Consider the following 115,343-nt stretch of genomic DNA (forward strand, 5'->3'; position numbering starts at 1 on the left):
TTTAAACCTCCACCCGTGCGGTCCTCCACTGGCTCTTACACCAGCTTCAACCTGCCCATGGATAGATCACTTAGTTTCGGGTCTGCAGCAACTAACTATTCGCACGTTAACACTCGCTTTCGCTACGGCTTCGGGTTTCCTTAACCTCGCTAGTCACCACAACTCGCAGGCTCATTATGCAAAAGGCAGTCCATCACCCTGATAAATCATAGGGCTCTGAATGATTGTAGGCAGATGGTTTCAGGTTCTATTTCACTCCGCTCACCGCGGTTCTTTTCACCTTTCCCTCACGGTACTGGTTCACTATCGATCCTGGAGTAGTATTTAGCCTTGGAAGGTGGTCCTCCCATATTCAGTCAGGGTTCCACGTGTCCCGACCTACTCGAATAAAGTCTAATTAGTTTTCGTATACGGGACTTTCACCCTCTTTGGTCAAGCATTCCAGCTTATTCTACTAACACCTTAAACTCTTTAGGGCTAATCCCATTTCGCTCGCCGCTACTTTGGGAATCTCGGTTGATTTCTTTTCCTATAGGTACTGAGATGTTTCACTTCCCTACGTTCGCTCTCTCGAAAGAGTAACATGCGTCACCACATGCTGGGTTGCCCCATTCGGAAATCCAGGGATCAATGCTTCTTGGCAGCTCCCCCTGGCTTATCGCAGCCTAGTACGTCCTTCATCGCCTCTCCTGGTCAAGGCATCCACCATCTGCCCTTAGATTAATTTATTTAATTCTAAGGTACTACCTTATTAAATGCAATCTGAGTCATTTTTACATGATTCATCTTTATCTAATAAAAGTATGCTTTTTTATGAGTTTGCACATGAAAGATTATCATTTCTGATAATTTTCTGTTAAATTGTAATTTGTTTATGATATATGAAGTAATTCATTTACCATGCAACATTACGTTAGACTCTTAACAATAATAAGTTAAAAAACATTTAGGTAAAACCTAATACAAATTCTTATCTCAAGAACTTGTATTAAGTCTTTTCTCTCATCTATCTCTAGATGGTGGAGAATAACGGGATCGAACCGATGACCTCCTGCGTGCAAAGCAGGCGCTCTCCCAGCTGAGCTAATTCCCCATGTCAAGTCAAAGACCTTAATGATCTCAGACAACCAAACATAAGCTTGGTAAACAATCCAACGCTATCTGATGTTGAACTGATGTCTTGTGAGAGACATCAGTTGTATACTCTTGAAAGGAGGTGATCCAACCGCAGGTTCTCCTACGGTTACCTTGTTACGACTTCACCCCAGTCGCTGATTCCACCGTGGAGGGTAGCCAGTTTAGCTTCCCCGCTTCGGGTGAAATCAACTCCCATGGTGTGACGGGCGGTGAGTACAAGACCCGGGAACGTATTCACCGTAGCATGGCTGATCTACGATTACTAGTGATTCCAGCTTCATGCACTCGAGTTGCAGAGTACAATCCGAACTGAGAACAGGTTTATAGATTTGCTCCACCTCGCGGTATCGCGTCTCATTGTCCTGCCCATTGTAGCACGTGTGTCGCCCTAGCCGTAAGGGCCATGATGACTTGACGTCGTCCTCACCTTCCTCCTCCTTGCGAAGGCAGTCTCACTAGAGTCCTCGGCCGAACCGTTAGTAACTAGTGACGAGGGTTGCGCTCGTTGCGGGACTTAACCCAACATCTCACGACACGAGCTGACGACAGCCGTGCAGCACCTGTTTTCAAGTTCCCCGAAGGGCACCACTCTATCTCTAAAGTGTTCTATCAATGTCAAGGCTAGGTAAGGTTCTTCGCGTATCTTCGAATTAAACCACATGCTCCACCACTTGTGCGGGTCCCCGTCTATTCCTTTGAGTTTTAATCTTGCGACCGTACTCCCCAGGCGGAATGTTTAATGTGTTAACTGCATCACCGAAATGACTAGCATCCCGACGACTAACATTCATCGTTTAGGGCGTGGACTACCAGGGTATCTAATCCTGTTTGCTCCCCACGCTTTCGCGCCTCAGCGTCAGTACTGTTCCAGAAGATCGCCTTCGCTTTTGGTATTCCTAGTTATCTCTACGGATTTTACCCCTACACAACTAATTCCATCTTCCCCTCCCAGACTCTAGTTTGACAGTTTTGGATGCAGTTCTACGGTTGAGCCGTAGGCTTTCACATCCAACTTATCAAACCGCCTGCGCGCGCTTTACGCCCAGTGATTCCGAGTAACGCTTGCACCCTCCGTATTACCGCGGCTGCTGGCACGGAGTTAGCCGGTGCTTATTCATATAGTACCGTCATTATCTTCCTATATAAAAGGAGTTTACACACCGAAATGCGTCATCCTCCACGCGGCGTTGCTGCATCAGGGTTTCCCCCATTGTGCAATATTCCCCACTGCTGCCTCCCGTAGGAGTCTGGACCGTGTCTCAGTTCCAGTGTGGCTGATCATCCTCTCAGACCAGCTAGGCGTCATCGTCTTGGTGAGCCATTACCTCACCAACTAACTGATACCATATAGCCCGATCCCTTGGCGAAAAAACATTTCCCAACTATCATTAAGATAGAAGGAGTATGAGGTATTAATCACCGTTTCCAGTGGCTATCCCTCTCCAAGGGGCACATTAGCTATACATTACTCACCCGTCCGCCACTCGTCAGCCAGAAGCAAGCTTCTGCTGTTACCGTTCGACTTGCATGTGTTAAGCACGCCGCCAGCGTTCACTCTGAGCCAGGATCAAACTCTCCATTAAAAATGAATGGCTTGAACCATTGTCAAAGAATCACTTAACTATTTCTAATTAAGTTTAACTCTTTTATCACCTTTTTATTAAAAGGTGCAAAAATTAAATCTCAAATAGACGTTGATTTGTTTACTTATATTTGGTTGTCAAAGATCATTCACTCGCACTCTCTCAACCCACTCGGTTAAGGTCTCTGTGTTTGTGGACGCGTATTATAGCACCGAATACCTTTGCTGTCAAGGGTTTTCTGTAATTTATTCGTTTTTTTTTGCTTTTGTTTAATTTACCGCTTTTTTCCTACTTTTAAGCTATATCTAATGAAACCCGAAGAACCAAACGTACAAGGAAAAAGGGAAGGAAGGAGAGGCTCTTCTGTAAAAGGGAGCCAGGAAGAGTAAACAGGGAGATTTACATTTTTGAACAAGGAGTAAATGAAACTCTTCAAGGCTGGCAACCTTTTCTAATACCATTATAAGTGATGGGAGTTAATGGGGAGTAAATCAAACATCAACGGATGGTAGTGATACGTGATACGGATCATGTCAGAGTTACGAGAGTAAGTCAAGTGTATTTCGATACTATTGCTTCGCGTAGGGTGCGTAATCACGTACCAAATAGGAAATAGGAGTGAGCAGTGAGCAGTGAGCAGTGAGCAGTGAGCAGTGAGCAGTGAGCATCATGGCAGGGATTTGAGAGGATGTCAAGTAAAAAGAATAAATAGAATAGAATAGAAATAAAGAGTGATTGTTTTGATTGAACTTATAATGAAATGAATGTGTGATTGAATAAAAAAAGAAAGAAACTCAAAGTGGCAGCGACCTACGTTTCCACAAGCGTAGCCTGCAGTATCATCGGCGATGGGAGGCTTAACTTCCAGGTTCGGAATGGAGCTGGGTGTGACCCTCCCTCTAACCCCACCACAAAGAGAAAGAAATACATCGTAATGTACTTGTTTCTCTTTGCTCTAAAGAGCTTTGAGAGCTTAACATTGTTAAGAGTCTAAAGAATGCGTAAATTACAATCGGTTGCAATCTTACTAAGTTTGCACTTAATAAGGTAGTACCCGTAGTTGAATAAAATAAAAACGAACGATCTATTAGTACTGGTCAGCTAAATGACTCTCATCACTTACACACCCAGCCTATCAACGCAGTAGTCTTCTGCGGATCTTCAGGGATGATTCATCTTGGAGTTGGCTTCCCGCTTAGATGCTTTCAGCGGTTATCACATCCGAACATAGCTACCCAGCGATGCCCTTGGCAGGACAACTGGTACACCAGTGGTTCGTTCAACCCGGTCCTCTCGTACTAGGGTCAACTCTCCTCAATCATCCAACGCCCACGGCAGATAGGGACCGAACTGTCTCACGACGTTCTGAACCCAGCTCGCGTACCGCTTTAAATGGCGAACAGCCATACCCTTGGGACCTGCTTCAGCCCCAGGATGCGATGAGCCGACATCGAGGTGCCAAACCTCCCCGTCGATGTGAGCTCTTGGGGGAGATCAGCCTGTTATCCCCGGCGTACCTTTTATCCTTTGAGCGATGGCCCTTCCACACAGAACCACCGGATCACTATGACCGACTTTCGTCTCTGCTCGACATGTACGTCTCGCAGTTAAGCTGGCTTGTACCATTATACTCTACGATGGATTTCCAACCCATCTGAGCCAACCTTTGTAAGCCTCCGTTACTTTTTAGGAGGCGACCGCCCCAGTCAAACTACCCACCAGACATTGTCCTCCGTCAGGATAACTGACGCAAGTTAGCAATCAGAATATATAAGGGTGGTATCTCAAGGATGGCTCATCATCAGCTGGCGCCGATGAATCAAAGCCTCCCACCTATCCTGCACAAATATATCCCAATTGCAGTGTCAAGCTGTAGTAAAGGTGCACGGGGTCTTTCCGTCTTGCCGCGGGTAGGAGGAATTTTCACCTCCACTACAATTTCACTGGATCCCTGGTTGAGACAGCTCCCATCTCGTTACGCCATTCATGCAGGTCGGTATTTAACCGACAAGGAATTTCGCTACCTTAGGACCGTTATAGTTACGGCCGCCGTTTACTTGGGCTTCGATCAAGAGCTTCGCACGAATGCTAACCCCATCAATTAACCTTCAAGCACCGGGCAGGCGTCACACCTTATACATCCTCTTACGAGTTAGCAAAGTGCTGTGTTTTTGATAAACAGTCGGGAGGGACTCTTTGTTGCAACCTCTCTCGCTTTCTGGAGCAAGTCCATATACAAGAGTAGGCACACCTTATTCCGAAGTTACGGTGCTAGTTTGCAGAGTTCCTTAACCAGGGTTCTTCCACGCGCCTTAGAATACTCATCTCACCCACCTGTGTCGGTTTACGGTACGGGCAACTATTAATATACTTAGAGGCTTTTCTCGGCACGACGGTATCAACGATTCTGAATCTTCTCCGAAGAGCGTCATCAGCCTGTCAGGTCTCGGAAACAGCCGGCGGATTTTCCTATCCAGCTTACCTACACCCTTCGACCCACTATTCCATCAGTGAGCTCGTTTAACCCTATGCGTCCCCCCATCGCGCTTAATAGTTGGTATTGGAATATTAACCAATTTGCCATCGTCTACCCCTTTCGGACTCGACTTAGGACCCGACTAACCCTACATTGACGAGCATCGTGTAGGAACCCTTGGGTTTTCGGCGAACAGGATTCTCACCTGTTTTATCGCTACTCATGCCTGCATGCTCACTTCTAGCCGCTCCACCACTCCTTACCGGTATGGCTTCAATGCTGACTAGAACGCTCTCCTACCACTTACACTAGTGTGTAAATCTACAGCTTCGGTGTCTATTTTAGCCCCGTTATATTTTCGGCGCAGAATCGCTAGACCAGTGAGCTGTTACGCTTTCTTTAAAGGATGGCTGCTTCTAAGCCAACCTCCTGGTTGTCTAAGCAACTCCACATCCTTTTCCACTTAAATAGAACTTTGGGACCTTAGCTGGTAGTCTGGGCTGTTTCCCTTTCGACCTAGGATTTTATCACCCTATGCCTGACTGCCATGAATTCATATATGGTATTCGGAGTTTGACTGGGTTTGGTACCTTGGTGTAGGCCCTAGCCCAATCAGTGCTCTACCCCCATATACTTCGAACATGACGCTATACCTAAATATATTTCGGAGAGAACCAGCTATCACTAAGTTTGATTGGCCTTTCACCCCTATCCACAGGTCATCGGAGGAGTTTTAAACCTCCACCCGTGCGGTCCTCCACTGGCTCTTACACCAGCTTCAACCTGCCCATGGATAGATCACTTAGTTTCGGGTCTGCAGCAACTAACTATTCGCACGTTAACACTCGCTTTCGCTACGGCTTCGGGTTTCCTTAACCTCGCTAGTCACCACAACTCGCAGGCTCATTATGCAAAAGGCAGTCCATCACCCTGATAAATCATAGGGCTCTGAATGATTGTAGGCAGATGGTTTCAGGTTCTATTTCACTCCGCTCACCGCGGTTCTTTTCACCTTTCCCTCACGGTACTGGTTCACTATCGATCCTGGAGTAGTATTTAGCCTTGGAAGGTGGTCCTCCCATATTCAGTCAGGGTTCCACGTGTCCCGACCTACTCGAATAAAGTCTAATTAGTTTTCGTATACGGGACTTTCACCCTCTTTGGTCTAGCATTCCAGCTAATTCTACTAACACCTTAAACTCTTTAGGGCTAATCCCATTTCGCTCGCCGCTACTTTGGGAATCTCGGTTGATTTCTTTTCCTATAGGTACTGAGATGTTTCACTTCCCTACGTTCGCTCTCTCGAAAGAGTAACATGCGTCACCACATGCTGGGTTGCCCCATTCGGAAATCCAGGGATCAATGCTTCTTGGCAGCTCCCCCTGGCTTATCGCAGCCTAGTACGTCCTTCATCGCCTCTCCTGGTCAAGGCATCCACCATCTGCCCTTAGATTAATTTATTTAATTCTAAGGTACTACCTTATTAAATGCAATCTGAGTCATTTTTACATGATTCATCTTTATCTAATAAAAGTATGCTTTTTTATGAGTTTGCACATGAAAGATTATCATTTCTGATAATTTTCTGTTAAATTGTAATTTGTTTATGATATATGAAGTAATTCATTTACCATGCAACATTACGTTAGACTCTTAACAATAATAAGTTAAAAAACATTTAGGTAAAACCTAATACAAATTCTTATCTCAAGAACTTGTATTAAGTCTTTTCTCTCATCTATCTCTAGATGGTGGAGAATAACGGGATCGAACCGATGACCTCCTGCGTGCAAAGCAGGCGCTCTCCCAGCTGAGCTAATTCCCCAACTATTATTTTCTTCTTGATGCTAAGCAAAGCTCATCATCAATTCATCTCACTAAAGCTTTCACTCTGTGAAAGAAAATTACTAGTAATTTTATGTCAAAGACCTTAATGATCTCAGACAACCAAACATAAGCTTGGTAAACAATCCAACGCTATCTGATGTTGAACTGATGTCTTGTGAGAGACATCAGTTGTATACTCTTGAAAGGAGGTGATCCAACCGCAGGTTCTCCTACGGTTACCTTGTTACGACTTCACCCCAGTCGCTGATTCCACCGTGGAGGGTAGCCAGTTTAGCTTCCCCGCTTCGGGTGAAATCAACTCCCATGGTGTGACGGGCGGTGAGTACAAGACCCGGGAACGTATTCACCGTAGCATGGCTGATCTACGATTACTAGTGATTCCAGCTTCATGCACTCGAGTTGCAGAGTACAATCCGAACTGAGAACAGGTTTATAGATTTGCTCCACCTCGCGGTATCGCGTCTCATTGTCCTGCCCATTGTAGCACGTGTGTCGCCCTAGCCGTAAGGGCCATGATGACTTGACGTCGTCCTCACCTTCCTCCTCCTTGCGAAGGCAGTCTCACTAGAGTCCTCGGCCGAACCGTTAGTAACTAGTGACGAGGGTTGCGCTCGTTGCGGGACTTAACCCAACATCTCACGACACGAGCTGACGACAGCCGTGCAGCACCTGTTTTCAAGTTCCCCGAAGGGCACCACTCTATCTCTAAAGTGTTCTATCAATGTCAAGGCTAGGTAAGGTTCTTCGCGTATCTTCGAATTAAACCACATGCTCCACCACTTGTGCGGGTCCCCGTCTATTCCTTTGAGTTTTAATCTTGCGACCGTACTCCCCAGGCGGAATGTTTAATGTGTTAACTGCATCACCGAAATGACTAGCATCCCGACGACTAACATTCATCGTTTAGGGCGTGGACTACCAGGGTATCTAATCCTGTTTGCTCCCCACGCTTTCGCGCCTCAGCGTCAGTACTGTTCCAGAAGATCGCCTTCGCTTTTGGTATTCCTAGTTATCTCTACGGATTTTACCCCTACACAACTAATTCCATCTTCCCCTCCCAGACTCTAGTTTGACAGTTTTGGATGCAGTTCTACGGTTGAGCCGTAGGCTTTCACATCCAACTTATCAAACCGCCTGCGCGCGCTTTACGCCCAGTGATTCCGAGTAACGCTTGCACCCTCCGTATTACCGCGGCTGCTGGCACGGAGTTAGCCGGTGCTTATTCATATAGTACCGTCATTATCTTCCTATATAAAAGGAGTTTACACACCGAAATGCGTCATCCTCCACGCGGCGTTGCTGCATCAGGGTTTCCCCCATTGTGCAATATTCCCCACTGCTGCCTCCCGTAGGAGTCTGGACCGTGTCTCAGTTCCAGTGTGGCTGATCATCCTCTCAGACCAGCTAGGCGTCATCGTCTTGGTGAGCCATTACCTCACCAACTAACTGATACCATATAGCCCGATCCCTTGGCGAAAAAACATTTCCCAACTATCATTAAGATAGAAGGAGTATGAGGTATTAATCACCGTTTCCAGTGGCTATCCCTCTCCAAGGGGCACATTAGCTATACATTACTCACCCGTCCGCCACTCGTCAGCCAGAAGCAAGCTTCTGCTGTTACCGTTCGACTTGCATGTGTTAAGCACGCCGCCAGCGTTCACTCTGAGCCAGGATCAAACTCTCCATTAAAAATGAATGGCTTGAACCATTGTCAAAGAATCACTTAACTATTTCTAATTAAGTTTAACTCTTTTATCACCTTTTTATTAAAAGGTGCAAAAATTAAATCTCAAATAGACGTTGATTTGTTTACTTATATTTGGTTGTCAAAGATCATTCACTCGCACTCTCTCAACCCACTCGGTTAAGGTCTCTGTGTTTGTGGACGCGTATTATAGCACCGAATACCTTTGCTGTCAAGGGTTTTCTGTAATTTATTCGTTTTTTTTTGCTTTTGTTTAAAATTTTATTTTTACTTACATTATATATGGAAATTTAGCCATTTTTTTGATGGATTAAATTGTTCTTTTATCATCAGCTATACTTTATTATCAAGTCAGTTAAAATGATAAAAATATCAGGATCATTACAGCGAAAAAATGAGGAAAAAATAAAGAGGAAAATTAGAAAAAAGGAATGGACATGAGTTTTCACTCACGTCCGAGATACTAAAAGCAAAAAGTGCTAGATTAGATCTCTTCAGCCATTGGCACATCGTAAAGGATGTCATCCATTGGGTGTCTATACATAGGCATAGCAAGTCTCTTCTCATCAAGTACGTGACCGATGAATCCGATAGATCTACCTACGATGAAGAATGCATTCAGTGTACCTGAAGAGATGAACTCATCAATCTCAGTTTCAGAGTAACCAAGTGCTCTCCACATATCTACCATCAAGATACCGATTGTACCGTCAACGTTCAGAATGAGGTTCTCTTTCTTAGACGTAGTCAATGCTTCTACTGTTCTTGCATAGTCAAGAAGTGGTGTTGCAGGGAAATTCTCTGCAGCGTAATCCATCAAACCTTTCACACGTAGGTCAGGGTTTTTCAATGACTTGATTCTGTGACCGATACCCGGGATTGGCACACCTTCACTTTTCATATAGCTCAAGAACTCTTTTGGTGAAAGGTTGTTGTCATCTGCATACTTGAAGTACTGCGCTGCACCGTCAATCGCACCACCGAATCTTGGACCGATAGTAAGAAGACCGGTTACCAATGACTCAACCACTGATTTACCAGCTCTTGCAGTTACTTTCGCATTGTGTGCACCAGATACTGCCGGACCATGGTCAGCAACAGTTTTGATCACAGTTTCGATAAAGTCTGTAGCCCATTTCGGATACTGTTTTTTGAACCAAAGAAGTGAAATAACATCACCGATACCTTTTCCAGTGCTTGGAAGCGCTACAGAAGAGATAGGGAATCCAGCGTAAGTCGCTTCTTCACCTCTGTCATCAGAGATCGTACAGATGAACTGCTTGCTTCTTCTTACTTTTGGAACGATGTTGATCTCAGGCTCTGGGATCGGAGCAAGGTTAAGAGACTCATATACTTCTCTGATCTTCGCCGGAAGGTCATTGAATGTTTCAGGTACATGGATACCTGCTTCTGCCATCGCTTTGTTTTTCGCTTCAGCAGTCTCTCTCTCAGCATTTGCAGATGCACCTGCATGACCGAATTGTACACCACTGCTGTAGTGTTTTGCAATCGTACCGATACACCATGCGATGATTGGCTTAGTGATTCTACCGTCTTTTACCGCCTCGATCACTTTGTACTCTTCTGTACCACCAACTTCACCAAGAAGGATCATATACTTCACTTCCGGGTTGTCTTGCATTCTAAGAAGGTTATCGATAAATACAGAACCAACGAATCTGTCACCACCGATCGCAACACCTTCAGCAATACCGTCAGCATTGATAGCGATAATGTTAGAAAGTTCGTTGAAAAGACCACCGGATCTTGTTACAAGACCACATGAACCAGCTCTGTGAAGCTTAGAGTTTACGATGTTCTCGATCGTACCACCAACGTTTGCGATCTTAAATGCACCCGGAGCGATACCACCAACTGTAGCAGGCCCGATTACAGTAACACCTGCATCTCTTGCAGCTTGGTTCATTTTTCTAGCAAGTCTTTCAGGGATACCTTCTGCTGTGATCATAATCGTGTTGAATCCACCGATCTCTAGTGCTTCTGTTGTTACATCATAAGCCGTTCTGAATGATGCAAAGTTCAAAAGAACGTCAGCTTGAGGTTGAGCAGCTTTTGCTTCTGCTGTATTCTTGTAAAGTGGGATCATGATCTCATCACCACCCCAGAAGAACTTGTCAAACTTGTTACCACTTGTCGGAGCAACGATACCCGCTACTGAAGGTTTCTCTCTTTTGATTGTGTAATCATAGTCAAGCATTCTTTGGATTGCGGAACGGTTGTTGTTCCAGAAAATTGCTTGTGTATCTTTTGTAAATAATTGTGCCATCTTCTCTCCTTATGCCTCTACTGCCATTCTTACAATGTCAGTTACGTGTGTTTCCGGTCCATATACATCGATCCATAGACCAAGTCTGTCTGCAGCTTCTTTGATATCTTTAAGACCTTTTTCGTAGTTTGGTCCACCACGTCTAACGTAGATCTTCACACCCACTTCTTTCATCTTCTCTGCATACGCTTCAAATGCCTGGATGATACCTGTAAATGTTTTTGCAACATCTGTAAAGTTAGCGATTGCACCACCGATGATAAGGATCTTATCTCTACCTTGTGCATCTTTCTCTCTTGTCATAAGGTCAAGTAGTGTCTCAGCATAGAACTTTGTCTCACCTGTTGTCGGACCACCAGAGTACTCACCGTAGTTCGCAAGGTCATCGATACCTGCAAGGTCAGCGATCGTATCAGCATATACCACTGATGCACCACCACCGGCAACCATTGTCCAGATACGTGCATCAGGCTTAAGGAGTGTAAGCTTCAAAGACGCACCTGTTTTTGCATCTGCTTCTTCAACAGCAAGTACTTCAGGAGACTTCTCTTCCATACCGAATGCAGTCGGGTACTCAACATCACCCCATGCATCTACCATCATAAATCCTGCAGTGTCATCAAGTTTTGCAACCATATCAAGAAGTTCGATCTTGTTCCCTTGCATTACAAACGGGTTGATCTCAAGGTAAGCGAAGTTAAGCTCTCTGTATGCTCTGAAGAAACCGATTGCGAATTCTGCAAAACTTGCTTTATCTTTTTCAGCTACATCTGCAGGTACGTTTGCTCTGATCTTCTCAGCAATCTCTTCTTCGCTCTCAGTGATTTTGAAAGCGACCTCAGTTACTTTCTCTTCCCAGCCCTCTTCTACTTCCATACCACCTTCAGCTGACATGTAAAGCATATCTTCATCACCAACACATGTTGCAGAGATATAGTACTCTTCTGCTTGCTCATGCGGAGTGAACGGCTCTACTACAAAGTGAGTCAAGTAGTCTACTGATGGCTCACCTGCAGGTGTATCACCGTCAAATGCAAAGTATACCTCTTGCTTGTCATTTGCTTTCTCATCGATCCATGCCGCAGCTTTTTCAAGTTTTACATCACCAGGCTTTTGGTCTCTAAAAAGTACCAGACCATTCTTACCTCTTTTACCGAACAGCATATCCGGTTTAGCAACCAATGCTTTTTCGTTAAGCCATGCTTTCTCTTTCGCAGCTTCTCTCAACTCTGATCCATTCTGAACCATCACTGTTTCGTAAGCATAAGTGAAATTTGGGAAATATTTATCCCAGTGCTTAGCCAAAATCGACTTTGCGTCGTATTCTCTAATCGCCTTTTGAGCCATACGAGTTCTCCTTTTATTAAGTTCACATTAGTCTAGCATTAGATAGTTTTAACTTTCGTTTAGCTAATCATTTCCATAAGAATAAAAAAAATAATGTGTATAATAGAAACAGTTTTTTGACTGATGTTTTTACTTTTTGTTACAAACTGGCATATGATAGTACTGAAACTGATACGATTCGCTCCGTTGTGGTGGATTATAACACTCAATCCCCGCTGCTTTGAGTTCTTGTACCTTGTCATAAGGTCCATAGATACGTTTTGCGAAGTGCTTATCACTCAAGCCTGTCCGATAATAGCTCACCTTATGTGTCATAATCACCAGTGCATTCAATATCAGTGTAAATAGAATAAAATAAGCCCCCATTCTGTAAGGCTTTTGAAACTGTGGCAGCCGTACACGCATACTATGATTGAATACAGAAATCATCAACGGAACAGCGATCATCATATAGGGAGCAAAATCAGTAATATGAATCTTCTGTCTCAGTGATAACAAGAGAGAAAACGCCAGTGCGGTAAAAGAGATATACCAAAGTAACGTTTTTTTACCTCTGAGCAGTATGCGATAGAGTGCATAGAAAAAATAGAGAAATAGAAAAGGTGAAAAGAGTGTCGCATAGAGGCCGAATATCTCCAAAAAATGTCCTGAAGGCCTACCGCCGATCACTATCCCTTTTGCCAGATAGATAAATGCCAATAAAAATGCCAAAGAGACAATCGACAAAGCTTTATCTTTCTGCGCCACTGCATATAAAAGTACGGCTATAAAGAAAATGATCGAGGCTTCATGGATAAAGAAGAGTATCAGCATCAAAAACGGAAGGCTCCAGAAGTACCCCTTCTCATACATTAATACAAACAGTAAAACAACCGGTAGAACAATAATAGCAATATTGGCCAGCATGGTTCCTGTCAAGATACCGGGTAAGAGCATAAATATGAAAGTAGCTAAATAGGTATCCTCGGGTTTTGAACATACTCTTTTGCTCAATTGATAAAAAAGGATGATACTCAGAAAACCTGCGGAGATGAAAAAGAGTCGTAAGCCAAAGAGAGTGTCACTAATTCCCTCTCCCCACTTCATCAAAAGAGTGACAAGTGTATCAGCAGTAAATAAGGTTTTGGCTTCATGCGGGCTGATAGGCGTTGTGGCTGCCAGATAAAACACTACTATGGCATAAAAAAATGCAATCGTCCAAAAATAGTGTTTTTTCATTCTGAATTTATAATTTCAAAAAATTATCCAGCATTTTATGTCCATGCTCACTCATAATGGACTCAGGGTGAAACTGTACACCGTAAATCGGTTTATCTTTGATCTGCAGGGACATAATCTCCTCATCATCGACACTATGTGACGTAGCGACGATATTATCAGGCAAATTCTCTTTGTTGACTGTCAATGAGTGGTAACGTGTCGCTCTGAACTCTTCGGGCAGTGTCTTAAAGATAGGTGTGGTGGCATCGATATGCACCTGTGAGGTCTTTCCATGCATCATATGCTTTGAGCGGATCACTTCCCCGCCATATGCCTGTGCGATACTCTGATGCCCAAGACAGATACCGAAGATCGGCGTAGTATCTCCAAACGCCTTGATCACATCCAGTGTCACTCCTGCATCATTAGGGGTGGAAGGTCCGGGAGAGAGAATGATCTTCTCAGGGTTAAGTGCCTTGATCTCATCAATAGTAAGTTCGTCGTTACGGATCACTTTCAGGTCTGCACCCAACTCTTTACAATACTGCACAATATTGTAAGTAAAGCTGTCGTAGTTGTCTATCATTAATACCATTTTCTATCCTATCGTTTCAAATCTACTGTCCAAAAGAAGTCTATCCATGCGGTCGCTTCATTGACATACCAATTTGGTGCTATTTTAGCACTTTTTCTATAAAAGAGCGCGGCGGTTAAAAATGTAATTTCAGGGTATCTCTCACGCATAACCTGCAATACCTCGGTCAATGCATCCCCACTATCGACGATATCATCCAGGACCAAAACAGTTTTTGCTGATTTGAGATCGGGAATATTAAATACCTCTACACGCTCTTTTTTCCGGGTATCCTCATAACCGATGGTATTGACACTATAGACCTCGCGCATATCGTAATACTCGCCAAAGAGGTGGGCCATGGTCATTCCGCCTCTTGCAATGCAGAGTATTGCGTCAAACTCCTTATCAATCTTTGAGGCCAATAGTTTCAGATCATCTCTGAAGTCACTATAAGGGTAGTAGAGCCTATTCATGGATTTTTAACTCATTATAGAGGCTGTCACGCTCTACCGGAGTGAAACCTGTATTTTTGATCATAGAGATAAACTCTTCGAGTTGCATCCCTTTCGCACTGTCTGCCCCTGCAGCCGCCTGAATCGACTCTTTTTCGATCGTCCCGTCCAGATCATCCGCACCGAACTCCTGGGCTATCAAAGCAAGGTTGATCGAAGCGGTCACCCAGTAGGCTTTGATGTGTGGGATATTATCCAGCATGATACGGCTGATCGCATAGGTTTTCAATACCTCCTGGCCTGTAGGAAAGTTACAGTTTTTCAGATAGTTATTCTCTCTTTGGTAAACAAGCGGGATAAAGGCATTGAATCCCCCTGTCCTGTCCTGAAGATCACGAAGACGGATCATATGGTCGATACGATGCGCACGTGTCTCTACATGACCAAAAAGCATTGTGGCATTACTCTCTCTGCCTTTTTCATGCCATTTCTGATGGATCTCCAGCCACTGCTCTGAGGTCACCTTGCCTTTACATAGATACTCACGTACCTCCTCGTCAAATATCTCCGCACCGCCGCCGGGCATAGAGTCGACCCCGTTCTCGATCATCAGATCAAGCACCTCATCATAGCTCAACCCATACTCTCTATGCAGAAAATCAACCTCGGCAGCAGTCATCGCTTTGACATGCAGTTCCGGATGGGCCTCTTTGATCTTTCTAAATGACCCCATATACCACTCCAAACCGGCATCCGGATTGTGTGCTGAAACGATATGGATCTCCTTAGCCCCGTTCTTGACCGCATTTGCAGCGATCTCAAGCATCTCTTCATGGCTCATCGTATAAGGGTTGGGGTTTTTTCGGGTAGCAGAATAGGCACAGAACTTACAGACATCTGCACAGATATTGGTCGGATTTAGATGGCGGTTGATATTGAAATAACTCTTTTTACCGTACTTTTCCTGTCTTATCGCATCTGCCAGGTCACCCAGGGTATAGAGATCAAGCTCATACAGTGCTTCCCCCTCTTCCTGGGTTAATCTCTCTTTGTTTTTTACTTTTTTTATCAATGCTTCTTTTTGCAATTCCGTCATAGGCTTTCCATCATTTCCCACACCCTCAATCGCTTAATATTTCATCATCTTCTACTTGGGTGCGGTAATAGTTTCTGGTATTATACCACTAAAAGATTAGGGAGTGAAAAGTGGATAATCTCAAAGCCCAGGTCGAAGAGCTTATTTATCATAATGCCGAGGATTTCAAGATCGCCAAAGTGCTCAAAGCCGATATTCAGCACTATCTTGAAAACCTTGAAGAGACCTTCCGTACCTCTGGGGGTAAAGATTTTTTAGTCAAACATACCCGTAAAATAGACTGCATGCTTCAACTTGTCTACAAGGTTGCGCTGCGTGCAATGTTCGGGAACTACGCGCCGATGAAAAACTCCCTGCCTGTTGCACTGGTCGCACTGGGCAGTTATGGGCGGGAACAGCTCTGTGTCCGTTCGGATATCGACCTGATGATCGTCTATAAGGATATTCCCGGCTATAACACACAGGCCTTTATCGAAAAGATCCTCTATATCCTGTGGGACACGGGGTTGAAACTCGGTCACCGGGTACATACAACAGACGAGCTCCTGGAGGTTTCAAAAACAGACATTACCATCAAAACCGCACTGATCGAATCACGCTTTATCGAGGGGTCAAACTTTATCTGGACTGCCACGCAAAATGCACTTCAAAAAATACGGCATGATAACATAGAGGGATTCATACGGGAGAAGCTGCAGGAGCAGAAAGATAAACACCGTAAGTACCCTCTCACGATGGAACCTAACCTCAAAGAGGGTGTAGGCGGATTCCGTGATGCGAACCTGATCTTCTGGATCGGAAAGATACTCTACAATGTTGACAGTATCAAAAACCTTCCGGAAGAGATCATTTCAGAAAAAGAGTACCGGTCCTTTCGTATCGCACTGGAATTTCTCTTCCGTGTACGTTCTGCACTCCACCTTGTGGCACATAAAAAAGAGGATCAACTCAGACTCGACCTTATCCCTCATGTTGCAGCACTGCTTGGATACGACCACTCTCCCAAAGAGCTCATGCGTTTTTCCAGAAAAGTGACAGAGAGTCTGAAGATCCTTCGTCTTTACAGTATGATCTGGCTGGAACTCCTAACAAGAGAGTTCCAAACCATCGATAAGGATAAGAACTATCTCTACCCGAAAGAGGGCAATGAAGATATCGCTTCACTTATAGAGCTGCTTGTAGAACATGCCGACCAGACATTTACGGCACACCCTACACTGCTTCAGGCCCTGGTCAATGCGACAAAGCCCGAACGCCTCAATAAAAAACTCTATCAAACCCTTGCAAAGCTCTTTTATCAACCGCATGTCTACCCTGTGCTCAAAACCTTCGCCTATGCCAGACAGCTAAGGTACCTGCTTCCCCCGCTGAAACGCGTGGTTGATCTTCCTCAATTTGACGGATACCATACCTATGCGGTAGATATCCACTCACTACAGTCCGTCAAACACCTGGAGAATATCAAAGAACCGTTCATTCAATCACTTTACAAAACTCTGGAGAGAGATGAGAAAGCCATGTTGAAACTGGTCACGCTGCTTCATGATGCCGGCAAAGGGCGTAAGCGGGATCACCATAATGTCGGTGCTTCACTCTTCAGGGTATTTGCTTCGAAACTGGGCATGAAAAACGAACTGATCGAGAGGGGAGAGACACTGATCCTCTATCATACGCTCATGTCCAAAGTGGCACAAAGGGAGGACCTGCATAACCATAAAGTCATCCTGAAGTTTGCTTCCCATTTCAAAAGCAAAAAAATGCTTGACCTTATCTATATCCTTACCTATGCGGATATGAGTGCCGTAGGTAAAGATGTCTACAGCTCTTTTGCCTCCAAACTGATCCATACACTCTACCTGCAGGCCCTGGATACGCTCGATCAGGAAAAACTGCTTGATGAAACAGCAAAACGGGTCAAAAAAGAGCATTCGCTCAAGCGCAGTCCCTACTTTCTTAAACTTACAAAGTCCCAGCAGAACAAAATACTGCTTATCCCCTCCAACCTGCTCTTTTTACGCTACACCCCAAAAAAGATCGTTGAGATCAGCAAAGAGGCATTTGATCTGGAGGAGTATACTTTTACACTTCAGAATAAAGAGCACCTGAGTATAGAGATTATCCGTAAGAGACCGATCAACCTGGGCTACCTTCTAGCCAAGCTCTCAAAACTGGAAATACGTCACATGGACATCTACAAGCTCTTTAATGATACAAAATACTTCAAGATAGATTTTGAGGAGAAAGTGGACCAGGATGAGCTTCATGCTATTGAAAAGATCATTCATGACTCTTTTGTCAAAACAGGAAGTCTCCTGACCAAAGTGCCTTTGATCAAACCTGAGGAGATAGAGATAGATTGTGAACACTCTCTTAACTACGGTGCACTGTACCTCAACTGTCTGAACCAGAGAGGACTGCTGGCGTATGTGACTGAAACCTTTGAAGCGTTAGGGATTGATATCCTTACCGCCAAAATACATACAATAAAAAATCGTGCCAAGGATATGTTTCTCATCGAAAAGAATGGAAACTTTTGTCATAATACCGAAACAATTATGAAGAAACTTACAGGGGATTGATCAATGTGCGGAATTGTCGGATACTTAGGGGTAAAAGAGAAGAAAGAGATACTGCTGGACGGACTTCAGGAACTCGAGTATAGAGGATATGACTCAGCAGGGATTGCTGTCATTAACGGGAAAAACCTGGATAGCTATAAAGCGATAGGAAAACTGGAAAACCTCAGAGAGAAGACCAAAACATTCCACTCTGACGGATTTGGTATCTCTATCGGTCATACACGTTGGGCCACACACGGCAAACCTACAGAGCTCAATGCACACCCCCATTTGGGCAGATACAGTTATGTGGTACATAACGGGATTATCGAAAACTACCAGGAGCTGAAAGAGGAGCTTATCTCTGAAGGCTTTAATTTTTTAAGCCAAACCGATACGGAGACGATCGTCCACCTTTATGAAAAATATTATGATCAAACAGAAGACCCCTTCAAAGCTTTTGAGCAGACTGTAAATCGTCTAGAGGGTGCCTATGCAACACTCCTTATCTCAGAAAGTGCGCCCGATACGATCTTTTTTGCCAAAAACGGTTCACCGATGCTGCTTGGATTTGACGGAGACGAGATCTACTTTGCCTCCTCAGATACACCGATCATCGGTAAGGCAACGGAAGTCTACTATCTTGAAGACGGGGAGTATGGTTATGCCAATGCGGGCAAACTAAAACTCTTCAATGCCAACGGGGAAAAAAGTTTTACAAAACAACCTCTGAAAGCGGATAAAGCACTGGCACAAAAAGACGGTTACCGTTTCTTTATGGAAAAAGAGATCTATGAACAGAGCCGTGTGATGAGTGAAACGATGATGGGACGTGTGCTTGATAACGGTATCGCGTTTGAAGAGTTGAACAGTGATTTTTTTGACGGAATCAACAGCATCAAGATCTGTGCCTGCGGTACCAGCTACCACTCCGCATTGGCTGCAGCTTATCTCTTCGAACGTATCGCAAAAGTACGCTGCGATATAGAGATCGCTTCAGAGTTCAGATACAAAGAGCCGCTGTTGACACAAGATACACTCTTTATCACGATCTCGCAAAGCGGTGAAACGGCTGATACCCTTGAAGCACTCAAGATGGCTAAGCGTGCAGGACTGAAGAGTCTGAGTATCTGTAATGTAGACAACTCCTCTATCGTCCGGGAGAGTGATGCCGCAATCCTCACCCGCGCAGGGATAGAGAAAGGAGTAGCGAGTACAAAAGCCTTTGCCACCCAGACGATGGTACTTTGGATGCTTGCACTTTATGTCGGTCAGCAAAAAAACACTATCCCAAAAGAAGTGTTAACAGCTGAGATCAATGCGATGCTTCACACGCCGAAAGCGCTGATCGTCACAGACAGCCTCCATGCAAAGCTGCACAGACTCTCAAAGCGTTACCTGCATGGGCATGGATTTTTCTTTATCGGGCGGGATATCTTCTACCCGCTCGCACTGGAAGGCGCCCTGAAACTCAAAGAGATCAGCTACCTGCATGCCGAGGGATATCCTGCAGGTGAGATGAAACACGGTCCGATCGCCCTGGCGGACAGTGAACTCTTTACGATCGCACTGATGCCGAAGAGTATGCACTATGAGAAGATCAAATCCAATGTCGAGGAGCTCAGTGCCAGAGATGCAACGATCTGTGCGATCTCACCGGAACCATTTGATCTCGCTGATGACTTTATCAAAACACATTATGATTCACACCCGATGCTGGAGTTCTTTGAGATGATGGTCGTCACACAGCTGCTCGCACTGGAGATCTCTGTAAGACTGGGGAATGATGTAGATATGCCAAGAAACCTGGCAAAGAGTGTCACGGTGGAATAAGCGTTTAGCGTTTAGCGTTTAGCGTTTAGCGTTTAGCGTTTAGCGTTTAGCGTTTAGCAAGATAATATTTTTACATCAGTATGTCAAGTGTTTTGAAAAAATATCCTCTATACTACGAGGAATTTGATTACATATACCTGTCAGCTATCGGTGGACTATCAATTCAATGATATGTATAATGTAGGTATACACCCCAAGGGCACTTCTTCCCTTACGGTCAGTGCACATTCTCACTCCCGAGAGTGGGAACAAGATTTTGGGTGAATTCATGATGCCCAGGGAAAATACCTTTGGGGATGCTATTCTTCTTCCGTTTTCATCTCAACCAATTCAGCCAGCAGCTCTTCGATCTCATCCTCATCCAGCTCATCGCGGTTAAGCTCTTCTACGATCGCAAAACACTCTGTACGCATCTCACGTAACTCCTCAAGATCCGCTTTTTGCTCTTTTGAAGCACTTTTGGCTTTATCGATCTGCTCAAAAAGCTCATCGATCGCTACTTCAAGATCAGGGATCACTTCCAGTTCCAAAAGGTTTTTCAGTTTTTCTGCTGATGTCATAGTCATATCCTAGTAAAATAATTAACGTATTGTATCCAAATTCTCACCATAGATTTCTCTCTATCCATACTTCGGTTGCAACATTATTGTGTTATAGTATAGGTTATGAAAAAGTTCGTCCTACTCTATCTACTGGCACTTCTGCTGCTCTTTACACTCTTCTATGCTGATACGAGCATTCTATCCAGAGTACTCAATGATACTCAAAGTGCATTGACACTGATGATGCTTGAGCCGTTTTTAAAGCCCGGACAGCTTCAGGGAATCGATATCATCATTACCCCTCTCTACAAGATCATTATCACACAGGCCTGTAACGGTATGGTTCCTATCCTCTTCTACTTCGCTGCGATAGTCGCCTACCCGTCAAAACTCTGGGTCAAGCCGCTTTGGATGGGTGCAGGCTACCTGATCTTTACACTGATAAATGTACTGCGTATACTCATTGTGGTCCATTTTGTAGAACAAAAAGGCGGGAGAAGCAACTTCTACCTTGCCCATGATATTTTCGGAAATGCACTTCTGATGATCGTAGGATTGGGACTTTTTATCCTTTTTATCAAACAATCCAGGTTATCTTCTAGCTGATAGCAAGAAGTAACCCACTACACCAAGACTCTGAAAAAAGACAATACTATAACCTGTAGGCAGATTAAAATTATAAGAGGCCACTAATGCGATACATGAGAAGAACAATCCACTGCCCCATGCAGTATAAAGTGGTGTGAACTTTTGCTGTGACAGTGCAATGAGTGCCGGAGCAACCAAAAGAACAAATACTACCAAAACGCCGGCAAGCTGTACCGATGAAGTGACTGTCAGTGCCAAGAGTATAAAAAAGCTCAATTCACGTACCATACCTGTCATTTTGGGATAAACTGAAAACATGAATATCGCAATCATACTATAAAGTAGCACCGGAATGATAAGCTCATGGGGTGAGACAAACAGTATATCCACCGCACTAAGCTTGGCAAAGAGTTCTGTACCTTGCGGGCTGTTTGAAAGTAAAATCATAATACTTGAAGCTCCAAAGGCATACAGTATCCCGATAAATGCTTCGATATGTTCCACATAGCGTGTTGCATAAGTGACGAACAAAGCTCCGAGAATCGCAAAAAAAAGTGTCAATAGTGTCTGATAGTTCCCGTCTAAAAAACCGATACTTATTGCCATCCCCACTGCAGCCATCTGACCGATGGCCAGATCAGTGAAAATCACACCCCTTTTAATAATCTCTATACCAAGAATTGCATGGATAAAGACCAAAAAAATGATCAATACAAATGACGGCCATAAAATCTCTATCAGTTGCATATCCTGCCTATGAGCGTATCATAAAATTTTTCCAGTGTTTGTGTACCTTTAAGTGCACCGACATCATGTGGTAACGTAATCACTTTTGCACCGCTTTTTGAAGCGATAAAGGAGGCTGTTTTATCCTCATGATACACATCCTGCAGGATATGTTTTACACCATTTTGACGTATGCTCTTGATAAGTTCCAAGGTATGTTTTGAGTTGGGTTTTACTCCAGGTAACGGCTCCAGATTATCCAGTGATTTGATCTGATAGCGGTAGAGAAAATAGTTGAAAAGTTCATGATACTGAACCACTTTTATACCTTCACATTGTTTCATTGTTCTATCATATATTTTTAGCTTTTTTGTCCAACGTGTTTTAAATACTTCAAAATTTTTTTTGTAAAAGGAATAGTTTTCCTTATCTAGTACAGAAAGTTTAATCATAATCACCTCAGCAAGCGTAATGATATTATGAGGATCCAAAATAAAATGCGGATTTCCTTCTTTATGTACATGCCCCATCGTGCTGTCAATATGTGTTGGAATATCTTTAAGTTCAACATATTTGCTTAGATCCAGGTATCCTTTAGCTCCTGTTTGAATCCTTGGATTATTTGCCCTTTGGATTAAAGGAGGAAGCCAACCGATCTCAAGTGAAGCTCCATTAAGTATCAATAAATCACTGTCACGAAGTCCACTAATCAAAGATGGCTTAGGTACAACAAAGTGCGGATCCCAATTCCCTTGTGAAAGAAGTGTAACATCCACTCTATCTTTTGCGATCTCTTTTGTCAACTGTTCGATATACGGGTAAGCTGCTGCCACTTGAAGTTTGGCAAAAAGTGAAGTTGCAAAAATCAAAATTATCCATAATGCTCTCATCTGTATCTCCTAAAATGCATGTGCACCGTGTGCACCAAACGCGTGAGTATATTGGAGAATAAACTCCTTTTTATTGTTCTTTTCACCCTCATCTGTATAGAGCGCACTGTTATAATTATATTGGAGTCTTAAACGACTTTTTTCAGAAAAATTATATTCTAACATCATCGAAGTAATATACATATCATCAGGTTGTAAACTTTTTATGTCATTAAGAAAAATATCATTTTGTGTGATACCGCTGTAACGTACACCTGTTCGCCAATTTTTGTCATGCTGATAAATGAACTCTCCATAGAAGCCCGCTTGTTTTTTACGCATGTCACCTTCTGCCAGAGCTCCCTCCCCATACTTTATACCATCCATCTTTCTATAGAGGTACTCTCCTTGAAAGCTAATTGCCTTCTCTGCAGCAAAATAGTACTTGTATACTAAATCTGTACCGTAAAGCTTGGTATCTCCTGCAAAAGCATGTGGTTCTTCTTCATCTTCCAGATGGTCTAAACGCGTATGCCCCTTTGCATAACTTACTCCTGCTAAGAGTGTACCTCCCCCTATATCTATAGAGGTTTTCAGGTAACTCACATAAAGTGATGGATAGTCCACATCACTCATACCTTCCATAAACCCCTCATATCCAAAGCTCTGTTCATTCTCACCCCTAAATGCTTCAAACCCTACCATCATATAGTATGGTGTAGATAAAACATACTGCAGTTGTGCCCCTTCTTCCAATAGCGCATGGTAACCTAAGAGTGCATTATAAATAAGTGGTATCTCAAAAAAGTTATAACTATGCTCATGTTTATTATTGAGGTAACCAAAGTCACTTCTAAATTTACCGACTTTAAGACTTAAACTATAAGGCAGGCCTCTAGTTACACCAAAAAGTTCTTCCACTTCAAACATATCTTTCGTGATATGAAAATTTCCTGAAAAATCCATCAAATCGGTTTGTGTACCAAAATGTAGCTCGGCATAATTAAAAGTAAAACCTTCATTTCCATCCAAAGGGGCATGTACATGTCCCTCATGTTCTTCCCCATGTCCGCCATGAACTAAACCCGGAATCTCCAAATGCTCTATTTCATCTTCATTATCAAATTGTCTAGTTGTATAAGAACCATCTACGATGAGTGATACTTGAAATAAATCCTCAAAACTTTTTTCTGTCGTACTATTGATTTTTTTACTTTCTAAAAGAGACTCAAGTGAATCGCCTTGAGCCATAAGAAATGCAGTCGTTACTGCACTCAATATCCATATTTTTTTCATAATTATCCTTAACTGGTATCGTGATATTGATTTTAGTTTTTTATCTGTTTCTGTTTGAATGGTTAGGAAAAAGTATAGGGAGGGGCATGGGGATCAAAGCCCAGGGGGAGTGTAGGAACAGAGAGAGCTATCATTCCCTCATAAGAAGCAGTCTCCTGTTCAGGGGTTTGGGTCAGATCATACGAAGCTTGTATAATCTTCTTCTCTTCTATCTCACTGACCTCGACGGCAATACTCTCACTCTGTAGAGAAAAGAGTGTTTCATGGTGGGAGGTTCCCAGGCTTTTGGAAGCTTTACATACCTGACACCCTCCAAACTCTTCCAGATGATGATGTTTGGAGTGTATGGTGGTTGTCTGGTAGGCAAACAAGAAGAGTGCGATCAGAACAAAACGGAACACTGCAGCGCTTCTGAACATATCACTCTCCTTATTTTTGGCGGATTATAGCATATCTTTTTTACGCCATCCTTTGCATACAGGCTACCCAATGAGAACGACTGAGACAAGTAAGATATGGTAACAGGATAAAACGCCTGTAGGCAGAGAAAAGTAGAGATGCATAAGCAGGGAGAATCATTGGAAAAGATACTGCAGAAGTGGAGAGAGGGAACTGGCTTGACTCCCCTACCCTATAGAGAAGGTCATCTCTCTTTTTCCTCTTTTGTTGTTGAAGGCGGGAAAAAGAGGTCAAGTGGCCGCCTGCTTACCTCTTTGGCAAAGAGTGTGATAAAAGAGAAGAAATTTCCGAAGTAGGAGTCTCTTGATAAGAGCGACACCTTGAGTGCCAGGACAAAACTCACCGAGAGATTGACCAGACCGATCAAAAGCACAAAAAGAAAAAAAAGCAGGAACTCACCCGGTGCAATATCGATATGCATACTGCTATACCCCAAATAGGCCGTAGAGAAAGCTACATGGCTGATATCAAGCGGCAGATCAAGCAGATAGCCCAGATAAGGCGTGATTCCCAAAAGCAGACCGAAAAAGAAGTTTCCTGCCATAGCCCCATGATGTTCATGCAGAAAACATGCCAGCTTCTCTCTTCTTTTCTCTTTCATCAGCTTTTTCAGCAAAGGGTGGTGCGAATACCTCTCTTTGAGTTCCAAAAGATTTGCCCGGTTATCGAAATACCCTGCGATCAATCCCGAACAGAAGAGCCAGATACCCGCTATCGCCGCATAGAGTAATGCAGGATAGGGAGCCAAACTTTGAAGATAATACGCTGTCTCTTCCCGGGTAAGAATGGTTTCTCCCCGGCTCATCACGATATAGCTTATAGCAAATGCGGCAAGAAGTGCGAATATGACATTCCCGGCTACTGCGGCAAATTGGGAACGGTTTACCTGGATCATCAACGTGACAAGTTTTTTCTGATTTGCCCTGCTTTTCTCTCCCTTTTCGACCGCTTTTGCAAAAGTAGACGCAGTCATAGCAGGCTGTTTGGTGGCGATGGTGAAGCCCAGCAGATGGATCAGCACAAAACCGATCCCGTAATTTAGACTTGAGAGTATCGTCTCCATGCCTTCTGACAATCCGGCTTGAAAAATCGTGATCTTGATCAGTGCCATGAGAGCGATGATCGCACCTGCACCGCTTGCACTGAAAAACATTTTGATATACTGTTTCAGATTTTCCGTGATATAGTGTTCACCATGTTCGCTGGTATTGTTGGTCACACTTTTTGCGACCACCCGGATACTCTGCTGATAGATCTCAGAGAGTGAGTTTTTGGTCGCATTTTTTTTCACCGACGCTTTGAAGAGTTTCATCAAAAGAAGATAGGATTCCGGAGTATCGAACCTTTTGATAAGCTGCAGGATCTCCTCGATCCTCTCGACCATCTGCCCGAGACGTTCCAGCTCATAGGTCAGATCTATCGAGATCCCCCTGTTTATCGATCTTCTTTTAAGGAGGTTCACCTGCTCCCTGCACTGCTCTATCAGTACACGTATATGACGCAGATCAAGCGCTATGGAGGCCAGATCTATATGCGCTTCCTGTACATTATGGACAAAATCACTCATATCCCGCTGCAAAGCGATAAATGCCGAATCCCTGTTGAGCAGTGTCTTATCCAGCCGGATGAAGTTGTCATCAAACTCTTCCGAAGCGATCCAGATCGACAGTATCTCCGCAGCATAGAGAAGTTCTGAAAAAAGATGGTCTTTCGTCTCTTCACGGTATGTTTCGCTGGATAAGATCGAAGCGAAAAAAGCGATCCACGCTTCATCCTCTATCGCATTGACCCAGAGATAATCATCTTTTTTATAAAACAGTGTGGCAAAAATATATCCGAAGTCCCCTTTCTTCGGAGGAGTTGGGAGGAATTTATTATAAAAACGTTCACTGATCTCATGACGAAATCCGTTGCGGGAGAGAATGCCGAGAGTTGTAATGTTGGTCGATACCTTTGAATCGATCAGGAGCAGGTTGATCGCATCGGAGATCTCTACTGCAATGGGGTCATTCGTCCCAAAAAATTTTACGATACGGTGCATCGCCTCCCGGGTCGGTCCAGTCTCCAGAGGATCGGACGGCCGGATAAAAGCGATAATATCACCGAGTTTACCGATAATATCCCTCTCTTCACTCTCAAGCCTTTGCAGCAGCTTTCCAAATTTTTCTTCCACAGCCGGCTCCTTACACCCATATGTTATTTGTTCTTTATCAAAACAGTCGCTTTACACCAAGGATAAACTTCTTCGGAAAAGATATAGGGTACGCTCCATATAAAAGTATGGGGATACACTGTCGGATCTCTTCCTCGTTATCCTATGATAGATACGTTGTACCGTTTACATATCTAAATGATTATAGCAAAACTGATTGATAGTTGATGAGGAGTTTTTTGTATGACTTTTATCGCTTTTCTGACATTTGATGGCGATGAATATATAAAAGGGGGAGTACCGGCGATGAATAAAAAAAGAGGTAAGGCGCCTCTAACAACAGCGCCTTAAGAGGATCAGTGACAGCCGCAACCGCCCTGACCGTCTCCACCGTGACTTCCACAGCCACCTGAAGATTGTTGCGGTGCCGCACCTGTACTACATGCACTTACACCCGGAGGAGTTGTAGGCTGGATCGCCTGGTTGTCTACTCCACCCTCAGCATTGACCTTGTCGATAAACGCAAGTACTTTACTTGCAGCTTCCTGGTAACGTTTTGCCGTTTCGGAATCCGGCTGGTGATACGTTACAGGCTTACCGGTATCTCCACCGATTCTGATCGCAGGCTCGATAGGGATACGTGCGATAAGCTCAGTATCGTACTCAAGTGCTACAGGTGCTGAAGTACCCATACCGAAGATATCAGACTCAGCATCACACTCAGGACAGATAAATCCACTCATATTCTCGATCACACCTGCTGTCGGGATATGAAGTTTCTGGAACATATCAAGAGATCTTCTCGAGTCATCAAGTGATACCATTTGCGGTGTAGTCACCGTAATACCTGCCGTTACCGGTACTGATTGTGCCAAAGTAAGCTGCGCATCACCTGTTCCAGGAGGCATATCGATCACCAATACATCCAGCTCTGACCAGAGGATATCTCTCAGGAACTGCTCGATCGCTTTCATGATCATTGAACCTCTCCAGATCAATGACTGTCCGGGCTCCATCAATGACCCCATAGACATCACTTCAACACCGTACGCTTTCAGTGGAAGTACTTTATTCCCCTGAATCTCAGGCTTTTGATCTTCCACACCCATCATACGAGGAATGTTCGGACCATAGATATCGGCATCAAGAAGACCGACTTTTTTCCCCTGCATCGCCATCGCTACGGCAATGTTTACAGAAGTCGTTGATTTACCGACCCCTCCTTTCCCCGAACTTACCATCAAGAAGTTCTTTACATGAGGAGCAATGTTCTTACCGCTCATTGAGTTACTCATCTGCTTTGGTGCCTGAGGTGCCTTCACATTGATAGTGATATTTTCAAAACCAAGTTTTTTAAGCTCAGTGGTTGCCTCTTCCGTGATCTGTGCTTTTACCTCATCTGCCGATGATGTGATATCGACAGTCAATGCCACAGCATTGCCTTCAACGATAATATCCTTTACAAATCCAAACGTAACGATATCTTTTGTAAAACCAGGATAGGTTACGCTTTTCAATGCTTCTAATACATTTTCTTTTGTCATATTTTTTCCTAATAGTTGAGAAATCTATAAGAGAGTTATACCAAGCAAATCTTAAATTTGATTGAAAGGCTCCCCTTAAATCGGATAATTTTTATCTCATTAATTATTTTTACAGTATTAATCAAGCTTTTATATGTATAATACGTTACATTTTGATACACGATGTACCCAAATGTACCCAAATGTACCCTATTAAGAAAGGATTTGAGTTTGTCTGATATTAGCTTAGTACTCCTAGGAGCGGGCAGTTCATCGCGTTTTGACACACCGGTAAAAAAACAGTGGCTCTATAGCGGAGAGATACCGCTATGGTTACATGTGACTGAACAGTTTGAACATATAGGCGACTTTGCAGAGATCATTATCGTCTCAAGCGATGAAGAGATCAGTGTGATGAAAAACTTTGCAGACTATACCTATGTCACGGGTGGACGCTCAAGACAGGAGTCACTGGATAATGCACTGGGGGCTGTAAAAACCCCTTATGTACTTGTCTCAGACATTGCAAGGTGTTGTATCGATCCTAAGATGCTGGGTCGTCTTCTTGCATCAAAAGGAGAATACGCCTGTGTCGTACCGGCACTAAAGGCGGTCGATACACTCTACTATGAAGGTAAACCCATTGATAGAGAGCAGGTACGCAGTATACAGACACCTCAATTGAGCCATACCGACACCCTGAAAAGAGCACTTGAAACCGCTTACTCCTTTACAGATGAAAGCTCGGCGATTGCCGCATTGGGCGAAGAGATCCTTTTTGTGGAAGGTTCGGCTTTGGCACATAAACTTACAACGGTACAGGATTTGGGGAAACTCCCCTGTCTTACACCTCCTTCATCACAAACCCTCACGGGCTTTGGTATCGATACCCATCCGTTTGAAGAGGGGAAAGAGATGAAGCTGGGAGGTATCAAAATAGAAGTCGATTACGGTTTCAAAGCACATAGTGACGGAGATGTTGCGATCCATGCACTCATTGATGCACTGCTGGGTGCAGCAGGAATGGGTGATATCGGAGAACTTTATCCGGACCATGACAGTAACTATGCGGGTATAGATTCTCAAAAGCTGTTAGAAGATACGGTCAAACGTATCACCTCTTATGGTTATACGATCGGAAATGTAGATATAACGATCGTGGCGCAAGCCCCAAGGATTGGGGCCTATAAAGCGAGTATGAGAAAAAACCTTGCAGCACTTTTGAATATCAAACCGCATTTGGTCAATATCAAAGCAACGACTTCTGAAAAACTGGGATTTATAGGACGAAAAGAGGGTGTCACTGTCCATGCAGTGGCAAACCTGAACTATTATCAATGGCAACGACTTTTATAAAGGAAAGTAAACGTTATGAAAATCATTATCGTAGAAAATGAACTCTACCTGGCACAAAGTATCGCTTCAAAACTGAATGAAGCAGGGTTTGAAACAGAGATCTTTAGCTCGGTGAAAGAGGCGATGAATACCAATGGCGATGTTTATCTGCTCTCAACCAATCTCCCTGGACAAAATACCGGGCCGCTCATCACCAAATTTAAAGAGAAGATCATTATTCTTATGGTCAGCTATATCAACAATGATACGGTGAGCGAACCTTTAAGACTGGGTGCAAAAGACTATATTGTTAAACCGTTTATGATCGAAGAACTTGTTCGCAAGATCGATCACTTCCAAGAGTACCAACAGCTTAAACAACGTATCAACCTCTATGAGGAGTATATCGATAACTTCCTCAAAGAGATTGCACTGGATGAGGAGCTTGAGCTTACAACACCGATAGTGATCGAGACAAACTATCAAAGACTTGTAGACAAGGTAGTCTTTAACTATGCAAAAGAGAAAAGCAAAGCACTTACGTTTATACCGCTTTCAGAGAAAAAATGGAAAGAGAAGATAGAAAACAGTGACAGTAAATCTCTCCTCTATATCACAGAGGCACATACCCTTAAGAAGGCGGATAAAGAGCATCTGCTTAAAATGTTAAATGAGTATGACTTTATACTCAGCTGTACTTCCTCGCTCGAGAGTGACTTCAATACGATTACACTCAATACAGACAGTAAACTCTATGATCAAAATGAGATATTGACCATTGATGACTATGTCAAATTCATCGTCAACAGCTTCCAGTACAAGTTCCCGGACACGGAACTCTCTAAAAAACTTGGCATCTCAAGAAAAAGCTTATGGGAAAAAAGGAAAAAGTATGGGCTCTTCAAAAACAAATAATAGATCACTCTATATCGATACGGAAGCGCTTGCCTTAAAGGAACGCCTTTTGAACAAAGTCCAAAAAGCTACGTTGTCACTGGGACGACTTCAGCAGTCGGCTCATGTGGCTAGCCACATAAAAAAAGGAGTGCACCATGTCTAAGAACCGATCACTCTATATTGATACGGAAGCGCTCTCTTCTCTTGCCCTCGTACAAGCGGGACTGATCTCACCTGTAGACAAACTGATGAATGCGAAAGAGGCAAAAGAGGTAGATGAAACACAAGAGTACAAAGGGATACCTTTCCCCTTCTCCTTTGTCTTGGCGCCCAAAGGGAAAAAGAACGATACGGTACTGAAAGATACAAAAAAAGGCGAAGTACTGGACCTTATCAACGAAGGGAAAAAGGTAGGTGAGTTGATCGTGGATGAGACATTTTCTATCGATCCGAAAAAGAGACTCGTGAAGATCTTCGGTACCACAGATCCTCAGCATCCGGGTGTCAAACATACAAGATCAAGACTTGGGGAAATAGCGGTTTGCGGAGAGTATACGGTCACCTACCCCCTGATTGATGATACACTCAAACGTCTAGAGAGTATGATCAACAAAACCGGCGCCAAGCGTATAAGCTCTATGATGATCGCAGCAAACCCGCTCAACCGTGCACATGAACGTATGATACGACAAACCGTAAGTGAAAATGACCTCCTGATCATCTTCCTGCGTAAACCGTTCAACAATGAAGGTCTCAGATACGACATCCGCTACAATGCGCTCTCAACCTATGTAGAGAACTTCCTGCCGCGTAACAAAGTGTTGATCCTGCCGTTTGAGAATACCTATATCTTTGCAGGCTTCAATGAGCTCATCCTTGACGCACTTTTGGCAAAAAATTATGGATGTGAGCAGTTTGTTATCGGAAGCAACCACGGAGGTCTCGGGCTCTACTATGATAAGAACCGACTCAGTTCGATCTTTGATGCATGTAAGAATATCGATATAGAGATCAAAACAATTGACGAGTATGTCTATTGTGATATCTGTAAGACACTGGTGAGTACCTCTACCTGTCCGCATGGTCAGCACCACCATGTACACTACCACTCTGATTCGATCATGAAACTGATACAGTCAGGACTTGTCCCCCCTCCGATACTGGTACGTAAAGAGGTCTCGGCAAATATCCTAGCATCCCTCTTCCCGGATCGTTTCGACCACCTTCAGGAGTTGCACTACTCTTTGATGCCTGGTTCCGGGCTTTTAGAACAGCAGAGTGAAGAGCAGTTCTATCTGAAGCTGACTGAACTCTATCAAACTTCTTCACTGACATAAAGGCAGAGAGATGACAATACAAAAACTTTTTTTGACATTTTTCGGTTCGGGCCTTGCTCCCAAAGCACCCGGTACTGTAGGCTCACTTGCCTCACTGCCTGTGGGTGTCGCTATCCTCTATTATCTGGGGATTGAGTCTCTGTTTATGTTAACGATTGCTGTGACCATCATCGGGATCTTTGAGGTGAACAAATATGAGAAAGTGACAGGAGAGCATGATCAAAGCCATATCGTTATCGATGAAGCGGTAGGCATGTGGCTCTCGCTGATGATCACATACTCTACCATGATCACGTTAAATTATCCCTATGTAGAGATACTCTCTCTTCTGTTCAGTTTTGCAGCATTCCGCCTTTTTGATATCTGGAAACCCTCCACAATCGGCTGGATCGATAGGGAGTGGAAAGGCGGTTACGGTGTGATGCTGGATGATGTCCTGGCTGGCATCGCCGGCGGACTACTCAGTGCCATGATCCTACTGGGGATCAGTAAGATCCTCTGATCGTCACCAGGAGGCATCACGCTTCCGGATCATGACTCGACTTCACAATCCTCTGTATGGTAGATCATGCACCTTAACTGTTTCTGATAGGCTTCATGGTCATAGTGATCGATACGTGACACTCCCTCTTCTACCGCACATTTAGCAACAGCTGAAGCAACCCATATCAAAGCCTCTTTATTGAATGGCAGAGGAATGATATGTTCTTTACCATAGACAAGATTTTCATTTTTATACGCGGCTTTCACATAATAGGGGATCGGTTCTTTTGCCAAGTGTGCCAATGCCTCAGCGGCAGCCATCTTCATCCCCTCGGTGATCTTCTTGGCATGGACATCAAGTGCACCTCTGAAGATAAACGGAAAGCCCAGTACATTATTGATCTGATTGGGGTAATCTGAACGCCCTGTTCCCATGATCACATCATCTCTCACCTCGGCTACCTCCTCCGGTAGTATTTCGGGGGTCGGGTTTGCCAAGGCAAAGATGATAGGTTCAGGTGCCATTTTGGCTACCATCTCTTTGGTCAATGCACCTGCCACACTCAGCCCAAGGAACATATCTGCACCTACGATCGCATCTGCTAAAGTCTGTGCATCCGTCTCAATGGCAAACTCCGCCTTATACGGATTAAGGTCACCTCTACTTGCAGAGATCACCCCTTTAGAGTCGCACATCACGATATGCTTTACCCCTAAGGCTTTATACATCTTTGCACAAGAGATCCCTGCAGCCCCGGCACCATTGACCACGATTTTGATCTCTTCGGCTTTTTTACCTGTCAGCTCAAGTACATTGATCAGTCCTGCTGTAGTAATGATCGCTGTACCGTGCTGATCATCATGGAATACGGGGATATCCAAGGCTTCCTGCAGTTTTTTTTCAATCTCAAAACACTGCGGTGCGGCGATATCTTCGAGGTTGATCCCGCCGAAAGTCGGTGCGATCGCCTTGGAAGCGGCAACGATCTCCTCGACGCTATGTACATCCATCTCTATATCAAAAGCATCGACATTGGCAAACTGCTTAAAGAGTACCGACTTTCCTTCCATCACAGGCTTCCCTGCCAATGGACCGATATTGCCAAGACCAAGTACGGCAGAACCATCGGAAATCACTGCTACTAGATTGGCACGGTTGGTATACGTAAATGCAAGATTCTCATCTTTTTCGATCTCAAGACATGGATGTGCTACACCTGGGGTATAGGCCAGGGAGAGTTCATACTGTGTATTACAGGGTTTTCTTGTTTCTATACCGATCTTACCACCGATATGATACGCTAACGCTTTCTCTTTTGTGATTTCTGACATGGGTATCCTTTTCAAAGCATAGTGTATTGATTATACTGCATCAAAGTTTAGGAATAATAGTGTAATAAAAAGGGAGGAGAGAAAAAGTATTTGAGTAAACTTACTCAAAATACTCTTCAATGATCTGAGGGAAAAGTCTCATTGTTTTTTGGGCTTTCTCGATCTTTGGCTGAAATACCTCTGCAGATGCAGGGAAACTCATCATCATTTCACTGTAGATGCCGATCTTGTCTTCCATATGTGCTTCCAAGGCATCAAGTACCTTCTGCATATTTTCCTTGTTGGTAGCATACTTCATCAGTAGCTCAAACATACGCTTACGGGGGTGAATCGCCATAGAATCACCTGCAGCAAGTGCGATCTCCTTGATATCCCAGCGAGAAATGTAAATACCGCTCTGGTATGGGGCAATCAGCTTCTCATAGAGTGCTTCAGTATAAGAGGGGTAGTCTTTGAGATCTACCTCCTCTTCTGAAGCACACTGCCCATCCGGACAAAAGGCAGGGTTACCGTTGAAGTTCTGTTCACTGAAGTTTTCAAACTCTTTTCTTAAATCTTCCATATCTCTCATTTTTACTCCTTATTTTTCGTCATCCTCGTGCTTGACACGGGGATCCACAGTTTTGAATCCTCGATCAGGATTTAATTCTCAATTCCCGATCAACAGAGGTATTTCGTCCAGATCAACCTTCGCATGATACCAACGGTTGGCAATGAGCATCATCTTTGCAACAAATCGTATCTGGTCATCCAGGAATTCAGACTTCTCAAACAGTGCATTCACTTCATCATCCAGGCAGTACCCCGTGATCTTCCCCTCTTCCACTTCGATAAAGTCAACTCTCTCTTCTCTTTGTGCCGTATCATTCAAACTGTCACAGTACTGCACTGCTTTTTGCTGAAACTCCTTCTCAATCATCATACGGTCCACTTTTGACTGTGCGACATTGGACATCGTAAAGTCAAAGTGTTCATCGGTGATATTGAGTGCGATCGCCGTGGCATTTATCCCCTGGCTTTTCAGTACCTTGTTAAAGTATTTTCTTATATACCCGGTTTGTGCATTATACCCAAGGATCGTACACAACTTCGTATCAGGCTGTATCTCGTGCGGCTGCATATTATTCCTATCTCCTTGAAACTAAGCAAAGCTCAGCTTCAATTCCTCTCACTAAAGTTTCACCTATCGGTTCAGAAAAATGTACCATTTTACTCCTCTCCTCTCATATGTCTGGCATTGTTATGAAGGAACATCGCCTCCTCCTCTTCAACCAGGCAGCGTGGACAGGTCTGCTCTCCACCGGTATAGGTAAAGGAGTTCCCGCACTCATTACAACGTTTGATAGTAAAGGTAGCCAATGTACGCTGCTGCGGTTCAAAAAACTCTTTGAGTTCAAAGCCCTCCTGCAGGTGAATCGCATCCGGTTCACACACATCATGACAGAGATGGCACTTGACGCACAACATGGCATCAAAGTGAATAAGAGAAAACTTCTTGTCACTGGAGAGTGCTCCCGTAGGACAGATACGGTAACAGATCTGACAGTTCGTACACTTCTCATCCACATATTTTTGGGAGATAAAACTGATATCTTCTGTCGCAAGTACATCAAACACTTCAGGGCGGTCAATACGCTTCAGTGTCGTAAAGAGTATCTTTCTTTTATCAGGCAGATTTTTCTCTTTGATCTTGGAGATCACATCGCCGTCGAGTTCAAAAGCTCTCAGCTCTTCCGCCTCCACTGCTTCATCAAACTCTCTTTTGTGTTTCATCACTCCCTTGAGCGATGCATTCCCCAGGAAGGAACGTCTAGACATACTGTCATCCTGAACTTGATTCAGGATCTCATCTTCGCTCTTTTGAGATTCCAAGTCAAGCCCGGAATGACGAGGGGTATCAATATTGGTCTCAAGCTGTTTTGTTGAGATACTGGAGAGAATGAAGTTTGCCTCTTCGATGCGCGCTTCGATCAGATCAAAGAGCTCACTGTCAGGATCATAACTGCTCAGATCCAGGGTGACCGGTTCTTCACTCGCCAGGGCAAGTGAGATAAGGTGCTCTATACTCAAAACCGAAAGACACGGTACATTGATCTTAGGCGAGACAAGTCTGACTTTAGACTCTAAAAACGTGAAAAAAAACTCAGTGGTTGAGAAATCACTCAGTGCAAAAGCCTCTGTGGGACAAGCACCGACACAGGCAGCTGCTTCCACACCTGTACCTTTGGCAAATGTCGGCAGGTTGTCAACAAGCTGAATCGACTCGGGACAGGCATCGACACATTTGGTACACTGGGAGAATTTACTGGTCGCCCGTACACAGGAGGCGATATCTAAATGAAGGTTCATTCGTTTTCCGTATCCTCGCTGCAGTGTGTTGCAAGCATTTGGGTAATATACTCAAAATCAGAGAGCAGGAACTCCAGTGTCAATTCGGTCCCATCATGGTAGAGCGGCGTACGGGACTCTCTTTTGGCATTGATCAGGAACATTGGTACCCACTCAAGCAGGTGCTCCTTCAGAAATGCTCTTTGCACCTGAAGGAGTTCACACATACCCTCTTTGTCATCAGCCTCAAGTGCTTTCTTCTGTGCTGTACAGAGCATATACATGAATTCCAACTCAACACCGATATGGTCTGCACTCACCACTCTGGCTTTGTCCAGTTCCACACGGAAATCCAGCTCGTTATAGAGTTCGATCACAGGATTATCTCCGCCACTTTCGATCATCTGATCTTCTCTGGTATAGAAACTCTCATAAGGTACCAGGTGCATCAAAAAAAGATTTGCGAAGTCTACATTGTAGTAATTGTCGATAAGCTCTTGACGGCTTAGCTCTTGACGCTTGCTCCATCCTTGGTAATTGGGGAAGAGTGCCAGCATCGCCTCATCACTCTCGATACTGTCCAGCAACGTATCATCAACCTCGATCAACATCAATCTTGAGATCAATGCATACAGAGCAATACGGTTCTCTATCTCTTGTTTCATCTGTTCCATTGTTACCTTGTCCTTCATCCTGTTTCTCTTCTAAAACAGCATTAATATTAGTTGGCACTATACCACTTTCAAGATAAATAAGTCATAAGTGTATTAGTTATCTGGAAAATTGTACAGACTGGTATATAAGAAGATATATACACCCCGGGCAAAGCCCAAGGTATAGGCATTAGTCAGTGATCTCCACTGAGTATGCCTTGTGGGAAAGTGGCACTGCCGGACGCTTGATATGCTTAGGACGTCTAAGCGTATCGCCTTTTTGAAGTGGACGTGTCAACTTGTCTCTCCACGCCTGATACACTTTCATATTGTTCTCATAGTTCACCCAGATATCACCGATCTGATCCTCTTTACCTGCCGGTTCGATAGATACCTTTTGGTGCCATGCGTGGTTACCGGCGATCGGGTCAGGATGCGATGCCGCTACGGCATTTTGCCAAGAACCGCTCAGACCATCCCACCAGATGTTGTCAAGGTCTTTGTTGTACTCTTTGAACTGCCACGTATCTCTACGCTCTTGCATCCCTTGATCAAGACCTTGTTTCGGTTTCAGTGTTCCCACTTTACCATCCATTGTCATCTCATAAAGCGGTGCACCGACACCCATGATTCCAAGCTTATGCTCAAATCCCGGGATCTCTACCGCATTCTTAAGCTTCCATCTCCCCGCGTGGTGAGAGTTCGCCAGAACACCCGGCATCGTTGCTTCAGTCGGTACCGCCATCGCAACAAAGTAACCGGACTCAAGACCGGAAACGGTATCTGTGATCGTTACTTTGATCGCATCCCCGCGTTGGATGTTAAGTCTCTTAGCATCTTCAGTGTTGATCCAGATCGGGTTATGGTTCTGAGAAATCTCCATCAAGTGCTTAGAGTTCACTGAACGCGTGTGAATGTTATATGGCAATCTGAATACCGTGTTCAGTGCAAATTCATTCTCTTTTGTCATAAAGTCATGGTGTACCTGTGTCACAAGGTGCGTCATCTTCACTCTATCCTCTTTATTTGTCGGATAGATCGGCACAGCGTACTCAGGCCACTTCCACTCGGCAAAGTAAGAAGAGAAGAACTCAAGCTTCTTGGAAAGTGTATGGAATCCTTCCATCACTTCACCGTCACGTTCGATACCGATCGCATGCTTTTCACCCGTATGGTGATCTGTCACTACCAAGGTACCGAACTCAGTCTTTTCAACTTCATCTGCTTCATATCTATGCCCGTGAGAGATATATGCATCACCGTCTTTTTGTAGTGGTCTCTCTTGCGGTTTATAGATATTTGCCTCTTCCAGCCAGGTACCTCTGTCTCTCATCATCTCATAGTTAGGGTACTTAGAGTCAGGATATGCCGCTTTTGCCGCCGCACGTAGGTTTGGCAACTTGTCAAATGCTGCTTGATACCACTCAGGGATCGTCACTGCTCTGCTCGGATCCTCTTTAGATGCCCAGTACTTTCTGACACCAAGGCTTCCGTCCGGATCTACATGGTGAACCATGATATTTGCCCAGAACTCTACCTCTTCCCAGATCTCACCAAGACCCGCTTTAATGTGTGCTTCAAGTGTCGCACGTGTCGGATCTTTAGGCTTCCATCCCATCTTCTCAAGTGCAACTCTAAGTGCAGGGTTACGGAAGCTTAGCCATCTTTTCGGCTCAGTTGCTTCTGAGTGCTGATCGTGTCTCTCACCAGCCAATCCTACAGGAAGGATATAGTCACAGTACCAGTTTGTCTCAGACCACGTCGGAGAGAGGTTGAATGACATCTCGATCTTATCTTCACGCTTCAGTGCTTCAATCCATCTGAATCCATCCGGGTTGATCCATACCGGGTTGTACATACGAGGAATCCATACCGCAAGCTTCTCAGGTACATTCAGTCCCTTAGATCTCCACTTCGCTCTCCACTCATCGTCAAGAAGAAGGTGAGGAAGGATGTGAGACATCTCATAAGAACTGAGTGGATACTCAGGCGGCCACGCCAATTCATTCCATACATCAACATCTCCCGGTCTTTCACCCGCTTCAGTTGCCTTGTCACCCTTGCCGTTGACAGAGATAACGTGCCAGTGGTGTAGACCTACCCCACCTTTGTCTCCTGCCATCGCACCACGAAGTACAAACGGAAGGAATGCTGAACGAGCGATCATCCATCCTCCTTTATGGGCGATCGGTCCTGCTCTCCAGATATAGGTTGCCACTCTTGCACCTGCATCGATAAACATATCATAGAGTTTCTCAACGATACGCTTCTCGATACGACACTCTTCGGCTACAAAGTCAAGTGTGTACGGAGAGTACATCTCTTTAGCCATCTCGATAAAGTCCTCATAGCTGTTTCCGGCAGGTACAGACTTGATGTATCCTTTTTCTACCAGTAGCTCAAGGTACTCTCTGTTGCTCATCATCTCATCCCAGTTCACCCAGTTTTTCACAAACTCGTGGTTTACCAGATCCTCGCCGTTGATTCCCTTTTCATTCAGGATTCTGTTCGCAAGGTAGAGGTAAAGCGCTGTCTCGGTTCCCGGCCATACCGGTACCCAGAGGTCTGCCATACCCGCAGAGTTGGAGAGTCTTGGGTCCATAACGACAAGTTTAGCACCTTTCTTACGCGCATCAGCGATACGTCCTGCCGCCTGCTGGAAGTAGTGACCTGCATCTGCAGCGTGAGAAGACTGAAGGAAGATCAGCTTCGCATTCGCCCAGTCCGGAGAGTTTCTGTCATCATTTGTCCACTGGATCGTACCCTGTCTTGCACCTGCAGAACAGATGTTTGTGTGGGAATCGTATCCGTCACATCCGAGTGAGTGAGGGACACGGTGACCGAATCCGTTTTCATTTGGACGACCGACGTGATACATGATAGACTTTTTAGAGATCTCATCACCCTTCTTAAGCGTATCATGCATCTTCTTACCGATCTCAGCCATCGCTTCATCCCAAGTGGTTCTGATCCACTTACCTTCACCCCTTTTAGAACCCGGTGCTCTCTTCAGAGGGAAAGGAATACGGTCCGGATCGTACATCTGCGATTGTGTTGCATACCCTTTTGCACAGTTTCTACCGCGTGAACCTGCATGAAGCGGGTTACCCATGTATTTTCTTACTGCAAGCTGACCACCCGCTTTGTAGGTAGAGAGGTCAACCCATGCAGTCAGACCACACGAAGCCTCACAGTTTGAACATGCTGTCGGAACAAGCATATACTCTGTCGCTTTGATACCGTTTGGATTTTCCTCAGTTCTTATACCGTTGTTTCTTCCGGTACCGCCTCTTTTCCAGTCTGTACCGTCAAGCTCCGTAAAGCTGTCCCACTCTTCCAGTGGCGGGTAGAAAGCAAGCGTATCCGGTGTAGGTGTAAACTTGTTCTCTGCTACAGCAGGAGTTTCAGCTACAGTTTTAAACACACCTGTAGCAAGTGTCGCACCCGCTACAGAGTACGCCGTACCCTTAAGGAAACTTCTTCTACTTTCGATAAAGTTTTTATCTGTTGTACTGTTCATTGATTTTGTCATAAATCTTCTCTCCTTAACTCAATGGTAGCATTTGTGGAATTTTGAGCCATACGTCTTTTGCCATATAAAGCCCCACAAGTGCCAGAATCCCTGCAAATCTCAGCAGTGTTACATTATCGTTCTTCATTGTAGAAGTTGCCAGGAAGAAAGGTGCGATAAATCCAAGCGTCATACCAAACCAGAACTCTACATTGTACTCTCCGCCTGCATGTACATATGCCAATGTCGCTTCAGCTTCAGAAGATTTGAATGAGAAGAAATACTCACCCATATACATTGCAAATGAGAAGAATACAGCAATTGAAAGGATCAGGGCAAGATCTTTTCTTGCTTCCTGACTCCATGAACCGGATACCAGGATAAGTGCTGCCGAACCTGCCATCAGGGCTGCCCAGATCATCTGCATTACTTCAGTCGGTGCCTGCCATAGTTCTCTTGCACTGGACTCTGCCATAATGATCGCAGTATATGCCGTCACAGGGATCGCAAGGAATACGACAAACGGGAAGATCTTTTCATAGGTCCCAGACTTCTTTCCTGCAAATGACATAAGAGATTTCACCGGCGCCACTTTACATCCCCTTTTAAAGTACTCAGTGAACTGATCCGCCAAACCGATCACCATAAGAATCGTGATCAAAAGTGTAAAGAGCGATGCCATCCAAGCCCCTACAGTGATCGCAGATGTCCAGTGCGGGTGCAAGAAGATATTGACCATTCTATACGGCTGGTGAAGATCCACAAGCGTAAAGAGCAAAAATACATTCAGTGCGATAAACGAGATCACAGGCATTGCCCATCTTAGGTTAGGCATGGCATCTTTTTTGTGTCTGTAGAGTAGATATGCCGCTACAAATACGACACCTGTACCGATACTCTTTGCCCACATGTTCAGTGTGATCATCCATCCCCAGATAATACCGGGAAGTGCTACGTCAAGTGTAACCACTGCGTGTGTTGCATCAATTGTATGTTCTACCATCTTAGTGACCTCCCTCTTGTTCATGTGACTCATGTGCATTGTTCTCAAAGTTCATGAAGCTCTTATTGTCATGTTCACCATGTGAAGTAAACGGTGCCAGGAATCTGTCCAATACACCATGGTTCGGATCACCAACATGCTTAAGGTGCGTGATATTGGTGAAGAGGTTGTGTCCTTCAAGTCTCTGGTGTGCCAAAGGATCAAGTGTATAGGTACCGCCACCTACATAGTAGTGTTTTGGATCCGTATGCTTCTCAGGCTTACGTACCTGAACGCCACCCTGGTGTGCCATAATATACTGAGAGATATGAGAATGATCATCTTCAACATCACCAAAGATATTTGCTTCAACCGGACAGACTACCACACATGCCGGCATCATACCACTTTCGATACGGTGTGCACAGTAGGTACATTTATCCGCCGTGTTTGTCTCCGGATCCATATAGATCGCACCATATGGACAGGCCATCATACATCCCGCACATCCGATACATCTATTACTGTCGACATTTACAATACCGTTTTCAAGATAGTGCAGTGCGGATACAGGACAGATACGCTCACATGGCGCGTTCTCACAGTGATTACAACGTAATGGTGTAAATGATCTTGATGTATCAGGGAATGTTCCGATATCAATATACTTTACACGTAAACGCCAAGAGCTTAGCGGAACTTCATTTTCCACTTTACAAGCGATTTCACAACCCTTACAACCCATACATAGGTTAAGGTCAACCAAGAAACCAAGTTTCATGTTTCCTCCTTAAGATTTAGCTAGACTTATGATTTTCATAAGTACCCCTTAAATAGGCTTTTCGGGGTAATTGCATGATATGAGTGTATTGAATTTTGAATAAAAAAATGGTTATTGTGAAGAAAGAAAATTGCTTTTTATTAAAATGTAACTTTTAGGGAACTTTACCTTATAAATAAAATTGTCTTATCTCATCAAATTAAAAAATATTCAACTTGATTAATAATTTTTTCTAATATCTATAATTATTAGAGCTTAAACGAAAACGTTGAACCTTCATCCAGTGTACTTTTTATCTCCAGTTCTGTATTGTGCAGCGCAAGGATTTTTTTCACGATTGAGAGTCCCAGCCCCATTGAATTATCCCAGTTGTGGGTACCCGAGCGATAGAACTTTTTGGTCACTTTCTCGATATCATCTTCAGAGATACCTACGCCTTTGTCACTGACCGAAAAGTTCTCATCGGTGATGATGACCAGAACATCCTCTTTTGAATACTTGAGTCCGTTTTCGATCAGGTTTTTGATCACTATCTCCATCAGGGTACGGTCGGCTTCTATCTCTCGTCCTTCACCCTGTATGATAATTTCCCTGCTCTTATATTTATCATCAAGCAGCGCACTTTTGACCTCTTGCGCAAGACTCAACAGATCAAACCGGCTCTGATGCAACTTTGCTTCACCGCTTTCAAACTTGTTCCAGAGGACCAACCTTCCCAGAAGTGCTTCTATCTTATCTCCGTTATTACAGATTTTTCCCAGAAACTTATCGTGCAGAGAAGCGGGGATATCCTTGTCATCCTGCAGTGTCTGTGCATATCCGATAATGGAAGCGATTGGGTTTCGGAACTCATGGGCGATCGCCGAGATCATATCACCTCTCTGCTTGTTTTTAAGCTTGAGTTTTGCGTTGTAGCGCTGTTTGATCTCTTCTCTCTTTTTTGATTTTTGAAGGACTTTTGTCAGGTTTTCGTTGAGCTGTTCAAACTCTCTGGTAAAAAAATGTTTATCCAGTTCTATCGTATCCACAGTATCCAACATTTTAAGATAGGTATTGATTTTGTTCAGCTCACGCTGCATTTTTGAAGCACCCCTGTAGATCGCATAGACAAAGATCGTCAATGCCAACCAGAGCAAAAAGATAACCAGAGCAAGTGTCATATTATCCGTAATAAAGGTCGCCAGAATCACGGTGAATATGACAAAAACCGTCAGTGACAATGTCACTAACCGTGCCATCACATACTCTGTAAAGTGGGGACGCTCAAATAACATAACCTATCAGTTTTCCTCAACGTCATTGATATAGGTGATAAAGTCAGATGCTTCAAAAAAACCGATCGCTTTTTCCATAATCTCACCTTCAGGTGTCATAAAGAAAGTCGTGGGTGCCGGATAGTATGATTCGGGCAGTATTTTCATTGCTTCGCTGTCGCTTCTCAATACCTTGACAAGAATATAATTCTGAAGACGTTTTTTCACCTCTTGATCCGCCAAAGTCTGCTGCTTCATCTTCTTACACCATCTACAGTGAGAAGCCTCGACCATCAGCACCACATTTTTCTTTTCTGCTTTGGCTTTGGCAAATGCTGTAGCAGTATCCTTTTCCCAATTCAACTCCACGCCAAAAAGTGAACTACTAAAAAGTAATACTATAGCCCACACCGATATCATTTTTCTCATTTAGCTGCCTTTAGTTAAAATTTTTTACCAAATCTTTAAATACCTGATAGAGACCTTCTACCTCATCAATCGAAGTTCTCTCATTGGGCGCATGGATCGTATCGTTGATCACACCGAACTCTACCACATCGATCCCGAATGCTCCCATAAAGCGTGCATCGCTTGTTCCACCTGCGGTAGAAAACTTCGTTTGCACTCCGGTCACCTCTTTGATACTGGAAGTGAGCTTCTCTACGATTTTTGAATCTCTCTTTGTGACAAACGGATAGGATCCCTGCGTTAACTCCAGGGTATAGTCCAGGTCCTTAAAGAGGGTTTCAATGTGTAGTCTAATCTCTTCTTGTGTGGTTTTTGTGGAGTTACGTACATTGAACATCAGTTTGAGTGACCCCGGCGTGACATTAGTCACTTCCATCCCGCCCCGGATATCCGTGATCACCATTTTACTTGGGGCAAAATTTTCATCACCGCTGTCAAGATTGACCCCTGCGATTTTATCCAGGATCGGAGCGATCTGATGTACCGGGTTGATCGCTTTTTCAGGATAAGCCGCATGTCCCTGTTTCCCCTGGATAGTAAGATATCCGTTGATCGATCCCCTGCGTCCGATCTTGATCGCATCACCAAACTTCTCCTCGCAGGTCGGTTCAGCCACGATACAGTAGTCAGGCAGCATACCGGTCTCTTTGAGGTGTTCAAGCATGATCACTGTACCGTACTTCGCATCACCCTCTTCATCCGAGGTTAACAAAAGCGAGAGGCGCCCATCGAATGCATCAATCTCTTTAAGCGCCTGCACAAAGGCAGCCACACCTGATTTCATATCCTGCGCACCGCGGGCATAGATCTTTCCCTCTTTAATGACCGGGACAAAAGGGTTGGTCTCCCACCCGTCACCCGGAGGCACGACATCGACATGACCGGCAAAACAGAGATGGGATCCCTCTCCGAACTTCTTGGTCAGAAAAAGATTTTTTACCCCCTCTCTGTTGACATAGGTAGCCTCAAACCCCTCCAGGTACTCCTCAATAAATTTGAGAGAACCCGCATCATCCGGAGTGATGGATTCATAACTTAATAATTTCATAAAGAGGTCTACGACGTTCATTTATTCTCCTCAGATTTCATAAAACTCTCTATCATAGAGAGATATTCGTGGATATTTTCAAAGCGGTGATTCCCGCCATACTCAACGATCACCTTAAACGTGTTATACTGCTCTTTTGCTACACGGTAGTCCAGTACTTCATCTTCGCTTTGCAAGAGAACAAGATAGCGTGATCTTTGAGGCAAAACGAAAAGTTTTTCAAGCTGTTGCAGATAAAGCGGCTTAAACTCAAACATCTCACCATCACAAAAACGTTCCTGCCATCCTACATAAGGTGCCAATGTTTCCCAGGGTTTGCAAGAGGGGTTGATCAACACGGCAGGGATTTTAAACTTTTCAGCAAGAAAGGTCGCATAAAAGCCGCCCAATGAAGAGCCTACAAGCAGAGAGGGTTTCTCTTCCGAGATCAGCCTTGAGATGGTTTCGATCGCCTCTTGGGGTGCATACGGAAGATCCGGTGAGAGCAGGTTTATACTGCCGAAGTATGCCCCGAGTGCTCTGGATTTATTTCCCTCTCCGCAGGAACCGAAGCCATGCAGATAGAGTATTTTGGACATCCTACTTTTCTATCTCACCGCGATAAGAGACGATACCGCCTGCATGGTTAATCACATGTTCAAGTCCATGCTGTTTAAAGATATGTTGTACCTGTCCGCTTCTGTTTCCGGTACGACAGGTAAAAACGATCGTTTTATCCTTGTTCTCTTCTGCAAACTTCTGAGCCCACTGTCCGAAGGTAGAGGTCGGCAAAAGCTGGTCCACACCCTTGATGTGTCCCATTTTGTACTCCATATCCTCTCTCACATCAACCAGGAGAAAATCTACTTTTCCTTCTGCTCTCTGTTCAAGCAGGGTTTCCAGCTCCTCAGAGTGGATATTGCTTTTGTCTAATGTTGACTGCATAATGTACCTTTAAAATATAGTGACGATAAAATATGTGCGTATTCTATCCACTTTTTTTAAAACTCTTATTTATGGGCTTCAAAGTACTCGGGTGTACAGAAGATCTGACAGTGACAGATACCCTGCTCAGGGATCTCTTTTTCAATCGCCGGTTTACAAGGACAGATACGGTCATCCGAACTTTTGAATTTACCCGGTTTTTGAGGATCCTCTTCTACCATAAAACAGGGACAGAATCTTTTTCCGTAAAGAAGCTTGTGTCTGGCAAGCCCCATGATCACACCTTCATTGACATCCGCATTCGGACTGTAAACCCATCCTTTTGACTCACATACTTTATCTGTAAACTTTTCGGTCTTTTCCATCTCATCTTTAAACTCTTGCGAATTCATATCTAATTGTTGCAACATGCTTTTCCTTTATTATTATTTCTTCATCAACACTCCAGGTAAATACCTGTCACGGTGACATTTCTAAACTAAATTGCTATATAATAAGCAAAAATCTTTAAGAAGCAAGGTTAATTATGCAAATTGATGATAAAGTTTTAGCAAATTTGGAAAAACTTTCACACTTACGTATCGACGAATCAAAAAAAGAAGAGGTCAAAAAGCAACTCACCGAGATTCTTGCCTATGTAGATAACCTCAATGAACTGGACACGGAAACACTCTCCGCTACCTTCTCCACACTGGAAGGCGGAACACCGATGAGAGAGGATCTGCCGCAAGGTGATGACGCTGTGGCAAAAGATATCTTGAGCCATGCTCCACAGGCAAAGGATGATTTCTTTATCGTTCCGGCGATTATTGAATAAGGACGCAAAATGAGCAAAGCCCATTTTTATCTCTTACAAAAAACTCGCCATTTAGGCAATTTTCTTTGCAAGAGATTGTTAACACTGGGTTCTACGACTCAGAATTTAGTTCCTCGCTTGTACTGCACTTTAGGTGCTTGTCCTCAGCGGAGAGCTCACACGGCTAGCCGCGTAAAACAAATTCCACTCAAGGAACTTCCACAATGATCAAAGTATACGGCATCAAAAACTGTGACTCGGTACGCAAAGCGATCAAGTACCTCAAAAGTCATGAATTGGCATTCGAGTTCATAGATTTCAGAGAAACACCTGTATCTGATACTGAGATCGCTAAGTGGCTTGAAGAGAGTGATATAAACACACTCTTCAATACCAGAGGTACAACCTACCGTACCCTCAAGCTTAAAGAACTCAATCTTGATGAAGAGGGGAAAAGAACGTGGTTGGCAAAAGAGAATATGCTGATCAAACGTCCTGTGATCACATTGGACAACGATGTCATCGTTGGGTATAATGAGAGTTTATATAACGAAAAATTACTATAAAGGATAGCCGATGGCAAACTTCGATATCAAAAAACTACTTCAAAGTGTCGTAACACACGGAGCGTCAGATCTTCACCTTGTAAGCCGTACAGAACCGCAGATCAGGCTTGATGGTAAGCTCAAACCGGTCAATCTACCCAAACTTACCGGTGATGATATCGAAGAGATGTGTTACTCCCTGATCACAGAAAAACAGAAACAGGCATTTGAAGAGCATGATGAACTTGACTTTGCACTTTTACTGCCGGGGATCGGGCGTTTCAGGGCAAACTATTATAGAACACTGGGAGATATGGCTGCGGCATTCAGGATCATTCCTATCGATATCCCATCTCTTGATGATCTGGGAGCGCCACAGGTGTACAAGAAACTCGTGAAACGTGAAAAAGGGCTTATCCTGGTTACAGGACCAACAGGTTCAGGTAAATCTACCACGCTTGCAGCCATGCTGAATGAGATCAACGAGACGGAACAGAAACACATCGTTACGGTTGAGGACCCGGTAGAATTTATCCACCAAAATAAAAGATGTGTCTTCTCTCACAGAGGTGTCGGTGAAGATACCAAATCATTTGCTACGGCATTGAAATATGCCATGCGTCAGGATCCGGATATCATCCTGATCGGGGAGATGAGGGACAAAGAGACGATCGAAGCTGCTTTGACTGCGGCAGAAACCGGTCACCTGGTCTTCGGGACGCTGCACACCTCTTCAGCAGCGGGAACCATCAACCGTATTATCGATGTCTTTACCGGGGATGAGCAGCCGCAGATCCGTGCGATGATCTCCACCTCACTGATCGCCGTCATTGCACAGGCACTCCTTCCAAAACTGGGAGGAGGACGTCTTGCGGCATCAGAGATACTTATCACCAACCATGCGATCGCGAACCTGATCCGTGAGGATAAAGTACACCAGATCTACTCCCAAATGCAGTTGGGACAGGGAGATACAGGTATGCAGACGCAGACACAGGCCCTGAAAAAATACCTTAACGAAGGTTTGATCAGCCGTGATGTCGCACTGCAGTTTGCCAACAAACCAAATGAGTTGAACCTATAGGTACTAAGTCTTTTTCGATACAATACGCAAAATAAATTGAGAGTGTAGGAAACAGCATGGATTTTTCAATGGAAAACTTTTCAATGGTTGACTTCAACTATTTTGATGTGACGATAGGCGCAATCATCCTTATACTGGGGATCAAGGGCTTTTTAAATGGTTTCATCAAAGAGGTTTTTGGCTTGGCGGGACTGGTAGGCGGTGTCTACTTCGCTTCACGTCTCTCAGAAAAAGCTGCCGACTTTATCGAAGCGAACTTCCTCCAACTCGATAACACTGCCATCCTTAAACTCATCGGTTTTCTTGCAGTTTTGATCATTATCTGGTCTGGGGCAACCATGCTTGGTGCGCTCTTGTCAAAACTCACCTCTGCAAGCGGGCTTGGTTTTATCAACCGTCTTTTGGGATTGATCGTCGGCGGAGGAAAATATTTCATTATCTTTGCTCTGATCATCACGGCGCTTTCCAATGTTAAACTTCTTAAAGAGAAAGTGGCAACCTATACGCAAGATAGTCAGCTCTACCCTTACCTCAATGCGACCGGTTCTTATCTGATCAACCTTGATACAAAATCATTGGGTATCGAGCCAACTGCCTTTACCGATAAGAATGAAACCAATACTTCATCAGGGTTATCCCAAGCAATTACAGTTGCAGAAGATAACAGCAGCAACCCAGCGGCAGAGTAAAAAGGCAGATGATGATCTCCTATCCTGAACTATTAGAAAAGTTTAAAGTGATACTCAGACAAAACGCTCTTAAGTTTACGAAGCAGAGAGAGCTCATTTTAAAATTTTTGTATGAGAATGAAGATCATTATACTCCGGAAGAGATCTATATGCTGATAAAACAACAGCATCCGGAGATCAACATCGGTATCGCCACTGTCTATCGTACCTTAACCCTTCTGGAAGAGTCTAAGATCGTCAGTTCGATCTCTTTTGGCATACAGGGCAAAAAGTATGAGTTGGGGCTTAAAAAACATCACGACCATCTCATTTGTACCAAGTGCGGAGATATCATTGAATTTTATGATGATACGATAGAGAAACGTCAGGAGGCGATCGCTGAGAAGTTTAACTTCAAGATGACAGGCCATACCATGAAGATCGAAGGCATATGTGAAGATTGCCAGGAAGAAGAAGCAGAAGAGTAATACTTCTCAAAAAAAAGAACTAACTTACAATAGGAGCCACTTTGATATTTGATAATCAATATATCCAGGAACGTATCAAAAAAACAGAAAAATTGAGAGAAGAGGGAATCAACCCTTATCCTAACCAGATCCAAAAAGGGATACCTTCAAAAACATTTCTCAGTGAAAATGAAGACCTTCTTACCATGGATGCAGAGGTCAAAAAAGATGAGTCAAGGGAGTATACCCTGACAGGACGTATCAAGTTCGTACGTATCATGGGTAAAGCGGCATTTGCAAAGATAGAAGACAGTGAGGGTCTTGTACAGCTTTACTACAACCGTGATGACCTTCCGGAAGGGTACTACAACAATATCGTCAAAAAGCTTTTTGAGGTCGGGGATATCATTGAAGCAAAGGGGTTTCCATTTGTCACACAGACAGGTGAGATCACCCTTCACTGTAAAGCACTCAATCTCGTCAGCAAAGCGATCTCTCCGCTGCCGGAGAAGTTCCACGGGCTGCAGGATCCTGAACTCCGTTACCGTCAACGCTATCTTGATATGATCATGAATGCCGAAGTCAAAGAGACCTTTGTGATGAGAAGCAAGATCGTATCACTGGTCAGAAGATTCTTTGAAGAGAAGAACTTCCTTGAGGTGGAGACACCGATGATGCACCCGATCCCCGGTGGGGCAAATGCCAGACCGTTTATCACGCATCACAATGCACTCGATGTGGAAAGATACCTTCGTATCGCTCCTGAACTCTACCTCAAACGTCTGATCGTAGGGGGGATGGAAGCGGTCTTTGAGATCAACCGTAACTTTAGAAATGAAGGGATGGACCATACACATAACCCTGAATTTACGATGATCGAATTCTATTGGGCATACCACAGATATGATGATCTTATGAAGATCACAGAAGCGCTCTTTGACTACCTCTTTGACAACCTTGGGCTTGAGAGAAAACTCCCATACGGTGAAATGGAGATCGACTTCTCTACACCGTTTGCGAAAGTGCCGTATATTGAGTCCCTGACAACGATCGGTGGTGTTCCTGCAGAGATCACGGGTGACAAAGAGAAGATCATTGCCTACCTGAAAGAGCATAAGATCGAGGTGGATCCTAACCTTACGCTTGGATACCTCCAGGCTGAACTTTTTGATGAGTTTGTCGAAGGTAAACTGATCAACCCGACCTATATCACTGACTTCCCTGTAGATATCTCGCCGCTTGCACGAAGAAGTGATGACAATCCTAATATCGCAGAGCGTTTTGAACTCTTTATGGCAGGGAAAGAGATCGCCAACGGTTTCTCGGAGCTTAACGACCCGATCGACCAGTACGAAAGATTTAAAGGCCAGGTTGACGCGAAAGAGACAACAGGTGATGATGAAGCGATGCATATGGATACCGACTATGTCAAAGCACTCAGCTACGGTATGACTCCGACAGCGGGTGAAGGTATCGGTATCGACCGTCTTGTGATGATGCTTACCAACCAGCACTCTATCCGTGATGTACTCCTCTTCCCTGCGATGAAACCGGAAGTACCGCGTCCGGAACTGCAACCGCTTTGCGATGTAGAGAACCTATGTAAAAAGTGCGGTCATGATGTTGCTGAGGAACTCAAGCCTGCCAAAAAAGGTAAAGGGATGTTCTGTATCGATGTCAATGCGTGTAAAGAGAGAGCAAAAAATAAAAAATAGAAGCACGTGGAGATCAAACGATCTCCACGATTATTCATCTTCAGGATGGTCTACTGCATCCTCCAATGTCTTCCAGCGTGTCGTCACGACTGCAGCACCGGTCCCACCTACTTTTGAACAGGTAAATTTTACTGATAGATCCATATCTTCTACCCTGCACTCTTCAATTATACTATTGTCAGTGATATAGAGAAGTGCACCGTCTATGTAATACTCACTTGTCGTATTCTCATCTAAGACATCATCTCCCTCAATAAAATCACCATCATAAAAATATCTCAATTTGTGAAGTGTGCCATTGCCGTCGAAGAACTCTTTATAGTATTTCTCATCTGCACTGATGTATCGATAGAAGTCTTGATCCTCAATGATCTCTGCAATACCTGTGGAGCTTCCGGAACCTCCGCCTCCACACCCTACCATCAAAAGTGCTATGGCGCTTAACCCTGCCGCTAAATAATTTTTCATCTCTTCTCCTTTTTTATGTTCAATGAATCACAATAATACAATACAATGTATTACATTTTGATATCAACTTCAAATGAATCCATCTATAGTGCTCTCCTCTCTCCTTAAGTCACCTTTCACTATACTCTTGCATAGCAGCAACCCCAAGAAAGGAGTAGAACATGCGTGAACACTTTGACAGGACTTCATTGGTTGTCATTGTCGTGACCTTTATACTTTTTACACTGGCACTCTTCACCAAAGGTTTTACACATGACCTTTTGCTGGAAGCGGGAGTCTTTCTGGTCTCTGTAAAACTGATCATTATGGCTTACAAAAACAGTGTTGCGAACAAAAAGATCATAGAGAAGCTTGAGAGGATCAACCAGATTCTAGAGGATGGAGAAGATAAAGAGAAGTAATTCAATGGGCAAATAATACCTACTTTCATAATATCCTTAGCCGAAATTTGCTATAAATACATTCAATAATTTACCCACCGATATCATCGGGAAAAGGAATAACATGTCATACGCAATGGAAACTTTCGACCCGGAAATTTTTGAGGCGATTAATAACGAGCTTGAGAGACAAACGGATCACCTTGAGATGATCGCATCTGAGAACTTCACGATCCCTGCTGTAATGGAAGCAATGGGTTCGGTATTTACAAATAAATATGCTGAGGGTTACCCGTATAAAAGATACTATGGTGGATGTGAATACGCAGACGTAGTAGAACAACTCGCGATCGATAGAGCGTGTGAACTATTTGACTGTAAGTTTGCCAATGTACAGCCACACTCAGGATCACAGGCGAACGGTGCAGTCTATGCGGCATTGCTTAAAGCCGGAGAGAAGATCCTCGGTATGGACCTTAGCCATGGTGGTCACCTTACTCACGGTTCCAAGCCGAGCTTCTCAGGGAAAAACTACCAAAGTTTCACTTACGGTGTAGAGCTGGATGGTCGTATCAACTATGAGAGAGTGATGGATATCGCTAAAATCGTACAGCCAAAGATCATCGTATGTGGTGCTTCTGCATACGCTAGAGAGATCGACTTCAAAAAGTTCCGTGAGATCGCAGATGAAGTAGGCGCGATCCTTTTTGCCGATATCGCACACATCGCAGGACTTGTAGCAGCCGGTGAGCACCCTAGCCCATTCCCGTATGCAGATGTAGTGACTACGACAACACACAAGACACTTGCAGGACCTCGTGGCGGTATGATCATGACCAATGATGAGGAGATCGCGAAGAAAGTTAACTCAGCGATCTTCCCGGGACTTCAAGGTGGTCCGCTGGTACATGTAGTGGCAGCAAAAGCAGTCGGTTTCAAACATAACCTAAGCGATGCATGGAAAGTCTATGCAAAACAGGTGAAAGCGAATGCAGCCGTACTTGCAGAGGTACTGATGAAGAGAGGATATGATGTGGTCTCTGACGGTACAGACAACCACCTTGTACTCCTTTCATTCCTGAACAAAGAGTTCTCAGGGAAAGATGCGGATGCAGCACTTGGTGCTGCAGGTATCACAGTCAACAAAAACACGGTTCCAGGTGAGACAAGAAGCCCGTTTGTCACTTCAGGTGTACGTATCGGTTCTCCTGCACTTACAAGCAGAGGGATGAAAGAAGCAGAGTTTGAGATCATTGCAAACAAGATCGCTGATGTACTTGACAATATCAATGATGCAGAGCTTCACGCGAAGATCAAAGAAGAGATGAAAGAGCTTGCTTCAAACTTCAAAATCTACGACAAACCGATTTATTAATGATCGTTCATTTAAAGTACTGCTTTAACACGTCATCCTCGTGCGCGACACGGGGATCCACACATTATAGTCAATCAACTTCTAGATTCCCGATCTCAGTCGGGAAGGTCAGAAACTTTTTATCTGACTTAACGACACTATCTCTCAAGGTCAAATAGTTGAAAATATTTGACCTCGACCTTTTTGACAGCCACTACTATATCAAACGCAATCACATCGTAGAACAGATACCGTTCAACAACCGTACTTTTTATGCCAAGTTTGAACATATAGACGAACCGCTCACCCAATTACTGCTGGATCAACATCTTCAAAGAGAGTATACCATCGCCGCACCTTTGCTAAAAAATGGATATACCAACTACCTGGTGATCGAATACAAGGGTGAAGAGTACCAGAGATTTCATCATCTTATCAAACACCTTTTTAGCACATTGGGTATAGAGAACTATCATATCTATCAGGGTAAGAGCGAAGAGCGCATTCAGGTCTTTATCGAGGTAGACCATCTGAGTCTGGACGAGGCAGATAAGCAGCTAAAAGAACTCTCTGAGATGTTGAAAGCGAAGTTAATGAAGAAGTGGAAATGTCTACCTGACAGCTCTTTGCCTGAGGCATATAATATCGTTACCCTCCCCTATAAAAAACTATAGATAACCTTCCCTCATAAATGAGGAGAAAAGAATACTGAGTACACCAGACTTTACATCTGTCCATAATCAGCTATATAGTTAAATATGATATAATCAAACTAAATTTATTTTGGAGAGTTTTTCTGCTATGAACGATCATAATCTTGATGACCTCATCATCGACGAAATAGAACCTGCACAATCCAATAAAGCAAAAAGTTTTCTGACAATTATCGCACTGGCAATTGTTGTACTGATCGTTTCCATTATCTTTACTAAAGTCATGCTCAAAGCGCCGGAACAGGAAGAGCTTCTTTTTGAACAAAATGAGACAGAACTGATCAGCCCGGACCTTACACTGCAGAGTGCTCCGGAGCCTCAAGAAGAGAGTGAAGAACCGATAGCAGCGACAAAAGAAGAGAACGGGCTCAAGATTCCTGAAGAGATGGCGGTTGAAAAAGTAACGGAGAAGATCCCTGCACCGAAAGAAGAGGTGGCTGAAGCACCTCAAGAAGCTGTAACAGTAGAGCAGCCGGAGGAAGTAGAGAAGCCGGTAAATGTACCGGCTCCAAAACCTCTGGAGACAGAAACGGAACCGATACCGGCAACGATGCCAAAACCTGTAGAAGAGAAATCAACAGATATTCTGAATATCGTGGAGGAACCTGCCAAAACCGAACCAAAGCCAATACAGCCAATACAACAAACGGTTCAAAGACCAACAAATACCATCACACAGACGGTACAAACACAGAGACCTGCCAATGTGATCACCAGACCGCATGAAACACATACAAAATACACTTCCCGCGGCAACTATTATATCCAGGTGGGTGCCTTTAGCCAAACGCCAAACAAACGTTTCCTGGCTAAAATCACCAGAAACGGTTTCACCTATACCATTACAAAAAGAAGTCCAAGAGGACTAAAAAAACTCCTCATCGGACCATACTCAAATCAAAAATCTGCAGAACGTGCGCTTATCAAGGTCCAAAAGCTTATCAATAAGCGTGCTTTCCTGCTAAAGAAGAAGTAATTATGCATAAAACAATACTATTTGACCAACTCACACCGGTAGCACTTTACGGGAAGATCAAAACACTCTTTCCCGGAGAGGTCACCATGCTCTTTGAAAGCGTCGTCAACACAGCGGATGGAAATTTTTCCTTTATTACCATAGGGGCACAGGAGCGTCTCAGCTATAAAGAGAAAACTACATGTTACACAGATCAGAGCGGAAGGGTTCAGAACCTCACAGAGAGCCCTTTTAGTTTTTTAAAATCCTACTATGCCTCTTTGGACCAGGCAGCGTATCAGGCAAAAGCGTCAGAGGTCGGATTCTCTTTTGTAGACGGTTTTATCGGTTTCATCGGCTACGATATGGTAAAGGTCTTTGAGCCGGTTCTGGAAAAAAGTATGGATAATCTGCACGATCCACTGGACACACCGGATATGGACCTCGTACGCCCATCGATCATCATCGCCTACTCGCACAAAAGTGCAAAGCTCACGCTTATTCTCAACGATGAACGTCTAAGCAATGAGTTCAACGAGATCGAAAAGTCCCTTACCGATATATGTACACCGATGCCTCTTATTCCGGTAGAACTGGAAGGCGAAGGTGAGTTCAGTATCGAAGAGGAACGTTTCAAGCAGATGGTTGATGAGTGTAAAGAGAATATCCGTGCAGGAGATATCTTCCAGATACTGCTTGCCAACCGTTATACGCAGAGGGGGAAGATCGATCCGCTGAGTTTTTACAGGATCCTTCGTTCCAAGAACCCTTCACCGTATCTCTTCCTGCTTGATTATGAGGAGTTCTCTATCTGCGGTTCAAGTCCTGAGGTCATGGTACGGCTTACAAACGGTGAGATCCTTCTGCGTCCGATCGCAGGTACACGCAAAAGAGGGAAGACACACCAAAGGGACAAAGAGCTTGAAGCGGAACTGCTGGCTGATCCAAAAGAGCGTGCGGAACACCTGATGCTCATCGATCTTGGACGGAACGACGTAGGACGTGTAGCCAAAGTAGGAACGGTACAGGTGACCGAGATGATGCGCGTAGAGAGATACTCCCATGTCATGCACCTGGTCTCTGATGTAGAGGCGATGATCGCTGAGGATAAAGATATGTTCGACCTCTTTGCTGCAACATTTACAGCCGGGACGATGACAGGGGCACCGAAGATCAAAGCGATGGAGCTGATCGCAGAGTATGAGGGGCTTAAACGCGGATTCTACTCCGGGTCCGTAGGTTACTTCTCGTTCAACGGTAATATGGACTCCTCTATCGCCATCCGTACCTCGTTGATCAAACCTGACTCGATCACCCTGCAGGCAGGGGCAGGAGTCGTAGCAGACTCTATCCCTGAACTTGAGTATCTTGAGGTGAAGAATAAACTCGGAGCTCTTCTGGCAACCCTCCAAGAGATGGAAACCCTCTAAAAGTCATTTTCACTATCTGCGCGTTAAAAGTCCGGTCACGCTATCCGGACTCTGCACGCTTCTAAAGACTTCTCTCCTGATAAAAAACGATTCATCTGAATAGTGAAAACCATGGCTGTAAAGTCTCTGCGATCCGCTTGTAAATTGCGTGGGGAAAAGCTAAGAAGAGGTAAGGGTTTACCTTACTCTCTCTATTGTAGGTGTTAGTGTTTGGTCTGCAAGAGACTAAAATTTCATACTCAACCCTGCGGTAACCATACGTCCCTGGTTAACCGTGATTGAAAGATCTTCAGCATCAAATACACCGTCTTCATTTCTGTCACTGCTTGATCTGGCAGTGTTGTAATACTGCTTGTCAAAGATATTGTCTACCCTGGCAAACATACGTACTTCATATCCGTTAAACTTCGTTTTATAATCTACCCCAAGATCCAACGTAGCATGACCGCCGATTTTTATTTGATTCAAATCATCAGCATAATAGTTTGATTTTGCATTGATCTCGGTTGTAAACTTTAAATTATCTGTTGCCAGATACTCTGTAATAATATTGAACTGATGTTTGGAAGTTCTCGGGATCGTGTTACCTGTAACGTCATAATAGTATACAGGTGCAGTTGACCAGGAGGTACTCTCCCCCATTGCGATACCGAAGTTTTTATAGTCTGTATATTCAGCATCCAGATAGGTATATGCAAGATTGAAATTGAGATGTTTCATCAGCTGACCGCTTACAGCAAGTTCCAACCCTCTATGTCTCGCCCCGCCGATGTTATCCCACATCTCTACGATACTGCCGTCACTCTCCCCATAGTTACCCGTGGTCTTCATGATATAGTCTTTTCTATCAAGCTGAAAGAGTGACACATCATAGGTGATTCCGCTTTTTATCGCCCTGACCCCTACCTCATAGTTGAGAGATTTTTCAGGATCCAGATCCGGGTTGTTTTGCGTATCCCCCCATGTACTGACATCACCGGCATAGAGTTGCTGTACAGTCGGTGCCCTAAATCCTGTAGAGAAGTTGGCATAGAATGCGGTATTGTCATTGAATTGATAGTTGGTACCCAGCCTATAGGACCACACGTTAAAGTCTTCCTTGTAAGCGTTATCCAGATAGTCTGAATAATCCAACTTGATCAAATCATATCGAAGGTTAGAGGTCACACTCCACTTTTTACTGAGTGCATACTTGTATTCGCCATAGAGGGCAAAGACCTTTTCATCTGTAGCACTGTCACTCTTGAAATCTCCCGGTTGGTAGTAGTCCGGATAGACACCTGCGCTCGGTCCTCCGTAGACTACAAGTGCCTGGGCTACCCTATAGGTGCTTTTATTCTTATACTCATTCGACCGAAGATCCAGACCTAGAAGTGTTGCATGAGATTCAGATGCTGTTCTGTATTCACTTTTAATTCCTCTTTGTGTCTGTTCATAGTAGTTATTGTAAACATAGTCATTATCATCAAAATAGTCTTGCTTCGTACCGTTCGCATCTTTGGTCTGTGGTGCAGATATGAACTCTGTGTCATCTGTATAGACATAGGCGTTGACAAGAAGGTTTGAGTTATCTTCAAAATCCTTGGAGTACGTGGCAAAGAACTTACCGAGTTCAACATCAAAATCTCTGGTATAGTCACGGCTATCCTGGTCTCCGAGATAAATCGATTTAGGATTGTTCGCAGCCTCAGTCGCTCCCCCGACCGTACCGTGAGAATCCTTTTCCCTTTTGGAGTACTCTGCACCAAAAGTGATATCCGATGTTTCATCTATATAGTATTGCAGTTTACCGTTAAGGTATTTTGCCGAATAATCAGAGTCCTCATGATACCCGTCCGCTTTTCTCTCGCTGGCTTGAAGATGAAAACTCAAATCCTCATTTGAATAACCGGTTCTTGCCAAAAGTTTCTGATAACCGAAACTCCCCTTTTCAACAGAGACAAAATTATGATCATACTTTGCACCCTTCTTGGTCGTAATAATCACAGCCCCACTTAACGCATCATCACCAAAGAGATAAGAGGCACCGCCTTTGATCACCTTGATGCTTTCGATATTGTCAAGATCGATATTGACACTTCCTGTTCTTTCAAATACAGGTACACCGTCGATCACCACTGCAACTCCCGGTTTTTCACCCATGTACATCTGGTTTTCGACCCCTCTGATATGTATCTTTAACGAATCCCCTGTCGTTACTTCTGATGTGATCCCCGGAATGGATCTTAATACTTCGTTAATATTTGTCGCATGTGCTTCCTCAACCTTTTCCCCGCTGATGGTTGTCACTGATGAAGCTTCTCCCTTCTTTGCTTCAAACTTATCATCAATGGTTGATGAATAAATCTGAATCTCCCCCAGATCTTCCGTTGCATTCACAGCTGACAGGCCCAATAAAAGGCTTGAAACAACTATCCCCGTCTTTACTCTTTCCATTTTTTCCTTTCCTCCTTAAAGCGTAAAAGAGTTGTAAAAGAGAAAGGTATGATATACTCATGACCGTTATGCTTTTACCCTGTAATCTCTATCTCTTCGTACCTTTCCCCATTGGCATAGTGAAGTGATACAGGCAGACTTACTCTTTTTGCTATAAGATATTATTAAATTAATGTTAATTTTCTGTTAATTTTACGTTAGCCTGTTGATCTCTTACTTTCTTAATGTAGCTATACATGACAGGAAGGTATAAAAGATTCAGTATCGTACCCCACAATAATCCAAACCCGATCGTGATTGCCATAGGCTGAAAACTGACTGCCATCCCGGTAGCAAAAAAGATCAGGGTAAAAAGACCGATGATCGTTGTAAGGGAAGTAAGGATAATAGGCCTGAATCTTCGTGCCGCATGGAGATAAAATGCTTCTGGATCTTTTGCATTTTTCAATGAATTCATCATAATGATCCCGTCGTTTACAATGACCCCTGCCAATCCGATCGCACCGATCAGTGAGGGAACAGTGATATGGTTCCCCATCAAAAAGTGTCCCATATAGAGTCCCAGCATGGAGAAAGGGATCACCGATATCACCAGAAGCGTCTCCCTGATCGAGTTAAAGAGATAAAGCAGGGAAAGGAAGATCAGGCTTATCGCCAGAATGATCGACAGAAGCATCTCCATCTTGAGTGCCTCTTTCTGTTTTTGCTCCCCTCTGAATATGAACTTGATCCCCTCCTCTTTTAGTTCTGCAATGGTTGGTTCTATCTGTTTTAACACCTCTGATGAAGTGATGATATCGTTATCCACGTTTGCAAAGAGATAGAAGGTCGTGACACCGTTATCTTTGACCAGTTTTTCCAATGATTGGATCGTTTGAATGTCACAGATCTCATGCAAAGGAACAACCAGATTCTCCCCGATCGGAATCGGAAGATTTTGAAAATAGTCTATATCGCTTTTATATTGGGAGGTTATTTTTATCTCATAAGATTCCTCTTTCCCGTAAATGGTACCGATCTGTTTTTCCAGATAGAGATTTGACAGATAATCCCCAAGCTGTTTCTCTGTAATGCCCAAAGACTCCCCGTAAGCATTGATCTCAAATTTCAGTTCATCGATTCCGAACTTGATATCATTTCCTGCATATTTGACACCTTTGATGGCATTGATCTGCTCTTGAAGCAGATTGATACCCTGGAGGGACTTTTGATAGTCACTGCTTACCAGTCCTATACGTATATCTGCCTTCACGGCATTCATCCTTCTCTCTACCACCATGATCTGCTCTAGTTGAAATCTTTTTTTGTAACGCTGCTTTTTGAGCCATCCCCGTACCATTTTTGAAACCTCTTGTGAGGATAAAGGACGGATCTTCCCTTCCGCTTCGTAGTAGATACTCAGCCACGGTGTGATAACCCTTTCAAACACATTGGAGGGCTTTTTCTCATAGAGTTCCACAGTGATATTCCCCACATAAGGATACATCTCCGTATCACCCGTAGCCGTCCTTCTGTGGCCTGCCGTCGAACTGACATTTTTGATAAAGAATTGCTCTTGTTGATCCAACAGATCCTTTTCGATCATCTTGATCATTGCCGAAGTCTCTTCCAGGGTCATCTGTTTATTGCCCTTAAAAGTGATCGTGATGCTATTGGAATCGAACCTGTTGAACATATGAAACTTGGAGTGATAGACACTGATCACGATCAAGAGAGGGACACTGACCACAAAGATCAGTAAAAATTTTTTTTGATGTCCCATCAGGAATTTTAAAACTTTTACATAGGTACGCTTACTCTTCTCCCAGGAGAGTGCTTTGGCATTCTGTTTCAGGATATGGCTGCTGTGAATCGGCAGAAAGATAAAAGACTCTATCAGTGAAGCAAACACAAGTGCAGAGAATGCGATAGGGATAAGCTTGATGATCTCCCCCATCGTCCCAGTGATCATCAGAAGCGGGATAAAAGAGAAGAGCGTGGTAACAGAGGCCCAAAATACCGGTTTTGCCATCTCTTTTGTTCCTAAAAAAGCCGCCTCTGTGGGAGCATACCCTTTTTCCAGATATTGCTGTATATTTTCACTGACCACGATGGCATCATCAACGATGATACCTATGGCCAGCAGTACCCCTACCAGTGATTGCACATTGATACTGTATCCCGTGAAATAAAAATAGATCGCTCCCATCACAAAAGAGGTAGGAATACCCATAATGATCACCAGTGCCATACGTGCATTGATCAGGAGTATCGTAAACATCGCGATAAGCACTATCCCGAATATGATATTCGAGAAGACGACATTCAGGCTCTCTTTGACGGCAAAGGAGTAGTCTCTTTTGACATCGAAAATGATATCTTCCGTCGTAAGTTCCTGCAGTTTTTGATTGATCGCTTCGGAGATGGTGATCGCATCCCCTTTGGGATTTTGCGATATGGCAAGCGTAATGGCAGACTCTCCGTTCATGCTGGCCAATGTGGATGAGTCGCTATAACGCTTAGAGACCGTTGCAATATCTCTCAGATAGAGGAATTGATCGTTGATCTGCAAAAGCGTATTTTCCAGATCCTCTGTCTCTTTTTTCCCATTGGCAGTGGAAAGAAAGTATTGATTGTTCTTTGCATCGATCATTCCCAGTGGAAAGGTATAGGAGAGTTCACCGATCACATTTACCAGCGCTTTTTTACTGATATTGTAGGCATCAATCTTTTCTTCATCAAACGCTACCTCATAGTACTGATCCGACTCTCCGAAAATCGTAATATCCGAGACATAAGGGATATCCAAAAGTGTCTCTTTAAGCGCTTTTGCCTCTTCAACAAGCTGACCCTTGGATAAGGTAGATGAGAGGATAGATACGAACATTAAAGACCTGGCATGGGCGACCGCTTTAATAATCGGTTCATCCATATCTGAAGGAAGATCAGGCGTGATCAATGTGATGGCATCTTTTACATCCTCTTTGATCTGTGCTTTCTTTTCATTGGGATCAAGTTCCAGTACGATAGAAAATTTGCCCGGATTGATCGTTGAGATGATCTCTTTGACCCCTACGACATTTTTCAGCTGTTTTTCCAAAGGGGTGACAGCCATTTTGTTTAAGATATCTACCGAAGTACCGCTGTAGTTCCCGCTCACTCTGATACTGGATGGTTCTACCGTAGGGTTGACCTCTTTGGGGATCTTGCTATAGGTGTAGATGCCGGCTGCGAAGAGAAAGATAAACAGTGCATAGTTTATCTTGTAGTTTTCGATGAAAAATTTAATAATACGATCAAACATCAAACCTCTTGTACACTATAGTCTGTTTTCATAATGGTAGGAGTCTATCCCTATGATCGCTGCACCATACGAGGTGGTGATCTGCGGATATTGGGGGATGAAGATCTTTTTACTCAGTTCATTCTCTATCGCATTGACCAGCCCAGCGTTCAGTGCCGGCCCGCCGTCAAAATAGATCCCCTCTTTAACCCCCACTCTTTTGACAAGTTTGACGATCCGCTTGGCGATGGAGTAGTGCACACCGCAGACGATATCCTCAACGCTGTGTTCATTCCCAAGCAGCCCGATGATCTCGGATTCGGCGAATACCGCACAGGTACTGTTGATGGAGAGTGGAGTACCGGTTGAGTCAAAGTGTTTGATCCCCAGCTCCTCTACGCCGATCTCAAGGTTCATCGCACAGGCATCCAAAAACTTCCCCGTACCTGCGGCACACCGGTCATTCATCGCAAAGTTGACGACACCTCCGTCGTCATCGAGAGAGATCGCCTTGCTGTCCTGTCCCCCGATATTGATGATCGTCTTGATCTGCCCGTGTTCTCTTGCAGCAGCCCTTGCCCCGATCGCGTTGGCTGTGATCTCACTGATATTCTCATCGGCCTCTTTAAAGATCTTTCTTCCGTACCCCGTTGCAACGGTATAGACGATATCCTCTTTCGTCAACCCCAGTTCATTGAGCAGTGCATCGAGTGTCTCATGCGCATATTTGTAAAACATGCTCCCGCTTGCGCTGATCTTGTGCCCTACCAGTTCTTTGTTCTCATCCGCTATAGAGATCTTGATGGCAGTTGAGCCGATATCTATCCCTGCAAAGTATTTCATCCTCTATCCTTGTTTTCTTTTTTTCATTTTAAGAGACTCTACAAAGGCTTCCACACGGGTACTCAGCTGTCCCCCCTGGCTTGGAGAGTAGTCACTCTCCAGATAGAGTATAGGTATCCCCTCTCTCTCCATCGCCTCCAGTACGCTTCTCTGCTCCAGCTCATAGACCGTACACCCTGCAAATGCCTGATAGATCACTCCGTCGGCATCATAGGAGTTGACCAGATCAATCACCCTGCGTATCCGATCATCGTTTTTGGTAAAGATCGGACAGGTACAGGCTTTGAGATATTTATCCGCCATGGAGTCCAACATATCGTTTACAAACCACTCGTCTACTGCCACCCTGTCATTGAACATCCGATTTGAACTGCAGGTCTCATCTGCTACGATCACTGCATCGGACTGTTCGATCAGCATAGGGATCTTATAGTTCGGAAAGATCGGGGGTGAACCGGTATAGACGATGCGCGGACTGACCTTGGCTGCGACTGTAAGGTTTTCATCTCTTCTTTTTTCACACTCATCCAGAAGCGTTTCAACGGCATCGGTCCAGCTGTCGATCCTGTCGAAGAAAAAAGCATTGGTCACCAGGAACATATCGTTTCCGTTGATCACGATCTCTTTCTCTTTTCTATACTCACACAGTCTGTGATAGAGACTTTGGGCATATCCTATTTTACTGATCGTTTCACGCAGCTTTTTTTTCGTGAGCTTCTTTCCCGTTTTTTTTGCCAGGTCGAGCGTGAAATCGCGTATACTTCTTCTAAAATACTCCCTGCTGATCTCGGACTCTTTGACGCGCGGGAAATCGACATCTATCACTTCATACCCGAACCCCTCTATCGTTGCCCCGGCTTTGGTCTTCTGGTCACAGGTAGTTGGAGAGTAGACAAAATCCGGCTTATCACTGAAGTTCCCGCTTGCAAAATGCCCCACTGTGGCTTTCACCAATGGACACGCTTTTTGGGGAAGCAGATCACTCCCTATATCATCATCGGTATAAAAACCGTTACAGAGACGGATCGGTACCGCGTCAAACGCATAGATGATCTCGCTTGGGATTTGGATACACATAGTTCCCACTTTCAGTTTATCCTCATGAAGTGATTTTTGATGACAATAGACCTCTTCAAAAAGTCTGTAGAAGTACCCCATAGCATCGATCGGATTTTTAAACTCCTCTTTGAGCGAGTTGATCACACTGATCGCTTCCATCGCTTTATGGCGGTTCTGTTTCTCTTCAGGTGACTCTATATGATGATTTTTACCTCTAGTGTTAGTCATGGTGCAACTCCTTTGGTTTTTCCATTCCCATTCTCTTTTCAAACCCCTCTTTGGTCGAGCTGAATGCTCTGAATTTCAAGATATCAAAATGGAGCGCATCATCTTCTGGACATGCCGCCACACATTTAAGACAGAGGATACAATCATCCCTCAGGATATTGACATCCGTGACATTATCGGCGATATCTTTGATCTGCATATCACACACCGCATAACAGTCACCGCACCGTGTACACTTGCTCCCGTCTTTTCTCAACTGAACGATGGAGAACTTTGAGAAGATATAGTGCAGTGCGCTCATAGGGCAGAAGAAACAGAAGAACCTTTTCTTGACAAAACTTCCCACCAGAAACAGTCCTGCGAAAAGCATCCCGAGTGCGGTCAAGACCATTGCCGTTTTACTGGAAAAGTCAATGGCCCACTGGGAAAAATCCCCGCTGAATGTAGGGGATATGATCCTTGCGGGACACATTTTACAAAATGCTGCAGACCATTCACCGCCAAGCACGCCTATCCCCATAAGCAGAGGGAAGAAAATGACGATCACAAGGAAAATATATTTTACCTTTGAAAGTTTTTCAAACTGGCTCTGGCTGTAGGTTGAGTAGCGTATCCCCATGCTTTTACGCAGATAGGTAAGCCAGTCCTGAAGCGTTCCAAACGGGCAGACATATCCGCACCATCCTTTATTGAGAAAGATAAACCAAAAGAGAAACCCTAAAAACCCTGTAATGACGGCGATACCTGCCCCGCCAAGAAGGATCTGTGCCGGCATAGAGAGCTGGTGCTGCAAGGGGATAAGATAGCATGCTCCTCCCGATTCACCGTTATAAGGACAGGCAAAAACAGGAAGCCTCGATCCAAGGTCAATAGCAAAATATCCGCCGTAAACAAAAAGGATAAAGCTTAACAGCTGGATGATAAACCGAACCTTTTGCAGGTTCATATTGTTGATCATTTTTTTCATCTTATTCATCGATTCTTACCTCCCTGAAAGGGGTTGTTCTGTTACGTCTGAAACGGTAGATGATGAGACCTGCAATAAGCAGTGTCAGAGTGATCAACAAGAGCGCATAGCCGTAGGACTGGTAGTCATTTGTATTGGGATAATAGGTTGCCGGATAGGTTAGAAGATAGTTTGTACCCTCTGCTTTATGTTCCAAAGTGATAAGGAACTCCTGCTCGAATCTCTTGTCATACGCTTCCCACTCAGGGAAATAGTCTCTGATCAGTTGGATGGTTACACATCCGTCACTGTCTGTTTTTAACGTTTTTGTCCATCCCGACTGCAAAGTAATTTTTACGTTGGCATCTGCCAACGGTTGATTCTCAAATAACGCTTTAAAAGTGAGTCTGTCTCCCATAGCATGTCTATGGAAAAAACTCTCCTCCTCCTGGCTTTTGATACGTACCAGATCGATCTTTGTATGGTCCTGAGAAAGCGCTTGTTTGATCTTCGGGTCGTAGATATCTTCACCGCCGTGCATACCGCGCAGATATTCCAGTTTGGCTACGCGATAAAATCTCTCAGCGCCCTTTTGGCTTTCATCGACTGCAAACAGATGGTAGTAGCCATTGTTCGGAACTTCAAAGCTGAGCACCTTTTTCCCTCTGCTTGACTTTTCTGTGATCGGTTTTTCCTGACGATCAAGACCGTAATAAAATGTATCCAGCGTTCCGGATCGGTAAAGTTTTTTATCGTCAATATCACCATAGACAAGCCAGACATTTTTTGCAGGGATCTCTTTTTTACTGCCGGGTCTGCCACCGCCAAACATATGGCTGCTCTGACTCTGCTTTACGGTTGGATCAGTGAGTGAAAAATAGAAAGGTTGACCGGGAGCTACGCTTCTCTGTTGATGGCTTGAGCTTTTTCTCTCCCCGTCTACCGGATTAGCCTGGGTTTGATGTGTCGGTTTTCCGCCATGACTTCCGTGACCGCCGTGCCCCATGGATTTTGCTCCGTATCTGCTGAATACATATCCCGTATAGAGGTTCAGCCCGATATAAAAGAGGATCATCGATGAGGCAAAGAAGTATCCCGCTACTTTTCTGAATTTCGTTGCATCGATCAATTTGATACGTTTATAGAGGATCACCAGTGCCCAAATCACTCCGATCCATTTGAAAAGTTTAAAATAATGCAGCCATCCGTCACCCCTTTTCGCCAATGCTTCCACTTCGATATTCAAGCCGAACCCCTGGGCAAAACCATGCATGATTGTTTGGTAATCCTTGATAAAGAACATCTCCAGCGTATGCCCGAGAGAAGCAAAGATAAACAACGGGATAAAGGCAACCCCCAAGGTGGTAAAGGTCGAAGCATAATCTTTTCTGAGCACTTTAGAGGCAAGATAGAGTCCTAACGTCGCAAAAAAGATACTGATGATCAACGCATAAAGAAAGGCAAATCCGCTGCCATACTCACCCAGGCCCAACAATGCTGCGGTTTTGTTCCAGATAAACGCATCGGCGATATTGCTTCTGTTGAGACCGTGGGCAAATCCCATAGAAACCGGGATCGAAGCAAAGATCAAAATATAGGTCCACACCTCTGCGCTCAGGATCTTCAGTTTGCTGCCCAGCTGTTCGGCAGGTTTGGTGATCTTGAACTTCACTGCTTCACAGCTTACGGCACAATCCATACAGAGGGTACAGTCATCGGTCTGATTTTTCTTTGCAAAGGTAAAAGGTTTGAGATCATACTGGCAGGCTGATGCACACTCAAATGTCCTACACTCTTTACAAGCATCCGTATAGGTTTCAAGCTTCGTAGAAGAGATTTTGTCATAGGCTCGTGTCAGTGTTCCGATAGGGCAGATATATTTACAGTAGCTCATATCCTTGTAGATATAGTAGAGGATGAAGGCAAACAGCGTCATCACCCCAAACATCAAAGCCGTATTGAACGGTGATTTCCAAAAGCCCTCAAAGGTGTAGTAGATTCCCCACCATCCGAGAACCAAAATAGTGATACCGATATATCTGTTCTGCATCCATTTGGGCATCGTTTTTTTCAAACCGAATCTGGTGATATATTTTCCCAGAAAACCGTGCGGACAGATACCGCAGAATATACGCCCGAACGATGCCAGTGTAACGACCATAAAGAGCGCCCAGAATACTCCCCAGAACACTGCCCCCGTAAAGATATTCTCTTTGGAAGGGTTTGCAAATCCGTAATAGATCGCATAAAAAAAGAGTGCAGCCACAGAGACCCTCAAAATAAACAAAAACTTACTGTTTTTGAATAAAAAAGCAAAAACGGGATTTTTGAACAGATCATTGTTGTCCCGCTTGATAAAATCAACCATCAATTTTCCTTACAACGAAATTTTTCCTGCAAATACCATTATCCCTGTGACAATCAGTAAACTTGCAGCAAAAATCTCAATTAATTTCATATATTTTCTAAACTGTTCTATCAGTCCCCTAAATATATTTCCTACAAAAAATGTATAAAACAGAAAAGGAACCAAAACAGCACCTAAACCAAATGAGCCCCCATATAACACCGAACTCAAAAACGATGTTGTATTGGCACTTAAAGTGATCAGAGTCAAAATAGGCGCACAAGGGTTCAATGAGACCAAAGCACCTATCAGAAACAATCCCACGGCACTTTTACTCTTCTCTCCCTGATCTGCGTGTGATGAACTGCTGCAACTTTTTTGCGTTTTAAAGACTCTGAATAGAACCAAAAGACCCATCAACAGAGTAAAAGCTCCTAAAAGTAGTTGAAAGAGCTGGTTATTATGTAACACTGATTTGATCATGACACTGCTGAAAGAAGCGGCAATGGCGATAAGCGTATACGTAAAAACCCTCCCCAGACTAAACGGCAGTACCACTTTGGAAGATTCATAAAAACTGTTTGAATTGGTTATCAGCAAAGGTGCCAGAAACGGCATACATGAAAACATACATGCCGTTGCACCATAGGAAAACCCGATAACAAAAAGTGAGATAAATGTTATATTTTCCACTGTTTCAACTTCTTAAAAACTGTATTTTATACCTGCGTAGATCATTCTACCCGGATCAACTCTGATCGAAACATCGTTATCATCAAATAAGCCGTTTTTATTCTTGTCGCTTGTGTAATAGACTGTTCTAAAATAATGCGTGTCAAAAACATTATTGACTTTTGCAAAGAGTTCCAAGTGATTTCCACCAACCGTCATGTTATATCTCGTTTGAAGATTCAAGTAGGCATACCCGGGCATCTTGATGAAATTTGTTTCATCTGCAAAATACTCTGACTGTGCATATATCTCAGAAATAACTCTCCACTGCGGTGTTGCTTTATAGGTGGAATAGATATTTAGTTTATGGTGAGGCACCCTCGGTAACTCGTTCCCTACAACATCATATGATCCTGCTGTTTTGACCCTTCTTCCGTGTACAATCGGATTGTGTTTTGTATACTCAGAGTCCAAATAGGTATATGCGATATTATAGGAGAATTGTTTTGCAGCATCACTTTTTACACTAAGTTCCAAACCTCTGTTCCTACTATCTCCGATATTCGTTGTATAGGTACTGCCGCCAACACTCATAGCATAGGTACCATCTTCGTAACCTATGATATCTTTTGTATCGATTTGAAAGAGTGTCACCTCATAATCATGACCGAGTATCTTACCTCTATTTCCTATTTCGTAACTCATTGATGTTTGTGTTTCTATATTCCCGACACTATCAATCTTACCTTTGTCATATAAATTGATATTGTTTTGTATTTTATCCACTTGCGGTGTCCTGAAACCAGTAGATACATTGGCAAAAAAAGCATTTGATTCACTGACATTATACACGCCACCAAATCTGTATGAAGTATTCCTGTATGTCTTTTCCAGTTCTGTACCGTAGGTTCCCCAACCTGTTGAATCGTCATAGAGGTAACTTAAATTATCATAACCGTTTGTCTGTATATCATGTCTGATATTGAATGTCGTATTAAACTTCCCGGTAAAGGCATATTTAAATTCGCTATACAATGCATACAGTTTTTGTTTATCTACAGTATAGGATGTTTCACCCTCATAGTGGGATACATTATCATCATCCAAGTATGATGCGATTGTATCACGTGCACTCGTATATTTGATATCGCCCAATTCACCACCGAGCATATAGGCAAATTTGTTACCGAACGCTTCTCTGTATTCTGCTTTTAACCCTTTTTGCTTCTTCTCTGTAATATTATGACTTCCGGGAACTATATCCATGGGATCACCATTAAGATCTGTATCCTGCGGTGAGGAATCATATTCATACTTATCAAGATAGTTATAAATGGTTGCTACAAAATTTCCGCCGTTCTCAAAGTCCTTGTTATACTTTAAAAAGTATTTGTTAAGATCTTTGGTTTCATTTTGAATAAAAGAGGTCGCTGGATCTCCTTTAGGATTCGTTTTTGCTTCGTCAACGCCGGAAACACTTACACTTCCCCCTTGTTCATATTTTTTGGTTCTATCGATCCCCAAAGTCACATCGGACGAATCTGAAATATAATAGGTAAATTTCCCTCCAATTGATTTTGACCAATCTTTTGAATCTGTCCAATAACCATCGTTTGTTCTCTTGTTCATATTCAAATTCACCGCATAGTTTTCACCACTATGTAATACTTCAGCTGTATGATCCCGATACTTATAACTACCAAATTCTGTAGATAAAGAGATTTTATTTTCACTCCCTTTTGGCCTGGATGTTGTAATAATAACTGCACCGGCTGTTGCTGTATTACCATAAAGATACGATGCTGATCCCTTGATCACTTTGATACTTTTTATATCACTTAAGTTAAGTCTATACGAACCACTTTTCGTATAGACAGGTACACCGTCAATGATAAGTGCAACACCTGTATCTTCCCACATAAACTCTTGCTGACCTACACCTCTGATATGTATCTCCACCTCTTCATGTGCCTGAAAATCTGCCGTTACCCCCGGCACCTGATTCAATACCTCATTTAATTGTTTCGGGCCAACCTCTTCTATTCTTTGTTCATCAATAAAACTGACTGTAGAAACCTCTGAAGTTTTTGAACTTTCCAATACATTTACTGTCGATGATTCAATAGTAATCTCCCCTAAATCTTCTACTGCCATCGTACTTGACGTACCAAGCAGTAAAGCAGAAGTAACCAACCCTACTTTTATTTTATTCATTTTCCCCTCCCCTGTTTTTGCAAAAAGAGGAAAAATAACGTAAATATAACAACGGCATGATATAATCATCACTGTTATACTTTTACGGTGTAATATGTGTCTATCCGTACCTTTTTCTATTGGCGTAGTGAAGCAGTACGGACAGACCTCCTCTTTTTGCTATAAGATATTATTAAATTAATGTTAATTATCTGTTAATTATCCGTCAAGACTTTGTATTCTTTTTTCCCTCGCTAAGCAACTCTAAGCTAAAATTAGAGGATCAAAACCAAGGACAGACTATGTCAAAACATCTTTTTGCACTCTTCGGAAACCCCGTATCCCACTCCAAATCACCCTTGATGCATAATCTTGCATTTAAGGGCCTGAAGATCGACGGATGTTACAACCGCTACCTGCTTGAAGAGGGTGAGAAGCTCAGAGAGAAATTTTTTGCACTGGGACTCAAAGGGATCAATATCACCGTCCCGCACAAAGAGCACGCCTACCAGGCCTGTGATATATTGGACCCTTTTGCCCAAAAAGTCGGTGCAGTCAATACCATCGTGGAGAGGGAGGGAAAACTCTATGGTTACAATACCGATGCCCCCGGCTTTCTCAAAGCGATCAACGAATTCAAGGGGGCGAAGAAGGTGCTCTTTTTGGGTGCAGGAGGTACGGCACAGTCCACCTCAATGATACTCAAGGAGGCCGGATATGAAGTGACGATCCTCAACCGCAGTGCAGGCCGCCTGGAACGATACCGGGAAGAGGGGTTTGAGACCTATACATTCGAGAACTTTCAACCGCAGCACTTTGACCTTGTGATCAATATGACCTCAGCAGGGTTGGAAGATGATTCGCTGCCTTGTCCCAAAGAGATACTTGACCAAGTCATACCATCTGCTAAAGCCTGTATCGATGTGATCTACGGTAAAGAGACACCGTTTCTCAAACTTGCCAAGAGCCATAACAAGCCCACAAAAGACGGTGCCGACATGCTGCTCTATCAGGGAATCATCGCCTTTGAACACTTTACCGGTCATACCTACAGCTTTGAGGAGATACTGCCACATATGAGAAGAGCATTCCTTCTCTAAACTTCTCCTCGCTTTCCATAACTATACTCTTATTTTGATCTATGACAATCAAATGACAACAAGGGAGTGTAAAATACTAGGCGGGGAAGAGAGGGTGTCGATATATAGAACAGTATATTACCTTTTTAGTTTATATAAAAGTCTAGAGAGTCCTTCCATACGTGCTTTATATTCATGATACCTTCCTCGTCACAAAGCAGGTATATCTCTATTCTTTATACTTCATCTACTATCAAAAATTTTTAAAAGACTATGATACAATAAACAATCATATTTATTCTACTCATTTATATAGGCATGCAGAAAGTGCGTATGGGAGTAACTATCAACAGAACTTTACACTAAACTGATCCATATGAGGGTGATCTATGAACGAAGCAACTACACTAGAGCAGATTGTATCCTATTGCAAGAGACTGAAAGTACTCTATGTAGAGGATCATAAAGAGAGTCAGGTGGCTTCGCTCTCTCTTTTTGAAGATATTTTCGGAACGGTTACACCTGCCGACAATGGTGAACATGGCATGGCATGCTATATCGATAAGTACAATGATTCCGGTCAATACTTTGACTTAGTGATCACAGATATCAAAATGCCCCGTATCAACGGTATTCATATGATCGAATCAATCTACAAGATCAATCCGAAGCAAAAGACATTGATCCTTTCAGCCTATCAGGATGAGACGTATCTTGTACCATTGATCAACCTCAATGTAAGCGGTTTTATCAAAAAACCCCTAATGCTGGATCAACTACTCCAACAACTCCAAAGGATCTTTAAAGAGGCACTGGAAAAAAGAAGTTATACATTTATAGAGAACTACCGCTATGACGCAAAAACCAAAAGACTCTTCAAATCAGACCAGGAGATTATGCTGACACAGAATGAGGTCAAACTTCTGGACTTTCTTTTAGATAACGGCCAACACTATTGCTCCCTTGAACAGATCTTTGATCATCTCTTCTTTGAAGACCCCCTTAAGGATTTCAGCAGCCACTCGATACACGGTATCCTCAAAAGATTTAAGAGCAAGCTGCCCGATAACTTTATCATCAACAATAAAACATTAGGGTATAAACTCAACGAAGCAGTGTATGAAAATCAATAATTCTATCTCCTATTTTCCCTTACAGTAGCGTACGATGAAGACAATTAACCTCACCTATACGGACAATACCCAACTCGAAACGTTTATCCGGGCACATAACCTGACAGAGGAAGAGCATATCCTGATACAGGTATTTACAGGGATCATAGACAAGGAATTTATCTCTTCACTTGTCGACAGACTTCTCTCCCTCCTTCCCCAAAGCAGACTTGTCGGTGCTACCAGTGACGGTATCATTGACAACAGGAAGATCATCCAGAAAGATACACTGATATCTTTTTCGATTTTTAACACCACTTCTATAGAGACCTATATATCCGAGAAGAAGCCCGGAAGTTACGAGTTGGGGAGAGCATTGGCACTGAGGTTTCCGGTTGAAGAGAAGATCAAGGCAGCGATCTGCTTTACAGACGGTCTGCACACTAACGGAGAGGAGTTTCTCAAGGGTCTCTCAAGTATCAATCATGAGATGATCATTGCAGGTGGTTTAGCAGGAGACAATGGACAATTCAAGCAGACCTATGTCTTCAGTGACAAAGGTATCACTTCCAACGGTGCAGTAACTGCCATACTCTATGGAAATGACCTTATCGTATCCAACTACAGCAGTTTCGGATGGCAAAAGATAGGTAAAACGCTTACCATTACCAAAAGCAAAAAAAACAGGGTCTATACGATCGACGGGATGAATGCTACTGAGGTCTATGCCAAGTATCTTGGAGAGGAGATCAGGGACAAGCTTCCCTCGACCGGTGTAGAGTTTCCTCTCATTGTCCAAAGAGAAGGCATCGATACCGCCAGAGCAGTTGTAAGGAAACATTCCGACGGCTCCCTCTCCTTTGCCGGTAACCTCAAAGAGGGAGAAAAGGTCCATTTTGGATATGGCAATACTGAGAACATACTCTATCACAGGGAAGAGGTGATGCAAAAGACGCAAATGGTACCTGCGGAGTCTATCTTTATCTACTCCTGTATGGCACGAAGAAGACTGATGGGACAGCATCTCAAAAGCAAGCTTGAATTCAATCAAAATCCCGTAAATATCAATGGGTTTTTTACCTATGGTGAGTTCTTTCACTCATGCAATCAGGCGGAACTTCTCAATCAAACCCTTACCCTGTTGATACTGAGCGAAAATCCTGAAATCAAGAGATTCGCTCATGAAGAGAAAACATCGGTACACTACAACGATTCTGTAAAAACCGTCAATGCACTGTCACATCTCATCGCACAAACAACCGAAGAGCTGATGCAGCTGAACCAAAAACAACAATCGATCATCAGGCATGAGGTTGCCGAAAACAGGAAGAAAGACCAACTGCTTCTTCAGCAGTCCAAATTGGCTCAAATGGGAGAGATGATCAATATGATCGCTCATCAATGGAGACAACCCCTGAACACGATCTCTTCGGTCAGTTCTTCCCTGCTTTTAAAGAGCCAGCTAAATACTCTGGATCCGACGATATTGGAGTCGAAACTCAAAGATATCAATACCTATATCGAGCACCTCAGTACCACCATCAATGACTTTAGAGAGTTCTTTAAACCCAACCGGGAAAAGGAGATCACAGATATTTCCGAAGTGATCACCAGTCTCAAGTCGATCATAGGTGACCAGCTTCAGAGCGATGACATCTCACTTGCCATGACGATAGAACACCCTATCCAGCGGATTTTCTCCTATCCCAATGAGATCAAACAGGTGATACTCAACCTGATCAAAAATGCCAAAGATGCGATCAACAGTTACAACATAGAAAATGGTAAAATTATGATCAATGTAACGACTGCCGGTCCATATATCTCAATCCGTATCACTGATAATGGCGGAGGTATTCCAGAAGAGATCCGTGAGAAAATTTTCGAGCCCTATTTTACCACGAAAGAGAAAGATGGTACCGGGATAGGCCTCTATATGTCAAAGGTGATCGTGGAACAACACCTTGATGGATCTATCGGGTTTTCCAACACAGATAACGGTACCGCTTTTATTATCAAGCTGCCTGTTTCATCCGGTAAATTGGGATAGAAGCATTTGAAAATGATTAACCTTAAGTGATTAAAATAGAGGGACTAAAGGAGTATATATATGATCAATATCCTTATGATTGAAGATGATCCGGAATTTGCTGAACTCCTCAGTGAGTATCTGGCTCAATATGATATCAAAGTAACGAATTATGAAGATCCCTACCTGGGACTGAGTGCCGGTGTCAAAAAATACGATCTGGCTATCCTTGATCTTACCCTGCCGGGGATGGACGGGCTGGAAGTATGCGAGGAGATCAGACGCAAATATGATATCCCCATCATCATCTCCTCAGCCCGCTCCGATATCAATGACAAGGTAGATGCATTGGCTCTTGGTGCAGATGATTATCTGCCTAAACCGTATGACCCCAAAGAGATGTATGCACGTATCACCTCACTGCTTAGACGCTACTCAAAAAGCAAAGAGAGCGGGCAAAGCCTGCCTAAGAGTGATTTTGAGACAAAGGGTGATACGATCTATTTTCAGGGGCAGGCACTTTCACTCACCCCGGCTGAGTTTGAGGTCCTCTCTCTGCTTGTGAGACATCAGGGGATCACCCAGTCCAGAGAACAGATCATCAACGCTTCGGGAACCATGAGTATCGATTCTCAAGGCAAAAGTCTTGATGTGATCATCTCCAAGATACGGGCAAAACTGGGTGATCCCAAACGTATCCAGGCTGTACGCGGCGTAGGGTACAAACTCGTCTGATGACTTCACTACGCAATAAAATCAACCTGGTATTTTCTGTTACGTTTGTGCTGCTTGCCGCACTCTTTATGGCCTCTATCAAATATGATCAGAGTCAGTATCTGGAGCATACAGAGGCACAGGAACGGGAAATCGCCCACTATATTTATACCTATTATCTCCAAACCGGAAAAGTCGATGAGGCCTATCTCGATGCACAGAATATGTCTCTTATCACAGATAAAGGAATGCTTGTACAGATCGAAAGTTTTTTCAAGGAGAAAGGAAAGTACAAACGCTATGCCGTAGATACCTTTCGCCTGAAACGTATTCTACTGATCAACAATGACCGCTTCAAGCTGATCCTGGAAAATAAAAATAAAGCAAAGTTCCCGTTCAAAAGAGTAATTGTATTTACGATCGTATTTGTACTTATCCTCATACTCTATATGTGGATCATTCGAAGTCTAAGGCCTCTATCGGTACTCAAGAACAAGATCAAAACCTTTTCACAGGGTAACCTCAACATCTCTTGCAAAAGTGATAAGAATGATGAGATCGCCGAAGTGGCCAACGAGTTTGATCATGCTGTAGAGATGATACGGGAACTCCTGCAGTCACGTCAGCTCTTTCTGCGTGCCATAATGCATGAGCTTAAAACACCTATCGGAAAAGGGAGGCTTGTAAGTGAAATGCTGCCGGATGAAAAGAGTAAAGCACGTATGCACAGTATCTTTGAGAGGCTCAACCTGCTGATCGATGAGTTTGCAAAGATAGAGCAGATCACCTCAAAAAACTTTCAACTCTCTATCAAGCCCTACAAAGCCTCGGATCTGGTAGAAGCCAGTATCGATCTTTTGATGTTCGAAAACCCCAAGCAACACATCTCTACTGAGATCATCAAGGACTTTAAACTCGAAGTCGATTTTGAGATTTTCACACTGACGCTTAAAAACCTTTTGGACAACGGGATCAAATACAGTACGGATAAATATATCAAAGTGATCATCAACGAGGGAGATATCTCTATAGAAAACAGAGGAGAGATGTTGCAGGAACCGATAGAAAACTACTTCAAACCATTCCACGCCTCTAAAAAAGGCTTGGGACTTGGTCTCTATATCGTAAAAAGTATCCTGGATATACATAAGATGGGATTGACGTATGAACATAAGGAAGGGATCAATAGATTCACGGTCAAAGCATAACGCTTTGACTGCATAAAATTCTGGTTCTCCCGGCTAAGACTGGGGATAAAACGGTTTACTCAATCGTATCAGAAAGCATAAATGCAAGCTCAAGTGCCTGGGAAGCATTCAGTCTTGGATCACACTGTGTATGGTAACGGCTGGCAAGCCCTTCTTCTGTAATCGCACAAGAGGTACTTCCCGTACACTCTGTCACATCATTACCTGTCATTTCAAGGTGTATACCTGCACCTACGGTTCCCATCTCTTTATGGATGGCAAAGAACTGCTCTACTTCACTGAGGATATTGGCAAAGTCCCTTGTTTTAAATCCTGTTGAACTCTTTTCTACATTTCCATGCATCGGGTCACAAGACCATACAACATTTCTACCTTCATCTCTTACGCGCTTAAGAAGTTTCGGGAAATACTCACCTATCTTATCAGCACCCATACGAACGATCAGGTTCAGTCTTCCCTCTTCATTCTTCGGATTCAGTGCATCGATCAGCTCAATCAGCTCATCTTCACCCATGGTCGGTCCAACTTTACAACCGATAGGGTTTGCAACCCCTCTGAAGTACTCGATATGTGCTTCCTTGAGGTCTCTCGTTCTATCACCGATCCATAACATATGTGCTGAACAGTCATAATAGTCACCCGTCTCACTATCGAGTCTTGTCAATGCCTCTTCATAGTTCAGAAGCAGTGCTTCATGGGATGTATACATCACTGTCTGTTGCAGCTGAGGCATGATATCACTTGTCAGACCGCATGCAGACATAAACTTCATGGCACTGTCGATCTTGGTACTGAGTTCATCGTACTTTTGCCCAAGCGGATTGTCTTTGATAAAGTCCAGGTTCCACTGGTGCACTTTATTCAGGTCCGCCATTCCTCCTCTTGAAAACGCTCTAAGAAGGTTGAGTGTCGCAGCAGACTGGTTGTAGGCTTTGATCATATTGTGAGGATTTGGAATTCGTGCCTCTTCCGTGAACTCGATATTGTTAATGATATCACCACGGTATGAAGGAAGCTTTACGCCATCCAGCTCTTCAAAGTCGGCACTTCTCGGTTTTGCAAACTGCCCTGCAATACGCCCTACTTTTACAACCGGTTTTCCGGTCGAGTACATCAAGACCATATTCATCTGCAGCATGAGTTTAAAAAGGTTCTTGATCGTCTGTGCACTGAAGTCAGCAAAACTCTCGGCACAGTCTCCTCCCTGAAGTAAAAAGGCCTCTCCCCGTCCTGCTGCAGCAAGTTTCTCTTTAAGGTTTCTTGCTTCACCTGCAAAGATGAGCGGCGGATAAGAGCTTAGCTCTTTCTCTACAGCTTTAAGAGCCTCCTGGTCAGTATAGGTTGGTTGTTGCTTGATAGGAAATTCTCTCCAGCTACCCGGTGTCCAACTCATAGTCGTTCCTTTCTTCTAATGGTCCCTTTCTCAGGCACCCTGTAATAAATTGGATGATTATAGCTTATGCGTACCTCTAAAAACCTTAGAGTCCTAAGCAGCATTTTCAAAATATCATATTTTAAAGCGTTAGCGTAAAATTCGGGAGGATAAAGAATAAAAATTATAATTAAGACGATAATGTAACAAATTTAAAAAAATTAAAAATTATTTATTACTTTTTATAATTATTTAAGTTATTCACCTATGTGAATAAGTTGTGAATAACTCATATTAAATAATGGGGCCCGTGCTGGCGGGAATCAGAACTCATCACCTATTCACATCTACTTTTTAGCGATAAATGTGACAAAATTTGCCCACTGGAAGAGTGTTGAGACTTGACTGAATCCTGCTTTTTCACACATCTGGATATTCTCTTCTATGGTGAAAGGAATGAGCACATTTTCAAGTGCTTCACGCTTCTGCGCGATCTCATATTCACTGTACCCCTGCGCTTTTTTATAGCTGTAATAGATATCGATCAGTTGTTTATCAAGCTTCTTATCTTCAAATACCACTTTTTCAGAGAAGATAAATATCCCCTCCTCATTGAGCCCCTCATAGATCTTCTTCACCAATTCAGGACGCTGCATGGGACGGATAAACTGAAGGGTATAGTTGGAGACAATGATATCTTCTCCGCCAAATGGATAGGTAAGCATATCAGCAAGTTCCAGATCAATAGTGGCACCGAATGCCTGGCACTTCTGTCTGGCACGATCCAGCATTGCCTGGGAATTATCAATCCCTTTAAGGGACATCTTGGCAGTTAGCTTACTGTCAAGGTCAAGCAGAAATTTTGCCGTAGAGGAACCAAGATCAAGCAGACGTTTGCCCTCACCCTGTTCGGCCAGGACAACAGAGATGATCAGCGCTCTCACCTCATCATAAAAAGGTACCGAGCGGCCGAGCATATCATCAAACACCGAAGCCACGGCTTCATCAAATTCAAACTTCTTCTCTATCGGCTTATCAAATACTTTATCTTTCATCCTGTCTTTGTCTTCATTCTCTTTTTTAGCATTATACCCAATAGTGGAAGCAAACCATGTAAAGAAACTTTCAACTTTGTCATCGTTTCTTTAAAGGTAGAAATATTTTATTGATATTAAAGCTATATCCTATTAAAATATTCAGATGGAAGAGATCCGAGCCATGAGCATATTGATTGTCGATGACGATAGAACTACCATATCAATACTACATCATATGCTAAAACCCTATGCAGATGAAATCTATCTTGCATCAGACGGTATAGAAGGCTTATCCCACTACAAAACATATCACCCTGATCTTATTTTATCTGATATCAATATGCCGCGAATGAATGGCCTGCAGATGGTAGAAGAGATACGGAAAAAAGATGAGGATGTGAAGATTGCTATCTTCACCGACTTTGAAAAGCGGGATATCCTGCTTAAAGCGATCGAACTGGGGGTCAACCAGTTTCTCTCGAAGCCCTTTGAAGCGAAAAGTTTTTCCAAAACGATACAACAACTGCATCATGATATCGTGGAGAAAAGAGAAGCCCGTAATGAACTGCAACGGCAAGAAAACATTCTACATGCGATCAATGAAATGTCCTATAGTTTTTTACAGCAGCCCAACTGGATGGTAGCCGTCCATCAGGAGATGAAAAATCTCAAAGATGCGGCTAAGGCCTCTTGTATCTTCATTTATGAAAATGAACATGATAAAACCTGTTCTTCTGCCCATCAACTGCTTTATATTAACGATAATGAAAAAGCCAAAGGAAAGAAGAGTATTCACTACCGGAAGCACCATCTTATGCGATGGAAAAACAGACTGAAAAAAAATCAGTTGATCAATGGCAACAAGAACGATTATGACAAGTCAAAAACAAAACTTCTCAATATGTTCAAAATCAACTCCCTGCTGATACTTCCCATATTTGTGCAGGAGCAGTGGTGGGGGTTCCTGGGGATAGGAAACGGGCACTCCGAAGTACTTCAGGAGACCAATGTCGAGATGCTGGGTACCGCTGCCTCCATTGTCGGTTCCGCAATCCATAACAGCAATAACCGTACATCCCTGGAGATGTCTTCGGCTGTTTTCCAACATACGATGGATGGCGTTGTGATTACCGATGCAAAAAACAATATCGTCCAGATCAACGATGCCGCGCTCCAGATCACAGGGTACGATAGAGATACGATCCTTGGTAAAAACCCCAATATTCTCAAATCAGGTAACCATGAAAAGCAGTTCTATCAGAAGATGTGGCATCAATTACACGATGAGGGATGTTGGCAGGGGGAGGTCACCAACCGTAAAAAAAACGGGGAGGCCTACATCGCATGGCTCAGTATCAATACGATCAAAAATAACCAGGGAGAGATAGAAAACTTCATTGCTGTCTTCTCCGATGTTACACTGCACCGTAAAGATGCGCGTACGCAGGCTTATTTGGCCACACATGATCCGCTTACCGGGCTATCAAACAGAATTTTGCTCAATGACAGACTGGAGCATGCCATTGAACATGCGAAACGTTTTGAGAAACATATCGGACTCATCTTCTGTGACCTGGATAACTTCAAACCGATCAATGATACATACGGGCATACCGTAGGTGATGAGATCTTGAAACGCGTCAGCCACTATTTAAAAGATATTTTTAGAAAAGAGGATACCGTCTGTCGTTTTGGTGGAGATGAGTTTGTTATCCTGATCGAAGAACTTGAAAATTTTCAATACCTGGACAGTATACTCCAAAGGGTCAATCAGATTACCACGACCCCTTGTGTCATCAATGGAATACAGATCACGATAGGGATGAGTATCGGTGCTTCGATCTATCCTTATGACGGAACCGATTCCGATCGTTTGCTCGAAGCAGCCGATCAGGCAATGTACCGTGCAAAAAGAAGCGGTAAGAACCGCATTGAATATTCACAATCCAATCCCCAAGGGTATAGTCTCGACCATACGCCTCAGAATGAAATATTCAATTATATGATCTAAACGCTCCTGCTTCTCTCAAGGGCAAAACAACTCTGACCAACATCCTTTTCACTCTATAAATGCTTTTAAAAGAGTGTAGTAACGTTTATCATGGGAGATGGTATTGTGTCCTCTCCCCTCTATTACTTTAATCGTGATCTCCTTAGGAACAAACTTCTCAGCAAGCCTATAGGCGTGGCTTGGATTGATGACCTTATCCTCTTCGGCAATCACTATCAGTGTCTTTTTTGCACTGATCTTTTCCACATAATCCACACTGCGATAGCTCTCTCTCAATATCAGTGCCATAGGGAAAATAGGATACAGCTCTTGCGCAACACTCTGGATACTCTCATACGGTGTGATCAGCACCAGCTTTTCAACCTCTCTTTGTGAGGCCAGATAGACTGCGATCCCGGAGCCTAAACTTCGCCCGACAGCAGTGATCTCCCGATGATCCTTTTTGATCCTATCATAGAGATAGAGTGCATCATCAAATAATCCTGCCTGCGTCGGAGTACCGCTGCTGCCGCCGTATCCTCTATAGTTGACCAGATAGACGGTATGGTCAGGAAAACTTTCCGAAAAACCTTCACTGCTGTAAGCAACGGCTTCACCGTTCCCGCCAAAATATACAATGGCCTTTGGCTTTCCCTCATTCAGGGTGATCACCTTGATGGTTTCACCATCATGTGCAAAGGTTTTTTCGGGGAATGGGTGTTTTATCACCGGAGTCGGGTAGTAGATAAAACTGCTTTGAAAGATATAAAGCAGCAGAACACCGGCCATATAGATCAGCAAAAAAGAGCCAAGAAGCGTCAAAAAGAGCTGCTTCATCCCAATAGCACTTTTGCTTCTTCAATATCCGCATCAATCTGTATTTTCAACGCTTCAAAGCTCTCAAACCGTTTATTGATCCGGATAAGATCCAAAAACATAAGCGATACACTGCTGTGTATCTTCTCGATCTGCTGATCAAGGATATGTGTCTCAACCGCAAAGTTTCCGTCTGTCGTCACACGGTTTCCCACAAAACTGACCGAATCATGCCATACATCCCCCAGTTTTGTACGGGTGGCATAGACCCCTTCAAGAGGGAGTTGATAATGATCAATCGAGAGATTCAGCGTGGGAACAAAAGACTTTTTGCCAATCCCCTGCCCTCTGATCACCTCTCCTTCAACCTCATAGCTTCTTCCCAGAAGTGCATTGGCCATAGAGACTCTCCCCTCTCTGAGGTACTGCTTGATCGTACGGGAGTGTACAGGAATCCCCTCATGGGAGACCTGATCCACGACTGTTACTTCACCGCTGAAAAGCTCTTTTAGGCGTACGGCATTCCCCGATTTTCCCTTTCCGAAATGAAAATCATACCCCACAACGATCTTTTCAAGCAGAGGAAAATCCTCCAGGAGTCTTGCCACAAATGCTTCAGGAGTTAATCCCTTGATCTTATCAAAGTGGTAAAAACAACAGAGCTTATCGGTATAGCAGCTGCGCTTATACCCCGGGGTCAGATAACCGCCGTTTCTCTCAATGATCACGACCGCATCCACCTGCGCTATCAGTGTCCGGTGTCCTTTATGAATACCGTCAAACGACCCGATAGCGATGGACTTGATCTGGTTGGTCAAGTGCACTGCTTTTGCTCCGGTTTGACAAAATGATAGAGATACTCCTGGTTGCCTGACTTGCCAGCTACCGCTGAAGCGGTCTGATACTTCTCTTCCCATCCAAGATTCGTGGCATAAGCCTCAAACTCCTCTTTTCTCTTACGGATCGCATCACTGTCCTGCACAACCCCTTTGCTGTCGCGCTTCACTTCACGGCCTACTTCAAACTGCGGTTTGTATAGGATGATGATATCTCTACTGCTTAATCTGTCGATAGCATCAATGATCTGTAGAATGGAGATAAAGGAGACATCGCAGGTGACTACCTCAAAGGCCGTCTCATCATCAAAGTCACGGATATCCGTCTCTTCATGCAGAGAGAGTCTTCTATCACTTCTCAATGAGATATGCAGCTGATCACTTCCCACATCTACACAGGTCAGTGACCCCACACCGTTTTCGAGCAGTATCTGGGCAAATCCTCCCGTACTGGAACCGATATCCAATGCTCTTTTACCCTCAAGTTCCATCGGATAGCTCTCCAGAAAGCTTTCAAGTTTTCTGGCTGCACGGCTCACATAGAACTTTTCATCTTCAACATCCACCTGACTCTCAGGCGTGATCTTCTGTGAAGCCTTGGCCTTCTTGCCATCCACAGTCACCTTGCCTGCTTTGATCGCATCCAATGCACGGTTACGACTCTCGAAATATCCCTCTTCAACGAGGTATTTATCTAATCTCATGATTCTTTTCTTTTTTTCAAAATTTTTTAACTCAAAAGTAAAATATCGGTTATTATATCATTCAAACAGATAAACCCTCGAGATATAGCGCGCTTTTATCCTCTTTTGATACCAAAGAGCGACACGGCCGCAAAGGCAAGCAGACATCCTACAATCGTCGACATTGCGATCTGCTCATCAAAAACAATCCAACTCGATACGATAGCCCCAACCGGGACAATGAACATAAACACACCGGTATTGTGTGCGCCTATCTTCCCTGCAGAGATAAAGTAGAGCGCTGTACTGAATGTCCCGGGAAACAATCCGATAAAGATCATCGTCCACCAAAATGTACTGTCGTAAGAACCAACATCAAAGGGGTGATACGGAAGTGCAAAAAGCATATTGGTCAATCCTGCGACACCAAACACCACCGTTGTATAAAACATCGGGTGGGCTCTATGCGATGCTTTTTGTGCAAAGATCGTAACCACTGCCCATACAATGGCACACCCCAGGAAGTAGATGCTCTCCAGCGTTAAAAATCCCAACCCCTCATAGGGAACCCTAAGCAGTATCAACGCACCCGCTATCCCCAGAGTAAGCGCAACGATCTGCCAGAAGGCTACGGCAACACCCAAAAATGCAATGGAGATTAGATAAGTTACAATCGGAGAGAGTGCCGTTACCATCGTTCCGCCGTATCCTGCCTCTCCATGCACAAGCCCGGCAAAGAAAAGGTAGTTGAAAAGAGCGGTCAAAAGCCCCGCAGCAATCATATAAAATACCCCTTTGAGATCTGTTTTGAATGGAATCTTCATCATCCAGATCACGGGAAGGATACTTAAAAACGAGATGGCATAACGCCAGAAACCCGCCACCTGCGGAGTCGCATGTGCTGCAGCCATCTTCCCTGCGGTCCAGGCCATCCCCCACAACAGCATTGCAACGATCATACCGATCAGATAACGGGTACTATTTTGACTCTTGGGCATCACGGTTCCTGAATTTTTTCGCAATTATAATGCAAAAAACCTGCTAGATGTTTAAGTACCGAAACATTTATGTGTGATCACTCTTTTTAGCAGATCATCCAACCTAAATGGCTATTCCATTTTTAGATGATACTCCTTAGAGCATCGCTTTCATCTCATCCTCGGTCAGCGTTGCCACGCCAAGACTCTCAGCTTTTGTCAGCTTGCTTCCTGCATCCTCACCGTAGATCACATAGTCGGTCTTCTTGCTGACTGAACCGCTTACCTTTGCGCCGAGACTTTCCAGCATCTCTTTGATCTTTCCGCGGCTCTCGCTCATCGTTCCTGTCAGGACAACCGTCTTACCCTTGAACGGGTTTTCTTCCGCTTCTACTTTCTCTTCCACGGTCGGCTGGATCGTCTTAAAGAGCTCCAATACAAAGTCATGATTCACCCGCATAAACTCCAACAGCGAGTTGGCCATCTCTTCTCCGATGCCGTCTATCGCAATAATCTGATCCAGTGTCACCTCAGTGATACCCAACCCGAACTCCAGTGCCAATGCCTTACTCGCCACCTCACCGATATGCTCGATCCCCATCGCATTGATCAGTCGGTAGAGCGGTACCCCTTTGGTCGCCTGGATCGCATTGATAAGGTTGTTGATACGCTTCTCTTTAAACCCTTCAAGATGTGCCAGCTCTTCGTACTTGATAGAGTAGAGATCGAGAATATCCTTGATGATCCCCTCTTTTACCAGCAGCTCTACGATCTTGCTTCCCAACCCATCGATATTCATACACCCTTTGCGCGCAAAGTGGATGATAGAGTTGATCACACGGTCCGAACAGTGAAGGTTCTGGCACTTGATCAATGCCCCTTCATCAAGCAGCTCACTCCCGCAGGTCGGACATACGGTAGGACGTGTCACCTTCTCTTCTGATCCGTCTCTACGGTCTTCCAGTACCTTGATGATCTTCGGGATCACATCTCCACTTCGGATAATGATCACACTGTCACCGATATGGATATCCTTACGCTCGATCTCATCAAAGTTATGGAGCGTAGCACGGCTGACCATCGCCCCTTCGATATTGACCGGTTCGATCTCTGCTACCGGGGTCACTACACCCGTACGGCCAACCTGAAGGGTAATGGCATTGATCTTGGTCACCTTCTCGATCGCCGGGAACTTGTAGGCACACATCCACTTGGGAAACTTCACGGTATATCCGAGATCCTCCTGTTTCTCCACCTCATCGACTTTGAGAACCATCCCGTCCATCATCATCGGTATCTCATCACGTTTGGCGATCAGCATCCGGTAAAATGCCTCTATCTCTTCGATCCCCTGACAATCCTGGGCAAACGGCGGCTCCAAAAAACCTAGAGAGTAGACATACGCCATCTTCTCTGACAGTTTACGATGATCCAGGGCGTTTTCTCCCAATCCCCAGGGATAGAAGACCAGTCTACGTTTAGCCGTGATAGAGCTGTCAAGCTGTCTCAAGCTTCCCGCTGCGGCATTACGAGGATTGGCAAAGAGGCTCTCCCCCGCTTCCAGACGCTCTGCATTGATCTTCTCAAAGTCATCTTTACGGATCACCACTTCACCGCGTATCTCGATCAGCCCCTCATAGTCGATCGTAAGCGGGACGGACCGGATCGTACGGACGTTATCTGTCACCTCTTCTCCGATCACACCGTCTCCACGTGTAATCGCACGGACAAGCTTCCCTCCTTCATAGAGCAAATTCATACTTGCCCCGTCAAACTTGGGTTCACAGAAGTACTCGCACGCTCCTATATTCTTCTCCACACGCTCCAGCCACTCTACGACCTCATCACGATCGAAGACATCCTCCATACTCCACATACGCTTGATATGCTTTGCCTTGCTGAACTCCTCACGGATGACCCCTCCTACACGTTTTGTCGGCGAGTCCTCCGCTACTTCGTCCGGATGTGCATTCTCGTAGTCCAATACTTCATGATAGAGTCTGTCATACTCCTCATCACTGGCGACAGGATTATCCTCTACATAGTAGGCGTATGCCCATTTTTTTAATTGTTCTACTTTTTGCTTATACGTTTCGTTTGTCATATCTCTCTTATTGCCTCTAAAACTTTGATTGCCTGATTATGTTCCGCTACATCATGACAGCGTACGATACTCGCGCCGTTCTCCACTGCTTTGAGGTGGATCGCCAGTGTCCCAGGCAGTCTCTCCTCTGTCGGTGTCGGTATGATCTTATGGATCATTGACTTCCTGCTCGCCCCTATCAGCACTTCGCAGCCAAAGTGGGTAAAGTGATGCATATTTTTCAGGAGTGTGAGGTTGTGTTCCAGGCTCTTTCCGAACCCGATACCTACATCAAGGATGATCTGCTCACGGCTCACTCCCATCGCTTCACACTTGGCGATACGCGCTTCAAAAAAAGCACTGACCTCTGCGGTTACATCCTCATAGCAGGGCTCTTTCTGCATTGTTTGCGGCGTACCCTGCATATGCATGATACAGAGCTTAGCCTTGTATTTCACAGCAAGTTTGATGATCTCATCATCACTGGCACCGGTGATATCGTTGATCAGACCAAATCCGCTTTTCAGGGTATACTCCACAACACTTGGCATATAGCTGTCGATACTGAAGAGCGCTTTTTCATAGAGTTTTTGCTCGCGTATCGCATCGCAGATCGGTTTGACGCGTTCCAGCTCCTCTTCGGCACTTACCTCCTTGGAACCTGGGCGGGAAGAGACTGCCCCGATATCGATGATCTCCGCACCGTCTGCTATCATCTTTTCACACTGAACGATGGCATCACCCGCTACAAATCTGCTTCCCTCAAAAAAACTGTCATCATTGGCATTTATGATCCCCATGATACGTGTCGGGTAGGTTTTGTTGGAGAGGAACTTCTTCAGTTCACCTGCCAGTGCTTTCAGCCCGAAAGGCTGGGCAAGCTCTTTTCGCGAGAGTATCTCGATATGCTTTTTCGTGCCTATCAGGATACAGTCATAGGTGGGTTTCTCGCAGAGTATCACGCCGCCGGGTACCGCCAACTCTGCACCGATACTCAACGCATCCTGTTTCAGGATATTGGCTGCCGGGGTTTTAAGATCTTTAATGTAGAAGTGCATCAACTCCATCTTCTTCGCCATAATGGAGGCACCCCCACTCTCTACGCCCAACTTTTTAAGGGCGGCTTCTTTATCTTTAATTTCACCAAGTTTATAGATTTGCATACGTATGATCTCCTGTCAATAGCTTGCTTTTCTCTAAAAGCATACCGCAACTCTTCACTCTTCACTATTAATTATTCACTTTCAATGCAGCGCATTGAATCGTTTTAGCGCTTTTTCTTTGCCAGCAGCTTCAAAAGCAGTGTATTGAGCACAAATGAAGGCGGCGATCCCATATCAAGTGCCACAAAGGCATTGGAGAAGAGATTCAGTGTCTTCTCATCAAGATTGAACTTCTCAGAACGCATAGCTTCTTTGGAAATCCCCTCTACGATCTTTTTCATCTCATTCGCAGCGGTGCGTTTATGCTCCTGTACAAACGGATAGACGGTTTCCAGGGAGAGCTGCGAAACATCCAACCCCAACGCTTCATGTGAAGCGGTATCACTGAGGACATGAATCGGCAGGCGTGAACGTATCGTGGCAAGTATCGTGGCCTTGCTTGGGGTGATCAGGATAAACTCTTTATTTGGCGGAGGCTCTTCGATCACTTTGAGTAGTTTATTTTGTACGACAGGGCTGAAAAGACGTGCTGCGAGGATAATGACGGTGATCTCTTCACTGGCCAGATAGGCTTTCTCTATAGCCAGTGCTGCATCCTCTACCAGGAAGTTATCCTCTTTGACGATCTTGACAATACGCTCATCGCTCTGCAGCGCTTCAAGCGCTTTGATCGTCTCTTCGATCTGAGAAGTGATCAATACCTGGCTGGTGAGTTCTAATCTGCTCATAACTCTATATCTAGATCACCGAAAAGTGCCGCTGAAAGCGTTTCGTCAAACAGTCTGTAAAGCTGTAGAAGCTTGATATCCAAAAGCGGATCGGAACTGCGAAGATGGAAACTGTTTTGTGCCTCTTCATCCATCAACCACAAAAAATTGTCGTCATTTCTATAGGCGACCTTGGTAGCAGCGTGGTCACCTTTTCCGATATACCAGATATAGTACCCGTTGGGATAGGAGATATCCAACATATCTTCCAGAAGCTGGATATCCTCTTTTGACTTCACAGTATAGAGATGGGGGAAACACCCGCCAAGTGGATAGAACGGTAAAAGAGGACGGTGTTTTTCAAGGTCATTGACCTTTTGGAGTATATACTTTCCAAACCATTGGCGGGACTCATCGGTCATCACCAATACGGTTTTACCTTCCAATATCTGAGATACTGCACTGTTGACAAGAGGAGCCCATGCAAAACGGTGCTCTTCCATCCATGAGAAAGCACTCTCTTTCTCCCGGATTGTGTCCAGTGTCCACTTTAAGAGCTTTTGCACGGGATTACTTATCTAACCCGTAGGTTTCGTGTAGTGCACGGATCGCCAGTTCACCGTACTTTTCATTGATCACCATAGAGATCTTTATCTCAGAGGTTGAGATCATCTGGATATTGATATTGTTGTCAGCCATTGTTGCAAATGCTTTTGCAGCCACACCTGAGTGGGATTTCATCCCTACACCGACGATCGACACTTTGCAGATATTCTCATCAAAGTCCATCCCTTTGATATCATGGTCAAACTTTTCGATCACCGATTTTGCATTTTCAAGTTCACTCTGAGGAACCGTGAAACCGAGGTTCGTCTCTCCGTCTGCAGCAGCCATATTCTGGATGATCATATCTACATTGATATTGTTATCCGCCAACATCGTAAAGATCTCAGCTGCAATGCCAGGCTTGTCTGATACACCTCTCAGTGTTACTCTTGCCTGATTTCTGTCCAATACAACACCACTTACCAATACTGCTTCCATATTTTCACTCTCCTCTGCTATCAATGTACCTTCATTGTCACTAAAACTGCTCTTTGCATAGAGCTTCACATTCAATTTTTTCGCCAACTCTACAGAACGGTTCTGCAATACCTTCGCGCCCAAACTCGCAAGCTCCAGCATCTCATCATATGAGATCACATCCAGTTTCTTTGCTTTCGGTTCAATACGCGGATCGGTCGTATAGATACCGTCTACATCCGAGTAGATCTCACACTGGTCTGCCCCGATCGCACCTGCGATCGCTACAGCAGAGAGATCCGAACCGCCACGTCCGAGTGTAGAGACATTACCCTCTTTGGTAATCCCCTGGAACCCTGCAACGATCACTATCTTTCCTTCAGCGATCGCATTTTTCATCGGTGTAGGGTCGATCTCTTCGATACGTGCATAGGTATGGACATCATCCGTCACTATCCCTGCCTGTCTTCCCGTCATTGCCACCGCATCATAGCCTTGTGCCTGCAGTGCGATCGAAAGGAGTGCAGCGGTCACTCTCTCTCCCGAGCTCAGCAGCATATCCATCTCTTTTTTTGCAGGCTTACTGCTGAAGTGCTCTGCATATCCTACCAGCTTGTTGGTCTCACCGCTCATCGCCGAAACAACGATTACCAGATCATGCCCTTCTTTACGTGCCTTGATCACACGGGACGCTACATTTTCAATACGGTCCAAACCGCCAACACTAGTTCCACCATACTTATGGACGATTAACATCTTTTACCTTTTTCAAATTTTAAATTAAACCCTCTTCTTTAAAGTAGTCGATCACTCTGCGATAGACTTTACGTTTAAAATAGGTCACCTTCTTAAACACATCTTCATATGCAACAAAGTCATACTCTTCAAATTCCGGGATATCATATGCGTTCAGATCGATCGTTGCACCCTCTTTGAGACGCACCAGAAAGTATTTTTGGGTCTGTCCGTCATACGGATAGACTTTCCTGCTTCTGGCTGAATCGGGGAAATCATAGGTGATCCACTCGGGGAACTCTCCCAGCACCTCAACTTCAGCACACCCTATCTCTTCAAGCAACTCCCTGTGCAAAGCATCATAAGGAGTCTCTCCGTCATCGATACCCCCCTGCGGAAATTGCCAAACATTTTTAATATCACTTCGATGTGCGATAAAAAATTCGCACTTTTCTGGATAATTTGAGGAGAGTATGACTGCTGCAACATTTGGGCGATATCGCTTTTTTGTCTGCATCTTCTCATCCACAATTTAACTTAAATAAATTTTTCTGATAAAATTTTATCTAAAATAGAGTTATATTCAGTTTTGAAAAGACTCCAAAAGGTGTAATTTGCTTGCTTATCTTCACATCCCCTATTGTGACTCAAAATGTCACTACTGCAGTTTCAACTCCTACGTGGATAAGTTTGATACCAGAAAAGCATATATGCAGGCGCTTCACAGACAATTGGCGTTTGAACTTGAACGTTTTGACGCAAAAAAAGCGTCCATAGAGACACTCTTCATAGGAGGCGGTACCCCCTCTACCGTAGCACACGAACTCTATGAACCGATCTTCGCACTCCTGAAACCCTACCTGAGAAAGGATGCAGAGATCACTACTGAAGCCAATCCCAACTCTGCAACAAAAGCGTGGCTTAAGGGTATGCAGGAACTGGGGATCAACAGGGTGAGCTTCGGAGTACAGAGCTTCGATGCACAAAAGCTCAAAGCGCTCAACCGGGCCCATACTCCCCATCAGGCAAAAGAGGCGATCACCCATGCGCATGAACTTGGGATCGAACACCTCTCACTGGACCTGATCTACAACTACCAAGGTGATACCAAAGCCCTGCTTCACTCCGATATAGCACAGGCTTTTGCACTTCCCATCGATCATATCTCTGCCTATGAACTGACGATCGAGGACGGTACCAAGTTCACGCAAACACCCGAAGTCAGACAGGAGAATGAGATGCTGGCATTTTTTGTTGCCGAAGAGATCAAAAAACGGGGTTTCTCACATTATGAGATCTCAAACTTCGGACGTTACCAAAGCAGACACAACAAAGGGTACTGGGAACTCAAAGACTATATCGGTGCAGGTGCAGGTGCCGTCGGTTTTCTCAAAGAGCGCCGCTTCTATCCGCAACAGGATATCCAGGCCTATATCACTCAGCCTCTACAGATCAGTGAAGAAGCACTTAGCGCTGATGATCTTTTGACCGAAAAGCTCTTCCTGGGTCTGCGCAGCAATATAGGCATAGAGACGTCACTGCTGGATGCGTCAATGACAAAAAAGGCAACTACCCTTGTGAAGGAAAATAAATTACGTCTTGAGGGGAGCCGTTACTTTAATGAGAATTACTTTTTGAGTGATGAACTGGCACTCTATATTTTAGGATAATTGGTTAAAATACAACAATTAAAAAAGAAGGCATTTTATGTTTGGAATCGGATTTACTGAGTTAGTCCTTATCGCTATCGTTGCCATCCTCTTTCTGGGGCCTGACAAATTACCTCAGGCAATGGTGGAGATAGCAAAATTTATCAAAAGTGTAAAACAGACGGTAGGTGAGGCAAAAAGTTCACTCGAAGAGGAGATGAAGATCGCTGACCTCAAAGATGAAGCAATGAATTACAAAAAACAGCTGACCGATGCCACGGATGAGCTCAAAGGCTTTAAGAACCTGAGCCTGGAGGACTTCGGTGAAGATTTTGTTGCGGATAAAGAGGCTTCAGAGATGACAGCGGCACAAAGACACAGACAACAGATTGAAGCACAGGCAAAAAATGCGGCATCAAAGAGTGATGAAGGGATCGCTACACCGGTCGAACCGAAACAGGAGCACACGCAGATAAAAAAGAAGCCGACGAAAAAACCGGACCCTTATGCGCAGGCAGACAGAACACCAAGAAGTTCTGAGAGTGAAGAGAAAAAAGATAAAAGTGAGGATGCTTAATGTTTGAAGATCTCCGTCCGCATTTAGTAGAGCTCCGCAAACGCCTCGGGCTTTCGGTTATCTCTCTTTTTATCATGTTTGCGATCGCATTTACTTTCCACAAATACATTCTTGCATGGGTTACCCAGCCGCTGAATGACGCACTGACCCAGGTCGGTCTGGTGATAGAGAGCAAAAGTACCTCTGAGTGGAAGATACAGCATGACGGCAATGCGACTGAAGTGCAGATTAAAACGCCTGAGTATCAGCCGGAGAGTGCCCAGGCCTATGCACAGGAGGCTTCCCGGTCAGCAGAGAGCCTTCATGAGGACCTAAGCCAGGCCTCTGAGGTGGCAACCAAGCAGAGCAACCCGGAGCTTGCTGCACTTCTCAAGGATGCAGCCACTTCAGCGAAGGAAACAGCTGCGGCAACAGCCAAGCTTATTACGCTCCTGGATGATGTCAACCACTCTGTAGAGAATGCTTCCAAGAAGACCTTTGAAGGGATGGTAACGACACACCAGATCGGAGGGGTTTTCTTCGTAGCACTGAAAGTCTCCTTCTTCGCTGCGATCCTCGGGGCATTGCCGTTCATCCTTTACCAGCTCTGGCTCTTTGTCTCTCCGGGACTCTATGCCAATGAGAAGAAGATGATCATTCCGTTTGTTGTCGGAGGATCGCTCATGTTCTTTATCGGTGTACTCTTTGCCTACTATGTGGTCACACCGTTCGGATTCCAGTTCCTGATCACTTTCGGTTCATTCCTCTATACACCGCTGATCAACATCGAAGACTATGTAGGCTTCTTTGCCAAGATCATGATAGGGTTCGGTATTGCCTTTGAACTTCCTGTATTTGCCTACTTCCTGGCACTGCTCGGTCTTGTGACAGACAAAACGCTCAAGGATTTTTTCAAATATGCAATCCTTATCATTTTCGTTCTGGCTGCCCTGCTTACACCGCCGGATGTCTTGACACAGCTTCTGATGGCATTCCCGCTTATCCTGCTTTACGGTGTCTCCATTCTCATCGTACGTATGGTGAATCCGCATAAAGAAGAGGATGAGGATGAGGAAGAAGAAGTAACAGAGCGTAAGGACAGTTAATCTTTGGCAACGACAGCAGAACTCATCACTGAAAATTACGACTATGCACTCCCCCAGGAGCTCATAGCCTCCAAACCCGTCTATCCGAGAGACAGCGCCAAACTTCTGGTCTATGATCGGAAGAGTGATACGATCACGCATACGACTTTTGCACACCTTTTGGAGTATCTCCCAAAAGAGTGCGATGTATTCTTGAACGATACCCGTGTGATCAAAGCACGTATTTTCGGACACAAAGAGAAGATCGGCGAACAGGGCGGAGGAAAAGTGGAACTCCTCTTTAACAAATCACTCGATGCCTACCGGTCACTCGTACTGATCCGCGGTAAAGTACAGGCAGGGATGAGACTGATCTTTGATGAAGGAGTGGTTGCAACAGTGGAGGAGCTTCATGAAGACGGAAGCCGCACCGTGACCTTTTCACAGGATCAGATACCGCTCCGTTTTGAAGCACTTGTCGTACTTCTGGACAAAATCGGTCATCTCCCTCTGCCGCCGTATATGCAGAGGGAGGACAACAAAGAGGATGAGAGAGACTACCAGACCCTCTTTGCCCGGCATGCAGGTGCAGTGGCAGCCCCTACCGCATCCCTGCACTTTACGCCAGCACTTTTTGAAGCGATGCAGAAGAGACATAAAACACACAAGGTCACACTGCATGTGGGTGCAGGGACCTTCAAGCCTGTCGAGAGCGACAATATCCTCGATCACCCGATGCACTCTGAGTTTTTCTCTATCAGTGATGAAGCGGCCGACGTTCTGGATAGCGGGAGACCGCTTCTAGCGATCGGAACTACGGTGACTCGAACGATAGAGTACTACGTGCGTACCGGTAAAAAAGAGGGGGAGTGTGACCTTTTCCTTAATCCGCATAACCCTCCGATCCGTGTTACACACCTACTCACTAACTTCCATCTGCCTAAAAGTACACTGATTATGTTGGTATCGGCTTTTATTGGAAGAGAAAAAACGTTAGAATTATATAAAGAAGCTGTAGAGAAAAAATATAGATTTTTCTCCTATGGAGATGCAATGCTTATTCTATAGAGGTGTAAGATGAAACAGTTTTCAGCACTACTTTTTACCCTCATCCTGCTGGCAGGATGTGCGCAAAAGAAACCCTACACATACCCCAACTACGATATCATCAAACCTGAAGTGACCTGTAAGCCGAACCGCTACAATATCCAGGCCCTGCTTGGCTTTTATCTGGACAAACCTTATGTTTGGGCCGAAGAGGGCCCTGATGCCTTTGACTGTTCAGGACTTACCTACAATATCTACGGTCAGATGGGAGTCGAGATCCCGCGTGTTGCAAGAGAACAGGCGAAAGTAGGAAAGACCATCCCGTTTAAAGAGCTGCATGAAGGGGATCTTATCTTCTTTGGTTCGACCAACAAACGGAGCAAATACATCAACCATGTCGGTATCTACCTGGGTGACGGGTGGTTTGCTCACGCAAGCAGTAAAAACCGCAAAGTCACCGTGACGCACTTTGAGGATGAACCCAAATACCTCAAACGTATGAAATTGTGTAAACGTTATCTCAGTAAAGATGAGCAAAAGCTCTATATGACCTGTGATGCTCCGCTTCAAAAAATGCGTGTCACCAGTTCACGCTATACCACACCGTGGAAAACAGGGATGAGCCTCCCGAAAAAAGCGGTACCGGACTAGGTCATTGTCATGGCAAAAGTTTCGCCCAATATCCCCTGCCCCTGCGGAAGTCAAAAAAAGTATAAGAAGTGTTGTGCCGTCTATCACAAAGGGGCACTGGCACCTGACGCTTTGTCCTTGATGAAGTCACGCTACAGTGCCTATGCTGCAGGCAATGCCGACTATATTATCAAAACCACACACCCTGATAACCCTGACTATACGACAGATCGTACCTCATGGAAAAAAGAGATCGATCTCTTTAGTAAACATACAGAGTTTTTAGGGTTGAAAATCCTGGAGTTTATCGATGGTGAGGAGGAAGCCTATGTCACCTTTGAAGCCTTACTCTCCAGCGGCATGCTTCATGAAAAAAGCCGTTTTCTGAAGAGCGGCGGTGTCTGGCTCTATGTCGATGGCGTGATCTCCTGATCACTCCATCATATCTTTTGAAAAACGATAGGCTTCAATCGCTTTTTTGACCTTGGACAACTCTCTGGAATACTTCTTCACATAGGTTGGAAGGTAGTCATATTTCTTGAGAAGAAGATAGTTATAGATCTCATTGACCAGATCATGCAGCGCTGAAGCACCGATCGTTCCCGAAAGTCCACGCATATCAACAAAGAGCATTTTGATCTGTTCATGACGTTTCTCATCAATCAGCTTTCCAAATGTCCGGTCACTCTCTCCATACGCTTCAAGGAACTCTTTAAGCAGCTCGATATAGAGTGCCTCATTGTTGTTCGTATGTGCGATACCCTTTTCGATCTCCAGTCCGTCAAACAGTGATTCTCTTTCCCTCTTCTCCTCTGCTTTGGCTGTTTCGATCGCCTTCTCCGAGATAAACATCATCATTGCCCGGTAGAGTTTTCCTACATTCAACGGTTTGGCTAAAAAGGCATTGATCCCGCAACTGAACATTTTCTGCTTTTCGCTCTCAAGGATCAAGGCTGTAAAGGCTACGATCGGGACCATATCAAATCTTCTCTCTTCTCTTATCACCTGTGTTGCGGTAAATCCATCCATTACAGGCATATTGATATCCATCAGTATAAAGTCAAACTTGACCTTCCCTGACTTCACGATCTCTACAGCCTGTTGACCATCACTGGCCAGAGTGATCTTGATACCTGATTTAGAGAGCAGATTGGTAAGTACCTTCTGGTTGATCAGGTTATCATCGACGATCAGAAGCTCTTTGCCTGCAAACTCCGAGAAATTCTCCTGAGTTATCCCTTTCTCTTCGGCTATGTCGGCTTTGTATACTTTTGCCCTCGGCAATGCCTCACCCTCTTCTTTATCGAGCCTATCCTGGAGGAGTACTTTTGATACCCCCATGTCATAGAGATCGATAATGAGTTCAAATACCCTCTCCTGGTTCACTGGCTTGAAGAGATGGGCATCGATCAATCCACCATGAAAATTACTCTCACTGACATTTAAAAGGTTATTGAGTGCAATGATCTTCAGATCACTTTTTTTCTCTTTGATCTCAAGAAGATGCCTGATGACATTTCCGCTAAAGAGTGACGCTTTGAGGATAATAATGTCATAACCGTCCATCTTCGGCATAGAGAATTCAAAATCCTCTTTGGTGATCACTCTCACCTCATGTCTGAAATAAGCGAACATTTTCTTGATCGCCAGCCCGGAGTTATAGTTGGAATCTACGATCAAGACCTGTTTCTCTGTCAGTGCTTTATCCGGCAGACGGTACCGTCGTCTGTTTTCCACATCTACAAGCTTCAAAGGAAGATCGAGGATAAAGGTTGTTCCCTTTCCTTCCAGACTCTCAACAGAAAGCGTACCGCCCATGAGCTCGGAGAGGGACTTTGCAATAAAAAGCCCGAGACCGACATAACTTCCCTCTTCTTCATCGTAGTAAGGGATAAAGAGTGATTCAACTTCCTCTTTAGGGATACCTGTCCCGGTATCTCTCAACCTGAACTGCAGATCTATATTATCTTCAGTATGATTGAACATTGAGACTTCAAGTTTTACCTCTTCATCGGTAAGTCTGGAGAACATATACTCCAGGAGGTTGCTCAGCACACGCCCGACATGCAGAGAGTCGCCTATCATATGACGCGGTACATTGTTGTTCACATCAAAGATCAGCTCGACCTCTTTGCCCGCATGTTTTGTGCCCAGGAGTCCCGACACTTCATTCAGTACATTGTTCAGGTTGAAGGGTTGATTGTTGATCTCGATCTTTTTGGACTTAATACGTAAAAAGTAGATCAGATCATTGGTAACACCCAGGAGCTGATCTTCTATATCGCCCATCAGCTCCTCCTTCTCCTGGGAGGAGCTGATGTTGCTTTCGATGATATCATGACTTTTTTTCAACGCTTCCTGTGCCGCATCATGTATGTTTTCGCTCATGCTCGTTAGGATCTGGTTCTGTTTCTCTTCCATCTCAAGCTGTTTGGATAACATCTTCTCATGGAACGTTCGAAGCTTCGCTATCTGTCTTGAAGCAAAAAAAAGTATCCCTGTCGCCACTACTGCGACGATGAGAATCACTGTCCAGATACTGACCGTTTCAAAACTGCTCTCATTCTCTGCCGCTTCAAGAAATGATATCATGACACTACCAAGTAACCACATAACTCTTCGCATTTAAAACTCCTTTAAGGTATTCTAACATAAGCAGATTGATTTCACCCCATCTTTATATAAAAATATATCATTTACCACAATATTTCCACAAACTTATTTTATGATAGCCTATTCACACTACCAAGAAAGGATTATTCATGAAAAAATATCGTATTTTAAGCTGTATACTTATCGCAACCTTAGCCCTCTCTACAGCTCTACAAGCAAGAGAGTTTGACCATAGAACCGGTATCGCCAATGAGGTACCGATGAAACAGCAGAAAATAGAAAAACTGGATCGAAGGCTGGGGAAACATCAAGCGAAAAGACGGGATTTCCGAGACCAGAGAGAGTTTATCTCTCAGCAACGCTACCATAGGGAGTACAAACACAAAGAGCTTCGGCCCTATCCCGGACCTGCATTCAAACAGAGAGGACACCGTTTTACAAAACGCGGATGGGAACTTGCCTACCGTGTTGACAGAGCAGCATTTTATGACAGATACGGCTACCACTACGGCTATTTTAACCGACATGGTTACTACTTTGAGGGAGAATTCTACCGTTATGACAGGGGATATAGATACCGTGACCGCATAAGAGGGAAAGGGCTCTTTGATCAACGCTATTACATGCCTGCAAACTACCGTTATTACGGTTTTAACCCTATGCTGCAGAGGTAATCAAAGCTTTGCTATAATTCCACCTATGAAATTAGCAAGTATAGATGTAGGACTAAAACGTATCGGTGTAGCGATCTGCCTGGACGGCAAGATCATTTTGCCGCAAGAGGCGATCCTGAGAAAAAACCGCAACCAGGCTGCAAGGGATGTCAAAACCTTTTTGGATGAGTGGGAGATAGAGAAGCTCATTGTGGGCCTTCCCAAAGGGGGCTCTGCCGAAGAGGAGATGGAGCGCCGTATCAAACACTTTGTTGCATTGCTTGACCTGGGTATCGAGGTAGACTACCAGGATGAACAGGGCTCCAGTTTCGAAGCCAAAGAGCTGACCAAAGGCGACTTCAGACACAAGAGGGACGGACGCCTTGACTCGATGGCAGCCAAGATCATCCTCGAGAGGTATCTTGGCCTCTGATCCCGTCTATTCATAGCGCAATGCATCAATAGGGTTCATATTGGCCGCCTTTCGGGCAGGAATGATCCCGAAGACGATACCGATCAACATCGAAAAGAGCAGTGCGACCGCGGTAATAAAAGGATCGATCACCAGAGTGATATCCAGCCACTCCGCGGTACCAAAGGTGATCAATATCCCCATTATGATCCCAACCAGACCTCCCAGACCGGAGAGTACAATGGATTCGATCAAGAACTGTATCAGGATATCTTTTGCCATGGCACCCACTGCCATACGTATACCGATCTCACGCGTCCGTTCGGTCACCGAAACCAGCATAATGTTCATGATCCCGATACCCCCTACGACCAGGGAGATCGCAGCTACGGCTCCCAGCATGATCGTAAGTACCGTCGTGATCTGCGAAACCGTATCGATCAGTGCTGTCATACTGCGTACCCCAAAGTTATCCTCTTCGTTGCTTTTGATACCCCTGCGTTCTCTCAGTACTCTCTCTATCTGTATCTTCGCCGCTTCGAGCGGTACGTTTTTTTTCACTGCCGCCATCATCAACGGTATCGTATCACTTCCGCTGATACGGCGCTGGAAAAGAGAAAAGGGTACCAGGATAAGATCATCCTGATCCATACCAAAGGTGTTGGCACCTTTTTTCTCCAGCACCCCGATGACCTTGCAGGAGAAGTTTTTCAGCCGTATCTTCTCTCCTACCACCGTTTCTTTATTTCCAAAGAGCGTCTCGACCACCGTATCTCCGATGACACATACATTGTGCCCCGTTCTCAGTTCGCTCTTTTCAAAGACCCTTCCCTTCTCTAACTTCCAGTTTTGTATCTGAAGATAGTCGTTTTCAACCCCGCGGATCGTCGTACGGTAATTCTGCTCTTTATAGATCACTGTCATCGAGCTGCTCTGGACCGGAGATATCGCTTCGAGTGCGTAGATAGAGGCGCGCAGTGTTTCAAGATCCTTTTTTTTGAAAGGCTTCTCCACAGCACCCCTGTTACCCGGCCCTCTCTGCTGCCCGGGGATGATATAGAGGGTATTGCTCCCCAGTTTCTCCACACTCTGGGTGATCGACTGGCTGGCACCCTTGCCTATGTTGACCATCGCGATCACAGAGGCGATACCGATCACGATACCGATCGCCGTCAGAAAAGAGCGCATAAAGTTACGCCGTATCTCACGCAGGGCCTGTAAAAATGCGTTACGAAACATGTTTCACCTCTTTTTCTATCCTGCCGTCACGCAGATAGATCGTCCGGGAGGCATAGGCTGCGATATCCTCTTCATGCGTCACCATGATCACCGTGATCCCCTGACTGTTGAAATCACGGATCAGTGCCATGATCTCATGACTGCGTTTAGTATCCAGGTTCCCCGTAGGTTCATCAGCGATCAGAATCCTTGGGTGCGTCACCATCGCCCTGGCGATCGCGACACGCTGCTGCTGTCCTCCCGAGAGCTGTCCCGGGTCATAGTAGAGTCTCTCTTCGAGGCCGACTCTCTTCAGTGCCTCTACCGCCATCTCTTTACGCTTCCTGCTGTCGATCCCCTGATAGATAAGCGGCATCTCGACATTTTCCAGAGAAGTGGTCTTTTTCAGGAGATTGTATCCCTGGAAAATAAATCCCAACAGATACCTTCGGAACAATGCACGCTGGTCCTGACTCAAAGCGCCTATCTCTGTATTCTCAAAAATATACTCTCCGCTGCTCGGGACATCCAGTGTCCCCAGAATATTGAGCAGTGTGGACTTGCCGCTGCCGCTTGGCCCCATGATCGCGATAAACTCACCCTCCTCTATCTCCAACGAAACATTCTGCAGTACCTTTGAAGCAGCATCACCCTCTCCGTAGGTCTTACTGATCTCTTTCAGAAAGATCATGAAGCTTTTTCCTGGTTCACGATCACCTCCGAGTTCTCTTGAAGTTCAGTGGATTCGATCGCACTCAATGGGCCGTTGCTCCCCAGTATCTTCACATAGACTTTATGAGGTTTCCCCTCTTTGAGGATATAGATATGCGGCAGAGGATCGACTTTTGCCTTCCCCCCTCCTGATCCGCCAAAAAGTGTTTTGCTTTTCGGATTGACCGGCATAAAGATCAGTGCCGCACGGTTGACAACAAAGGTATCTTCAAGGGTCTGGGTGATGATATCCGCATCGACACTCATCCCGGGTTTGAGCAGTAGTGCTCTGTTCTCCACCTCCATAATGGCCTTATAGGTAACCACGCTCTCCAAGATCTCTGAGTTGATCCTCACTTGCCTTATAGCCGTTTCAAAACGCTTATCGGGATAGGCATCCACACTGAACCGTGCTTTCTGCCCCGCTTTGATCTTCCCGATATCCGCTTCATCGATACTGATCTGAAGCTCCATCCTGTTGAGATCTTTTGCGATAGTAAAAAGGACCGGTGTCTGAAAAGATGCTGCCACTGTCTGTCCGGGATCGACGTTACGTACCAGTACCGTTCCCTCTATCGGTGAATAGATCTTTGTCCGTTCCAGATCGTACAGTGAGGACTTTAAGGCATGTTTCGCCTGCTCTATCTGTGCTTTTGCATTGGCGATCTGTGCTTTGGCCGAAAGATAGTTCCCCCAGTCTATATCCCAGTCACTCTCCGCGGGAAGATCTCCTTTGGAAACGATCTTGAGTTTCTTGTTGCGTTTTACCGCTGATTCTGCCTGATAGTACTGTGCTTCTGCACTCTGAAGTGCTGCCTCTGCGATCTGAAGAGAGGCTTTTGCACGGTCATAGGTACTCTGGTACTTGGTCGTATCCAGACGTGCCAAAAGCTGGCCTTTTTTGACCCTGTCATTATAGTCTACATAGACCTCTTCGATGGTGCCGGAGACCTCCGTACCGATATCAACACTCTCTATAGGCTGGATATACCCGCTCGCCGATACCGTAAGGGAGAGATCACTCTTTTTCAACGGCTCTGTCACATAACGATACTCAGCCTGCCCTGAATCTCTTGTCAAAAAAAGATAGATTGCGATAAGCACGATACCGACGAACACTACCGTCCCTATGCGCCACATATACGTATTTTTGTGATAATTAACGATCTTTTGCATCTCTTCCATGCACCAGCCTTTTTGGAGAAGATACCCCGGTGATAACTCTATCGGTAATGGGGTACATTATGCACTATTCTAACAGAGCTTGGATATAATGTGATTGAAAAGTGTCGTTCTCAAGGAGTTTTTTTGTCTATTCGACACGATACCAAGGTGCTACTGTGCTTCTCCCTATCCTCGTCCAACTGGTATCCAGGCACACTATAAAAGGAAAGTTCAATGAACCCGAAAAAAGTTGTAAGAGAAACGACCAAAAAACTCACCGACCTTCCCAATATCGGAAAATCACTGGCAGCTGATCTGGAACGTATCGGTATCGATAGCCCTGAAAAACTTCAGGGTAAAGAGCCCTATGCACTCTATCAAAGACTATCCGAAGTAACGGGCAAGCGTCAAGACCCGTGCGTACTTGATATCTTTATCTCTATCACCGATTTTATGAATGGCGGAGAGCCGAAAGTATGGTGGGCATATACGGCTGAACGGAAAGAGAAGTACAAGATCTAACCACTGCCATATTTCCGCATTCCCATCGAGACGCTTGAACGAGGTTAAGACGAATTAACCTTTGTGTTTTTCTTGAAGATCAGTAGAGGGCTTATAGCAGGATAGTTTTGCTAATCCATATAAAAACATAAAATATAAAATGATGGGAATTGCAAGTAAAAATGCAGAAAGAACCATAAATAAAGCTAAAAAGTCAGAAGCCGGTTGTAAGAACGCAATATAGTAATAGCTGCTACTCCCACTCCCTTCATTCCATTCAGGAGCATTCAATAACAATAAAAAATTTATCCCTAAAAGAATATAAAAATTGAATTTACATAAGTAAGGCTTTTTTAGTGCAATACCTGAAAGAATAACAGTTGCTAAAATATCGATGACCAAGATTTGTATAATCCCAAGTGTTTCTTTATCCATTCCATTCTCTCAATATTTTTTTCATTATATTCTCTTTTTGCCATTCCAGAAGATCATTCCAAAAAAGACCAGCATCACAGATGTCCCGAGAAGCGAATATCCCAGCGCCGCGTGCATACCGAAATACTCCCATATCACTCCTCCGATATAGGCCCCAATAGCTCCAAAGAGCGCTACACCCGCATAGAAGATCCCGTAGACCGATCCCCTGTTCTCTGCCCTATCAGCGATATAGGCGCGGTTGGCATTGAGAGAGGCGACGGTAAAGAGTCCGAGGAAGGCAAAGGCAAACCAGGTTGAAATCGGGTTTTGAAGATAGAGAAGCAGCTGTGCAATCACACCGCTGAGATAGGCAAAGAGCATGATACGCTTCACCCCGATCCTGTCGATCCATTTGCCGATCGTATAGCTCGTCAGTGTCTGTATCCCTGTAGAAACGACAAAAAGCAGCGGGATCAATGCCGTAGCAATCCCCACCTCTTTTGCCTGTACGGTAAAAAAGGCTGCAGAGAAGATGAAAAAGACAAAGAAGAAGTAGACAAACAACGCTTTGATCGTCTCTTTGTCCCGGGCATTGAAACTAAACTCCATACTCTCATAAGGGGAAGTCTTGGGGATATCCCTCACCAAAAAGAGCATGATCGCCAGACCTATCAGCCCGGGGATGAGTGTGGCATAGAAGATATTTCTCATCACTGCTTCACTCTGACCGAAGATCGCAAGCACGCCAAAAAGGATCAATGTCCCGCTGAGTTCTCCCGCGATATCCAGCGTCTTATGAAACCCGAAGGTCTTTCCTGATGCATTCTTTTTGCTGTAAGCTGCGATCATCAGATCTTTGGGTGCGGAGCGAAGCCCTTTCCCCAGTCTCTCAAGGGACTGCAGTACGGTAATCTGCTGATAGTTAGCGGTAAATCCGATGAGCGGCTTGGTCAAAGCTGAGAGCCCGTACCCTGCAACAACGAAGGGTTTGACGATCCCGTAGCGGTCACTGAGGTAACCAGAGAGCAGCCGCATTGCATAGGAGACAAAGGTCGCAACAGCTACGATAAACCCCAGTTTATCCATCCCCTCATGCAGTATCAAGACGATAAAAAGCGGAAGGATGGGCTGGATCATCGCCGTTGCCATATCGGTAAAGTAGCTTACCCATCCAAGCATCACCACGTTTTTATCGATCGTTTTCATCTTTTACCTAAAGTGTAACTATAGCCTCTCTTTGAGTTTTTCGATCCTCTGATGGGCTTTGATCAGGCTCTCTTCTTTGATCTCTCCGCTTTTTACCAATCCCATCACCGTATCGACCAGTTCTTTTGTGCTGACTGTCTTTGCCGGATCAAGCTGGTTCCCGAAAAGCAGGATATCGTTGCCCGCGTTGATCGCCAGTTTCAAGGTGTTTTTCAGGCCGTATTTTTTTGAGATAGCACCCATCTGCAGATCATCCGTGATCACGACACCGTGGTAGCCCAGATGCCAGCGAAGCTTTTTTGTAATGGTTTCAAACGAAAGGCTGGCAGGGTACCGGCTATCCAGTTTCCTGTTAAAGACATGGGCTACCATCACCGTATCGGCTTTCTCTGCAAGCAGTCTGTAGGGCTCAAGCTCTTCAGGTTGCCACAGATTGGTGACATCCACAAACCCTTTGTGGGTATCTCCAAGCGAAGAGCCGTGTCCCGGAAAATGTTTGAGAGAGGTCAGCACACCGTACCGATGCATCGCATCGATAAAAGTCGAAGAGAATGCCGCGACCTCTTTGGGGTCTTTGCCAAACGATCTTCCCAGACCGTAGATCACATGGTTCTTAGGGTTGATTGCAAGATCGACAACCGGTGCGAGATCAAAGTTGATCCCCACACTCTTAAGCTCTTTTGCCATCTTTTCATAGGTAGCTTTCACCTGAGCACTACTCATCCTGCTGACATCTTCAGCCTTGGGGTATTGACCGTAAAAGCCGTATCTGCTCTTCAGACGCTGTACACGCCCTCCCTCCTGATCCACGGCGATCAGAAGTTTTCCGTCACGGGAGCATGCCTGAAGCTCCTTGGTCAGTTTGGCTACCTGTGCCCTGCTTGAGATATTTTTGGGTTTGTTCTTATCTACCGGGTTATAGTCAAAGAGGATCACCCCTCCCAGATGATACGTTCCGATATCCCGGCAGATCTGTGAATCTTTGGGAGCAGAGGTACCGTGGAACCCTACCATCAACATCTGTCCGACCATCCCGGAAAGCGCTTTTTGCTTTATCTCATCAGCCGAACTTCCGATCCATGCCAACAGGAGGAAACATACAAACCAAACTTTTTTAACCATCTAAAACCCTTACTTCACTTCAAACACCCATTATAGTATAGAGAGACTTCATTCCCTGCCATACATCGCTACGATAAGAGGATCAATACGTATCGTACGTCCCTTCCTCCACTTCACTTTTCAGTCTGTCCAATGCTTCCTGCATCACCTCTAGGATCAACTCCCCTGCAAGCCTGTTATCTGCTTCCGGCACATCCCAGTCGGTAAATTTCATATTTGCTTTGAAGATCGCCCTGACTTCCGTAACGATCTCACCTTTTCTTGCCTCGATATCTTTTGCTTCAGGATTCATTCTCTCTCCTTTTACTATGAATTCTTTTATTATCTTACCCCTACTATGGTTAATTCACTCTTGATGATTAGTGTTCGGTTTACCTTCACCTTGTATCATTTGATTACAAGAGCAATTATGGGCTGTATAAATCTTAACTCCCCTTGAAGATTTCATACCTCCTTATAACATTTCAAACTTTTCCCTTAAACAAAAAACAACCCCTTCCATAATTGCTCTTTACCCCTAGATTTTCCCGAATAAACCTCAGAACCTCTCCCACTTCACGTTTATTACATATTCTTTTTGTATAATGTGCGCAAGAATTTATCACAAAGGTTTTATAGATGAAAAAATTACTCACGCTCTTTTTTCTTATCGTGTCGCTGGGGACATGGTCGTATGCTGAAGAACAACCCGATCTGACGTTCAAAGATATCAATGGTAAAACCGTTCAGATCAAGGGTGCCGCACAAGGGCTCGATATCCCTTCTTTGAAAGGGAAAGTGGTTTTCCTTGAGTTTTTCGGACATAAATGTCCTCCCTGTCTCATGTCAATCCCACACCTTGTAGAGCTTCAAAAGAAGTATAAAGAGAAACTGGCGATCGTTTCTGTTGAAGTACAGGGGATGAACGAAGAAGCACTCAAAGACTTTGTGTTTGAAAAAGGGATCAACTATACTGTTTCCACTGAAAGAAATGCAAGAATACTGGTCAACTACATCGCTGCACGTGCCGAGTGGAACGGAAGCATCCCTTTCATGGTCGCGATGGATACAAAGGGTAATGTACAGTTCGTACAGGCAGGGATGATCCCACAGGATTATTTGGAAAACCTTATCGCACAGCTTTCAAAGTAAGTCTCAAGACTATTCCAATCTCACGATACCGTTCTGTATCGTGATGACCCCTTCCAGTTCCGCTTCATAGACCCTGTCGCCAAAACGCTCCAACACAGCATCAAAGGTAGGAGAACTCTGACAGAAGTAAAAAAATTCATCCTTGGGTATCTCATCATTGACTTCTCTTCCGAACATTGAAGCGAATGTTTCTATATCATAGATCGCTTTGGCTTTCCCCTCTGCCAACAAGCGATTGGTCCCCAGACTTTCATCCAGCCTGTGCGGACAGACATAGATCTCTTTACCCATCTTGAGTGCATACTCTACCGAACGCATCGAACCGCTCTCAAGGTCTGCTTCGGTGACGATCAGTAGCTCACCCAGTGCGACGACCAGCTCATTGCGTACCACAAAGCTCCATCCGGTTGCCTTGAACCCGTCATCGAACTGGCTCAGCACCAATCCCTTGAATTCTATCTTCGCGATCAGTTCCCTGTTGACGGCCGGATAACGGATATCCAGCCCGTTGGCTGCTACCGCGATGGTGTTTGATGCTCCCGCACCCTTGTGTGCTATCGTATCGACGCCCATCGCAGCACCGCTGACTACACATACCCCTCTTTTTGCCAGGGCTTTAGCAAGAGTATAGGTAAAGTTTTTGGTATAGATCGATGGGTTTCTCGTACCCACGATAGAGACTTTCGGCCGCAGCAGAAGCGCCGGCTCCCCCTTGTAGAAGAGCGGATCAGGATACTTTCTCATCGCTTCCAACTCTGAGATATGTTCCGTAATACTCTCACTCATATCATCCCCTTTTTTAAGATGATAACCTAAGAGATGAGCCTCAGTGAAAAATCTTTCATATTGTCATGTTTATCAAGTGAGCTTCATATCTCCCAAGTGTGTGGAAAAATATAAAAACAGGGTGTTCGTCATTCTGAACTTGTACCCCAAGGGCATTTTCTACGGGCATTCAGAATCTTGACCGGTTCCACCTAGCCCTCGTTCCCGCTCTGTGAGTGTGAATGCCTATTAAGCATTATGATACCGCAAACTCATATCCCACCTATTGGTGGGCTTTAAAATGTATGATTCTTTACATGCTGTATGGATTCCCACGTTCAACGTGTGTATAGTCAAGAGACATAGTTTACAACTGTAAAGGATGTCTCTTGTCTATACACCGATGGGAACGAGTTAAAACGTTAAAATAAGAAAAGACAACCCGTTGAATCCCTTATTTTACTAAAGAATTAAAGGAATAAGCCTTTTCTCTACTTGCAGATATTAAGCTCCATCTCTTCAAGCGTAACATCTGTAACCAAATATTTAGAGGTTGCAATTCTGATGTCGTTAAGGTACAGTCTACCACCGGCAGTAATTGAACCGTCAAGTGATACATATTCTATCTCCTCCATCTCTCCATATACCCAGCGAAGCTCGTTAGTCTGGTTCTCGGAAATCTGGATATCATCCAGATAGAAATAATTGTTTTCTTGATCTTCTTGCAGCGTTTTCCCGTTGATTTTTTTATTTACTTCTTTCAGCGGACTGTTTTTAATATAGCAATCCATTCCGTTGTCAGAAAAATCCGCTTGATAGTCGTATGTGTTCACTACACCTTCGGTATCGATAGCCAAATAGATGACATCATCTTCGCTTGTGATATCATATACACCCTCGATATAAGATATATTATGGAGAGCATTTTCCTCTACCTGTGGTGCTGGTTCGTTATTTTCATTACCACTCACTGTTTCCTGACTGCTGTCTGTGCCAGCACTTCCACCACACCCTGTAAAGGTAAAAGTCGCTAAAAAAAGCCCCATAGTAGCTACCATTGTTTTTTTCATTTTGATCCTTTTTGAATATTGGGAAAAGGCGTCAGGTAGTCATGACAACTCACTTCCCGCTTTCTCTTTTCAGATCGGCCTGTAACAATAATAGATAGTAAAATATTTATGTCCAAAGTGGTTTTCATCAATTCCCTCCCCTTTTTGAGAATATCTGATTAGCTTATATTATTTACCCTAAAGTTAATAATATGATTTTGTATCCGATTTTTTAATATTTTTTATTAAAAATATAACTATACATAAATTTTATTTAAAATCATCAATACTTTCTGGCTAAAGCAGAAGCCGCCATATCGTATAGGCGATCACAGAAAGCACGGTCACCCCGATCAGGTTGAGCTTTAATCCTATGCCGGCCATCTCTTTGATACGGATCACCCTTGAACTCATCACGATCGCATTCGGAGGCGTCGCGATAGGAAGCATAAAGGCATAACTGGCAGCAACCGTTGCGACCATCAAGAGCAAAGTGCCCTCACTTTGCGGCATCACTTTTGCAAATTCATAGAAGATCGGGATAGCGATGGAGGTGAGTGCCGTGTTGCTTGTCACCTCTGTCGAGAAGGTGACAAACAGTGCAACCGATACGAACATCCAGAAGAGAGGGATCGAGGAGATAAAGGAGAGTTTGTTTGCGATCTCGGCAGCCAGCCCCGTATTTGTAAATGCAGCAGCGATCGAGAATCCCGCACCGAACAGGAAGATGATCTCATACGGCAGGTTTCTCGTATCTTCCCACTCCAGAAAACCGATTCGGGGGACAAACATCAAGAGACCGAACCCCAGCAGGACAAGCTTCTCATCCAGTGAAAAACCTGCGATCTGTTTCAGAAAAGTATTGGCGATAAGCATCGAGGCAAGAATCCCTATGATCCAGTAGAGCCTACGCTGTTCACTGTTCAGTTCAGGAACATCCTGCTGCACATCCGTTACAGACTCGTTTTCTACCCCCAGTGCAAGCAGCCAGGGAATGATCAGCAGCATCGCTATCACCACAGGAGCCATCATATACATCCACTCACCAAACGCCAAAACAGGCAGATTATGCTCTTCCAGAAAACCGAGCAGTATCAGGTTGGGCGGTGTCCCGATAGGCGTAAGCACGCCACCGATACTCGCACCATATGCCGTTCCCAGCAGAAAACGGACCTTCAACCTGACATTCTCACTCAAAAAAAGTGCGATAGGCATCAGCATCAGTGTCACGGTAGTGTTGGAGAGTATCCCGCTGAGAAGAGCAGAGGTGATCGCCAATGCATAGATGATACCCCTCGGTGTTTTAGGGAAGAAGCTTAAGAGTTTTGCAGAGAAATATTTGTGCAGATCGATCTTCTCCAGGGCGATCGCCAGCATAAACCCACCCAGAAAAAGAAAGATGATCGACTTGGAGTAGTTGGGTGTCACTTCATTGACATCGAGGATACCGAATACGGGGAACAGGACAATAGGCAGCAGAGAAACAGCACCTAAGGGTAAGGCTTCACTGGTCCACAGCGCTACCAGAAATGCGATCAGTGCAATCAACAGACTATGCTGGAGTGTAAATGCCCATAAGGAGAGACCGAAAAACAGCAGGCCGATCAAAAGTGCTATGATAATACCTCTCATTGACTCACCTTTCTTCTGTAGAGTTCATCGATATAGACTACCTCTACATCTTTCAAAATCATCTTTGCACTGGTGAGTGCCTGAAGTGTCACCTTATGCGGATGGCCGATCGCGATCGCATAGCCTCTTTTCTTTGCGATATTCACGGCATGTTTAAGCTGCTTATGGATAGCGTCAACCGTATGGATATTATCGATAAAAACATCACGCGCGATATAAGGCTGTGCATATTTTTTGGCGATCTGGGGTACCTTGGTAGAGGAGATCGTGCGACTGTCAACAAAAACAAATTCCTCTTTGATCAGTGCATGGTAGAGCCTCTCCATGGCGAGATAATGGCTGGTAAAGACCGAACCGGTATGGTTGTTCACAAATCGTGCCTCGGGGAAAAGCCTCCGCAGCTCTTTGACCCTTGCCTCCATCCTCTCCGGCGTATCTGTGATCATCAGTGTTTTTGCCTGTTTATCAAATACTTTTCCCGACTCCATAGGAAGATGGATCATATAGTGTTTTGAGCCTTCTGCGAGCTTGTGATTGGAGGGGGAGAGTCCGTATGGCGGGAATATCGAAGGGGTGAGTTTCAGCCCGGTTGCACGGATATGGGCAAGCTGGGACCTTGATGAGACATCATCGATGATGATCACGAGTTTTGGCTTCTCTTTCTCTGAAACGCTGATCACCTCTTCAACCTTCACAACCTCCGCAGGGTAAGTGACAACTTTCTTCTTTTCGAGATCTTTTTGTTGCTTCTCCTTCTCTAAAGCCTGTAGCGCTGCTTTTTTCTGCGCTGCTTCACGTTGCGCTGCTTCTTGTTGCTTTTTGCGTTTCAACGCAAGTTCGGCCTCCCTCTTTTCCTCCTTGAGGGCTCTCTCTTCTTTGACTTTTTTCAGGCTTTCAAAAAGTGACTGATTATCAGAAACACTCTTGAGAAGCAAACCGTTTGGATTAGGCTGAACGGCAGCTTCATTTTTCGCAATGAAGTACCCAAGTACTACCATAGCAATCATCACGATCACGGTACTGAAGATCATCATATCCTTTTTAAACGTACTCTTTTTCCTGCTGCCGGATCTACGTCGTTTGGTCGATGTTTTTTTTGTCTTGGATGTTGTTTTTAATGGACTACGCTTTCTCTCTTTTGCCATATCTTTCCAGTTGTATCAATTTTTGCTTATTTTATCGAAAAAGAACTGATGAGCGATATCCTGGCGGGGATGAAAAGAAAATTATGACAATTGGGTAGAAATGAAAAGTAGCGTTTAGCGTTTAGCGTTTAGCGTTTAGCGTTTAGCGTTTAGCGTTTAGCGTTTAGCACGATAATAGTTTTAGATCAGTATGTCAAGTGATTTATAAAAATTTCTGTAGATTTTATATTTTTTACAATGTAAACAAAGCCAAGTTTTTATTGAGTTGTATTCAGGTTTCTCACAGAGAGTGCAAGCACAAGGAATGTTTGGAGTAAAGGAGCTTACAATAAAACAAACTAACGCAAGATTTTTGGTTACTTTTACCCCACTTACGCTTTAGCGACAGGGGTATCGGCATTTCACCCCAAGGGCATTTCTTCCCTCCGGTCAGGGCAAGTGCCAGAGCTGTAGATTTTAGGGTTTGGATAAGGGAGGCTACGAGAAGTAGCTGACCGAATCCATCCCTCAAAGATAGAGTGAAATAACCAAAACAATAGATAAAGATTTTTATTGAGTTGTATTCAGATTTGAATGTTTGGAGTAAAGGAGCTTACAATAAGTAAGTGACTGCACCCATCATTCAAAGATGGATGCAAATCGATAAAAAGACTAGTTAGTCTCTTGGTCTACGATTTTGTTCGCCTTAATCCACGGCATCATCTCACGTAGTCTCGCACCGGTTTTTTCCAGTTGCGTCTCTTTAAGATTTTGTCTCTCAGCGTTCATTCTTGGGTAACCTGCTTGACCTTCAAGTACGAAGTCTTTAGCAAATTGACCGTTTTGGATCTCTTTAAGTACTTGTCTCATCGCCTCTTTAGACTCTTCGTTGATAACTCTTGGTCCAGAAACCATGTCACCGTACTCTGCTGTGTTAGAGATAGAGTATCTCATATCTGCGATACCACCTTCGAAGATAAGGTCTACGATCAGTTTCATCTCGTGAAGACACTCGAAGTATGCCATCTCAGCAGGGTAACCCGCTTCAGTCAATGTTTCAAAACCAGCTTGGATCAGTGCAGATACACCACCACAAAGAACTGCCTGCTCACCGAAAAGGTCAGTTTCTGTCTCATCTTTGAATGTCGTTTCGATGATACCTGTTCTACCACCACCGATCGCTGATGCATATGAAAGTGCTACATCTTTTGTGTTTTCGCTTGGGTTTTGACCGATAGCGATAAGGTCTGGGATACCACCGCCTCTTACAAACTCACTTCTTACCGTGTGACCCGGAGCTTTTGGAGCAACCATCATTACGTTGATGTCAGCTCTTGGCTGGATACGTCCGTAGTGGATCGCAAACCCGTGACCGAATGCGATCGTTGCACCCTCTTTAAGGTTTGGCTCGATCTGTGCTTCATAGATCTCTTTTTGGTTTTCATCCGGAAGAAGGATCATAACAACATCACCTTTAGCAGATGCCTCTTCTACTGTAAGTACTTCAAACCCTTTTGCTGCCGCTTTATCCCAAGAGCTTCCGCCTTTTCTAAGACCGATCACTACTTCTACACCAGAGTCTCTAAGGTTTTCAGCGTGTGCGTGTCCCTGAGATCCGAAACCGATCATTGCAACAGTTTTAGATTTTATGATACTAAGATCACAGTCTTTGTCATAGTAAACATTTAATTGTTCTGCCATTGTTAAATCCTTCATTATTTAATTATTTAGCTAAAAAATTTTCGCGATTATATCGAAATGTAGCTTATAACCCCGGTTTTGCTATAATCCGCTTTATGCAGCAAACCAAAGTGACTTTTCATACCATAACCGAACATGACGCAGGCCAACGTATCGACAACTTCCTTCTCCGACACCTCAAAGGCATTCCGAAAACACGTATATACCGTATCATCCGGAAAGGTGAAGTGAGGGTCAACAAAAAGCGTATCAAACCGGAATACAAACTCCAGAGTAATGATCTTGTACGTATTCCGCCTGTCACCATGGAAGAGAAAAAACCGCTTCCCAAAGCACCGGACCACCTGTTGAAACAGATCAAAAAATCCATTCTTTTTGAAGATGAAGCACTCATTGCAGTGAACAAACCTAGCGGGATTTCCGTACACGGAGGAAGCCATTCAGAGCTGGGACTCATCGAGATACTTCGCCAGCTCCGCTCTGATCTGGAGTATCTCGAACTGGTTCACAGACTTGATATGGAAACCAGCGGTATACTCCTTATCGCCAAGAGCAGAAATATGCTCCAACATCTCCACACCCTTCTCAGAGAAGCGCATCAGATCGAAAAGCACTACACTACCCTGGTCTCAGGAGAGTGGCAAGCAGGGAAACAGAGGATCACCCACACACTCGAACGCAAACAAAACAGAGCCCGGAAAGTGCAGGTCAGTGAAGAGGGGAAAGAGTCAACGAGTATTTTCACACCTCTCACACACTACAAAGAGGCCACGCTTATGGATGTCCAGATACTCACAGGGCGTATGCACCAGATCCGTACTCAGCTCGCCTATCTCGGACATCCTATCATCGGTGATGAAAAATATGGGGAGGAAAAACAAAACCGATATTTTGCCAAACAGCATCACTCAACGAGACTTTTTTTACATGCCAGCTCTCTCTCATTTAAGATAGGCGATAGAGCCTATGCGTTTGAAGCCCCTTTGGCACCCGAGCTCCAAACTCTGCTGAAGTCACTCACCTGATCGGTACGCTAATCGGTACGCTAACGTGACCGTGGACCGTAGGAGTAGTTGCCCTCCTCTTCTACCGATGGAACATTTTTTTTCGGTTTTACCGCTGTCTCTTCTTCCATCTCAAAATGGCTCACCAATGCATGTTCATTCTCCTGCATTGCCAAAAGCTGTCTCTCCAGGGTATGCAGCTTGCCTTTAAACTCATCCGAGAGTTTCACAATATCCTCATAATACCGTCCCGCCAACTCCATCTCATGTCTATTTACCGTATGGTTTTTTATGCCTAGAAGAGTTTTAAACGTACTCTGTTTATGTGTGAAGTATATCTCATAGATCTTTGTATAGATATTGAACATCTCTTCCAACAGTGTCTCCATCTCTACAAGCACACTTTGGCTCCTAAACTGTGCGAACTGAATCGCTTCATTGTAGTACCATCTGCCAATCTCTGAATCCTGAATGATCGGCAGCGTTAAATGACTCTGATCCACCTTGAAGCCTGAGACAAGGAGTTTAATGGTATTGACCCACTTAAGATGAGCAACTCTTGCTTTATAGAGTCTATTTAAACTTTTTTCTTTCGCACTCACGAGAGATCCTTATAGTTGATATTTTTTGCTATTATAATCCTAAATCATTCTCGTGCTACAAACCAATAGATTATTTTTTAATCAATTAATCTTTAGACCCAGTATAGTTTCCTAAAATGATGACTTTGGCACAGCCATCTTGCAGATCCATAAAGATTCTACAGACAAATAGTTTGAGATAAAAAGTGATTATCATCTGATCCTATTATGCTATAATTGAGACAAAGAGGAGAAAAATGATGATCACATTCTTAAACGACTCTATGCTCTGGTGGCACTGGATTATCCTGGGGATTATCCTCTTGATCATAGAGATGAACCTTGGAACATTCTTTATACTGGGGCTGGGTGTGGCAGCCATACTTGTCGGGGTCATAGATATGCTCCTTGGTACAAGTTTCAATACCGAGCTGTTTATCTGGATCATCCTCTCTCTGCTCTCTATCGCTGCATGGTTCAAATGGATCCGGGAACCGCATCAGACCGACAGCGGTCAGTCAAACTACCGCCTTGATACACAGGGAAATGTACTCGAAGAGATAGAACCCCACAGCAGAGGCAAGGTAAAGTTTGATTCGCCCGTGCTGGGAAACACAACGTGGCATGCCACAGCCAAAGTCAAGATCGCCGAAGATACACGTGTTAAGATCGTACAGATCAATGGACAGCTCATCGAAGTCGAACCGGTGTAAAACCTTTAAAGGAGAAGATCATGGAAGCACTCAATATACTTGTCATACTTGCTGTTTTAGTCATCGTTACACTCTATAAGGGTATCAATATCGTGCCCCAGGGTGAAGAGTGGGTCGTAGAGAGACTGGGAAAATTCAGCCGTACACTCACCCCCGGCCTCAACCTCATCATCCCTTATATCGAGTCCATCCGTGAGCGTGTCTCCACCCGTGACCTCATCCTTGATATCCCTGAACAGGAGGTGATCACCAAAGACAATGCCGTCATACACACCAACGCCGTCACCTTCGCACGTGTCACCAACCCCCGTGATGCGATCTACGGTATCGAAGATTTCCGTACAGCGATCCAGCAGCTTGTGATGACCACCCTACGTTCGATCCTGGGTGAGATGGACCTGGATGAAGCACTCTCCAACCGTGAACATATCAAAACCAAGCTCAAAGACTCCATCATCGATGATGTGGCAGACTGGGGTGTCACCGTCAAGTCCGTAGAGATACAGGATATCAACCCGAGTGAGTCGATGCAGGACTCAATGGAGAGACAGGCAGCAGCCGAGCGTGAAAGACGTGCGATCGAAACCACCGCAGAGGGGAACAAAAATGCCGCTATCCTCGAAGCAGACGGTAAACTAGAAGCGGCCAAAAGAGAGGCACAGGCACAGATCGCCCTTGCCAATGCCTCGGGCGAAGCGATCAATATCATCACCCAAAACATCAAAGACAACGAACTTCCGGCCATGTTCCTGCTGGGTGACCGATACATCAGTACTCTTGAAGAGATGAGCAAGAGCCAGAATGCCAAATTTGTCGTCTACCCTGCCGACCTGCAGGGAGCGATCAAAGGGATGCTCGGGAGTGTTTTTAAAAAGTGAGAAGCGTGAAGTAAATGAGAACTGCTTCACGTTTGTAGGTGGGGCTAAAGCCTCCACTTCCGTGAAC

The 115,343-nt window shown here is 44.4% G+C and carries 99 protein-coding genes, 2 tRNA genes and 5 rRNA genes (1 of these 106 running past the window's edge); 37 read left to right on the forward strand and 69 right to left on the reverse strand.

Features of this window, described 5'->3' with window-relative positions:
* From AC4JOV_RS10360 to mqnE, 13 genes are all read right to left on the reverse strand, one after another.
* Window positions 1-730, reverse strand: a 23S ribosomal RNA gene (locus tag AC4JOV_RS10360); it reaches 2,142 nt to the left of the window's first position.
* A 287-nt stretch (window positions 731-1,017) separates the two neighbouring features.
* Window positions 1,018-1,093 (reverse strand) — tRNA-Ala (locus AC4JOV_RS10365).
* Window positions 1,094-1,209: 116 nt separating this feature from the next.
* Window positions 1,210-2,720 (reverse strand): 16S ribosomal RNA (locus AC4JOV_RS10370).
* Window positions 2,721-3,517: 797 nt separating this feature from the next.
* A 5S ribosomal RNA gene (rrf, locus tag AC4JOV_RS10375) occupies window positions 3,518-3,633 on the reverse strand.
* Window positions 3,634-3,786: 153 nt separating this feature from the next.
* Window positions 3,787-6,658: ribosomal RNA gene (locus tag AC4JOV_RS10380) — 23S ribosomal RNA — on the reverse strand.
* A 287-nt stretch (window positions 6,659-6,945) separates the two neighbouring features.
* A tRNA-Ala gene (locus AC4JOV_RS10385) sits at window positions 6,946-7,021 on the reverse strand.
* Between the two features lie 204 nt (window positions 7,022-7,225).
* Window positions 7,226-8,736: ribosomal RNA gene (locus tag AC4JOV_RS10390) — 16S ribosomal RNA — on the reverse strand.
* The 16S, 23S and 5S rRNA genes sit together here with 2 tRNA genes alongside, the layout of an rRNA operon.
* Window positions 8,737-9,236: 500 nt before the next feature.
* The gene (locus tag AC4JOV_RS10395) at window positions 9,237-11,039 is read right to left on the reverse strand and encodes a citrate/2-methylcitrate synthase (protein WP_229937660.1); all 1,803 of its coding nucleotides are present in this window, start codon (window positions 11,037-11,039) and stop codon (window positions 9,237-9,239) included.
* A gap of 9 nt (window positions 11,040-11,048) precedes the next feature.
* On the reverse strand, window positions 11,049-12,386 hold the full coding sequence (locus AC4JOV_RS10400) for an ATP citrate lyase citrate-binding domain-containing protein (RefSeq protein WP_229937659.1): 1,338 nt from the start codon (window positions 12,384-12,386) through the stop codon (window positions 11,049-11,051).
* A gap of 129 nt (window positions 12,387-12,515) precedes the next feature.
* Entirely contained in the window at window positions 12,516-13,604 is a 1,089-nt protein-coding gene (locus AC4JOV_RS10405) for a hypothetical protein (RefSeq protein ID WP_229937658.1), read from the reverse strand.
* Window positions 13,605-13,611: 7 nt separating this feature from the next.
* On the reverse strand, window positions 13,612-14,181 hold the full coding sequence (locus tag AC4JOV_RS10410; RefSeq protein WP_229937657.1) for an anthranilate synthase component II: 570 nt from the start codon (window positions 14,179-14,181) through the stop codon (window positions 13,612-13,614).
* An 8-nt stretch (window positions 14,182-14,189) separates the two neighbouring features.
* Window positions 14,190-14,636, reverse strand: a complete 447-nt coding sequence (locus tag AC4JOV_RS10415; RefSeq protein WP_229937656.1) for a phosphoribosyltransferase — start codon at window positions 14,634-14,636, stop codon at window positions 14,190-14,192.
* Entirely contained in the window at window positions 14,629-15,711 is a 1,083-nt protein-coding gene (mqnE, locus tag AC4JOV_RS10420; RefSeq protein WP_229937655.1) for an aminofutalosine synthase MqnE, read from the reverse strand. Before mqnE ends, AC4JOV_RS10415 begins: the two co-directional genes overlap by 8 nt.
* Before the next feature lie 110 nt (window positions 15,712-15,821).
* Here mqnE and AC4JOV_RS10425 point away from each other — a divergent pair, with 110 nt between their 5' ends.
* Together AC4JOV_RS10425 and glmS are read left to right on the forward strand one after the other, a co-directional pair.
* Window positions 15,822-18,290: a [protein-PII] uridylyltransferase family protein gene (locus tag AC4JOV_RS10425; protein ID WP_229937654.1), complete on the forward strand. Its 2,469-nt coding sequence runs from the start codon at window positions 15,822-15,824 to the stop codon at window positions 18,288-18,290.
* Between the two features lie 3 nt (window positions 18,291-18,293).
* A complete protein-coding gene (gene glmS, locus AC4JOV_RS10430) occupies window positions 18,294-20,102 on the forward strand; it encodes a glutamine--fructose-6-phosphate transaminase (isomerizing) (protein WP_229937653.1) in 1,809 nt (602 codons plus the stop codon).
* Window positions 20,103-20,401: 299 nt separating this feature from the next.
* On the opposite strand, the gene AC4JOV_RS10435 is transcribed toward glmS, so the two are convergent.
* Complete coding sequence (locus AC4JOV_RS10435) at window positions 20,402-20,662, reverse strand: restriction endonuclease subunit S domain-containing protein (RefSeq protein WP_229937652.1); 261 nt, start codon at window positions 20,660-20,662, stop codon at window positions 20,402-20,404.
* Between the two features lie 105 nt (window positions 20,663-20,767).
* On the opposite strand from AC4JOV_RS10435, the gene AC4JOV_RS10440 reads away from it, so the two are divergent.
* The gene (locus AC4JOV_RS10440; RefSeq protein ID WP_229937651.1) at window positions 20,768-21,250 is read left to right on the forward strand and encodes an exosortase/archaeosortase family protein; all 483 of its coding nucleotides are present in this window, start codon (window positions 20,768-20,770) and stop codon (window positions 21,248-21,250) included.
* Here AC4JOV_RS10440 and AC4JOV_RS10445 read toward each other — a convergent pair.
* The 6 genes from AC4JOV_RS10445 to AC4JOV_RS10470 all read right to left on the reverse strand — a co-directional run bounded on the left by AC4JOV_RS10445 (window position 21,236) and on the right by AC4JOV_RS10470 (window position 28,278).
* Window positions 21,236-21,979, reverse strand: coding sequence for a metal ABC transporter permease (locus tag AC4JOV_RS10445; protein WP_229937650.1), 744 nt, complete (start codon window positions 21,977-21,979; stop codon window positions 21,236-21,238). The two genes, AC4JOV_RS10440 and AC4JOV_RS10445, sit on opposite strands and share 15 nt — an antisense overlap.
* Window positions 21,970-22,848: a metal ABC transporter substrate-binding protein gene (locus AC4JOV_RS10450; RefSeq protein WP_229937649.1), complete on the reverse strand. Its 879-nt coding sequence runs from the start codon at window positions 22,846-22,848 to the stop codon at window positions 21,970-21,972. Before AC4JOV_RS10450 ends, AC4JOV_RS10445 begins: the two co-directional genes overlap by 10 nt.
* 9 nt (window positions 22,849-22,857) lie before the next feature.
* The gene (locus tag AC4JOV_RS10455; protein WP_229937648.1) at window positions 22,858-24,123 is read right to left on the reverse strand and encodes a hypothetical protein; all 1,266 of its coding nucleotides are present in this window, start codon (window positions 24,121-24,123) and stop codon (window positions 22,858-22,860) included.
* A 62-nt stretch (window positions 24,124-24,185) separates the two neighbouring features.
* Window positions 24,186-24,542, reverse strand: a complete 357-nt coding sequence (locus AC4JOV_RS10460; RefSeq protein WP_229937647.1) for a hypothetical protein — start codon at window positions 24,540-24,542, stop codon at window positions 24,186-24,188.
* A gap of 224 nt (window positions 24,543-24,766) precedes the next feature.
* Window positions 24,767-26,755 (reverse strand): site-specific recombinase, encoded by a 1,989-nt coding sequence (locus AC4JOV_RS10465; RefSeq protein ID WP_229937646.1) that lies wholly within the window; start codon window positions 26,753-26,755, stop codon window positions 24,767-24,769.
* Between the two features lie 335 nt (window positions 26,756-27,090).
* Window positions 27,091-28,278 carry an Mrp/NBP35 family ATP-binding protein gene (locus tag AC4JOV_RS10470; RefSeq protein WP_229937645.1) on the reverse strand — a complete coding sequence of 396 codons (1,188 nt, stop codon included), beginning with the start codon at window positions 28,276-28,278 and terminating at the stop codon, window positions 27,091-27,093.
* Between the two features lie 210 nt (window positions 28,279-28,488).
* Between AC4JOV_RS10470 and AC4JOV_RS10475 the strand changes: the two genes are divergently transcribed.
* The 4 genes from AC4JOV_RS10475 to AC4JOV_RS10490 all read left to right on the forward strand — a co-directional run bounded on the left by AC4JOV_RS10475 (window position 28,489) and on the right by AC4JOV_RS10490 (window position 32,328).
* On the forward strand, window positions 28,489-29,613 hold the full coding sequence (locus tag AC4JOV_RS10475; RefSeq protein ID WP_229937644.1) for a bifunctional 2-C-methyl-D-erythritol 4-phosphate cytidylyltransferase/2-C-methyl-D-erythritol 2,4-cyclodiphosphate synthase: 1,125 nt from the start codon (window positions 28,489-28,491) through the stop codon (window positions 29,611-29,613).
* Window positions 29,614-29,628: 15 nt separating this feature from the next.
* On the forward strand, window positions 29,629-30,507 hold the full coding sequence (locus AC4JOV_RS10480; protein ID WP_229937643.1) for a response regulator: 879 nt from the start codon (window positions 29,629-29,631) through the stop codon (window positions 30,505-30,507).
* A 137-nt stretch (window positions 30,508-30,644) separates the two neighbouring features.
* Window positions 30,645-31,826 (forward strand): sulfate adenylyltransferase, encoded by a 1,182-nt coding sequence (locus AC4JOV_RS10485; RefSeq protein ID WP_229937642.1) that lies wholly within the window; start codon window positions 30,645-30,647, stop codon window positions 31,824-31,826.
* A gap of 10 nt (window positions 31,827-31,836) precedes the next feature.
* The gene (locus AC4JOV_RS10490; protein WP_229937641.1) at window positions 31,837-32,328 is read left to right on the forward strand and encodes a phosphatidylglycerophosphatase A family protein; all 492 of its coding nucleotides are present in this window, start codon (window positions 31,837-31,839) and stop codon (window positions 32,326-32,328) included.
* Window positions 32,329-32,357: 29 nt separating this feature from the next.
* Here the strand turns inward: AC4JOV_RS10490 and AC4JOV_RS10495 are convergent, their stop codons facing one another.
* From AC4JOV_RS10495 to AC4JOV_RS10560, 14 genes are all read right to left on the reverse strand, one after another.
* Entirely contained in the window at window positions 32,358-33,641 is a 1,284-nt protein-coding gene (locus tag AC4JOV_RS10495; RefSeq protein WP_229937640.1) for a malic enzyme-like NAD(P)-binding protein, read from the reverse strand.
* 100 nt (window positions 33,642-33,741) lie between these two features.
* Complete coding sequence (locus AC4JOV_RS10500) at window positions 33,742-34,212, reverse strand: hypothetical protein (protein WP_229937639.1); 471 nt, start codon at window positions 34,210-34,212, stop codon at window positions 33,742-33,744.
* Between the two features lie 78 nt (window positions 34,213-34,290).
* Entirely contained in the window at window positions 34,291-34,761 is a 471-nt protein-coding gene (locus tag AC4JOV_RS10505) for a hypothetical protein (protein WP_229937638.1), read from the reverse strand.
* 89 nt (window positions 34,762-34,850) lie between these two features.
* Window positions 34,851-35,990 (reverse strand): 4Fe-4S binding protein, encoded by a 1,140-nt coding sequence (locus AC4JOV_RS10510; RefSeq protein ID WP_229937637.1) that lies wholly within the window; start codon window positions 35,988-35,990, stop codon window positions 34,851-34,853.
* Window positions 35,987-36,643 (reverse strand): TorD/DmsD family molecular chaperone, encoded by a 657-nt coding sequence (locus AC4JOV_RS10515; protein ID WP_229937636.1) that lies wholly within the window; start codon window positions 36,641-36,643, stop codon window positions 35,987-35,989. The genes AC4JOV_RS10510 and AC4JOV_RS10515 overlap by 4 nt, the downstream gene beginning before the upstream one ends.
* 169 nt (window positions 36,644-36,812) lie before the next feature.
* Window positions 36,813-40,154, reverse strand: a complete 3,342-nt coding sequence (locus tag AC4JOV_RS10520; RefSeq protein WP_229937635.1) for a molybdopterin-dependent oxidoreductase — start codon at window positions 40,152-40,154, stop codon at window positions 36,813-36,815.
* Window positions 40,155-40,167: 13 nt separating this feature from the next.
* Complete coding sequence (gene nrfD, locus AC4JOV_RS10525; protein ID WP_229937634.1) at window positions 40,168-41,136, reverse strand: NrfD/PsrC family molybdoenzyme membrane anchor subunit; 969 nt, start codon at window positions 41,134-41,136, stop codon at window positions 40,168-40,170.
* A 1-nt stretch (window position 41,137) separates the two neighbouring features.
* The gene (locus AC4JOV_RS10530) at window positions 41,138-41,896 is read right to left on the reverse strand and encodes a 4Fe-4S dicluster domain-containing protein (protein WP_229937633.1); all 759 of its coding nucleotides are present in this window, start codon (window positions 41,894-41,896) and stop codon (window positions 41,138-41,140) included.
* Between the two features lie 248 nt (window positions 41,897-42,144).
* On the reverse strand, window positions 42,145-43,134 hold the full coding sequence (locus AC4JOV_RS10535; protein WP_491522151.1) for a sensor histidine kinase: 990 nt from the start codon (window positions 43,132-43,134) through the stop codon (window positions 42,145-42,147).
* Window positions 43,135-43,176: 42 nt separating this feature from the next.
* A complete protein-coding gene (locus AC4JOV_RS10540; RefSeq protein ID WP_229937631.1) occupies window positions 43,177-43,578 on the reverse strand; it encodes a thioredoxin family protein in 402 nt (133 codons plus the stop codon).
* A 10-nt stretch (window positions 43,579-43,588) separates the two neighbouring features.
* Window positions 43,589-44,686, reverse strand: coding sequence for a succinyl-diaminopimelate desuccinylase (gene dapE / locus AC4JOV_RS10545; RefSeq protein WP_229937630.1), 1,098 nt, complete (start codon window positions 44,684-44,686; stop codon window positions 43,589-43,591).
* Window positions 44,683-45,243 carry a YqiA/YcfP family alpha/beta fold hydrolase gene (locus AC4JOV_RS10550; protein ID WP_229937629.1) on the reverse strand — a complete coding sequence of 187 codons (561 nt, stop codon included), beginning with the start codon at window positions 45,241-45,243 and terminating at the stop codon, window positions 44,683-44,685. The genes dapE and AC4JOV_RS10550 overlap by 4 nt, the downstream gene beginning before the upstream one ends.
* A 1-nt stretch (window position 45,244) precedes the next feature.
* Window positions 45,245-45,589 (reverse strand): rhodanese-like domain-containing protein, encoded by a 345-nt coding sequence (locus AC4JOV_RS10555; protein WP_229937628.1) that lies wholly within the window; start codon window positions 45,587-45,589, stop codon window positions 45,245-45,247.
* 65 nt (window positions 45,590-45,654) lie between these two features.
* Window positions 45,655-45,999 (reverse strand): ferredoxin-thioredoxin reductase catalytic domain-containing protein, encoded by a 345-nt coding sequence (locus AC4JOV_RS10560; RefSeq protein WP_229937627.1) that lies wholly within the window; start codon window positions 45,997-45,999, stop codon window positions 45,655-45,657.
* A gap of 116 nt (window positions 46,000-46,115) precedes the next feature.
* On the opposite strand from AC4JOV_RS10560, the gene gatC reads away from it, so the two are divergent.
* The 6 genes from gatC (at window position 46,116) to lysS (ending at window position 50,864) form a co-directional block, all read left to right on the forward strand.
* Window positions 46,116-46,406: an Asp-tRNA(Asn)/Glu-tRNA(Gln) amidotransferase subunit GatC gene (gatC, locus tag AC4JOV_RS10565; RefSeq protein WP_229937626.1), complete on the forward strand. Its 291-nt coding sequence runs from the start codon at window positions 46,116-46,118 to the stop codon at window positions 46,404-46,406.
* Window positions 46,407-46,609: 203 nt separating this feature from the next.
* Window positions 46,610-46,951 (forward strand): arsenate reductase family protein, encoded by a 342-nt coding sequence (locus AC4JOV_RS10570; RefSeq protein WP_229937625.1) that lies wholly within the window; start codon window positions 46,610-46,612, stop codon window positions 46,949-46,951.
* 10 nt (window positions 46,952-46,961) lie between these two features.
* On the forward strand, window positions 46,962-48,014 hold the full coding sequence (locus AC4JOV_RS10575; protein ID WP_229937624.1) for a type IV pilus twitching motility protein PilT: 1,053 nt from the start codon (window positions 46,962-46,964) through the stop codon (window positions 48,012-48,014).
* Between the two features lie 56 nt (window positions 48,015-48,070).
* Window positions 48,071-48,703, forward strand: coding sequence for a CvpA family protein (locus tag AC4JOV_RS10580; protein WP_229937623.1), 633 nt, complete (start codon window positions 48,071-48,073; stop codon window positions 48,701-48,703).
* An 11-nt stretch (window positions 48,704-48,714) separates the two neighbouring features.
* A complete protein-coding gene (locus AC4JOV_RS10585; protein WP_404820158.1) occupies window positions 48,715-49,170 on the forward strand; it encodes a Fur family transcriptional regulator in 456 nt (151 codons plus the stop codon).
* Between the two features lie 41 nt (window positions 49,171-49,211).
* Window positions 49,212-50,864, forward strand: coding sequence for a lysine--tRNA ligase (gene lysS, locus AC4JOV_RS10590; protein ID WP_229937621.1), 1,653 nt, complete (start codon window positions 49,212-49,214; stop codon window positions 50,862-50,864).
* A 30-nt stretch (window positions 50,865-50,894) separates the two neighbouring features.
* Here lysS and AC4JOV_RS10595 read toward each other — a convergent pair whose 3' ends face one another.
* On the reverse strand, window positions 50,895-51,332 hold the full coding sequence (locus tag AC4JOV_RS10595; protein ID WP_229937620.1) for a hypothetical protein: 438 nt from the start codon (window positions 51,330-51,332) through the stop codon (window positions 50,895-50,897).
* A gap of 161 nt (window positions 51,333-51,493) precedes the next feature.
* On the opposite strand from AC4JOV_RS10595, the gene AC4JOV_RS10600 reads away from it, so the two are divergent.
* The 5 genes from AC4JOV_RS10600 (at window position 51,494) to AC4JOV_RS10620 (ending at window position 56,164) form a co-directional block, all read left to right on the forward strand.
* Window positions 51,494-51,733 (forward strand): hypothetical protein, encoded by a 240-nt coding sequence (locus AC4JOV_RS10600; RefSeq protein ID WP_229937619.1) that lies wholly within the window; start codon window positions 51,494-51,496, stop codon window positions 51,731-51,733.
* A 103-nt stretch (window positions 51,734-51,836) separates the two neighbouring features.
* Window positions 51,837-53,087, forward strand: coding sequence for a serine hydroxymethyltransferase (locus AC4JOV_RS10605; protein WP_229937618.1), 1,251 nt, complete (start codon window positions 51,837-51,839; stop codon window positions 53,085-53,087).
* A gap of 158 nt (window positions 53,088-53,245) precedes the next feature.
* Window positions 53,246-53,740: a DUF1882 domain-containing protein gene (locus tag AC4JOV_RS10610; RefSeq protein ID WP_229937617.1), complete on the forward strand. Its 495-nt coding sequence runs from the start codon at window positions 53,246-53,248 to the stop codon at window positions 53,738-53,740.
* A 127-nt stretch (window positions 53,741-53,867) separates the two neighbouring features.
* Window positions 53,868-54,755, forward strand: coding sequence for an SPOR domain-containing protein (locus tag AC4JOV_RS10615; RefSeq protein WP_229937616.1), 888 nt, complete (start codon window positions 53,868-53,870; stop codon window positions 54,753-54,755).
* Window positions 54,756-54,757: 2 nt separating this feature from the next.
* Window positions 54,758-56,164, forward strand: coding sequence for an anthranilate synthase component I family protein (locus AC4JOV_RS10620; protein ID WP_229937615.1), 1,407 nt, complete (start codon window positions 54,758-54,760; stop codon window positions 56,162-56,164).
* 225 nt (window positions 56,165-56,389) lie between these two features.
* Here AC4JOV_RS10620 and AC4JOV_RS10625 read toward each other — a convergent pair whose 3' ends face one another.
* The 8 genes from AC4JOV_RS10625 to AC4JOV_RS10660 all read right to left on the reverse strand — a co-directional run bounded on the left by AC4JOV_RS10625 (window position 56,390) and on the right by AC4JOV_RS10660 (window position 70,240).
* Window positions 56,390-58,600: a TonB-dependent receptor gene (locus AC4JOV_RS10625; RefSeq protein ID WP_229937614.1), complete on the reverse strand. Its 2,211-nt coding sequence runs from the start codon at window positions 58,598-58,600 to the stop codon at window positions 56,390-56,392.
* A 175-nt stretch (window positions 58,601-58,775) separates the two neighbouring features.
* Window positions 58,776-61,883, reverse strand: a complete 3,108-nt coding sequence (locus tag AC4JOV_RS10630; RefSeq protein WP_229937613.1) for an efflux RND transporter permease subunit — start codon at window positions 61,881-61,883, stop codon at window positions 58,776-58,778.
* Window positions 61,884-61,898: 15 nt separating this feature from the next.
* Window positions 61,899-62,705, reverse strand: coding sequence for an acyl-CoA dehydratase activase (locus AC4JOV_RS10635; RefSeq protein WP_229937612.1), 807 nt, complete (start codon window positions 62,703-62,705; stop codon window positions 61,899-61,901).
* A 3-nt stretch (window positions 62,706-62,708) separates the two neighbouring features.
* The gene (locus AC4JOV_RS10640) at window positions 62,709-63,992 is read right to left on the reverse strand and encodes a 2-hydroxyacyl-CoA dehydratase subunit D (protein ID WP_229937611.1); all 1,284 of its coding nucleotides are present in this window, start codon (window positions 63,990-63,992) and stop codon (window positions 62,709-62,711) included.
* Window positions 63,985-64,968, reverse strand: coding sequence for a 4Fe-4S binding protein (locus tag AC4JOV_RS10645; RefSeq protein WP_229937610.1), 984 nt, complete (start codon window positions 64,966-64,968; stop codon window positions 63,985-63,987). Before AC4JOV_RS10645 ends, AC4JOV_RS10640 begins: the two co-directional genes overlap by 8 nt.
* Window positions 64,961-67,306, reverse strand: a complete 2,346-nt coding sequence (locus AC4JOV_RS10650) for a 4Fe-4S binding protein (protein WP_229937609.1) — start codon at window positions 67,304-67,306, stop codon at window positions 64,961-64,963. The genes AC4JOV_RS10645 and AC4JOV_RS10650 overlap by 8 nt, the downstream gene beginning before the upstream one ends.
* Before the next feature lie 9 nt (window positions 67,307-67,315).
* The gene (locus tag AC4JOV_RS10655; RefSeq protein WP_229937608.1) at window positions 67,316-67,978 is read right to left on the reverse strand and encodes a sulfite exporter TauE/SafE family protein; all 663 of its coding nucleotides are present in this window, start codon (window positions 67,976-67,978) and stop codon (window positions 67,316-67,318) included.
* A 12-nt stretch (window positions 67,979-67,990) separates the two neighbouring features.
* A complete protein-coding gene (locus AC4JOV_RS10660; protein WP_491522207.1) occupies window positions 67,991-70,240 on the reverse strand; it encodes a TonB-dependent receptor in 2,250 nt (749 codons plus the stop codon).
* A 212-nt stretch (window positions 70,241-70,452) separates the two neighbouring features.
* Here AC4JOV_RS10660 and AC4JOV_RS10665 point away from each other — a divergent pair, with 212 nt between their 5' ends.
* The 5 genes from AC4JOV_RS10665 (at window position 70,453) to AC4JOV_RS10685 (ending at window position 76,292) form a co-directional block, all read left to right on the forward strand.
* Window positions 70,453-71,250, forward strand: coding sequence for a shikimate dehydrogenase (locus AC4JOV_RS10665; RefSeq protein ID WP_229937606.1), 798 nt, complete (start codon window positions 70,453-70,455; stop codon window positions 71,248-71,250).
* Window positions 71,251-71,618: 368 nt separating this feature from the next.
* Window positions 71,619-72,362 (forward strand): response regulator, encoded by a 744-nt coding sequence (locus AC4JOV_RS10670; RefSeq protein ID WP_229937605.1) that lies wholly within the window; start codon window positions 71,619-71,621, stop codon window positions 72,360-72,362.
* A gap of 34 nt (window positions 72,363-72,396) precedes the next feature.
* A complete protein-coding gene (locus AC4JOV_RS10675; protein WP_229937604.1) occupies window positions 72,397-74,391 on the forward strand; it encodes an FIST N-terminal domain-containing protein in 1,995 nt (664 codons plus the stop codon).
* Window positions 74,392-74,451: 60 nt separating this feature from the next.
* Entirely contained in the window at window positions 74,452-75,105 is a 654-nt protein-coding gene (locus AC4JOV_RS10680) for a response regulator transcription factor (RefSeq protein WP_229937603.1), read from the forward strand.
* The gene (locus AC4JOV_RS10685; RefSeq protein WP_229937602.1) at window positions 75,105-76,292 is read left to right on the forward strand and encodes an ArsS family sensor histidine kinase; all 1,188 of its coding nucleotides are present in this window, start codon (window positions 75,105-75,107) and stop codon (window positions 76,290-76,292) included. Before AC4JOV_RS10680 ends, AC4JOV_RS10685 begins: the two co-directional genes overlap by 1 nt.
* Before the next feature lie 55 nt (window positions 76,293-76,347).
* On the opposite strand, the gene AC4JOV_RS10690 is transcribed toward AC4JOV_RS10685, so the two are convergent.
* Both AC4JOV_RS10690 and cmoA read right to left on the reverse strand, forming a co-directional pair.
* Complete coding sequence (locus AC4JOV_RS10690) at window positions 76,348-77,685, reverse strand: class II 3-deoxy-7-phosphoheptulonate synthase (RefSeq protein ID WP_229937601.1); 1,338 nt, start codon at window positions 77,683-77,685, stop codon at window positions 76,348-76,350.
* Window positions 77,686-78,011: 326 nt separating this feature from the next.
* Window positions 78,012-78,719, reverse strand: a complete 708-nt coding sequence (cmoA, locus tag AC4JOV_RS10695; protein WP_229937600.1) for a carboxy-S-adenosyl-L-methionine synthase CmoA — start codon at window positions 78,717-78,719, stop codon at window positions 78,012-78,014.
* A gap of 145 nt (window positions 78,720-78,864) precedes the next feature.
* Between cmoA and AC4JOV_RS10700 the strand changes: the two genes are divergently transcribed.
* The gene (locus AC4JOV_RS10700) at window positions 78,865-80,712 is read left to right on the forward strand and encodes a diguanylate cyclase domain-containing protein (protein ID WP_491522152.1); all 1,848 of its coding nucleotides are present in this window, start codon (window positions 78,865-78,867) and stop codon (window positions 80,710-80,712) included.
* Between the two features lie 48 nt (window positions 80,713-80,760).
* On the opposite strand, the gene AC4JOV_RS10705 is transcribed toward AC4JOV_RS10700, so the two are convergent.
* From AC4JOV_RS10705 to AC4JOV_RS10750, 10 genes are all read right to left on the reverse strand, one after another.
* Window positions 80,761-81,528, reverse strand: a complete 768-nt coding sequence (locus AC4JOV_RS10705; protein ID WP_229937598.1) for an alpha/beta hydrolase — start codon at window positions 81,526-81,528, stop codon at window positions 80,761-80,763.
* Window positions 81,525-82,331 (reverse strand): bifunctional riboflavin kinase/FAD synthetase, encoded by an 807-nt coding sequence (locus AC4JOV_RS10710; protein WP_229937597.1) that lies wholly within the window; start codon window positions 82,329-82,331, stop codon window positions 81,525-81,527. The genes AC4JOV_RS10705 and AC4JOV_RS10710 overlap by 4 nt, the downstream gene beginning before the upstream one ends.
* Window positions 82,322-83,047 (reverse strand): 23S rRNA (cytidine-2'-O)-methyltransferase TlyA, encoded by a 726-nt coding sequence (gene tlyA, locus AC4JOV_RS10715; RefSeq protein WP_229937596.1) that lies wholly within the window; start codon window positions 83,045-83,047, stop codon window positions 82,322-82,324. The genes AC4JOV_RS10710 and tlyA overlap by 10 nt, the downstream gene beginning before the upstream one ends.
* Before the next feature lie 95 nt (window positions 83,048-83,142).
* Complete coding sequence (locus AC4JOV_RS10720) at window positions 83,143-84,024, reverse strand: DMT family transporter (protein ID WP_229937595.1); 882 nt, start codon at window positions 84,022-84,024, stop codon at window positions 83,143-83,145.
* Between the two features lie 136 nt (window positions 84,025-84,160).
* Complete coding sequence (ligA, locus tag AC4JOV_RS10725; RefSeq protein WP_229937594.1) at window positions 84,161-86,107, reverse strand: NAD-dependent DNA ligase LigA; 1,947 nt, start codon at window positions 86,105-86,107, stop codon at window positions 84,161-84,163.
* Window positions 86,104-87,249 carry a dihydropteroate synthase gene (folP, locus tag AC4JOV_RS10730; protein WP_229937593.1) on the reverse strand — a complete coding sequence of 382 codons (1,146 nt, stop codon included), beginning with the start codon at window positions 87,247-87,249 and terminating at the stop codon, window positions 86,104-86,106. The genes ligA and folP overlap by 4 nt, the downstream gene beginning before the upstream one ends.
* Window positions 87,250-87,353: 104 nt before the next feature.
* Window positions 87,354-87,977 carry a DNA polymerase III subunit delta' gene (locus AC4JOV_RS10735; RefSeq protein WP_229937592.1) on the reverse strand — a complete coding sequence of 208 codons (624 nt, stop codon included), beginning with the start codon at window positions 87,975-87,977 and terminating at the stop codon, window positions 87,354-87,356.
* Complete coding sequence (locus AC4JOV_RS10740) at window positions 87,974-88,522, reverse strand: HobA family DNA replication regulator (protein WP_229937591.1); 549 nt, start codon at window positions 88,520-88,522, stop codon at window positions 87,974-87,976. The genes AC4JOV_RS10735 and AC4JOV_RS10740 overlap by 4 nt, the downstream gene beginning before the upstream one ends.
* Window positions 88,523-88,526: 4 nt before the next feature.
* The gene (locus AC4JOV_RS10745) at window positions 88,527-89,735 is read right to left on the reverse strand and encodes an aspartate kinase (protein WP_229937590.1); all 1,209 of its coding nucleotides are present in this window, start codon (window positions 89,733-89,735) and stop codon (window positions 88,527-88,529) included.
* A 19-nt stretch (window positions 89,736-89,754) separates the two neighbouring features.
* Window positions 89,755-90,231: an RNA pyrophosphohydrolase gene (locus tag AC4JOV_RS10750; protein WP_229937589.1), complete on the reverse strand. Its 477-nt coding sequence runs from the start codon at window positions 90,229-90,231 to the stop codon at window positions 89,755-89,757.
* 97 nt (window positions 90,232-90,328) lie between these two features.
* Here AC4JOV_RS10750 and hemW point away from each other — a divergent pair, with 97 nt between their 5' ends.
* The 6 genes from hemW to AC4JOV_RS10780 are packed head-to-tail and all read left to right on the forward strand — an operon-like array spanning window position 90,329 to window position 95,113.
* Window positions 90,329-91,384: a radical SAM family heme chaperone HemW gene (gene hemW, locus AC4JOV_RS10755; protein WP_229937588.1), complete on the forward strand. Its 1,056-nt coding sequence runs from the start codon at window positions 90,329-90,331 to the stop codon at window positions 91,382-91,384.
* 37 nt (window positions 91,385-91,421) lie between these two features.
* Window positions 91,422-91,940, forward strand: coding sequence for a Sec-independent protein translocase protein TatB (tatB, locus tag AC4JOV_RS10760; RefSeq protein WP_229937587.1), 519 nt, complete (start codon window positions 91,422-91,424; stop codon window positions 91,938-91,940).
* Window positions 91,940-93,025 (forward strand): twin-arginine translocase subunit TatC, encoded by a 1,086-nt coding sequence (gene tatC, locus AC4JOV_RS10765; protein WP_256444106.1) that lies wholly within the window; start codon window positions 91,940-91,942, stop codon window positions 93,023-93,025. The genes tatB and tatC overlap by 1 nt, the downstream gene beginning before the upstream one ends.
* A 3-nt stretch (window positions 93,026-93,028) precedes the next feature.
* Window positions 93,029-94,072 carry a tRNA preQ1(34) S-adenosylmethionine ribosyltransferase-isomerase QueA gene (gene queA, locus AC4JOV_RS10770; protein WP_229937586.1) on the forward strand — a complete coding sequence of 348 codons (1,044 nt, stop codon included), beginning with the start codon at window positions 93,029-93,031 and terminating at the stop codon, window positions 94,070-94,072.
* A gap of 9 nt (window positions 94,073-94,081) precedes the next feature.
* The gene (locus AC4JOV_RS10775) at window positions 94,082-94,702 is read left to right on the forward strand and encodes a C40 family peptidase (protein WP_229937585.1); all 621 of its coding nucleotides are present in this window, start codon (window positions 94,082-94,084) and stop codon (window positions 94,700-94,702) included.
* 9 nt (window positions 94,703-94,711) lie between these two features.
* On the forward strand, window positions 94,712-95,113 hold the full coding sequence (locus AC4JOV_RS10780) for a YchJ family protein (protein ID WP_229937584.1): 402 nt from the start codon (window positions 94,712-94,714) through the stop codon (window positions 95,111-95,113).
* On the opposite strand, the gene AC4JOV_RS10785 is transcribed toward AC4JOV_RS10780, so the two are convergent.
* A complete protein-coding gene (locus AC4JOV_RS10785; protein WP_229937583.1) occupies window positions 95,114-97,306 on the reverse strand; it encodes a response regulator in 2,193 nt (730 codons plus the stop codon).
* 137 nt (window positions 97,307-97,443) lie between these two features.
* On the opposite strand from AC4JOV_RS10785, the gene AC4JOV_RS10790 reads away from it, so the two are divergent.
* On the forward strand, window positions 97,444-97,968 hold the full coding sequence (locus AC4JOV_RS10790) for a hypothetical protein (protein ID WP_229937582.1): 525 nt from the start codon (window positions 97,444-97,446) through the stop codon (window positions 97,966-97,968).
* Between the two features lie 25 nt (window positions 97,969-97,993).
* Window positions 97,994-98,380 carry a Holliday junction resolvase RuvX gene (ruvX, locus tag AC4JOV_RS10795; protein ID WP_229937581.1) on the forward strand — a complete coding sequence of 129 codons (387 nt, stop codon included), beginning with the start codon at window positions 97,994-97,996 and terminating at the stop codon, window positions 98,378-98,380.
* A 6-nt stretch (window positions 98,381-98,386) separates the two neighbouring features.
* Here ruvX and AC4JOV_RS10800 read toward each other — a convergent pair whose 3' ends face one another.
* The 3 genes from AC4JOV_RS10800 to AC4JOV_RS10810 are packed head-to-tail and all read right to left on the reverse strand — an operon-like array spanning window position 98,387 to window position 101,473.
* Window positions 98,387-99,598, reverse strand: a complete 1,212-nt coding sequence (locus tag AC4JOV_RS10800) for an ABC transporter permease (protein ID WP_229937580.1) — start codon at window positions 99,596-99,598, stop codon at window positions 98,387-98,389.
* Window positions 99,588-100,268 carry an ABC transporter ATP-binding protein gene (locus AC4JOV_RS10805; RefSeq protein WP_229937579.1) on the reverse strand — a complete coding sequence of 227 codons (681 nt, stop codon included), beginning with the start codon at window positions 100,266-100,268 and terminating at the stop codon, window positions 99,588-99,590. Before AC4JOV_RS10805 ends, AC4JOV_RS10800 begins: the two co-directional genes overlap by 11 nt.
* Window positions 100,265-101,473, reverse strand: a complete 1,209-nt coding sequence (locus AC4JOV_RS10810) for an efflux RND transporter periplasmic adaptor subunit (protein ID WP_229937578.1) — start codon at window positions 101,471-101,473, stop codon at window positions 100,265-100,267. The genes AC4JOV_RS10805 and AC4JOV_RS10810 overlap by 4 nt, the downstream gene beginning before the upstream one ends.
* A gap of 213 nt (window positions 101,474-101,686) precedes the next feature.
* Between AC4JOV_RS10810 and AC4JOV_RS10815 the strand changes: the two genes are divergently transcribed.
* The gene (locus AC4JOV_RS10815) at window positions 101,687-101,974 is read left to right on the forward strand and encodes a helix-hairpin-helix domain-containing protein (RefSeq protein WP_229937577.1); all 288 of its coding nucleotides are present in this window, start codon (window positions 101,687-101,689) and stop codon (window positions 101,972-101,974) included.
* A gap of 54 nt (window positions 101,975-102,028) precedes the next feature.
* Here AC4JOV_RS10815 and AC4JOV_RS10820 read toward each other — a convergent pair whose 3' ends face one another.
* The 4 genes from AC4JOV_RS10820 to AC4JOV_RS10835 form a co-directional block, all read right to left on the reverse strand.
* Window positions 102,029-102,388 carry a hypothetical protein gene (locus tag AC4JOV_RS10820; RefSeq protein ID WP_229937576.1) on the reverse strand — a complete coding sequence of 120 codons (360 nt, stop codon included), beginning with the start codon at window positions 102,386-102,388 and terminating at the stop codon, window positions 102,029-102,031.
* Window positions 102,389-102,412: 24 nt separating this feature from the next.
* Window positions 102,413-103,576 (reverse strand): MFS transporter, encoded by a 1,164-nt coding sequence (locus tag AC4JOV_RS10825; RefSeq protein ID WP_229937575.1) that lies wholly within the window; start codon window positions 103,574-103,576, stop codon window positions 102,413-102,415.
* Between the two features lie 18 nt (window positions 103,577-103,594).
* On the reverse strand, window positions 103,595-104,698 hold the full coding sequence (locus tag AC4JOV_RS10830; RefSeq protein WP_229937574.1) for a glycoside hydrolase family 3 protein: 1,104 nt from the start codon (window positions 104,696-104,698) through the stop codon (window positions 103,595-103,597).
* An 82-nt stretch (window positions 104,699-104,780) separates the two neighbouring features.
* Window positions 104,781-104,990, reverse strand: a complete 210-nt coding sequence (locus AC4JOV_RS10835) for a hypothetical protein (protein WP_229937573.1) — start codon at window positions 104,988-104,990, stop codon at window positions 104,781-104,783.
* 326 nt (window positions 104,991-105,316) lie between these two features.
* On the opposite strand from AC4JOV_RS10835, the gene AC4JOV_RS10840 reads away from it, so the two are divergent.
* Entirely contained in the window at window positions 105,317-105,829 is a 513-nt protein-coding gene (locus tag AC4JOV_RS10840; protein WP_229937572.1) for a TlpA family protein disulfide reductase, read from the forward strand.
* A gap of 9 nt (window positions 105,830-105,838) precedes the next feature.
* Here the strand turns inward: AC4JOV_RS10840 and AC4JOV_RS10845 are convergent, their stop codons facing one another.
* The 5 genes from AC4JOV_RS10845 to ilvC form a co-directional block, all read right to left on the reverse strand.
* Window positions 105,839-106,615, reverse strand: coding sequence for a DNA-processing protein DprA (locus AC4JOV_RS10845; RefSeq protein WP_229937571.1), 777 nt, complete (start codon window positions 106,613-106,615; stop codon window positions 105,839-105,841).
* Between the two features lie 470 nt (window positions 106,616-107,085).
* Window positions 107,086-107,664 carry a hypothetical protein gene (locus tag AC4JOV_RS10850; RefSeq protein ID WP_229937570.1) on the reverse strand — a complete coding sequence of 193 codons (579 nt, stop codon included), beginning with the start codon at window positions 107,662-107,664 and terminating at the stop codon, window positions 107,086-107,088.
* Window positions 107,665-107,940: 276 nt separating this feature from the next.
* Window positions 107,941-109,275, reverse strand: coding sequence for an SLC13 family permease (locus AC4JOV_RS10855; RefSeq protein WP_229937569.1), 1,335 nt, complete (start codon window positions 109,273-109,275; stop codon window positions 107,941-107,943).
* Window positions 109,272-110,420: a divergent polysaccharide deacetylase family protein gene (locus AC4JOV_RS10860; protein WP_229937568.1), complete on the reverse strand. Its 1,149-nt coding sequence runs from the start codon at window positions 110,418-110,420 to the stop codon at window positions 109,272-109,274. The genes AC4JOV_RS10855 and AC4JOV_RS10860 overlap by 4 nt, the downstream gene beginning before the upstream one ends.
* 651 nt (window positions 110,421-111,071) lie before the next feature.
* Window positions 111,072-112,100 carry a ketol-acid reductoisomerase gene (ilvC, locus tag AC4JOV_RS10865; RefSeq protein WP_229937567.1) on the reverse strand — a complete coding sequence of 343 codons (1,029 nt, stop codon included), beginning with the start codon at window positions 112,098-112,100 and terminating at the stop codon, window positions 111,072-111,074.
* 95 nt (window positions 112,101-112,195) lie between these two features.
* On the opposite strand from ilvC, the gene AC4JOV_RS10870 reads away from it, so the two are divergent.
* Window positions 112,196-113,125 carry an RluA family pseudouridine synthase gene (locus tag AC4JOV_RS10870; protein ID WP_229937566.1) on the forward strand — a complete coding sequence of 310 codons (930 nt, stop codon included), beginning with the start codon at window positions 112,196-112,198 and terminating at the stop codon, window positions 113,123-113,125.
* A gap of 20 nt (window positions 113,126-113,145) precedes the next feature.
* Here AC4JOV_RS10870 and AC4JOV_RS10875 read toward each other — a convergent pair whose 3' ends face one another.
* Entirely contained in the window at window positions 113,146-113,706 is a 561-nt protein-coding gene (locus tag AC4JOV_RS10875) for a hypothetical protein (RefSeq protein ID WP_229937565.1), read from the reverse strand.
* Between the two features lie 236 nt (window positions 113,707-113,942).
* Between AC4JOV_RS10875 and AC4JOV_RS10880 the strand changes: the two genes are divergently transcribed.
* Together AC4JOV_RS10880 and AC4JOV_RS10885 are read left to right on the forward strand one after the other, a co-directional pair.
* A complete protein-coding gene (locus AC4JOV_RS10880; RefSeq protein WP_229937564.1) occupies window positions 113,943-114,398 on the forward strand; it encodes an NfeD family protein in 456 nt (151 codons plus the stop codon).
* A gap of 20 nt (window positions 114,399-114,418) precedes the next feature.
* Entirely contained in the window at window positions 114,419-115,276 is an 858-nt protein-coding gene (locus AC4JOV_RS10885) for an SPFH domain-containing protein (RefSeq protein ID WP_229937563.1), read from the forward strand.
* Window positions 115,277-115,343 lie beyond the last annotated feature (67 nt).

This window comes from Sulfurovum sp. MH2-6, assembly GCF_058374785.1.

Coding starts and splice junctions, on each gene's coding strand:
- AC4JOV_RS10640 (WP_229937611.1), bottom strand. CDS start 63,992: ATGACTAACACTAGAGGTAAAAATCATCATATAGAGTCACCTGAAGAG.
- AC4JOV_RS10780 (WP_229937584.1), top strand. CDS start 94,712: ATGGCAAAAGTTTCGCCCAATATCCCCTGCCCCTGCGGAAGTCAAAAA.
- AC4JOV_RS10680 (WP_229937603.1), top strand. CDS start 74,452: ATGATCAATATCCTTATGATTGAAGATGATCCGGAATTTGCTGAACTC.
- AC4JOV_RS10605 (WP_229937618.1), top strand. CDS start 51,837: ATGTCATACGCAATGGAAACTTTCGACCCGGAAATTTTTGAGGCGATT.
- gatC (WP_229937626.1), top strand. CDS start 46,116: ATGCAAATTGATGATAAAGTTTTAGCAAATTTGGAAAAACTTTCACAC.
- AC4JOV_RS10625 (WP_229937614.1), bottom strand. CDS start 58,600: ATGGAAAGAGTAAAGACGGGGATAGTTGTTTCAAGCCTTTTATTGGGC.
- AC4JOV_RS10580 (WP_229937623.1), top strand. CDS start 48,071: ATGGATTTTTCAATGGAAAACTTTTCAATGGTTGACTTCAACTATTTT.
- AC4JOV_RS10530 (WP_229937633.1), bottom strand. CDS start 41,896: ATGAAACTTGGTTTCTTGGTTGACCTTAACCTATGTATGGGTTGTAAG.
- AC4JOV_RS10585 (WP_404820158.1), top strand. CDS start 48,715: ATGATCTCCTATCCTGAACTATTAGAAAAGTTTAAAGTGATACTCAGA.
- AC4JOV_RS10470 (WP_229937645.1), bottom strand. CDS start 28,278: ATGACAAAAGAAAATGTATTAGAAGCATTGAAAAGCGTAACCTATCCT.
- AC4JOV_RS10400 (WP_229937659.1), bottom strand. CDS start 12,386: ATGGCTCAAAAGGCGATTAGAGAATACGACGCAAAGTCGATTTTGGCT.
- ligA (WP_229937594.1), bottom strand. CDS start 86,107: ATGACAAACGAAACGTATAAGCAAAAAGTAGAACAATTAAAAAAATGG.
- AC4JOV_RS10495 (WP_229937640.1), bottom strand. CDS start 33,641: ATGTCAGAAATCACAAAAGAGAAAGCGTTAGCGTATCATATCGGTGGT.
- AC4JOV_RS10540 (WP_229937631.1), bottom strand. CDS start 43,578: ATGAGAAAAATGATATCGGTGTGGGCTATAGTATTACTTTTTAGTAGT.
- AC4JOV_RS10815 (WP_229937577.1), top strand. CDS start 101,687: ATGAACCCGAAAAAAGTTGTAAGAGAAACGACCAAAAAACTCACCGAC.
- AC4JOV_RS10480 (WP_229937643.1), top strand. CDS start 29,629: ATGAAAATCATTATCGTAGAAAATGAACTCTACCTGGCACAAAGTATC.
- tlyA (WP_229937596.1), bottom strand. CDS start 83,047: ATGAGATTAGATAAATACCTCGTTGAAGAGGGATATTTCGAGAGTCGT.
- tatB (WP_229937587.1), top strand. CDS start 91,422: ATGTTTGGAATCGGATTTACTGAGTTAGTCCTTATCGCTATCGTTGCC.
- AC4JOV_RS10850 (WP_229937570.1), bottom strand. CDS start 107,664: ATGAAAAAAACAATGGTAGCTACTATGGGGCTTTTTTTAGCGACTTTT.
- AC4JOV_RS10490 (WP_229937641.1), top strand. CDS start 31,837: ATGACAATACAAAAACTTTTTTTGACATTTTTCGGTTCGGGCCTTGCT.
- AC4JOV_RS10450 (WP_229937649.1), bottom strand. CDS start 22,848: ATGAGAGCATTATGGATAATTTTGATTTTTGCAACTTCACTTTTTGCC.
- nrfD (WP_229937634.1), bottom strand. CDS start 41,136: ATGGTAGAACATACAATTGATGCAACACACGCAGTGGTTACACTTGAC.
- AC4JOV_RS10630 (WP_229937613.1), bottom strand. CDS start 61,883: ATGTTTGATCGTATTATTAAATTTTTCATCGAAAACTACAAGATAAAC.
- AC4JOV_RS10575 (WP_229937624.1), top strand. CDS start 46,962: ATGGCAAACTTCGATATCAAAAAACTACTTCAAAGTGTCGTAACACAC.
- AC4JOV_RS10550 (WP_229937629.1), bottom strand. CDS start 45,243: ATGTCCAAAATACTCTATCTGCATGGCTTCGGTTCCTGCGGAGAGGGA.
- AC4JOV_RS10690 (WP_229937601.1), bottom strand. CDS start 77,685: ATGAGTTGGACACCGGGTAGCTGGAGAGAATTTCCTATCAAGCAACAA.
- AC4JOV_RS10415 (WP_229937656.1), bottom strand. CDS start 14,636: ATGAATAGGCTCTACTACCCTTATAGTGACTTCAGAGATGATCTGAAA.
- AC4JOV_RS10745 (WP_229937590.1), bottom strand. CDS start 89,735: ATGTTAATCGTCCATAAGTATGGTGGAACTAGTGTTGGCGGTTTGGAC.
- AC4JOV_RS10825 (WP_229937575.1), bottom strand. CDS start 103,576: ATGAAAACGATCGATAAAAACGTGGTGATGCTTGGATGGGTAAGCTAC.
- AC4JOV_RS10855 (WP_229937569.1), bottom strand. CDS start 109,275: ATGAGAGGTATTATCATAGCACTTTTGATCGGCCTGCTGTTTTTCGGT.
- AC4JOV_RS10705 (WP_229937598.1), bottom strand. CDS start 81,528: ATGAAGCAGCTCTTTTTGACGCTTCTTGGCTCTTTTTTGCTGATCTAT.
- AC4JOV_RS10785 (WP_229937583.1), bottom strand. CDS start 97,306: ATGCGAAGAGTTATGTGGTTACTTGGTAGTGTCATGATATCATTTCTT.
- folP (WP_229937593.1), bottom strand. CDS start 87,249: ATGCAAATCTATAAACTTGGTGAAATTAAAGATAAAGAAGCCGCCCTT.
- tatC (WP_256444106.1), top strand. CDS start 91,940: ATGTTTGAAGATCTCCGTCCGCATTTAGTAGAGCTCCGCAAACGCCTC.
- AC4JOV_RS10870 (WP_229937566.1), top strand. CDS start 112,196: ATGCAGCAAACCAAAGTGACTTTTCATACCATAACCGAACATGACGCA.
- AC4JOV_RS10440 (WP_229937651.1), top strand. CDS start 20,768: ATGAAAAAGTTCGTCCTACTCTATCTACTGGCACTTCTGCTGCTCTTT.
- AC4JOV_RS10515 (WP_229937636.1), bottom strand. CDS start 36,643: ATGGAACAGATGAAACAAGAGATAGAGAACCGTATTGCTCTGTATGCA.
- AC4JOV_RS10805 (WP_229937579.1), bottom strand. CDS start 100,268: ATGATCTTTCTGAAAGAGATCAGTAAGACCTACGGAGAGGGTGATGCT.
- AC4JOV_RS10845 (WP_229937571.1), bottom strand. CDS start 106,615: ATGAGTGAGAGTATTACGGAACATATCTCAGAGTTGGAAGCGATGAGA.
- AC4JOV_RS10800 (WP_229937580.1), bottom strand. CDS start 99,598: ATGTTTCGTAACGCATTTTTACAGGCCCTGCGTGAGATACGGCGTAAC.
- AC4JOV_RS10660 (WP_491522207.1), bottom strand. CDS start 70,240: ATGATTATATCATGCCGTTGTTATATTTACGTTATTTTTCCTCTTTTT.
- ruvX (WP_229937581.1), top strand. CDS start 97,994: ATGAAATTAGCAAGTATAGATGTAGGACTAAAACGTATCGGTGTAGCG.
- dapE (WP_229937630.1), bottom strand. CDS start 44,686: ATGAACGTCGTAGACCTCTTTATGAAATTATTAAGTTATGAATCCATC.
- AC4JOV_RS10570 (WP_229937625.1), top strand. CDS start 46,610: ATGATCAAAGTATACGGCATCAAAAACTGTGACTCGGTACGCAAAGCG.
- AC4JOV_RS10685 (WP_229937602.1), top strand. CDS start 75,105: ATGACTTCACTACGCAATAAAATCAACCTGGTATTTTCTGTTACGTTT.
- AC4JOV_RS10395 (WP_229937660.1), bottom strand. CDS start 11,039: ATGGCACAATTATTTACAAAAGATACACAAGCAATTTTCTGGAACAAC.
- AC4JOV_RS10820 (WP_229937576.1), bottom strand. CDS start 102,388: ATGGATAAAGAAACACTTGGGATTATACAAATCTTGGTCATCGATATT.
- AC4JOV_RS10670 (WP_229937605.1), top strand. CDS start 71,619: ATGAACGAAGCAACTACACTAGAGCAGATTGTATCCTATTGCAAGAGA.
- AC4JOV_RS10880 (WP_229937564.1), top strand. CDS start 113,943: ATGATGATCACATTCTTAAACGACTCTATGCTCTGGTGGCACTGGATT.
- AC4JOV_RS10595 (WP_229937620.1), bottom strand. CDS start 51,332: ATGAAAAATTATTTAGCGGCAGGGTTAAGCGCCATAGCACTTTTGATG.
- AC4JOV_RS10675 (WP_229937604.1), top strand. CDS start 72,397: ATGAAGACAATTAACCTCACCTATACGGACAATACCCAACTCGAAACG.
- mqnE (WP_229937655.1), bottom strand. CDS start 15,711: ATGACGGAATTGCAAAAAGAAGCATTGATAAAAAAAGTAAAAAACAAA.
- glmS (WP_229937653.1), top strand. CDS start 18,294: ATGTGCGGAATTGTCGGATACTTAGGGGTAAAAGAGAAGAAAGAGATA.
- AC4JOV_RS10455 (WP_229937648.1), bottom strand. CDS start 24,123: ATGAAAAAAATATGGATATTGAGTGCAGTAACGACTGCATTTCTTATG.
- AC4JOV_RS10885 (WP_229937563.1), top strand. CDS start 114,419: ATGGAAGCACTCAATATACTTGTCATACTTGCTGTTTTAGTCATCGTT.
- AC4JOV_RS10735 (WP_229937592.1), bottom strand. CDS start 87,977: ATGAGCAGATTAGAACTCACCAGCCAGGTATTGATCACTTCTCAGATC.
- AC4JOV_RS10750 (WP_229937589.1), bottom strand. CDS start 90,231: ATGCAGACAAAAAAGCGATATCGCCCAAATGTTGCAGCAGTCATACTC.
- AC4JOV_RS10510 (WP_229937637.1), bottom strand. CDS start 35,990: ATGAACCTTCATTTAGATATCGCCTCCTGTGTACGGGCGACCAGTAAA.
- AC4JOV_RS10665 (WP_229937606.1), top strand. CDS start 70,453: ATGTCAAAACATCTTTTTGCACTCTTCGGAAACCCCGTATCCCACTCC.
- AC4JOV_RS10620 (WP_229937615.1), top strand. CDS start 54,758: ATGCATAAAACAATACTATTTGACCAACTCACACCGGTAGCACTTTAC.
- AC4JOV_RS10555 (WP_229937628.1), bottom strand. CDS start 45,589: ATGCAGTCAACATTAGACAAAAGCAATATCCACTCTGAGGAGCTGGAA.
- AC4JOV_RS10830 (WP_229937574.1), bottom strand. CDS start 104,698: ATGGTTAAAAAAGTTTGGTTTGTATGTTTCCTCCTGTTGGCATGGATC.
- AC4JOV_RS10560 (WP_229937627.1), bottom strand. CDS start 45,999: ATGTTGCAACAATTAGATATGAATTCGCAAGAGTTTAAAGATGAGATG.
- AC4JOV_RS10600 (WP_229937619.1), top strand. CDS start 51,494: ATGCGTGAACACTTTGACAGGACTTCATTGGTTGTCATTGTCGTGACC.
- AC4JOV_RS10775 (WP_229937585.1), top strand. CDS start 94,082: ATGAAACAGTTTTCAGCACTACTTTTTACCCTCATCCTGCTGGCAGGA.
- ilvC (WP_229937567.1), bottom strand. CDS start 112,100: ATGGCAGAACAATTAAATGTTTACTATGACAAAGACTGTGATCTTAGT.
- AC4JOV_RS10840 (WP_229937572.1), top strand. CDS start 105,317: ATGAAAAAATTACTCACGCTCTTTTTTCTTATCGTGTCGCTGGGGACA.
- AC4JOV_RS10500 (WP_229937639.1), bottom strand. CDS start 34,212: ATGAGAGATATGGAAGATTTAAGAAAAGAGTTTGAAAACTTCAGTGAA.
- AC4JOV_RS10790 (WP_229937582.1), top strand. CDS start 97,444: ATGAAAAAATATCGTATTTTAAGCTGTATACTTATCGCAACCTTAGCC.
- AC4JOV_RS10535 (WP_491522151.1), bottom strand. CDS start 43,134: ATGGCACGGTTAGTGACATTGTCACTGACGGTTTTTGTCATATTCACC.
- AC4JOV_RS10485 (WP_229937642.1), top strand. CDS start 30,645: ATGTCTAAGAACCGATCACTCTATATTGATACGGAAGCGCTCTCTTCT.
- AC4JOV_RS10635 (WP_229937612.1), bottom strand. CDS start 62,705: ATGAAATACTTTGCAGGGATAGATATCGGCTCAACTGCCATCAAGATC.
- AC4JOV_RS10645 (WP_229937610.1), bottom strand. CDS start 64,968: ATGAATAAGATGAAAAAAATGATCAACAATATGAACCTGCAAAAGGTT.
- AC4JOV_RS10650 (WP_229937609.1), bottom strand. CDS start 67,306: ATGGTTGATTTTATCAAGCGGGACAACAATGATCTGTTCAAAAATCCC.
- AC4JOV_RS10860 (WP_229937568.1), bottom strand. CDS start 110,420: ATGGCAAAAGAGAGAAAGCGTAGTCCATTAAAAACAACATCCAAGACA.
- AC4JOV_RS10835 (WP_229937573.1), bottom strand. CDS start 104,990: ATGAATCCTGAAGCAAAAGATATCGAGGCAAGAAAAGGTGAGATCGTT.
- AC4JOV_RS10505 (WP_229937638.1), bottom strand. CDS start 34,761: ATGCAGCCGCACGAGATACAGCCTGATACGAAGTTGTGTACGATCCTT.
- AC4JOV_RS10410 (WP_229937657.1), bottom strand. CDS start 14,181: ATGGTATTAATGATAGACAACTACGACAGCTTTACTTACAATATTGTG.
- AC4JOV_RS10405 (WP_229937658.1), bottom strand. CDS start 13,604: ATGAAAAAACACTATTTTTGGACGATTGCATTTTTTTATGCCATAGTA.
- AC4JOV_RS10615 (WP_229937616.1), top strand. CDS start 53,868: ATGAACGATCATAATCTTGATGACCTCATCATCGACGAAATAGAACCT.
- AC4JOV_RS10435 (WP_229937652.1), bottom strand. CDS start 20,662: ATGACATCAGCAGAAAAACTGAAAAACCTTTTGGAACTGGAAGTGATC.
- AC4JOV_RS10700 (WP_491522152.1), top strand. CDS start 78,865: ATGGAAGAGATCCGAGCCATGAGCATATTGATTGTCGATGACGATAGA.
- cmoA (WP_229937600.1), bottom strand. CDS start 78,719: ATGAAAGATAAAGTATTTGATAAGCCGATAGAGAAGAAGTTTGAATTT.
- AC4JOV_RS10445 (WP_229937650.1), bottom strand. CDS start 21,979: ATGCAACTGATAGAGATTTTATGGCCGTCATTTGTATTGATCATTTTT.
- AC4JOV_RS10720 (WP_229937595.1), bottom strand. CDS start 84,024: ATGCCCAAGAGTCAAAATAGTACCCGTTATCTGATCGGTATGATCGTT.
- AC4JOV_RS10520 (WP_229937635.1), bottom strand. CDS start 40,154: ATGACAAAATCAATGAACAGTACAACAGATAAAAACTTTATCGAAAGT.
- AC4JOV_RS10460 (WP_229937647.1), bottom strand. CDS start 24,542: ATGTTCAGAAGCGCTGCAGTGTTCCGTTTTGTTCTGATCGCACTCTTC.
- AC4JOV_RS10810 (WP_229937578.1), bottom strand. CDS start 101,473: ATGGAAGAGATGCAAAAGATCGTTAATTATCACAAAAATACGTATATG.